This window comes from Vibrio sp. SCSIO 43140 (assembly GCF_023716585.1).
Classification (GTDB): Bacteria; Pseudomonadota; Gammaproteobacteria; order Enterobacterales; family Vibrionaceae; genus Vibrio; species Vibrio maritimus_B.
The window spans coordinates 519,043-634,385 of the sequence record NZ_CP071851.1 but is presented as its reverse complement, the minus strand read 5'-3'; the positions used below and the strand labels follow the sequence as shown (position 1 = coordinate 634,385).

Annotated in this window: 115 protein-coding genes, 1 pseudogene and 1 riboswitch (2 of these 117 only partly in view); of the genes and pseudogenes, 51 read left to right on the top strand and 65 right to left on the bottom strand. The window is 45.6% G+C overall.

Annotated elements, in window-relative coordinates; all coding sequences use genetic code 11:
• Positions 1–172, top strand: the end of a protein-coding gene (locus tag J4N45_RS21455; protein ID WP_252016853.1) for an MATE family efflux transporter. It extends 1,181 nt beyond the left edge of the window; 172 of the gene's 1,353 nt are visible here — the last part of the coding sequence; its start codon lies off the left edge, out of view; its stop codon occupies positions 170–172.
• Positions 173–251: 79 nt separating this feature from the next.
• Here the strand turns inward: J4N45_RS21455 and hutZ are convergent, their stop codons facing one another.
• Genes hutZ through hutW form a run of 3 tightly spaced genes read right to left on the bottom strand, consistent with a single transcriptional unit; the run spans position 252 to position 2,796 of the window.
• Positions 252–788 (bottom strand): heme utilization protein HutZ, encoded by a 537-nt coding sequence (hutZ, locus tag J4N45_RS21450; RefSeq protein ID WP_252016851.1) that lies wholly within the window; start codon positions 786–788, stop codon positions 252–254.
• Positions 789–847: 59 nt separating this feature from the next.
• Positions 848–1,354: a heme utilization cystosolic carrier protein HutX gene (gene hutX / locus J4N45_RS21445; RefSeq protein WP_042471836.1), complete on the bottom strand. Its 507-nt coding sequence runs from the start codon at positions 1,352–1,354 to the stop codon at positions 848–850.
• Between the two features lie 8 nt (positions 1,355–1,362).
• Positions 1,363–2,796 (bottom strand): heme anaerobic degradation radical SAM methyltransferase ChuW/HutW, encoded by a 1,434-nt coding sequence (gene hutW, locus J4N45_RS21440; protein ID WP_252016849.1) that lies wholly within the window; start codon positions 2,794–2,796, stop codon positions 1,363–1,365.
• Positions 2,797–3,011: 215 nt separating this feature from the next.
• On the opposite strand from hutW, the gene J4N45_RS21435 reads away from it, so the two are divergent.
• The 3 genes from J4N45_RS21435 to J4N45_RS21425 all read left to right on the top strand — a co-directional run bounded on the left by J4N45_RS21435 (position 3,012) and on the right by J4N45_RS21425 (position 5,819).
• The gene (locus J4N45_RS21435; RefSeq protein ID WP_252016847.1) at positions 3,012–3,866 is read left to right on the top strand and encodes a heme/hemin ABC transporter substrate-binding protein; all 855 of its coding nucleotides are present in this window, start codon (positions 3,012–3,014) and stop codon (positions 3,864–3,866) included.
• A 139-nt stretch (positions 3,867–4,005) separates the two neighbouring features.
• Entirely contained in the window at positions 4,006–4,986 is a 981-nt protein-coding gene (locus tag J4N45_RS21430) for a FecCD family ABC transporter permease (RefSeq protein WP_234497865.1), read from the top strand.
• The gene (locus J4N45_RS21425; RefSeq protein WP_286036917.1) at positions 4,983–5,819 is read left to right on the top strand and encodes a heme ABC transporter ATP-binding protein; all 837 of its coding nucleotides are present in this window, start codon (positions 4,983–4,985) and stop codon (positions 5,817–5,819) included. Before J4N45_RS21430 ends, J4N45_RS21425 begins: the two co-directional genes overlap by 4 nt.
• A 74-nt stretch (positions 5,820–5,893) precedes the next feature.
• Here J4N45_RS21425 and J4N45_RS21420 read toward each other — a convergent pair whose 3' ends face one another.
• Positions 5,894–6,355 (bottom strand): TetR/AcrR family transcriptional regulator, encoded by a 462-nt coding sequence (locus tag J4N45_RS21420; RefSeq protein ID WP_128649400.1) that lies wholly within the window; start codon positions 6,353–6,355, stop codon positions 5,894–5,896.
• A gap of 490 nt (positions 6,356–6,845) precedes the next feature.
• On the opposite strand from J4N45_RS21420, the gene J4N45_RS21415 reads away from it, so the two are divergent.
• Positions 6,846–7,145 carry a YfcZ/YiiS family protein gene (locus J4N45_RS21415; RefSeq protein ID WP_128649399.1) on the top strand — a complete coding sequence of 100 codons (300 nt, stop codon included), beginning with the start codon at positions 6,846–6,848 and terminating at the stop codon, positions 7,143–7,145.
• Positions 7,146–7,180: 35 nt separating this feature from the next.
• Here J4N45_RS21415 and J4N45_RS21410 read toward each other — a convergent pair whose 3' ends face one another.
• A complete protein-coding gene (locus tag J4N45_RS21410; RefSeq protein WP_128649398.1) occupies positions 7,181–7,477 on the bottom strand; it encodes a DUF1496 domain-containing protein in 297 nt (98 codons plus the stop codon).
• Between the two features lie 43 nt (positions 7,478–7,520).
• Here J4N45_RS21410 and J4N45_RS21405 point away from each other — a divergent pair, with 43 nt between their 5' ends.
• A complete protein-coding gene (locus J4N45_RS21405; RefSeq protein WP_252016845.1) occupies positions 7,521–8,123 on the top strand; it encodes a hypothetical protein in 603 nt (200 codons plus the stop codon).
• Positions 8,124–8,130: 7 nt separating this feature from the next.
• On the opposite strand, the gene J4N45_RS21400 is transcribed toward J4N45_RS21405, so the two are convergent.
• Positions 8,131–9,030, bottom strand: coding sequence for a LysR family transcriptional regulator (locus J4N45_RS21400; protein WP_234497004.1), 900 nt, complete (start codon positions 9,028–9,030; stop codon positions 8,131–8,133).
• Between the two features lie 168 nt (positions 9,031–9,198).
• On the opposite strand from J4N45_RS21400, the gene J4N45_RS21395 reads away from it, so the two are divergent.
• The 5 genes from J4N45_RS21395 to J4N45_RS21375 all read left to right on the top strand — a co-directional run bounded on the left by J4N45_RS21395 (position 9,199) and on the right by J4N45_RS21375 (position 16,786).
• A complete protein-coding gene (locus J4N45_RS21395; RefSeq protein WP_252016843.1) occupies positions 9,199–10,890 on the top strand; it encodes an L-lactate permease in 1,692 nt (563 codons plus the stop codon).
• Between the two features lie 150 nt (positions 10,891–11,040).
• Positions 11,041–11,799 (top strand): (Fe-S)-binding protein, encoded by a 759-nt coding sequence (locus J4N45_RS21390; RefSeq protein ID WP_252016841.1) that lies wholly within the window; start codon positions 11,041–11,043, stop codon positions 11,797–11,799.
• Positions 11,796–13,232 (top strand): LutB/LldF family L-lactate oxidation iron-sulfur protein, encoded by a 1,437-nt coding sequence (locus tag J4N45_RS21385; protein WP_252016839.1) that lies wholly within the window; start codon positions 11,796–11,798, stop codon positions 13,230–13,232. Before J4N45_RS21390 ends, J4N45_RS21385 begins: the two co-directional genes overlap by 4 nt.
• A 13-nt stretch (positions 13,233–13,245) precedes the next feature.
• On the top strand, positions 13,246–13,911 hold the full coding sequence (locus tag J4N45_RS21380) for a LutC/YkgG family protein (protein ID WP_252016837.1): 666 nt from the start codon (positions 13,246–13,248) through the stop codon (positions 13,909–13,911).
• Between the two features lie 22 nt (positions 13,912–13,933).
• The gene (locus J4N45_RS21375; protein WP_252016835.1) at positions 13,934–16,786 is read left to right on the top strand and encodes an FAD-binding and (Fe-S)-binding domain-containing protein; all 2,853 of its coding nucleotides are present in this window, start codon (positions 13,934–13,936) and stop codon (positions 16,784–16,786) included.
• A gap of 81 nt (positions 16,787–16,867) precedes the next feature.
• Here J4N45_RS21375 and J4N45_RS21370 read toward each other — a convergent pair whose 3' ends face one another.
• Both J4N45_RS21370 and J4N45_RS21365 read right to left on the bottom strand, forming a co-directional pair.
• The gene (locus J4N45_RS21370; RefSeq protein ID WP_252016833.1) at positions 16,868–18,118 is read right to left on the bottom strand and encodes a serine hydrolase domain-containing protein; all 1,251 of its coding nucleotides are present in this window, start codon (positions 18,116–18,118) and stop codon (positions 16,868–16,870) included.
• A gap of 125 nt (positions 18,119–18,243) precedes the next feature.
• Positions 18,244–19,614, bottom strand: coding sequence for an NAD-dependent succinate-semialdehyde dehydrogenase (locus tag J4N45_RS21365; RefSeq protein ID WP_252016831.1), 1,371 nt, complete (start codon positions 19,612–19,614; stop codon positions 18,244–18,246).
• Between the two features lie 403 nt (positions 19,615–20,017).
• Between J4N45_RS21365 and J4N45_RS21360 the strand changes: the two genes are divergently transcribed.
• The gene (locus J4N45_RS21360; RefSeq protein WP_234497014.1) at positions 20,018–20,395 is read left to right on the top strand and encodes a SirB2 family protein; all 378 of its coding nucleotides are present in this window, start codon (positions 20,018–20,020) and stop codon (positions 20,393–20,395) included.
• Between the two features lie 10 nt (positions 20,396–20,405).
• Here the strand turns inward: J4N45_RS21360 and J4N45_RS21355 are convergent, their stop codons facing one another.
• Positions 20,406–21,602, bottom strand: a complete 1,197-nt coding sequence (locus J4N45_RS21355; RefSeq protein WP_252016829.1) for a GGDEF domain-containing protein — start codon at positions 21,600–21,602, stop codon at positions 20,406–20,408.
• Positions 21,603–22,044: 442 nt separating this feature from the next.
• Between J4N45_RS21355 and J4N45_RS21350 the strand changes: the two genes are divergently transcribed.
• Complete coding sequence (locus J4N45_RS21350; protein ID WP_042471148.1) at positions 22,045–22,383, top strand: helix-turn-helix domain-containing protein; 339 nt, start codon at positions 22,045–22,047, stop codon at positions 22,381–22,383.
• A 14-nt stretch (positions 22,384–22,397) separates the two neighbouring features.
• Here J4N45_RS21350 and mepA read toward each other — a convergent pair whose 3' ends face one another.
• The 5 genes from mepA to J4N45_RS21325 form a co-directional block, all read right to left on the bottom strand.
• Positions 22,398–23,243: a penicillin-insensitive murein endopeptidase gene (gene mepA / locus J4N45_RS21345; RefSeq protein WP_252016827.1), complete on the bottom strand. Its 846-nt coding sequence runs from the start codon at positions 23,241–23,243 to the stop codon at positions 22,398–22,400.
• A 309-nt stretch (positions 23,244–23,552) separates the two neighbouring features.
• Entirely contained in the window at positions 23,553–24,560 is a 1,008-nt protein-coding gene (locus tag J4N45_RS21340) for an adenosine deaminase (protein ID WP_252016825.1), read from the bottom strand.
• A 120-nt stretch (positions 24,561–24,680) separates the two neighbouring features.
• Positions 24,681–24,780: riboswitch (purine riboswitch) on the bottom strand.
• Between the two features lie 55 nt (positions 24,781–24,835).
• Complete coding sequence (locus J4N45_RS21335) at positions 24,836–26,233, bottom strand: glycoside hydrolase family 1 protein (protein WP_252016823.1); 1,398 nt, start codon at positions 26,231–26,233, stop codon at positions 24,836–24,838.
• 4 nt (positions 26,234–26,237) lie between these two features.
• A complete protein-coding gene (locus tag J4N45_RS21330) occupies positions 26,238–27,146 on the bottom strand; it encodes an ROK family protein (RefSeq protein ID WP_252016821.1) in 909 nt (302 codons plus the stop codon).
• A 31-nt stretch (positions 27,147–27,177) separates the two neighbouring features.
• On the bottom strand, positions 27,178–28,074 hold the full coding sequence (locus J4N45_RS21325) for an ROK family protein (RefSeq protein WP_252016819.1): 897 nt from the start codon (positions 28,072–28,074) through the stop codon (positions 27,178–27,180).
• 271 nt (positions 28,075–28,345) lie between these two features.
• On the opposite strand from J4N45_RS21325, the gene J4N45_RS21320 reads away from it, so the two are divergent.
• Positions 28,346–29,194: a pirin family protein gene (locus tag J4N45_RS21320; RefSeq protein ID WP_252016817.1), complete on the top strand. Its 849-nt coding sequence runs from the start codon at positions 28,346–28,348 to the stop codon at positions 29,192–29,194.
• Between the two features lie 155 nt (positions 29,195–29,349).
• On the opposite strand, the gene ppnP is transcribed toward J4N45_RS21320, so the two are convergent.
• Entirely contained in the window at positions 29,350–29,631 is a 282-nt protein-coding gene (ppnP, locus tag J4N45_RS21315; protein WP_252016815.1) for a pyrimidine/purine nucleoside phosphorylase, read from the bottom strand.
• 129 nt (positions 29,632–29,760) lie between these two features.
• On the opposite strand from ppnP, the gene J4N45_RS21310 reads away from it, so the two are divergent.
• The 6 genes from J4N45_RS21310 to J4N45_RS21285 all read left to right on the top strand — a co-directional run bounded on the left by J4N45_RS21310 (position 29,761) and on the right by J4N45_RS21285 (position 35,296).
• On the top strand, positions 29,761–31,086 hold the full coding sequence (locus J4N45_RS21310; RefSeq protein ID WP_252016813.1) for an ABC1 kinase family protein: 1,326 nt from the start codon (positions 29,761–29,763) through the stop codon (positions 31,084–31,086).
• Positions 31,087–31,133: 47 nt separating this feature from the next.
• Complete coding sequence (locus J4N45_RS21305; protein WP_353505893.1) at positions 31,134–31,664, top strand: DUF2850 domain-containing protein; 531 nt, start codon at positions 31,134–31,136, stop codon at positions 31,662–31,664.
• A 153-nt stretch (positions 31,665–31,817) separates the two neighbouring features.
• Complete coding sequence (locus J4N45_RS21300) at positions 31,818–32,114, top strand: hypothetical protein (RefSeq protein WP_252016810.1); 297 nt, start codon at positions 31,818–31,820, stop codon at positions 32,112–32,114.
• A 148-nt stretch (positions 32,115–32,262) separates the two neighbouring features.
• Complete coding sequence (locus J4N45_RS21295; protein ID WP_252016808.1) at positions 32,263–33,009, top strand: phosphatase PAP2 family protein; 747 nt, start codon at positions 32,263–32,265, stop codon at positions 33,007–33,009.
• Positions 33,010–33,027: 18 nt separating this feature from the next.
• Positions 33,028–33,321 carry an ArsR/SmtB family transcription factor gene (locus tag J4N45_RS21290; protein WP_042471124.1) on the top strand — a complete coding sequence of 98 codons (294 nt, stop codon included), beginning with the start codon at positions 33,028–33,030 and terminating at the stop codon, positions 33,319–33,321.
• 358 nt (positions 33,322–33,679) lie between these two features.
• Positions 33,680–35,296, top strand: a complete 1,617-nt coding sequence (locus J4N45_RS21285) for a methyl-accepting chemotaxis protein (RefSeq protein ID WP_234497025.1) — start codon at positions 33,680–33,682, stop codon at positions 35,294–35,296.
• A 65-nt stretch (positions 35,297–35,361) separates the two neighbouring features.
• Here the strand turns inward: J4N45_RS21285 and J4N45_RS21280 are convergent, their stop codons facing one another.
• Positions 35,362–35,940 (bottom strand): YceI family protein, encoded by a 579-nt coding sequence (locus J4N45_RS21280; RefSeq protein WP_252016806.1) that lies wholly within the window; start codon positions 35,938–35,940, stop codon positions 35,362–35,364.
• Between the two features lie 122 nt (positions 35,941–36,062).
• On the opposite strand from J4N45_RS21280, the gene J4N45_RS21275 reads away from it, so the two are divergent.
• The 7 genes from J4N45_RS21275 (at position 36,063) to J4N45_RS21245 (ending at position 43,389) form a co-directional block, all read left to right on the top strand.
• Positions 36,063–36,674, top strand: coding sequence for a flavin reductase family protein (locus J4N45_RS21275; protein ID WP_252016804.1), 612 nt, complete (start codon positions 36,063–36,065; stop codon positions 36,672–36,674).
• A gap of 155 nt (positions 36,675–36,829) precedes the next feature.
• Entirely contained in the window at positions 36,830–37,741 is a 912-nt protein-coding gene (locus J4N45_RS21270) for a Fe(3+) dicitrate ABC transporter substrate-binding protein (protein WP_252016802.1), read from the top strand.
• A gap of 7 nt (positions 37,742–37,748) precedes the next feature.
• Complete coding sequence (locus J4N45_RS21265) at positions 37,749–38,747, top strand: FecCD family ABC transporter permease (RefSeq protein WP_252016800.1); 999 nt, start codon at positions 37,749–37,751, stop codon at positions 38,745–38,747.
• Positions 38,744–39,709, top strand: a complete 966-nt coding sequence (locus J4N45_RS21260; RefSeq protein WP_286036916.1) for a FecCD family ABC transporter permease — start codon at positions 38,744–38,746, stop codon at positions 39,707–39,709. The genes J4N45_RS21265 and J4N45_RS21260 overlap by 4 nt, the downstream gene beginning before the upstream one ends.
• Positions 39,709–40,473: a Fe(3+) dicitrate ABC transporter ATP-binding protein FecE gene (fecE, locus tag J4N45_RS21255; RefSeq protein WP_252016798.1), complete on the top strand. Its 765-nt coding sequence runs from the start codon at positions 39,709–39,711 to the stop codon at positions 40,471–40,473. Before J4N45_RS21260 ends, fecE begins: the two co-directional genes overlap by 1 nt.
• A gap of 113 nt (positions 40,474–40,586) precedes the next feature.
• Entirely contained in the window at positions 40,587–42,761 is a 2,175-nt protein-coding gene (locus J4N45_RS21250) for a TonB-dependent receptor (protein ID WP_252016796.1), read from the top strand.
• A 241-nt stretch (positions 42,762–43,002) separates the two neighbouring features.
• Complete coding sequence (locus J4N45_RS21245) at positions 43,003–43,389, top strand: hypothetical protein (protein WP_042471826.1); 387 nt, start codon at positions 43,003–43,005, stop codon at positions 43,387–43,389.
• A gap of 114 nt (positions 43,390–43,503) precedes the next feature.
• On the opposite strand, the gene add is transcribed toward J4N45_RS21245, so the two are convergent.
• On the bottom strand, positions 43,504–44,493 hold the full coding sequence (add, locus tag J4N45_RS21240) for an adenosine deaminase (RefSeq protein WP_252016794.1): 990 nt from the start codon (positions 44,491–44,493) through the stop codon (positions 43,504–43,506).
• 382 nt (positions 44,494–44,875) lie between these two features.
• Here add and J4N45_RS21235 point away from each other — a divergent pair, with 382 nt between their 5' ends.
• Positions 44,876–45,454, top strand: a complete 579-nt coding sequence (locus tag J4N45_RS21235; protein ID WP_234497035.1) for an outer membrane protein — start codon at positions 44,876–44,878, stop codon at positions 45,452–45,454.
• Positions 45,455–45,512: 58 nt separating this feature from the next.
• Here the strand turns inward: J4N45_RS21235 and J4N45_RS21230 are convergent, their stop codons facing one another.
• Complete coding sequence (locus J4N45_RS21230; protein WP_252016791.1) at positions 45,513–45,689, bottom strand: hypothetical protein; 177 nt, start codon at positions 45,687–45,689, stop codon at positions 45,513–45,515.
• Positions 45,690–45,883: 194 nt separating this feature from the next.
• Between J4N45_RS21230 and J4N45_RS21225 the strand changes: the two genes are divergently transcribed.
• Both J4N45_RS21225 and J4N45_RS21220 read left to right on the top strand, forming a co-directional pair.
• Positions 45,884–46,618 (top strand): IclR family transcriptional regulator, encoded by a 735-nt coding sequence (locus tag J4N45_RS21225; protein ID WP_234497043.1) that lies wholly within the window; start codon positions 45,884–45,886, stop codon positions 46,616–46,618.
• Positions 46,619–46,624: 6 nt separating this feature from the next.
• A complete protein-coding gene (locus J4N45_RS21220; protein ID WP_252016789.1) occupies positions 46,625–47,479 on the top strand; it encodes an arginase family protein in 855 nt (284 codons plus the stop codon).
• Positions 47,480–47,556: 77 nt separating this feature from the next.
• On the opposite strand, the gene J4N45_RS21215 is transcribed toward J4N45_RS21220, so the two are convergent.
• Positions 47,557–48,492, bottom strand: coding sequence for a hypothetical protein (locus J4N45_RS21215; protein WP_503058258.1), 936 nt, complete (start codon positions 48,490–48,492; stop codon positions 47,557–47,559).
• Positions 48,493–48,708: 216 nt separating this feature from the next.
• Positions 48,709–49,938, bottom strand: coding sequence for a DEAD/DEAH box helicase (locus J4N45_RS21210; protein ID WP_252016785.1), 1,230 nt, complete (start codon positions 49,936–49,938; stop codon positions 48,709–48,711).
• Between the two features lie 324 nt (positions 49,939–50,262).
• Between J4N45_RS21210 and J4N45_RS21205 the strand changes: the two genes are divergently transcribed.
• A complete protein-coding gene (locus J4N45_RS21205) occupies positions 50,263–50,466 on the top strand; it encodes a hypothetical protein (protein WP_252016783.1) in 204 nt (67 codons plus the stop codon).
• A 55-nt stretch (positions 50,467–50,521) separates the two neighbouring features.
• Here J4N45_RS21205 and J4N45_RS21200 read toward each other — a convergent pair whose 3' ends face one another.
• From J4N45_RS21200 to J4N45_RS21180, 5 genes are all read right to left on the bottom strand, one after another.
• Positions 50,522–50,881 carry a hypothetical protein gene (locus tag J4N45_RS21200; protein WP_252016781.1) on the bottom strand — a complete coding sequence of 120 codons (360 nt, stop codon included), beginning with the start codon at positions 50,879–50,881 and terminating at the stop codon, positions 50,522–50,524.
• A gap of 98 nt (positions 50,882–50,979) precedes the next feature.
• Positions 50,980–51,180, bottom strand: coding sequence for a twin-arginine translocase TatA/TatE family subunit (locus tag J4N45_RS21195; protein ID WP_252016779.1), 201 nt, complete (start codon positions 51,178–51,180; stop codon positions 50,980–50,982).
• Positions 51,181–51,274: 94 nt separating this feature from the next.
• Entirely contained in the window at positions 51,275–52,060 is a 786-nt protein-coding gene (gene tatC, locus J4N45_RS21190) for a twin-arginine translocase subunit TatC (protein WP_252016777.1), read from the bottom strand.
• An 84-nt stretch (positions 52,061–52,144) separates the two neighbouring features.
• Positions 52,145–52,333: a twin-arginine translocase TatA/TatE family subunit gene (gene tatA, locus J4N45_RS21185; protein ID WP_503058164.1), complete on the bottom strand. Its 189-nt coding sequence runs from the start codon at positions 52,331–52,333 to the stop codon at positions 52,145–52,147.
• Positions 52,334–52,565: 232 nt separating this feature from the next.
• Complete coding sequence (locus tag J4N45_RS21180; protein ID WP_252016775.1) at positions 52,566–53,708, bottom strand: dimethylarginine dimethylaminohydrolase family protein; 1,143 nt, start codon at positions 53,706–53,708, stop codon at positions 52,566–52,568.
• Positions 53,709–53,883: 175 nt separating this feature from the next.
• Here J4N45_RS21180 and J4N45_RS21175 point away from each other — a divergent pair, with 175 nt between their 5' ends.
• A complete protein-coding gene (locus tag J4N45_RS21175; RefSeq protein WP_252016773.1) occupies positions 53,884–54,765 on the top strand; it encodes a LysR family transcriptional regulator in 882 nt (293 codons plus the stop codon).
• 79 nt (positions 54,766–54,844) lie between these two features.
• Here J4N45_RS21175 and J4N45_RS21170 read toward each other — a convergent pair whose 3' ends face one another.
• Both J4N45_RS21170 and J4N45_RS21165 read right to left on the bottom strand, forming a co-directional pair.
• Positions 54,845–55,762: a transporter family protein gene (locus tag J4N45_RS21170; protein WP_252016772.1), complete on the bottom strand. Its 918-nt coding sequence runs from the start codon at positions 55,760–55,762 to the stop codon at positions 54,845–54,847.
• 167 nt (positions 55,763–55,929) lie between these two features.
• On the bottom strand, positions 55,930–57,072 hold the full coding sequence (locus tag J4N45_RS21165; protein WP_252016770.1) for a dimethylarginine dimethylaminohydrolase family protein: 1,143 nt from the start codon (positions 57,070–57,072) through the stop codon (positions 55,930–55,932).
• Between the two features lie 122 nt (positions 57,073–57,194).
• Between J4N45_RS21165 and J4N45_RS21160 the strand changes: the two genes are divergently transcribed.
• On the top strand, positions 57,195–58,088 hold the full coding sequence (locus J4N45_RS21160) for a LysR family transcriptional regulator (RefSeq protein WP_252016768.1): 894 nt from the start codon (positions 57,195–57,197) through the stop codon (positions 58,086–58,088).
• A 95-nt stretch (positions 58,089–58,183) separates the two neighbouring features.
• On the opposite strand, the gene J4N45_RS21155 is transcribed toward J4N45_RS21160, so the two are convergent.
• Complete coding sequence (locus J4N45_RS21155) at positions 58,184–58,795, bottom strand: TetR/AcrR family transcriptional regulator (RefSeq protein WP_252016766.1); 612 nt, start codon at positions 58,793–58,795, stop codon at positions 58,184–58,186.
• A gap of 180 nt (positions 58,796–58,975) precedes the next feature.
• Between J4N45_RS21155 and J4N45_RS21150 the strand changes: the two genes are divergently transcribed.
• A complete protein-coding gene (locus J4N45_RS21150; RefSeq protein WP_252016764.1) occupies positions 58,976–59,992 on the top strand; it encodes an MBL fold metallo-hydrolase in 1,017 nt (338 codons plus the stop codon).
• Positions 59,989–60,327, top strand: a complete 339-nt coding sequence (locus J4N45_RS21145) for a DUF5329 family protein (protein WP_252016761.1) — start codon at positions 59,989–59,991, stop codon at positions 60,325–60,327. Before J4N45_RS21150 ends, J4N45_RS21145 begins: the two co-directional genes overlap by 4 nt.
• Here J4N45_RS21145 and J4N45_RS21140 read toward each other — a convergent pair.
• The 3 genes from J4N45_RS21140 to J4N45_RS21130 form a co-directional block, all read right to left on the bottom strand.
• Positions 60,308–61,174 carry a MaoC family dehydratase gene (locus tag J4N45_RS21140; protein ID WP_252016759.1) on the bottom strand — a complete coding sequence of 289 codons (867 nt, stop codon included), beginning with the start codon at positions 61,172–61,174 and terminating at the stop codon, positions 60,308–60,310. The two genes, J4N45_RS21145 and J4N45_RS21140, sit on opposite strands and share 20 nt — an antisense overlap.
• 115 nt (positions 61,175–61,289) lie before the next feature.
• On the bottom strand, positions 61,290–62,318 hold the full coding sequence (gene curA, locus J4N45_RS21135) for an NADPH-dependent curcumin/dihydrocurcumin reductase (RefSeq protein WP_252016757.1): 1,029 nt from the start codon (positions 62,316–62,318) through the stop codon (positions 61,290–61,292).
• 87 nt (positions 62,319–62,405) lie between these two features.
• The gene (locus J4N45_RS21130; protein WP_252016755.1) at positions 62,406–62,990 is read right to left on the bottom strand and encodes a TetR/AcrR family transcriptional regulator; all 585 of its coding nucleotides are present in this window, start codon (positions 62,988–62,990) and stop codon (positions 62,406–62,408) included.
• A gap of 191 nt (positions 62,991–63,181) precedes the next feature.
• On the opposite strand from J4N45_RS21130, the gene J4N45_RS21125 reads away from it, so the two are divergent.
• Both J4N45_RS21125 and J4N45_RS21120 read left to right on the top strand, forming a co-directional pair.
• Complete coding sequence (locus J4N45_RS21125) at positions 63,182–63,310, top strand: DUF3012 domain-containing protein (protein ID WP_081935844.1); 129 nt, start codon at positions 63,182–63,184, stop codon at positions 63,308–63,310.
• 217 nt (positions 63,311–63,527) lie between these two features.
• A complete protein-coding gene (locus J4N45_RS21120) occupies positions 63,528–65,144 on the top strand; it encodes a methyl-accepting chemotaxis protein (protein ID WP_252016753.1) in 1,617 nt (538 codons plus the stop codon).
• A gap of 85 nt (positions 65,145–65,229) precedes the next feature.
• On the opposite strand, the gene J4N45_RS21115 is transcribed toward J4N45_RS21120, so the two are convergent.
• The 14 genes from J4N45_RS21115 to urtA form a co-directional block, all read right to left on the bottom strand.
• Positions 65,230–65,631: a DUF4345 family protein gene (locus tag J4N45_RS21115; protein ID WP_252016751.1), complete on the bottom strand. Its 402-nt coding sequence runs from the start codon at positions 65,629–65,631 to the stop codon at positions 65,230–65,232.
• A gap of 97 nt (positions 65,632–65,728) precedes the next feature.
• Entirely contained in the window at positions 65,729–66,364 is a 636-nt protein-coding gene (gene ureG / locus J4N45_RS21110) for an urease accessory protein UreG (protein ID WP_252016749.1), read from the bottom strand.
• A gap of 61 nt (positions 66,365–66,425) precedes the next feature.
• A complete protein-coding gene (locus J4N45_RS21105; RefSeq protein WP_252017274.1) occupies positions 66,426–67,160 on the bottom strand; it encodes an urease accessory protein UreF in 735 nt (244 codons plus the stop codon).
• 9 nt (positions 67,161–67,169) lie between these two features.
• Complete coding sequence (locus J4N45_RS21100) at positions 67,170–67,748, bottom strand: HupE/UreJ family protein (RefSeq protein WP_419153466.1); 579 nt, start codon at positions 67,746–67,748, stop codon at positions 67,170–67,172.
• 55 nt (positions 67,749–67,803) lie between these two features.
• Complete coding sequence (gene ureE, locus J4N45_RS21095; protein ID WP_252016747.1) at positions 67,804–68,256, bottom strand: urease accessory protein UreE; 453 nt, start codon at positions 68,254–68,256, stop codon at positions 67,804–67,806.
• A gap of 35 nt (positions 68,257–68,291) precedes the next feature.
• Complete coding sequence (ureC, locus tag J4N45_RS21090) at positions 68,292–69,995, bottom strand: urease subunit alpha (RefSeq protein WP_252016745.1); 1,704 nt, start codon at positions 69,993–69,995, stop codon at positions 68,292–68,294.
• 86 nt (positions 69,996–70,081) lie between these two features.
• A complete protein-coding gene (locus tag J4N45_RS21085) occupies positions 70,082–70,417 on the bottom strand; it encodes an urease subunit beta (RefSeq protein WP_128648713.1) in 336 nt (111 codons plus the stop codon).
• Between the two features lie 44 nt (positions 70,418–70,461).
• A complete protein-coding gene (gene ureA / locus J4N45_RS21080; RefSeq protein ID WP_042471054.1) occupies positions 70,462–70,764 on the bottom strand; it encodes an urease subunit gamma in 303 nt (100 codons plus the stop codon).
• A 33-nt stretch (positions 70,765–70,797) separates the two neighbouring features.
• Complete coding sequence (locus tag J4N45_RS21075) at positions 70,798–71,697, bottom strand: urease accessory protein UreD (RefSeq protein ID WP_252016743.1); 900 nt, start codon at positions 71,695–71,697, stop codon at positions 70,798–70,800.
• A complete protein-coding gene (gene urtE, locus J4N45_RS21070; protein ID WP_128648711.1) occupies positions 71,694–72,389 on the bottom strand; it encodes an urea ABC transporter ATP-binding subunit UrtE in 696 nt (231 codons plus the stop codon). Before urtE ends, J4N45_RS21075 begins: the two co-directional genes overlap by 4 nt.
• Position 72,390: 1 nt before the next feature.
• Complete coding sequence (urtD, locus tag J4N45_RS21065) at positions 72,391–73,242, bottom strand: urea ABC transporter ATP-binding protein UrtD (RefSeq protein WP_042471044.1); 852 nt, start codon at positions 73,240–73,242, stop codon at positions 72,391–72,393.
• Positions 73,239–74,426: an urea ABC transporter permease subunit UrtC gene (urtC, locus tag J4N45_RS21060; RefSeq protein WP_252016741.1), complete on the bottom strand. Its 1,188-nt coding sequence runs from the start codon at positions 74,424–74,426 to the stop codon at positions 73,239–73,241. The genes urtD and urtC overlap by 4 nt, the downstream gene beginning before the upstream one ends.
• A 9-nt stretch (positions 74,427–74,435) precedes the next feature.
• Positions 74,436–76,061: an urea ABC transporter permease subunit UrtB gene (urtB, locus tag J4N45_RS21055; protein WP_252016739.1), complete on the bottom strand. Its 1,626-nt coding sequence runs from the start codon at positions 76,059–76,061 to the stop codon at positions 74,436–74,438.
• Between the two features lie 110 nt (positions 76,062–76,171).
• Complete coding sequence (gene urtA, locus J4N45_RS21050) at positions 76,172–77,461, bottom strand: urea ABC transporter substrate-binding protein (RefSeq protein WP_128648709.1); 1,290 nt, start codon at positions 77,459–77,461, stop codon at positions 76,172–76,174.
• A gap of 386 nt (positions 77,462–77,847) precedes the next feature.
• Here urtA and J4N45_RS21045 point away from each other — a divergent pair, with 386 nt between their 5' ends.
• On the top strand, positions 77,848–79,224 hold the full coding sequence (locus J4N45_RS21045; RefSeq protein ID WP_252016737.1) for an MATE family efflux transporter: 1,377 nt from the start codon (positions 77,848–77,850) through the stop codon (positions 79,222–79,224).
• A gap of 15 nt (positions 79,225–79,239) precedes the next feature.
• Here J4N45_RS21045 and J4N45_RS21040 read toward each other — a convergent pair whose 3' ends face one another.
• The gene (locus J4N45_RS21040; RefSeq protein WP_252016736.1) at positions 79,240–80,085 is read right to left on the bottom strand and encodes a GNAT family N-acetyltransferase; all 846 of its coding nucleotides are present in this window, start codon (positions 80,083–80,085) and stop codon (positions 79,240–79,242) included.
• A gap of 127 nt (positions 80,086–80,212) precedes the next feature.
• On the opposite strand from J4N45_RS21040, the gene J4N45_RS21035 reads away from it, so the two are divergent.
• Both J4N45_RS21035 and J4N45_RS21030 read left to right on the top strand, forming a co-directional pair.
• The gene (locus J4N45_RS21035; RefSeq protein WP_252016735.1) at positions 80,213–80,887 is read left to right on the top strand and encodes a CatB-related O-acetyltransferase; all 675 of its coding nucleotides are present in this window, start codon (positions 80,213–80,215) and stop codon (positions 80,885–80,887) included.
• Between the two features lie 126 nt (positions 80,888–81,013).
• Positions 81,014–81,424: a DUF6515 family protein gene (locus tag J4N45_RS21030; protein ID WP_252016734.1), complete on the top strand. Its 411-nt coding sequence runs from the start codon at positions 81,014–81,016 to the stop codon at positions 81,422–81,424.
• 80 nt (positions 81,425–81,504) lie between these two features.
• Here the strand turns inward: J4N45_RS21030 and J4N45_RS21025 are convergent, their stop codons facing one another.
• From J4N45_RS21025 to J4N45_RS20990, 8 genes are all read right to left on the bottom strand, one after another.
• Positions 81,505–81,678: a hypothetical protein gene (locus tag J4N45_RS21025; RefSeq protein ID WP_156110927.1), complete on the bottom strand. Its 174-nt coding sequence runs from the start codon at positions 81,676–81,678 to the stop codon at positions 81,505–81,507.
• 156 nt (positions 81,679–81,834) lie between these two features.
• Entirely contained in the window at positions 81,835–83,298 is a 1,464-nt protein-coding gene (locus J4N45_RS21020) for a lipid-binding SYLF domain-containing protein (RefSeq protein WP_252016733.1), read from the bottom strand.
• A 430-nt stretch (positions 83,299–83,728) separates the two neighbouring features.
• Positions 83,729–84,418: a hypothetical protein gene (locus J4N45_RS21015; RefSeq protein WP_252016732.1), complete on the bottom strand. Its 690-nt coding sequence runs from the start codon at positions 84,416–84,418 to the stop codon at positions 83,729–83,731.
• Positions 84,419–84,476: 58 nt separating this feature from the next.
• Positions 84,477–86,156, bottom strand: coding sequence for an alkaline phosphatase (locus J4N45_RS21010; protein ID WP_252016731.1), 1,680 nt, complete (start codon positions 86,154–86,156; stop codon positions 84,477–84,479).
• A 13-nt stretch (positions 86,157–86,169) separates the two neighbouring features.
• A complete protein-coding gene (locus tag J4N45_RS21005) occupies positions 86,170–87,684 on the bottom strand; it encodes an alkaline phosphatase (RefSeq protein ID WP_252016730.1) in 1,515 nt (504 codons plus the stop codon).
• Positions 87,685–87,834: 150 nt separating this feature from the next.
• Positions 87,835–88,908, bottom strand: a complete 1,074-nt coding sequence (locus tag J4N45_RS21000; RefSeq protein ID WP_252016729.1) for a hypothetical protein — start codon at positions 88,906–88,908, stop codon at positions 87,835–87,837.
• Between the two features lie 4 nt (positions 88,909–88,912).
• Complete coding sequence (locus J4N45_RS20995) at positions 88,913–89,707, bottom strand: hypothetical protein (RefSeq protein ID WP_252016727.1); 795 nt, start codon at positions 89,705–89,707, stop codon at positions 88,913–88,915.
• A 287-nt stretch (positions 89,708–89,994) separates the two neighbouring features.
• Positions 89,995–91,125 (bottom strand): lysophospholipid acyltransferase family protein, encoded by a 1,131-nt coding sequence (locus J4N45_RS20990; RefSeq protein ID WP_252016725.1) that lies wholly within the window; start codon positions 91,123–91,125, stop codon positions 89,995–89,997.
• 200 nt (positions 91,126–91,325) lie between these two features.
• Between J4N45_RS20990 and J4N45_RS20985 the strand changes: the two genes are divergently transcribed.
• Entirely contained in the window at positions 91,326–91,928 is a 603-nt protein-coding gene (locus J4N45_RS20985; RefSeq protein ID WP_252016722.1) for an AraC family ligand binding domain-containing protein, read from the top strand.
• Positions 91,929–92,009: 81 nt separating this feature from the next.
• Here J4N45_RS20985 and J4N45_RS20980 read toward each other — a convergent pair whose 3' ends face one another.
• A complete protein-coding gene (locus J4N45_RS20980) occupies positions 92,010–92,504 on the bottom strand; it encodes a hypothetical protein (protein ID WP_234497095.1) in 495 nt (164 codons plus the stop codon).
• 32 nt (positions 92,505–92,536) lie between these two features.
• Positions 92,537–93,049, bottom strand: a complete 513-nt coding sequence (locus J4N45_RS20975; protein WP_128648701.1) for a nicotinate-nicotinamide nucleotide adenylyltransferase — start codon at positions 93,047–93,049, stop codon at positions 92,537–92,539.
• 117 nt (positions 93,050–93,166) lie between these two features.
• Here J4N45_RS20975 and nadE point away from each other — a divergent pair, with 117 nt between their 5' ends.
• Together nadE and J4N45_RS20965 are read left to right on the top strand one after the other, a co-directional pair.
• A complete protein-coding gene (nadE, locus tag J4N45_RS20970; RefSeq protein ID WP_252016720.1) occupies positions 93,167–93,997 on the top strand; it encodes an NAD(+) synthase in 831 nt (276 codons plus the stop codon).
• Positions 93,998–94,219: 222 nt separating this feature from the next.
• Positions 94,220–94,465, top strand: coding sequence for an HP1242/YdcH family protein (locus tag J4N45_RS20965; protein ID WP_252016718.1), 246 nt, complete (start codon positions 94,220–94,222; stop codon positions 94,463–94,465).
• A 52-nt stretch (positions 94,466–94,517) separates the two neighbouring features.
• On the opposite strand, the gene J4N45_RS20960 is transcribed toward J4N45_RS20965, so the two are convergent.
• On the bottom strand, positions 94,518–96,338 hold the full coding sequence (locus J4N45_RS20960; protein WP_252016716.1) for a hybrid-cluster NAD(P)-dependent oxidoreductase: 1,821 nt from the start codon (positions 96,336–96,338) through the stop codon (positions 94,518–94,520).
• A gap of 197 nt (positions 96,339–96,535) precedes the next feature.
• On the opposite strand from J4N45_RS20960, the gene pyrC reads away from it, so the two are divergent.
• The 5 genes from pyrC to J4N45_RS20935 all read left to right on the top strand — a co-directional run bounded on the left by pyrC (position 96,536) and on the right by J4N45_RS20935 (position 101,400).
• A complete protein-coding gene (gene pyrC / locus J4N45_RS20955; RefSeq protein WP_234497102.1) occupies positions 96,536–97,564 on the top strand; it encodes a dihydroorotase in 1,029 nt (342 codons plus the stop codon).
• A gap of 450 nt (positions 97,565–98,014) precedes the next feature.
• The gene (locus tag J4N45_RS20950; RefSeq protein ID WP_042471815.1) at positions 98,015–98,323 is read left to right on the top strand and encodes a DUF1289 domain-containing protein; all 309 of its coding nucleotides are present in this window, start codon (positions 98,015–98,017) and stop codon (positions 98,321–98,323) included.
• A 79-nt stretch (positions 98,324–98,402) separates the two neighbouring features.
• A complete protein-coding gene (locus J4N45_RS20945; protein WP_252016714.1) occupies positions 98,403–98,837 on the top strand; it encodes an acyl-CoA thioesterase in 435 nt (144 codons plus the stop codon).
• Positions 98,838–98,965: 128 nt separating this feature from the next.
• Complete coding sequence (locus J4N45_RS20940) at positions 98,966–99,886, top strand: M14 family metallopeptidase (RefSeq protein ID WP_252017273.1); 921 nt, start codon at positions 98,966–98,968, stop codon at positions 99,884–99,886.
• Positions 99,887–100,080: 194 nt separating this feature from the next.
• Positions 100,081–101,400 (top strand): BamA/TamA family outer membrane protein, encoded by a 1,320-nt coding sequence (locus J4N45_RS20935; RefSeq protein ID WP_252016712.1) that lies wholly within the window; start codon positions 100,081–100,083, stop codon positions 101,398–101,400.
• A 171-nt stretch (positions 101,401–101,571) separates the two neighbouring features.
• On the opposite strand, the pseudogene galK reads toward J4N45_RS20935, so the two are convergent.
• From galK to J4N45_RS20910, 5 genes and pseudogenes are all read right to left on the bottom strand, one after another.
• Positions 101,572–102,723 (bottom strand): annotated as a pseudogene (gene galK, locus J4N45_RS20930) (galactokinase).
• A 93-nt stretch (positions 102,724–102,816) separates the two neighbouring features.
• Positions 102,817–103,869, bottom strand: coding sequence for a UDP-glucose--hexose-1-phosphate uridylyltransferase (locus tag J4N45_RS20925; protein ID WP_252016710.1), 1,053 nt, complete (start codon positions 103,867–103,869; stop codon positions 102,817–102,819).
• Positions 103,870–103,975: 106 nt separating this feature from the next.
• A complete protein-coding gene (gene galE, locus J4N45_RS20920; protein ID WP_252016708.1) occupies positions 103,976–104,986 on the bottom strand; it encodes a UDP-glucose 4-epimerase GalE in 1,011 nt (336 codons plus the stop codon).
• 124 nt (positions 104,987–105,110) lie between these two features.
• Positions 105,111–106,883, bottom strand: coding sequence for a solute:sodium symporter family transporter (locus tag J4N45_RS20915; protein ID WP_252016706.1), 1,773 nt, complete (start codon positions 106,881–106,883; stop codon positions 105,111–105,113).
• Between the two features lie 102 nt (positions 106,884–106,985).
• Positions 106,986–109,088 carry an alpha-galactosidase gene (locus tag J4N45_RS20910; RefSeq protein ID WP_252016704.1) on the bottom strand — a complete coding sequence of 701 codons (2,103 nt, stop codon included), beginning with the start codon at positions 109,086–109,088 and terminating at the stop codon, positions 106,986–106,988.
• Positions 109,089–109,309: 221 nt separating this feature from the next.
• On the opposite strand from J4N45_RS20910, the gene J4N45_RS20905 reads away from it, so the two are divergent.
• The 3 genes from J4N45_RS20905 to J4N45_RS20895 all read left to right on the top strand — a co-directional run bounded on the left by J4N45_RS20905 (position 109,310) and on the right by J4N45_RS20895 (position 112,835).
• A complete protein-coding gene (locus J4N45_RS20905) occupies positions 109,310–110,392 on the top strand; it encodes a LacI family DNA-binding transcriptional regulator (protein ID WP_252016701.1) in 1,083 nt (360 codons plus the stop codon).
• Positions 110,393–110,658: 266 nt separating this feature from the next.
• Positions 110,659–111,807: an L-threonine dehydrogenase gene (gene yiaY, locus J4N45_RS20900; protein ID WP_252016699.1), complete on the top strand. Its 1,149-nt coding sequence runs from the start codon at positions 110,659–110,661 to the stop codon at positions 111,805–111,807.
• A 170-nt stretch (positions 111,808–111,977) separates the two neighbouring features.
• Positions 111,978–112,835, top strand: a complete 858-nt coding sequence (locus J4N45_RS20895; protein WP_252016698.1) for an AraC family transcriptional regulator — start codon at positions 111,978–111,980, stop codon at positions 112,833–112,835.
• 23 nt (positions 112,836–112,858) lie between these two features.
• On the opposite strand, the gene J4N45_RS20890 is transcribed toward J4N45_RS20895, so the two are convergent.
• The 3 genes from J4N45_RS20890 to J4N45_RS20880 all read right to left on the bottom strand — a co-directional run.
• Positions 112,859–113,038 (bottom strand): hypothetical protein, encoded by a 180-nt coding sequence (locus J4N45_RS20890; RefSeq protein ID WP_128648693.1) that lies wholly within the window; start codon positions 113,036–113,038, stop codon positions 112,859–112,861.
• Positions 113,039–113,050: 12 nt separating this feature from the next.
• Positions 113,051–113,776 carry a hypothetical protein gene (locus J4N45_RS20885; protein ID WP_252016696.1) on the bottom strand — a complete coding sequence of 242 codons (726 nt, stop codon included), beginning with the start codon at positions 113,774–113,776 and terminating at the stop codon, positions 113,051–113,053.
• Between the two features lie 246 nt (positions 113,777–114,022).
• On the bottom strand, positions 114,023–115,343 hold the final stretch of the coding sequence (locus J4N45_RS20880; protein ID WP_252016693.1) for an efflux RND transporter permease subunit. Its footprint extends 1,814 nt past the window's final position; only the last 1,321 of its 3,135 coding nucleotides appear in the window; its start codon lies off the right edge, out of view — the gene reads right to left on this strand; it ends in the stop codon at positions 114,023–114,025.

The window sequence follows — 115,343 nt, the reverse complement described above, 5'->3', positions numbered from 1 at the left end:
GGTGTTTGGTCTACCTGCTGCATGGCTATTGATGGCTCGTTATGAGCTCGCTGGGATTTGGGGAGGCATACTCGTTGGTCTAGCGGCAACAGGGCTGTTATTGCTAGCACAACTGGTGTTTGAGCTAAAAAGAACCAAGCTCGATACATTTTCAAACGCTCACACAGCATAGCGAACACTCTGACTTGATAATGAAAAAGCCCTCTCGGTATTCCTGTCGAGAGGGCTTTGATGATTGGTGTTATGGCTAGTTAAGCTTCTGTATTTTCTACCTTGCGGTGACCTTCTTGCAAGTGAACAAAGTCAACCAAGTCATCACCAGAGACTTGATACGCCTGACCAAAGCCTTTAACAAATAAGCCGTGTTCCGCTTTTAAGTTGAACAGAATGAAATCTTGCAGCTGGCTTAGACCATCGATAATTTCGCCGAAGCGGTCTTTCATTTGAGCAATCACTTGCTGCCATTGTTCAGACTCACGATCTACCACGGTCGCTACCGCATCAAATGTTAGGCGCTTACGAGCAAATAACTGTTTACTCTCGGTCTCGTCTTCAATCATCATTAGAGACACATTCGGGTTTTGCTCAAGATTACGAGCATGACGGGCAATTTGTGAAATCAGTACAAAGTAGCCATCCTGATTTTGCACAAAAGGCGCATAACTTACGTTTGGACGACCTTCTTCATCAACCGTTGCCAATTGAATGGTTTTACGCTCCTGGCGAAACTCTTTAATTTCTGGTCCAAGACGTCCCTGCAGGCGCTCTTGCTTAACTTGTTGATCCATGTTGAAACCTCACTTTCTCTAATAATTATAATTTAATTTGAATGTTGCTGTTACGCTGCTTAGCCACGTAGTTTTGTCTGTAGCGCTTTAAAGTTATCTACTTGTTCAGGGATAAGGACACGCTTTTTGTCGCGACCTAAGTAGATTTTAAAGACGTTGTTACCTGTTTCATCAAAGAAACCAAAGTAGTGGCTCTCATTGCCCATAAATGGCTTACTCACTAGAGCAACGGTTTTAATAAGGTCTAACTTGAGGTGACCATGCAACTCACCTTCTTTACCCATGAGGTTATAATATCCGCGTGCAACTTTTCCTTTCGGAAACGGTGCCTTCACTTCAAAGATGGAACCAAAAGAGTGCACGATAGTGGTTACTGGTCCCCAAGTCGTAATTGACTCCAGAACATCCTGCGCAATATCGCCATCTGCAAATGCGACCATTTCTTCAGGCATTGCACACACTGCATCGCGCTCACTCACTCCAAGCTTTTCTGCAATAGCAGCCGGTAGGAGCGATGGGTCTTGTTCTAAGATAGTTGCAACGTTTTGCTTCAATTCAGTTGTCATTTTCTTTCCTATGCAGCGTTATTTTTTGCTTTGTTGTCTTTATGAGTAGGCATAGTTTTACCGTGCCCCATAGTCATGCCCTTTGGCATAACTGGTTTGTCTTTGATGAGTGTATTGATGGCCGCGATAGCACCTTGAGCTAGAGTGACACACCAAAATGCACCAGCGACCGTCAACACAAGATAATCGTCATGAAGTTCTACCAAGCCATTTTGCTGCCAAATATTAAAGAGCGGCAGCAGAAGGTCGAAGGTGTCCTCGCCTTCGAAGTTGACCAATAAACTACGACGCACAACACCGCTATCAAAGCCTGCTTTTAGACTCGCTAATACCGGTTCGTAACGACTTTGCTTGCTCATCATGGCGATGGTTGTCTTTCCTGTACGCATCGCCTCCATGTAGGCATCAAGTGTTCTATGATGCATCATGCCGTATCCGCCGATATTGCCACCAGCGCCTGCTCCCAACGGCATCACTTCTGCGAAGGTTTTTGCCACGCTGTTGTATTGACTGCGCTCTCTATTGTCGCGAGCCCAATGATTGACGCTTAACTGTTTGACGAAATGTTTGTTCATGAAGTTCACACCCATTTCATACATCGCGGCTTTTTCTGCTGATGACGCCGGCGGTTCCGAGCGCCCTTTTTCCACTAGATTCAGCATAGGCGCACTGCCACTGACAACAAGCTGATACAGGTCTACACCATGGGCGCCCGTCTCCATGTAGTCTTTTAGGTCTTGCTCAAAGACTTCTAGAGTTTGATATGGAAGTCCGTAGAGTAAGTCAATTACGATTGGGGCTTCATCACGTGCTGCGAGTTGCGACACTCGCTCCATGACAACTTCTCGGTCATCGAGGCGTTTTGCACTTCGTCTTACTTTAGTGTCAAAGCTTTGAACACCAAATGAGAAACGATTGAAACCGCCCTCAAGCGCTTTATCAAACATCTCATCACTAAAGCGGTTTGTGCGACCTTCTAAGGTAATCTCACAATCTGTCGCAAGAGGAAATGAAGCGCGTATTGCTTTACCTAAACGCTCCACTTGATCTGGTGAGAGGTCTGTTGGTGTACCTCCTCCAATGTAGACTGCATGAAACAGCCCACTTTGCGTCCACTCTAGCTGTGACTTAATCTCAATTTCCTTCATCAGAGCATCAAAATAGTCATCGACTAATTTTCGACTTGAAGCATTCTGGAAGAAGTTACAGAACGTACATCGCACTCGACAAAAAGGAATATGAATGTACAGACAGCGCTTGTTACTGCGAGTGGTAGACTGCTCGGTTAAGTCAGTAAACAGCTGGCCATAACGCTCAGACGGCACTGGCATACCCATCCCGCCTGCGTGCGGTGAAGTTTTCTTTCCAAATGCGAATCGCAACGGATCCGGAGTACTTACTCCGAAATGCGATTCATTAAGTTGACTTAAATCAATTTTCATAACAGCTCATGATTGGTTTCAAAGCCTTGTTGTATAAGGCTTAAACTAAAACTGAGATGATCATAATTTGATGTAGTTGATAATGCAATTGATAATTGATCTTATTTTCGTTGTGATACATAATCTCATTTACCAACTGCACGAGACCTATTTTACGGTTACCCATGCAGCCAATGCTTTACGGACAAATCATCCGCCTTGTTAGGATCCACACAATGAAACAAACAATAAAAAAACTACTTTCGATTAGCATCGTTGCTTCTCTGCCTTTTAGTACCGCGATAGCAGAAGGTACAGAGAAGATAGTCAGCGCAGGTGCGTCTGTGACTGAGCTTATCTATGCTCTAGGCGCTCAGTCCCAGCTAGTCGGTGTGGATGTCACTAGTGTTACACCCAAAGGGTCCCCTCTGCCTAAAGTCGGCTATCATCGAGCTTTGTCAGCAGAAGGGTTAATTGCTCTAGAACCAACGATCGTTATTGGCTCTGATGAGATGGGGCCGAAACCGGCTTTGGATCAATTAGAACGAGTTGGAGTAGACATTGAAATTGTGGATACCGCACCAACCATAGAAGGTCTCAATACACGCATCGACCAAATTGCAAAGCTCACTGACACAGAGGTAAATGCACCAGCACTCAAATCTAACATCGCAAAACAGGTGAATGCGCTAACCTCTAATCAACCCCAAGAAAATGAAGCGAAGAAAGTCTTATTCCTACTGATTCATGAAGGCCGCCCAGCAAACGTAGCAGGTAATGCAACCACACCAGATGCCATCATCGAGCTAGCGGGTGGTATCAACCCTGCAGCGGCGTCTATCGACTCTTATAAGCCAATCTCAAACGAAGCCATCATCGAAATGCAACCTGATGTCGTTCTTGTTAGCGGGAGAAGTTATGCCAAACTCGGAGGCAGCGATGCGGTACTCAAAGCCCTGCCAATGCTCTCAGCGACTCCTGCAGGACAAAACAATGCCATAGTGACAATAGATGGTCACGCGCTTGTCGGCGGGCTAGGTCTTAAAAGCTTAGAAGAGGCAAAGCGTATCAACGCCTTGCTCTACCCTTAATTGTCAATCTTTCCAGTTGGTTGCTGCAATTGGGCAACCAACCTTCACCACCTCAGTTTGACTGGGTTTAGATGTAAAGAACTCTATGCTTCGAAATGTATCCAACACATTAGTCTTCTCCGCATTCGCGTTATTGTTAATGCTGTCCGCCATTTACTCTATTACCGTTGGTCCTATGAACATCACGTTTTGGGATAGTGTGACGTCGCTGACGACTCGTAGTAATGATCTTGCACCGCATATCAACTTGGTAATTCAGGATATTCGTTTACCTCGCACCGTACTTTGTATGCTCATTGGCGCCATTTTGGCAATTTGTGGCACAGTAATGCAGGGACTATTTCGTAACCCATTGGCGGAGCCTGGGATCATCGGTGTATCAGCAGGCGCTTCTTTGGGCGGCGCTCTCGCCATCGTTGGTTTTTCGGTTCTAGGAATAGAGTTTCCGCAGTTTATGGCACTTGCAGTAGTACCGATTTTTGCATTTTTCGGCGGCGCACTAACCACAGTGTTGGTTTACAAACTGGGCACCAGTAAGTTTGGAACCTCTGTCACCATTATGCTGCTCGCTGGCGTCGCCATCAGTGCATTATCTGGAGCCGCCATTGGTTACCTCAACTTCATTGCTGACGACCAGATGTTGCGCGACTTATCTCTATGGTCAATGGGGTCACTTGCAGGTGCAAGTTGGGGAAAAATTGGGTTATCCGGTGTCACATTGATACTGCTGTTTTGGTACTTCTACAAAAAAGCGATGTCACTAAACGCCCTTCTGCTTGGTGAGTCTGAAGCAAAGCACCTGGGCATTCCAGTGCAGAAGCTTAAACGCCAGTTAATACTTCTCACCGCCGTGGGTGTTGGGGTAACCGTCAGTGTCTCTGGATTGATTGGGTTTATTGGTCTAGTGATACCCCACTTAGGGAGAATGCTGGCTGGTCCTGACCACAGAACACTGCTACCACTGTCTGCACTTTTAGGTGCTCTACTCATGACTGCGGCTGATATGTTTGCTCGCGTGGCAGTTGCACCTGCAGAGCTCCCTGTAGGGATTGTCACCGCCATTATTGGCGCACCTTTCTTCTTGTATTTGTTGTTTCAGCAAAAAGGAAAAATCTTATGAGTCGAGTCAATGCTATTAGTGCCCTCGCACACGCAGGAGCGCACCAAAACCACGACAACCAAACGGCTATATCAGCGGAAAACATCTCTATGACGTTTGGTGAACGTGTGATTCTCGATAACATTGATATCGAACTTTACTCTGGTCAAGTTACCACGCTTTTAGGTCCAAATGGCGCAGGCAAAAGTACACTACTAAAGCTGTTATGTGGTGAGACATCATCCAACTTAAATATCGAGTATTTTGGTAAGCATAAGAACCAATGGTGTGCCCAGGATCTCTCTAAGCATATGGGGTTGCTCCCCCAGCACAGCACACTGTCATTTCCTTTTCTCGCTTCTGAAGTGGTAGAACTCGGTGCCATCCCGCTGAGTTTGTCCAATCAAGCCACGAAGGAGCTTGCATTAAACTACATGCATTCCGCTGACGTTGCTCATTTGGCAAAGCGACTGTATCCGTCCCTCTCTGGTGGAGAAAAGCAAAGAGTACACTTGGCACGTGTTCTAACGCAGCTTCATTTATCTGGGGATAAAAAGATACTCATGCTGGATGAACCAACATCAGCACTGGATCTCGCGCACCAGCACAACACCCTAGCTATCGCACGGGAACTTGCAGATAAAGAAAATGCCGCAGTGGTTGTGGTTCTTCACGACCTGAACCTAGCAGCTCAGTACTCAGACAGGTTACTTATACTTGATAAAGGCAAAATCGTCTCGGATGGTCAACCGTGGGATGCTTTAAGCAGTGAACTAATACAAGAGGTTTATGGGTACAGCGCGCTTGTCACACCACACCCGACTCTCGACTTCCCGACCGTTTTGCCTCAATAGTCACGGTTAAAATAGTAAGTAGATAACAAAAAAGCCGCTCTACTGAGCGGCTTTTCGTTATTAAATACAACTCTTTACTTAGAGAGTTGAATCAGCGAGCGACCAATCAGCCATTCTAGCTCTTTGTCACTACCTTCCCCATACTGGGTCTCAACCAGCTTGTATAAGCGGTCGATACCTTTGGAGGCAAATTCATGTGAATTTTCTGAAGTCACAATATGGTGGAAAAGTAGCTTCAAGATTGCTAAAAATTCATCGTTCTTAAGAGATTCGATCCAACTACCGGTAAAGCCATCAATACCCTTTTCAAACTCCAAATGCTCAACGAACATTTTGAAGATGCGTCCATCAAGCGCGGCCGTAAAGTCCGTCTTTTTTGGGAAGTGGTGACTGATCCCTGTTCTTGATATACCTGTCTGCTGGCTTAAAGTGGTGTACGACATTTTGTCATACCCTAGTCGGATAATCTGATCGACGACCGCTTCCATGATTTTCTGGATCGTAATCTCAGTATCTTCTTTACTACGCTTTGGCATTTCTTAAGCTTCTCTAAATCGTTATCTGCGTACGCTGTATGCTATACCATAATTAAAGCAGCGCTCGTTATAATTTTCTATCCATTATTGTATCGATTTGCAAAAACTCAGTTTACGGCATACCGAATGCAAACCATACACGAGACAAATACTTGGCATAGATACCATTCAAAAATATAAAAATCATCTTATTGATTAGTAACTTATAAAGTTTACCATTTCACCAAAGGTCATGTACTAATCTGTACTATATCATTAGTACATGAGTCTCATATTTGAGAACCCCATCACATAGCGCAGATACCACTTGCATATTACAAACTCATTATTAAACAACAAGATATTCATAACCTCCATGAATATATCGTTTTAATTATGCTAATTACCCATAGCTAGACCTATGCAACTGCAATACATTCGCGAAATTTATTGCTGGATACCTCACAAACACAGTTATAGAATAACCACAGATTTAATAAGAGGTATCGTTATGTCAAACACTTATGAAGAACCAACCGTATGTGACGCTTGTGGCGTTGCTGGTGAAATGGGTTTTATCATCAAGGAAGGCGATGACGTCGCAGAAGTTCAACTTTTCGGCGAATCCCAAGCTCAACTGGAAGCAGAAATTCAAAAATACATCGAACTGGCGAAGACTGTGTCAGCAAACGTTGAGTTTGAAGTTTCAGAGCTAGTAGAAGAAAGCAAAGAGCTGGTTGCTCGATTCAAGTTTGAAGTGAGTGCAGAGAAGCTGATCTTTGAACTAAAAACGCGCTCTCTCGCGCGCTAATCGTTCAGTTCACTAAAGTTTTTATAAAGCGAGCATCATTGCTCGCTTTTTAGTGCCTTCCACTTCAACTGACCATTCATTTCAAAGTCTTGCTCCTCGACACATTGAAGTACAACACCCTCTACGTTAATCACTGACCCCAAAGAGTAAGCTTTGTCATTGTAATAGCAAACCCTTTTTCCCAGCTTCGAGTCTGAAAGTAACACAGCCGCACCAACATCAGCCCCAGGTGTCGTAATGACTTTCGCGAAAGCAGTACCACTTACCAACAATCCACTCAAGGCTACTATCACAACCTGTGCGGATTTCCATTGTGAATTTATTCTATCCATTGCAAACTACCTAACGTATCTACTGAAACGAATTTCTATCATCATGCTTCGATCTTTTGCCACTCTGTTGACCACACTTTTGCTTTCGACAAGCCTGTTTGCGATTGAACTCGACTACTACAAAACGCTCAATCATCTTGATAACTATGGCAATCTCGATTTAAGAAATAAGCCATACACATCATTGCCTGATGGTATGGTGGTCAAAGGCAACCTCAATATCGCCAAAACACCAATAAAAATTTTGCCAAACAACTTGGAAATCAAAGGTAGCCTAGATGCCTCAGATAGTTTAGTGGAATTCATGCCAAGAGGAACTAAAATCACAGGTTACGCCAACTTTTTGGGAAGCAAACTCAAAGCTTGGCCACAAGGAGTCATTCCTGGAGGCTATATTAACCTTGGCGACACACCCATTGAAAAATTACCCAATGGCATGGTTGTGAAAGGCGATTTGAGCATCATTCGAACTCCGATAACAGAGCTTCCTGAAGGAATCGTAGTTGAGGGAAACCTCTACTTAGGTGGTTCTAACATCACTCGCTTCCCCAAAACCATGACAGTGAAAGGAAACATATTTCTCGGGGGCAACGTTATCACAGAGTGGCCTGAGAATCTCGACCTGGGTGGTGCAGTTGCTCGCTAATCTGTAATCAAAAGTAGTGCGATATTGCTAAATATCGCGTTCGGATATGCTCTATCAGCAATCGAACTTTATTCGGTGGCTGGCGAGTAAAGGGATACACGGCATAGATACCGAGTCGTTTACCCACTTGATCAGGAAAAATATCGACGAGCTGACCATTTCTAAAGTCATGATAAACCAGACACCTCGGGACATAAGCGATACCGTGACCACCCAATGCCGCCTTCCTCAATGCCGTTGCATTATCCGTTGAGAAAGACCCTGAGACTTTGACGATATAGTTCCCCTTCGCGCCTTTAAACTCCCACTCCGACGCTCCGGTTGTTTGATAGGCGTATTGAAGGCAATTGTGTTTGGTAAGGTCTTCAGGTTTTAGAGGTTTACTGTTTTTGGCGATATAAGATGGTGAAGCGCACACTACCCACTGGGAATCTAATATGTGTCGTGCGATTAAACTAGAGTCCTCCAAATAGCCAGTTCGAATAACCAGATCATAACCACCATCAAACAGGTCCACAAAGCGGTTATCAAGTGACATATCGACAGATAAACCTGGATGCATGTTACAAAACTCCGCAACCGCATCGGCAAGTATCAAATCTCCTGAGATAGTCGGCACAGACATTTTGATATGACCGCTGATATTTTCTCCATAACCTGAAACTGATTCCATAGCCTCCTGAGTGGCTTGCTTCACATTTTTTGCCCCGTGGACGAGTGCCTTACCCGCCTCAGTCAAGGTTAATTTACGCGTTGTTCGATATAATAATTGAACCCCAAGCTCTTCTTCCAACCGTGCAATTCTTTTGCTAACTACTGAATTTGTAAGGTTATTTTGCTCTGCCACTCGGCTAAAGGCACCGGTTTCTACTACCTGATAAAACAGGATTAAGTCGTCTGCTCGCATAGTATTATGTCATTTTTGGAAATAATCATTTTCATTATTTCTCTATATCAATAAAAAATAAAGGGATAAATTCACCCCACCTTAACAACCCTATTACAAAAACTATAAAGACTACTTTGCCCGTTCACATGGTTGGAGTGAATGAGCTGAGACAAAAGGAAGTAACTCATGTCTGAAACCTTACTTGCCCTCGTGGCCTTCTCACCCATTGTGGTCGCTGCCATTCTGTTAGTCGGATTGAACTGGCCTGCTAAAAAAGCCATGCCCGTAGCATTTGGCCTCACCGTCGTTATTGCACTGTTTACGTGGGATATGTCTGTCACACGTGTTATTGCCTCTATTTTCCAGGGCTTTGGAATTACCGTTGCCGTGCTATGGATTGTGTTCGGTGCGATTTTCCTTCTCAACACGCTCAAACATACTGGTGCAATCACAACGATCCGCAATGGATTTACTGATATCTCGCCTGACCGCCGCGTTCAAGCCATCATCATTGCATGGTGCTTCGGCTCATTCATTGAGGGTGCCTCGGGGTTCGGTACGCCAGCGGCGATCGCAGCCCCTTTGCTTGTCGCCATTGGTTTCCCAGCTCTTGCTGCCGTTCTAATGGGTATGATGATTCAATCAACACCTGTATCGTTTGGTGCAGTAGGTACTCCAATTATTGTTGGTGTAAACAAAGGCCTAGATACACACAACATCAGTGAGTCGCTGGTTTCCCAAGGTGCATCATGGGACATTTACCTTCAGCAAATCACTTCGAACGTTGCCATTATTCATGCCTGTGTTGGCACCCTGATGCCAGTTCTGATGGCAATGATGCTCACTCGCTTCTTTGGTAAAAACCGCAGTTGGACAGAAGGCCTCGATATTCTTCCATTCGCACTCTTCGCTGGCGTAGCTTTCACCGTCCCGTACGCATTAACAGGTGTTCTTCTTGGCCCAGAGTTCCCTTCATTGATTGGTGGTCTGGTAGGTCTTGCGATCGTCGTAAGTGCAGCTAAGCGTGGCTTTCTAGTGCCTAAGTCTAAGTGGGATTTTGAAAGCGAAGACAAGTGGCCAGCAGAGTGGCTTGGCTCACTTAAAATGGACCTTAAAGAGCACTCTGGTAAACCGATGTCAATGGCGATTGCTTGGCTACCGTACGTTCTACTGGCTGTCATTCTGGTAGCAAGTCGCGTGAGCAGCGAGTTCAAGGGCTTCCTGACCAGTGTAAGCCTGTCATTTAGTAATATTCTTGGTGAAACGGGTATTAGCACTGCCATTCAACCCCTGTATCTACCGGGTGGAATCTTAGTCTTTGTTGCCCTACTTGCTGTCATCATCCAATCACGATCTGCCAAACCATTAATGGCGGCATTTGGCGAATCAAGCAAAACCTTGATTGGTGCTGGCTTTGTACTTGTGTTCACTATCCCTATGGTTCGCATCTTCATTAACTCTGGCGTCAACGGCGCTGACCTTGCGAGCATGCCAGTTACTACGGCCAACTTTGCTTCAGCTCTCGTTGGAGAGGCCTTCCCGGCTTTGAGTGCCACTATCGGTGCGCTCGGTGCATTTATCGCTGGTTCGAACACGGTATCGAACATGATGTTTAGTCAGTTCCAGTTTGAGGTTGCTCAAACGCTCACTATCTCAACAACCGCAGTCATCGCCCTGCAAGCGGTCGGCGCTGCTGCTGGTAATATGATTGCCATCCACAATGTGGTCGCGGCCTCTGCCACCGTTGGTCTACTTGGCCGTGAAGGTCTGACATTGAGAAAAACCATTATCCCTACGTTCTACTATCTAGTTGTCACTGGCCTTATCGGACTTGCACTGGTGTACGGTTTCCATTTTACCGACGCACTCATGAACTGATTTAGGTTTAAGTCAAAGGCGCACTTGCCGACTGTCGGCAAAGTTGTGAATCACTTCAAGAAGGTAAGTGCGCTTATTTTTCATAACCTTACAACTAGTCTATATAAAAATATGAACCCATATAAATGGGTCTAGTGCTGGAGCAATACAATGCGAATCTATCCCTCAAAACCGAGCAAGGTCTACTTCTATGCGACTTGCCTAGTAGACGTATTTGACCCCGAAGCAGGCTTAGACGCCATGACCCTTTTAGAGCAACAAGGCATTGACGTTGTGTTTGTCGAAAAACAAACTTGTTGTGGACAACCTGCCTACACGTCAGGTTATGAATCAGAAGCAAAACAGGTCGCAAAAAGCCAGATGGATCTGTTCCCTGAACAGTATCCGATTATCGTTTTGTCAGGCTCGTGTGGCGGCATGATGCATCATCATTACCGTCGCCTGTTTAAGGGAGACAGCAATCAAGCTCAAGTCGATAAATTCTGTGACCGTGTATTTGAGTTAACCGAGTTTCTTGTTAACGTCTGTCGCGTCAAACTCGATGACAAAGGTCAACCTACAAGCGTTGTTATGCATACTTCATGCGCTGCAAGACGTGAGATGAATGTCCACGTCACTGCCACTGAACTGCTTGGTCAACTCTCCAATGTTGAGCTTCGTATGCAAGACTACGAAAGCGAGTGTTGTGGCTTTGGTGGTAGTTTCTCTGTACGCCACCCTAATATCTCCGAAGCTTTGGTGAAAGACAAAACTCACCATATTGAAGCGACCCAATCCAATACACTGGTGAGTGCAGACTGGGGATGTCTTCTGAACATCAATGGTGCGTTTGAATATCAAGGAAAGCCAATCAAAGGGCGTCACCTTGCCTCATTTCTTCTTGAACGAACAAAGGAGAGCACACAATGAGTCAAACTCCTGAACAATTCCACCAGCTCGCCAAAAACGCCCTAGGTGACAAACAGCTAAGAGCAAACTTTCGTGGTGCCATGGATTATCTGCGTGATAAGCGTAAGACAGCGTTTAGTGACGCTAACGAAGAAAAGCAGATAAGAGATCTTGCCGAATCGATTCGCCAGCGCTGCCTGAGTAAGCTGCCAGAACTTCTCGAGCAATTAGAGTTCAACTGCTACAAAAATGGTATCCAAGTTCATTGGGCTGAAAACCCAGAACAAGCGAACGCCATGATTGCCGCTATTGCGCATGAGCACGATGCCAAGCAAATCATCAAAGGCAAATCCATGGTGAGCGAAGAGATCGAGATGAACCACGAGATGGCGAAACTCGGTATTGAATGCTTAGAGAGTGATATGGGCGAATACATCGTTCAACTCGATGGCGACAAACCTTCTCATATCATCATGCCAGCGATTCATAAGAACAAGCAGGAAGTGAGCGACACCTTTGAGCAGCACCTCGATGGTTTCACACCAACGACAGATGTCGACAGCCTGATTCAAACCGGTCGCACGCGCCTAAGACAAAAGTTCTTTGAAGCCGATATTGGTCTATCAGGCGTCAACTTTGCTGTCGCAGAAACTGGAACCCTGTGCTTGGTAGAAAACGAAGGCAATGGGCGGATGTCGACGACAGTGCCCAATGTGCATATTGCGATAACGGGCATTGAAAAGGTTGTCGAATTTCTCTCGGATGTTCCACCGCTATACAGCGCCCTAACCCGTTCAGCGACCGGACAAGCGATTACCACCTACTTCAACATGATCAGCTCACCGCGCAAATTGGGAGAAAAAGACGGCCCACAAGAAGTACACCTTATCCTTTTGGATAACGGTCGAAGTCAAGCCTATCGAGATGAAGAGCTGCGTAAAACGCTGCAGTGCATTCGTTGCGGTGCATGTATGAACCACTGCCCGGTTTATACCAAAATTGGTGGGCACGCCTACGGCACTGTCTACCCCGGCCCGATCGGTAAAATTATCTCACCTCACCTCCTTGGTATCGACAAAACCAAGGATCTGGTGACGGCTTCAAGTTTGTGCGGCGCCTGCGGTGAGGTTTGCCCTGTTCGTATTCCGATCCCAGACATGCTATTGCGCCTTCGAAAAGAAGCGAAGAACAAAGCGAATAAAGATGTACCAGCGCTAGAGGGACAAAACGCAGCTAACAGTAAGCTTGAGACTGCGGCGATGAAGGGTTATGCCTTAGCGGCTAGCTCTCCAAGTCTGTATCACGCCGGAACATTCATGGCGACCAAAATGCAAAACCTAATCCCTAACAAGCTCGGTGCGTGGACTCAGTGCAGAACGAGCCCCAAGCCTGCGGATAAAACCTTGCATCAAATTATGAAACAGAAACACAAAGCTAACGCTTCTAAGAAGTAATGAGGAAACCGACATGAATACCCGACTTGCAAAAGACAATATTCTAGGCCGCCTCAAACAGGCTAAACGCACACCCAAGACCGCTGAGGAGATGGCTTTTTTCCCATGGGGCAGTCATCCATCGATTACTCAAGAAGACAAAGCAGAGCGTTTTGTAGAGATGATGTCGGCTAACCATGCCGATGTTCGCAAGACGACTCGCTCCGAGCTCACATCAATGCTGACAAGCATCATCAAACACTATCAGTTTGAACGTATCGCTATCGGTACCGCTGGTGAATATATCAACGATATAGAAGTGGCCTCGAGCTCGAAACAAGTCACCGCATTTAATGAAAACATCGAGCAGTGGAAATCCGAGCTATTCAATCAGATTGATGTGGGTATTACTCACACCCTTGGCGGCATTGCCGACACGGGGGCATTAATCTTATGGCCAAACGAACATGAGCCGAGAACCTTGTCCCTTGTACCGCCGAGCCATATTGCTATTGTCAAGAAATCAGCGCTTTACGGCCACTTCCTGCAAGTCATGCAAGATAACAACTGGAATCACTACATGCCGACTAACGCCCTATTGATTTCGGGACCTTCTAAAACTGCGGATATCCAACAAACCCTAGCATACGGTGCCCACGGACCTAGCCAACTGATCGTAGTGCTATTGGAAGACGAATAAAAAAATTAAAAAGGACACTGGAATGAGCAACGAGAACAAGCCCAAGCGTAATCTCAACTACGACGCATTGAGACAGCAGCTCGCAACACGAATTAATGAACAACGAATCATCACCGGGGAAGCTGAGCGTTTAGCCTATGGGACCGACGCCAGCTTCTATCGCTTGATCCCTCAAATTGTACTTAGATTAAAGGATCTCGATGAGGTTGTGTTTGCCATTCAATGTTGTCGCGAACACCTCATTCCATTTACCTTCCGCGCCGCAGGTACCAGCCTCTCGGGCCAAGCGGTGTCGGACTCTGTGCTGATTGCTTTAACCGATGACTGGCGCGGGCACTCCATCCTAGATGAGGGGGAGAAGATCCGACTTCAGCCTGGCGTCATCGGCGCAGATGCGAACAAATACTTACTTCCCTATCAACGAAAAATCGGCCCAGATCCAGCATCAATCAATACCTGTAAAATAGGGGGCATCGCGGCTAACAATGCGAGTGGGATGTGTTGCGGAACGGCGCAAAACTCTTATAAAACCGTTGAGTGCATGAAGCTGGTATTCTCTGATGGAACGATTTTAGATACTGGAGACAAAGCCAGTGTGGAGCGTTTAAAGTCTGAGCGACCTGAGTTCATTGAAGGTCTCACTCAACTTGCACAAGAAACCAAAGCGAACCAAGACCTAGCCGACAAAATTGCCCATAAATATCGTCTAAAGAACACCACGGGCTATGCACTTAATGCACTTGTTGATTACAGCGATCCCATTGAGGTACTTGAGCACCTCATGATTGGCTCTGAAGGAACGTTGGGCTTTATCGCTGAAATCACCTATAACACGGTTGTTGAGCACAAATACAAAGCCTCTACACTTTTGGTGTTCTCTGATATCGAAGAAGCCAGTAAAGCCGTCGCTACGATTGCGAAAACCCCTGTGGCTGCGGTCGAAATGATGGACGGACGCGCACTTCGCTCCGTTGCCGACAAGCCGGGTATGCCAAGCTTTATCAAAACGCTTGATCTTGAAGCCACAGCGCTGCTGGTTGAGGTGCACGCATCGTGCAAACACACGCTCGATGATCATACCAATGCGGTGATGACAGCGCTAAATGACTACACCATCATAGAATCCGTCCCGTTTACTCTCGACCCAGCGACAGTCGCAACCTTATGGGGCATTCGTAAAGGTATGTTCCCGGCAGTGGGAGCTGTTCGTGAGGTCGGTACTACGGTTATCATTGAAGACGTTGCTTTCCCCGTAGAGAATTTGGCGTCAGGGGTACGAGATCTGCAAGAGCTATTCGACAAATACCACTACGACGAAGCGATCATCTTTGGTCACGCGCTCGAGGGTAACCTTCACTTTGTGTTTACTCAGGGGTTCGAGAGCCAACAAGAGATCGAACGCTATGGCGGTTTTATGGATGATGTCGCTGACCTCGTCGCGGTTAAGTATCAAGGCTCGCTGAAAGCCGAACATGGTACTGGACGTAATATGGCACCCTATGTAGAGCTCGAATGGGGTCAAGAAGGCTACGCGCTTATGCAGCAAATCAAGGCGCTATTCGACCCAGAGGGTCTGCTCAATCCGGGTGTTATCATTAACGATAACCCAAACTCTCATATCGAAAACCTTAAACCGATGCCTGCAGCAGACGACATCGTCAATCGCTGCATCGAATGTGGCTTCTGCGAACCTGTCTGCCCTTCTAGAACGCTGACGCTGACCCCAAGGCAGCGTATCGTGCTATTCCGAGAGTTACAACGACGCAAGGCTGCGGGCGAAGATGTAGAAGCAGGTGAGCTTGAACAGGTATTTGAGTACCAAGGAATTGATACCTGTGCAGCCACGGGTCTCTGCGCCGACCGCTGTCCAGTTGGTATTAATACAGGCGAACTAGTGAAAAAACTCCGTGGGCCAAAATACAAGAAGTTTAGACCGATAGCGAAATGGACCGCTGATCACTTTAGCGCCACTACCACCATCGCTCGATTTGGTCTCAAAAGCGGTACAGTTGCATCCAATATTCTGGGAAGAGATCGCGTTGCTAAACTCGCAGACGGGATGAGAAAAGTCACGAAGCAAGCCACACCGGCGTGGTTACCAGAAACTCCAGGCGGCGCCAAGTTCGATGTACCAGAGGTTCAAAATGGCGCTAACACCAGCGATAAAAAGGTCGTATACCTCCCTTCTTGCGCCAGCCGAAATATGAACACTCAGCCGAATGCATTTGACCAACGCTCTCTCGGTGAGGTGACTATGTCACTCATAGAAAAAGCAGGATATTCGCTCATCGCACCCAAGTCACTCAGCGATCAATGTTGTGGTATGCCTTATGACAGCAAAGGCATGACGGATATCGCGACTCAGAAAAGCGAGCAATTAGAACAAGCACTTTGGGAAGCGTCTGAGCAGGGCAAATACCCTGTCCTTATGGACACCAGTCCATGTGCCAAACGCAGTATCGAGCAGTTCACCAAGCCGATGACCATCGTTGAGCCAGTGAAGTTTGTGTCCAATTACTTAATTGACGAACTCGAGCTAACACCTGTTGAAGAAACGGTAATGCTGCATGTTACCTGCAGTTCGAGACGAATGGGGCTCGAATCGACAATGCTCCAATTAGCGAAAGCATGTGCGACCAAGGTTGTATTACCTGAACACATTCAGTGTTGTGGCTGGGCGGGCGACAAGGGCTTCACTACCCCCGAACTTAACGAAGCAGCTGTCGCCCCCCTCAAGGATCAGGTTCCAGCCGATTGCACTCGCGGCTTCAGTAACAGTATCACCTGTGAAATAGGTTTATCTCATCACAGTGGCGTGCCATATCAATCGATACTCTATCTCGTTGATCAGGTGTCGTCGCCAATCAAAAGGTAAAGTTTGGCTATAGGTACAATGTCCTCCACATAAACACAAAATGGCAAGCCAACTGGCTTGCCATTTTTAATCAAAAGCTGGTTATTTTAGCTTTTCGATAATCGCGTTCACTGCGCTCACCATTTCTGCGTCACGAATATCGTCAATAGACGCTTCAGCACTAGATTGACGGACAATCACAACATTCTCCGTTGGGTCAACATAGATCCACTGACCAAAGATACCCAGTGCTGTGTATGCCTGATTCGCATTGTCTGTGTGCCAGAATTGGTTGCGATAGCTCCAGCCTGTCATGCCATGGTGGCTATAGCCGCCTTTCTCGAACGCTTCTGGTGCACCACCTGCTTGTGTTGACTGAATTGCTTTAGCCGGAAGCACTTGTTCCCCATTGAGGTTTTTACCTTGGTCAGCGAGCATTTGTCCAAACTTCGCCAAATCGCGAGCGGTTGCGTTTAGGCCGCCAGAAGCCAGTTCGGTACCTTCTCCATCAACGATAACAAAGGCATCACGCTCAGCACCAATCTTTGACCAAATACGCTCAGACATAATTTGGTCAAATGATTTTCCCTCTACGTTTTCAATGATCCAAGCAACCACATCTGTGTTAGCTGAAATGTAGTGGAACTCTTCGCCGTGCGGTCGATCTCCATCTTTCTCAAGTGTTTTTAGGAACTCACGAATGGTCTTAGGACCAGCATAACCCTCTTCCATCGGTGCAAAACCGATAGTTTTCATGTGCTGGAACACTTCTGCGTTTGGATTCTCGTACGCTTCTGAATACTTCACGTTGTTGGTCATATCCATCACTTGTCCAACCGTGGCATCACCGTAAGCTGAGCCTTTCAACTCAGGAACAATGGTTTCAACCAAGGCATCTCGGTCCAGTTTACCTTCGGCAACCAGCGTCGCTGCTAAGATGCCTGTGAATGACTTTGTCACACTCATCATCTGATGCTTAGTGCGCTCATTCTGACCATCAAAATACTGCTCATGGACCACCTTACCGTCTTTAAGCACGATAAATGCGTCAGCACGATGATCTTTAAGCATGTCTTGTAAGTTCATCTTTTTGCCATCGTAAGTGAACTCTACATCGCCTAATGGTTTGTCGGCTTGCTCTAGTAAAATTGGAGCCATAACACCTGAGTCTATGTTTTTGGTTTTCATAAACTCTTGCATGTTTTTGTAGGTGTAACGGTTTTGGTCAGCGGCCAGAAGGTTAGATTCTGTAATGCCCATGTCTGCGCGAACTTTTCCTTCTGATGGCATTGCGCTTGCCAAGCCCGAAGTCATCAAAGTAGCGAGTGTTAATGAGATTAGCGTCTTTTTCATTGAATTACCTTTAAACATTGGAGCAGGAAGTGGAAGTAGTTTAAAGGGATGACGAAAATAGGAGTAATGAGGGGCTGTAAGTTTTACTTACAGGCACCCCCATATTAGGGGGTACCTTGCGAAAACTAAGCTACTCTAACGAGTTTCTTATTTACAAACTCATCGAGCCCCAAACGGCCTAGCTCACGTCCAAAACCGGAATTTTTGATGCCACCAAATGGTAAACATGCTTCTGACATCGAGAAGGTGTTAATAAAGGATGCGCCACATTCAAGTTGGTCGGCGACCGAATGCGCTCGCTCTGAGCTCTCAGAGATCACAGCTGAGCTGAGTCCATATGAGCTATCATTGGCAAGCTGAACAGCCGCGTCATCATTGCCAACTCGATACACAACTGCAATAGGTCCAAAGAGCTCTTGGTCAAATACATCCATATCAGGTGTCACATCACATAGGATAGTCGGTTTGAGCCATGCACCCTCTAACGCTTCAGCCTCTCCTCCCACAACCAACCTTGCCCCTTGTTTGACAGCATGGTTAATTTGCTCAATCAATGCATCGCGCTCTTGCACGCTCACCAAAGGCGCATAAGTCGTATCCGCATCCATAGGATCGCCCGCTTTTAGACTCGTCATGACAGATGCAAATTTGTCGATGAACTCGTCATACACTTCATCCGCCACAATGAAGCGTTTTGCGCTAATACAAACTTGGCCTGAATTGAACATTTTCGCGATGACCGCAAGTTCAACCGCTTTATCTACATTCGCATCGGATAAAACGATGAACGGGTCATTGCCACCAAGCTCCATCACCACTTTCTTAAGGTGCTTACCCGCCAATGCAGCGACGCTTGCACCTGCTTTCTCACTGCCAGTAAGAGAAACTCCCTGTACGCGCTTGTCTGAGATAACCAGTTCAGATTGACCCGATGAAATAAACAAATGCTGAACCAATCCCTTTGGACACCCAGCATCTTCAAATAACGCGGTGATAGCTTCGGCACATTGCGGAACATTGGATGCATGCTTAAACACGACACTGTTGCCAACCATGATATTTGGCGCGATAAAACGAATGACTTGATAGAACGGGAAGTTCCATGGCATGACACCGTAAATCGTACCTAGGGGTAGATTTTGAATTTCAGCACGACCAGTGGCGACCTCATCAATCGACTCAGGCGCTAGAAATCGTTCACCATGCTCAGCGTAATAGCGACAAATTTCGGCACACAATGGAATCTCGAGAGCCATACCTTGACTATGAAGCTTACCCATTTCGGTAGTCATCAACGCCGCATATTGGTCCGCTCGCGCCTCTAGAAAGTCAGCAACCTTAGATAAAAGCGCCGCTCTCTCACTGTGCGAGGTGCGTCGCCATCCTCTGAAAGCAACATCTGCATTCGCGATTTTTTCGATCACCTGACGATCTTCTAAAGCATCGAAGGTTTTCTCAATGCGATTCGTGTATGGATTCAGAGTTCTAATACTCATTGTGTTTCTCCGTAGGGACTTGGGGGATAAATCTCTTCATGAGACCTTTCGGCAGGCTCTTCGATGTCTGCGTATTATTTATTATTCGGTCAACATACACGGGGAAAACGGCAAGAAACAATCATACAAATAGACAACAATTTGAAAACAAAATGGCTATTCAAATGTTTTATCGAAATTGCAGATGGTTAAAGTTAATCCTCTAATATCATAATGTTAGATGATACCTTTAAATGATAAGTCGATTGCGTTAATCACGTTCTCTGTCTGAAGTCACGTTATTTATAACCAAGTTAACGAACTAAGAAACAATGGAGTAACACTTGATTTACATCAAAGAATGCCAAACGACTATTGCCTAAGGTGGCGGCTGGTAGTTGTAAACACTGTGTAAAAGAATTTTATGTACACACTTCTCGTCAAAACCCATGTCACGCTGGCATTACTCAGCTTCATCAGTTTTATCATCCGAGCTTGGTGGGGCTTTAGTCACTCAGCTTTGGTGGAAAACAAATTCGCACTCGTCATCCACCAGATCCTGACTGTGTTCATGCTTATCAGCGCAGGAACACTTTGCATCATGTTAGATCAGTTCCCATTCGTTAATGGCTGGCTTACAGAGAAGCTAAGCCTGTTTATTGTCTACGCCTTTAGCACGATGCTTTTGTTCCAGCTGACACTTAAACGACGCATTAGAGTGTTACTCATGCTAGTGACATGTGGCATCTGGTTAACCATCTTTACGATCGGTAAAGCACACACTCCACTTTTGTTCGGCTAAATAGGTGTGCTTACACCGCTGTCGACCACTGAGATTCAAGAGAGCCGGATTGAACGCAGTTACGACCCTTTTGCTTGGCGAGATACAGGGCTTCGTCTGCCCTTGCTACTAGCTCGTCCCAACTCTCATCAGCTTGAGATTCAGCGACGCCGAAACTACAACTAATGTCACTCTCTATCCCCTCAATGCCAGCGTACCTGAGTACTCGTTGACGCATTGACTCTGCCACTGACAACGCTCTATCCAGATTTTGATTCTCTAGCACCACGATAAACTCGTCTCCACCATAACGGTAGATACTCTTCGACACACCAGGTGTTCGTTTAATTTGTTGAGCAACACTTCTGATGACTTGGTCACCGCTGACATGACCAAATCGGTCGTTGATCTGCTTGAATCGGTCAATGTCCAACATAATAACGCACTGTTTTTTGGTTAGCTTTTCAGAGGTTCCTTCCAGCGAGTCAGTGTGTCTGTCCAACGCTCTGCGATTACGCAAGTTTGTCAGCGGGTCAAAATAGGATAACGCATAGATCGCTTCTACTTGTCGCGCGTTAATCATCCAAAGCATGCTAAAACTCAGAGCAACAATGAGAAAGATACTGGATAAAAACGCCAGCTTTTGAACAATATCTGCCTCCATAAAACTCACTATCTCTGGACTGTTCAGGGTATGTACGCCTCTAAACAGCATAAAAATACCGTAACATGCTAGCGTCGCCGTCATCATCCACACGGCAACAGGATAGTCTTTGTTCTTGCCATTTAGCACCACGACCGCAGCGCCGAGCGAGACGATACCGATGGAGAAGGCACTCACCAACACCCGATCATTAATCGAGTTGAACTCGTACGTGAAGTAGAGATTAAGTCCAACGACAACTGGAATCACCCATGAAAAATAGTGTGCGTACTTAGTATCGACACCTCGAAAGCGACACATACTGTGAAAGATCATTTGAAATGAAACTGCGATCAGAGAGTTAGCCAATACGATACTGCCCCAATCAGGTAATACCCCTCTCATGCTTATGAGCAAAGGACCGCTTCCCATAACGAGCAGTGAGAGTGCAAACACACGAAGCCCTTTGATAGATTTTTGCGTCTGTGAAAACAGTAATAAGCCAATACAGTAAATGATACTAAACAGTATCATGACAAAATTTAGCGTTCTCATATCAAGAGAAAACGCAGCAAAAGTATCCATACTATTCCTAGTTCAACCTTTGTACTTATGTCAGCATTATATCGCTGACTTTATAATTCACGTAAAATGCTATACAAGAGGACAATAAATAGAAGCCGAGCAACTATTTTTGAGAAGCTAATCACCAAAATCCTGACTTTCTGCCACAAAATTGTATGATGATAGGAAAAAGTCGATACGTTTCTAGTTGAATAAAGTTGCCATACTATTTTGTTTCTCTTGGCTTTATTTCCTTTCGATACCTCACATAATTTCTTATCTAATGAGAAACACTTCAGAAATGGGAAATTTGAAGTTCAAAATATTGACGCCCTTTTGTCTTATACCGGACAGTAGCTTTACTTGCCTTGCAAGGTCTTGACAACAAAATCGGCAACCTGCGATGAAATACGCGCCACAAAGATGGAATGGCACAATTCCAGTTTATGCAGGGGTTAAAACGATGAACTATACACAACAAGACACAGAGGCTTTGTATCGCGTCTGGATGTCACAAAAAGCGAAAATGCATATTACTCAGATGGAAGTCGCCAAACGCCTTAATTTGAGTCAAGTCGAACTTTCAAACCGCCTTAATGGCAACACACCGCTAGACGCCACCTTCGTGGACAGATTTTGCAAGCTGCTGCATATCGACCCTCTTCATCACCTACCTTCGATGAAAAGTGTCTACACAGCAGACTCTGAACGTGTGTTTAACACTCGCCTTACCGTGGATGGCGACATCACCAACATACGTGTAGATGGCAACCAAGTGACCATCGAATACAGGCTGCAATAGCGCAGATAAGTTTATTAAGGCTCTGCGAGAAGCGCTACACACTCCTGGTACTTCGGCTTAGACACACGTTTCTTTTTAGGTTCCGTTTTCGTGACTTTGTCAGCAGGCTTTTTCTTTGTGGGGATATAAGGCTTCCACGATGCTAACTCTTGCCCGCAACCATCTCCTGGTGGCGGAGCATTTTGCGCGATACATTTGCTCTCCCCGTCTGGGCAGTGCAGTCTAACGTGAAAATGATAATAGTGCCCCCACCATGGGCGCACCTTGCGTAGCCAGTCCCGATCTTTCCATGAGACCTCACACAACTGCTTTTTTATAAGTGGATGAACAAAGATACGCGCGACTCGTTCGTCATTCGCTGCCACTTGCAGCAGCAAAGAGTGGTTCGTGGTCCATTTATCTTTCTTAAAGCGGTATTTTTCTATATCGACCACTGGATAGGGTTCAGGATTGGCGGCTTCAACGTCGCTCAGAGGCTGATTAGGTAGTCGCAGCCAAATGTCTGCATCGAGCCCAGTTTGATGGCTAGCATGACCAGAGGTAAACCTTCCGCCTCGCGGCATAGAGATATCACCCACCAGCAAATATCCAATTCCTAACCTATCAACTTTGCTTGCTAACTCAGTAAGATACGCAATCATGTCTCGATGACCGTAATATCGATTACGCTGAGAGCGGATAACTTGGTAACCCGCCCCATTTAATGACAAAGCCTCAGCGCCCGCAAGACAGCCATTGGCGTAACTTCCAATGGAATTAGAGTCACCGTCACTTGGCAACGTTACTTCATCCCATGAGCGCTCCAGTCCGTATCCACTGCTCGCTACTAGTAACAGCGCCAACCAAGCAAACCTAGTCATCTTAAATCCCCTTAAAAAGGACGTTAACTAGGCTTAAGAATAGCTGTGAAGTTTCATATTTGCTTAATCGCTTTTGTAGAATAATTAGAGATGAGCACTTTTAAGACGGTATACATAAAGTGAAATGTTTCACAAATATCAGTATATGTTTACATTTTGTAACTCATTGTATTGAAGGTATAAGCAGAACAAGCTACAAATAAATCACTCAGTTGCAACCACAGCAATTTGAGTCTACCACACTAAGTCGTCATTCCTTTTTTGAGGCTGCCACCTTTTTCGGGAATGACGACTTGACTTAATTACGCATTAGGCTGCTGTTCGTAAATACTCTTCGACCTTATTTTTATATTCCTGCTTCAAGGCTTCATCAATAAAGCTGGCATTTATCGCATTCAGTGTAAATTGAGCGATCTCACGATGAGACATTTTATGAGCGTCACTGACAGCTAGAAAATTGTCCGTCATATAGCCGCCAAAATAGGCAGGATCATCGGAGTTAATAGTGACCGCTAATCCCTTTCGAAGTAGCTCTACAATATTGTGATCTTCCATCCTATCAAACACTTTCAGCTTGATATTAGACAGTGGACATACGGTCAGCGGCATTTGTGATTCGATTAGCTCTCTCATCAGCGCATCGCTTTCAACGCAGCGTACTCCGTGATCAATTCGGCTAATACCAAGCATCTCGATAGAATCGACAATATTCTGCGCGGGCCCTTCTTCCCCGGCATGAGCTACCGTCAAAAAGCCTTCGTGCTGCGCCATTTTAAATACACGTGCAAATTTCTCTGGCGGATGCCCTTGCTCTGAAGAATCAAGACCGACGCCAATAATTTTGTCTTTGAATGGCAGCGCCTGCTCTAAGGTTGCGATAGCTGCCTCTTCGGAAAGATGGCGTAAGAAGCACATAATTAACTGCGAACTGATACCTAACTCGCTGTGACCCTGTTGTAGTGCTCGGTCGATACCATTAATCACTACATCAAAAGGGATACCACGGTCGGTATGGGTTTGAGGGTCAAAAAAGACTTCGGTATGGATAACGTTATCTCGATGACAGCGTTCTAAATATGCCCAAGTTAGATCGAAAAAATCCTGCTCAGTTTGCAGGGCGTTTGCGCCTTGATAGTAGATATCAAGGAAAGATTGTAAATCATCAAACTCGTACGCTTTGCGCAGCTCTTCTGGGGAAGAATATGGCAAGGAGAGGTTGTTACGTTGTGCCAACTTAAAGAGTAGTTCTGGCTCTAGAGAACCTTCGATATGAAGATGTAGCTCGACCTTTGGAAGACCTTGAATAAATGCGTTCATATACCACCTATTATGCTTATGAGAGCCTTATCGGCTTATGGGGCTTGCGGATGCACTTACTCTGAGTATAGGAACAGATGAAGAAAAGTTTCGAACGCCAATACAAAGAGTAAAGACAGCAATGCCATCCTAACTCTTCGTAATCAGCACTTTACGGGAACTGGTAGAGACCCCCAAACCATATCATTGGGGTTATACGAAGCTGCGAAGGACTGTATCAAATGATGAAGGTCGTTGACAACCTACAGCCCCTCGCTTTGAACTAAAAACTGAAATTAGTCTTCAAATGACCCAGTAGTGGCAAGCTCTTTGAACCATACACCGTGCTTCTTAGGAATTCGGTTTCCTGTTTCCAGATCTAGACGGAAGAAGCCGTAGCGACGCTTAAATGAGTTCAGCCAAGACCAGTTATCGATAAAGGTCCACTGGTGCACACCAAAGCAGTTTGAGCCCTCTTCGATCGCCTTGTGAAGCTGAACTAGGTGCTCTTTCATCAAGCCGGTACGGAATGAATCGTCAATCAGACCATCAGTACCTGGCTGCCCTTCGGACTCAAGATCCATCGCAATACCAATTTCAGCAAGATACCAAGGAATATTGCCGTAGTTATCTTGAACGTTTTTAGCGATATCGTAGATAGCCGTCGGCAAGATTTCGTTGTTGTCGCGATATGGGTTGAATCGACCCTCTGGATTCACGTAGTTCTCGAAGTAAACTTCTGGCGTAAAGTAGTCAAGATCATACTCAGCTTCACGCGCTTTAACGCGGCGTGGAACGTAGTAGTTCACACCCAAGAAATCGACCTTCGCAGTGGTGATCGCCGTAATCTCTTCGGGTGTGGTCTCTGGCGTAACGCCCTGCTCAGCCAACACATCACATAGCTCTTGAGGGATCTCATTCTTCACCATTGGGTCAAGGAAGCTACGGTTGAACAGAAGATCTGCATACCATGCTGCTTTTTTGTCTTCTTCACTGTCATTTCTCGTGTACGAGGGCGTTAGGTTAAGTACCACACCGATTTGCGAGTTTTCCAGCTCTAGAGCGTTGAAACGATGGACTGCCTTCGCGTGAGCCAGCATGATGTTAAAAGCGACCTGAACGGCAAGTTTGCCATCTTTCTTGCATGGGTAATGGAAGTCGTACAGGTAACCGCCTTCTACTGGCACGATTGGCTCGTTGAACGTAATCCAATGCTTCACCTTGTTACCGAAAAGCTTAAACGCCGTCTCTGCGTAGTCAGCAAATAGGTCGACGACTTCCTTTGACTCAAAGCCGCCAAACTTCTCTTGAAGCTCTGCTGGCATATCAAAGTGGTAAAGGTTCATCATTGGCTCGATGCCATTAGCGATCATTTCGTCAATGTAGTTGTTGTAGAACTCGACAGCGTCTTGGCAGACCTCGCCAGTTTCGTAGTCTTTGATGAGTCGAGACCACTGAATAGAGGTACGGAATGAGTTAAAGCCGACCTTTTTCATGTCCTGGACATCTTCTTTGTAACGGTGATAGGTATCCGTTACCGTTTGAGAGCCGATGCCACGATAAAAACGCTCTGGACTTTGTTGGTGCCAAAGATCCCAAATAGAATCGTTAGCTTTGTTTGTAGTGCCTTCCGTTTGAATGCCAGACGCAGCCGCGCCCCACAAAAAATTTTGCGGAAAAGTGTATGTCGTCATCTTACTAACCTTGTCTATTCAAAAAATGTTTCAAAGCGCCAATCAGATTGGCGTCGTTACCAAATTGTGTGAGTGCAGGGACTGGGCGTATTCGAGCAATAGGAATACTTGATTGCAGCTCGTCCAGTTTGCGATTGATATTGTCAATTAATCGAGGGCTGCGGCTAACCGCCCCTCCAAGAAGAATACATTTAGGATCCAAAGAGTACTGAACATTAAAGAGAATGGTGGCAAGGTCGCGATACCATTGCTCGACCATAGGCACCGCATCACTGTCACTCTGCTCGTAGAGCGAAAAGACTTGGATACCATCAACTTCTTCGACTTTTTGGTTCTTCGCCTTCGCAACGTTTTCGACAAGCGCGCGAGTTGATGCAGCATTTGAATAAGTAATAGGCTCGCCATCTTCAAAACGAAGGACACAGTAGCCAAACTCACCCGCATGCAGATGCGTACCCTTAATGACCTCTCCGTCACGTACAATCGCGCCGCCGATGCCAGAGCCCAAAACCAGTAAGCAAAACTCGTCATCGTCTTGCCCAGCTCCGAGCCAATCTTCAGCTAGTGCAGCGCAGCAGCCGTCGTTTTCTAGCTCAACCGGCAAGTCGAATCGTGCTTGATAAAGAGAACGAACATCGATGTCATGAATATAAGGTAGAGCACTTGCCCCCTCAATCACTCCAGAATCCACATTCACTGCCCCGCAAGTACTGATTGCGATACCTTTTAGTGCAAATCGTTCCGCAAGCTCATCGAACTTGGGCGCAAGCGTTTCGAGCCATTGTTCATAGCTTGCCGCTTTGCTGGGTAGCGAAAACCTGTCATGGATCTGTGCATCTCTCGACATGACCGCACCTTTCACCGATGAGCCACCAAAATCTAGAACTAAGAAAAAGTCGTCTTTTTGCATCATAGTCGTTATTACGTAATCGCTAATCATCTACTTAAAGTGTGTGCAAAAAGGCGGCACCACGGACGCCAGATGAATCACCGTGCACGCTCTTCACAACCTGAGTCGTCACCGCTTTTGTGAAGGTATATTGCGAGAGCTTTTGTTGAACCAAAGGGTAAACCTCGTCCACGTTTGACATCCCACCACCGAGCACAATCACTTCAGGGTCAACAAAGTTAACGATAGCGCCTAAGGTTCTCGCAAGTTGATCGCAGTACAAGTCGAAGTGGGCGACAGCACGAGCATCGCCTTTGTGATAGAGCGCCATAATCTCTCTCGAATCTGCAGGTTCATACTTCTCTGCGAAAGTGCGCGCAAAGCCCGTGCCTGAGACAAATGACTCTGCGCAGTTCATCGACCCGCAATAACACTCGGTTGGCTTACCATCGACGTCCGGATTGAAATTGGGCAATGGGTTGTGCCCCAGCTCGCCACCAAGCTTGTTGAGACCAGTCACCAATCCATTGTTAATCACCACCCCAGCACCACAGCCGGTACCGATGATGACCGCAACGCAAGAGTTGGTCGCATGTTTAGCGGCACCATCTTTATATTCTGACAGCGCCAAGCAATCTGCATCGTTAGCGATAGCAACCGGTACATCGATCTGCTTTTGAATATCACCAATAAAGTCCTGACCATTTAGCACGGTTACATTGGCACCCTGCATCAAACCATCATTACCAACAGATCCACAACAACCTATGCCGATGGATTCGATATCGCCATGTTGACTCACAGCCTCAATAACCGACATGACGCCATTCAGAAAATCTGAGTAACTGTTCTTTGCCGTAGGCTCACGATGAACAACCAAGGTTTCGTAGCTGTTGGCATCGAGCCCGACGCCTTCTATTTTTGTGCCACCGATATCTAATCCTACTATCATGTTCTGCTCTCTTGGTTTGTCTGTTCGCCAGTCATTGAAAATGGATCCGCCAACATGTCGTTGGGTTAACTCTAATAAACCAAACTTTCTCTCACTTCTAAAGGATGAGACTCTCAAAATCTCGCACCAGTCACAAAACTATATAGTTTTAGATTAAAACAAATGCAGTTATTAAGTTCAAACCTTTCGAACGTCTCTTTCACATTTGCCCTCTGCTCTTTCTAGCGGTAGAGACCTATAGTCTGAATATCGGATAACAAGGAGGTCTAACATGACTTCATACAGAACCATTCAACAAATCATTCCATCTCATGCCACCTCAGATGGTGATGGCGTCAAAATTCGTCGAGTCCATGGATTTGATAACCGAGCGTTTTCGCCCTTCTTAATGATTGATGAGCTCAAGTCTGACGATAAAAAAGATTACGTTGGCGGTTTTCCTCCACACCCTCATCGAGGCATAGAGACACTGACCTACATGATGCAAGGTCACTTCCAGCATCGCGATCACATGGGTAACGTTGGGGAATTGAGATCAGGCGGTGCACAGTGGATGGCAGCGGGTCGCGGTGTTATACACAGCGAAATGCCAATTATGGACAATGGTGATCTGCATGGATTCCAGATTTGGATCAACCAGCCAGCGCGAGACAAGATGAAACCTGCGCAATATCATGACTTCCAGCCAGAAACCATTACTGAACTGGAAAATAAAGGACTCGGCTTGGTACGACTACTCTCGGGCGCACTTACCGTCAATGAGCAAGTGCTATCTGGACCACTAACCAAAACAGGTGTCCCAGCAACCGTAGCAGATTGGCGTGCTTCATCGGGCGATGAAATTCAAATTGGAACACCTGAACAGCATAACGCCATGGTGTATGTTTACCGAGGTGAAGTCTCAATAGATGAGATAATTTTACGAACTGGTGAGCTTGCACTAGTCTCAAAAGGAGAGGCAATGGCGATTAAAGCTAATGAAAATGCTGGGCTACTGATTTTTGTAGGGGAGCCTATCGATGAGCCTGTGGTGCATTATGGTCCGTTCGTCATGAATAGCGCTGAAGAAATACAGCAAGCGATCAATGACTACAATCGAGGTGAGTTTGAACACTATTAACGGCTCTGCTCCAAGATAAGAATTAGATTTGACACTACTATCCACTGCCTTGTGTCACGCATCGACCTTCTCAGTCGATGCGTTCTTTTTTATGCAAGCAGAGACTATTATCAGCTTGCGGCCCTTCTGCTGCGATGTTTTACATTGTAAACTACTTACAAATACTCACACAGGTAAGCCGTCGCTTCTTCAACTTTTAGGTCAAAGCTAGAGTCACCTTCAACATCGAAAGCTTGACCTGAGGTATAGGTTTTCCACTCTTGAGTATTCGCTAGACGCACGATCAGCGCCCCCTTTACGACTGTCATTTTTTCTGGTGCCGCAGTACCGAAGGTATACTCACCCGGTGCCATTACACCCACACTGCTATCTCCATCAGCTTGAGCGAAACCCAGTGACTTAACACCGCCTTCGAAGTATGTATTCTCTTTGATCATGTTGACTTCCTTGTAAATTACTTATGGCAAAACATCGTTTTACCTCACAAACTTATGTAAAACAAGTTATTGATCAATTGCTAGTCTCTATTGGTATAAATAATCAATATCTATTTTCTGAGAACACCTATGTCGAACCAAGAAAGTAAAGTTCCCACAAATCGGTTATCACGTTTTGGCAAGCTCGCCTCTCTGGCCACTAGAGTGACCGGCTCCATGGTAACCGAAGGAGCAAAACAATTTGCTCAAGGCAAACGACCCAAAGCACGTGAACTATTACTAACGCCAAACAACGTGAAAAGAGTCGCCGACCAACTTGCACACCTGCGAGGCGCGGCCATGAAGGTGGGACAGCTCTTGTCGATGGATGCCGGTGATCTCATTAGCCCAGAGCTAGCTGACATATTGGCACGGCTGCGCTCTGACGCTTCACCGATGCCAGCTAGCCAACTCTCTGCTGTTTTGTCCCAAGAACTCGGCTCGGATTGGAAGCAGAATTTTATCGAGTTCAACTTCAAGCCCATCGCCAGTGCTTCGATCGGACAGGTCCATCAAGCACACGCTGATGATGGCACCAAGCTCGCCATCAAAGTTCAGTATCCCGGCATCAAACAAAGTATTGATAGTGATGTTGACAACGTCGGTACCCTGCTTGGCGTAGTAGGCTTGATACCCAGGGACGTAGACTATAAAGGACTTCTCGAGGAGGCGAAGAAACAGCTCCATGCAGAAGCAGACTACCTGCTTGAAGCTAAGTTACTTGGTCAGTTTAGAGAATACCTTAGCTCATCGCCGCAGTTTGTTTTACCTGACGTAAGGGCGGAGCTAACGACCGACAGTGTTCTTGCTATGACCTACGTTACCGGTGTGCCTATTGAGTCACTCATAGAACATGATCAAGAAACCCGCGACCTGGTAGTCACGCTGCTTCTAGAGCTACTTTTCAAAGAGATTTTTGACTTCAAATTGGTTCAAACCGATCCAAACTTTGCAAATTTCTTGTTCGATGAGCAGCAGCGGAAAGTGGTGTTACTCGATTTCGGAGCCACCAGAAATTACGACGACAGAATAAGCGATGGCTATCGAATGGCATTCACTGCAATGCTCGAAGACGATGACCAAGGGCTATACAAAGCACTTCAGCAGATAGGTTTCTTCACTAACAACATTCTGCCAGAGCAAAGAGATGCGGTAATTAATCTAGTTAAACTCGCTGGTGAGCCGCTAAAGCATCAAGGAATTTATGATTTTGGTACCAGCAACCTTGCCCAGCGAATCAGTGAAGCTGGCACCGTACTGAGCATGGAGCAAGATTATTGGCACACACCACCAGCCGATGCGCTCTTCTTACACAGAAAGATAGGTGGTTTATATCTACTGGCAGCCCGCCTTAAGGCAAAAGTCGATGTAAATCGACTGTTTGTTCCGTTTAGGTTGATGGAAGTCCAAAAATAACAAAGTATTACAATCGCTCGCTTTCATTGGCCATCTAGAAAAAGATAATGTTAAAGAAAGGTGAAAACTCGCCGATAATTCTTACAGAACGAAAAGGGAAGATCGCAGCGATGACAAAAATCAGGCATAAATCAGGGGCAAACCGAGACACCTACATGCTGGCAATCATCATGTCTGTCGTCGTAGTGCTCGCTGTCGCCCTTGGCTTCGCCTTTTATACCAGTCATCTGAACCACATTTCCCCAAAACGCGTCTATGGTAATTGGATAGAGATTGGTGCTCCAAAGCAAAGTACAGAAATCCTGACGTTTTCCGATGCCGGTGCTATGCGAAACCACAAACTCGTCACCACCTCGTTTCAATTTGATGGTCGAGTGGTACGCCTTGAAACAGGCAGTGGCCATTGGGTGTATGAACGTGTCGGAACACCTCGCTCTCCACAGTTGCGCCGCATTCGCCCAGCACTTCCTCCGCAGCGATTTATCTTAGAGGGCTACGAAGATACGGTTCCTATGGATGGCTATAATCCTGCGCAAAACCGCCGTTCTGCTCTTAGAGAGCATTTCTCAACCAAATAGCTCTACCCTGTTTTGCTTTGCTCTGGGGTGCAAAATATGTATCGCGTAGTTACTTTTCTTGATGCTTATCAAGCTTCAATTTAAATTCACATATCGGTCATCATTTGTTTCCTAAACTCTTAATGAGCTCTTTAATTCCCTAAGGAGAGGACAATGATCAAAACACATCGCAACTTTACCCTTCATGGCACACCCAAGCATCATGCCCATGTTCATATCAATCCTATAGGCGAGCTAGATATCGACATTGTTGAATCACATGAACATCATCATACGGAGTTCTCATCTCTGTCTTTCAAACGCTCGAAACAATCTACCCTATTGCAAGGCGTGGACATTGACCAAAAACAGTCATGGCAGTTGACGCTTGATAACAAAGACGCTGAAGAGCTAACCACCATTATCCAACGTGCGAATGACGACTTTGAAGAGCTAATGCGAGATCTCTAAAAAACGGCAATAGATTCACTTCCTTACCCGACCTCTAAAAGGATTTAGCTATACGCTAAGTCCTTTTTAATTATGACATTCCCATGAACTATCGATAGACTGAATTCATTACCATACCGCTAAACAATCTATGACTAAAGTTGCCTCGATGTCTCCAATTAAAATCAACGCTTTACAATTTTTCACCCGAGAGAAATTCTTTGGCATCACCTGCCTCGCAATCGTCGCTTCACTTATCTTTGTCGCGTCTCTAGCGATCTACCCCTTTCAACTCACCACCCCGGTTAGCCAGGTCCTAGGCTTTATCATGCAGTGCCTGTCCTACTCAGCGGGTCACCAAGGATTTTTAATCACGTTAGGCATATTGGGGTTAACATTAATCTGGGTAACAAGAGGAACCAAGCATCGCACAATCTTGCTTGGTCAAATTGCGATTCTTCTTGTTTTAAGCTTCACAACCAAGACATTTCTTAAGCAGTGGACTGAAAGCCCGAGACCTTACACCGACGTCTTTGTTGAAGAGACAATAATCGACGCACAAGCCGATTTTTATGAACTGACGACCGATAAGAAGAATGAAGTTATCTCTAGGGTTGCTAATAGCGTAAGTGAATGGCGGACGAAGCACTGGGTTGGAGAGACCGATTATTCCTTCCCTTCTGGGCATACGATCTTTGTTGCCATTTGCGTGCTTTTCTTTGCTGGTATATTCGCAAGCCATCAACACAAACTGCTCGCTTCACTTGTTTGTGTTTGGGCGGTAGGGGTTGCAATAAGCAGGCTCTGGCTTGGTATGCATAGACCAGAAGACTTGTTCGGGTCACTACTCTTCGGGCTCATCCTTTATTTGATTGTCCCTAGCGCCAACTCCAAATTTCCATTATCATCGAAATAGGGAAATTGGAGAACACATATGCAAATCGAAGTCGCAGCAAAGGCGCTGAAAGAACTTGGTCATGTTACGCGCCTTGCCATATACCGCCAGGTTGTTAAGGCTGGACACAAGGGTATCCCTGTAGGTGAAATACAGGAACGGCTAGACATCCCAGGATCGACACTGTCTCATCACATATCTAGTCTGGCCTCCGCTAATCTTATCGAACAGAGGCGAGAAGGTCGCACCCTGTTTTGTGTTGCCAAGTACGAGCACCTTGACGGTGTTATTCACTTCTTGCAAGACGAGTGTTGCATTGACGAAACGTGTTAACCCCTATTTTCACTACCATTAATAGCAGGAAATAATAATTCTCATCCAGTGGGAATTATTATTCCAACAATAATCCTAAACCTTCCCTCTCTAATAACCATCATCCGCTCGAATAAATAATAACCTTACAAAACCAGAAGATATTTTTCATTGTAATTACAGTACAACATGTTCCCACCAACATTTGCACATTATTCTATACAGTTCAAAAATAAACCAATCAACAAATAACCTTTATCAATAAGTACTAATTTTATTAATAATAAGTGATACTATTCTTTAGTGCTAAACATCTAGAAACAATCATTAGCATTAGAAATGGAATTTACTGCATTCATAAGGTTAAGAGGAAATTTTTGTGAAACTGAACAATCTGTCGATTAGAGCGAAACTGCAAGCTCTCGTCGGCTTTGCCGTACTTATTCTCGTCTCACTTGGTACGTTTAATCTCATCATTCAAAAAGAATCAAGCTATGAGCAACGTAAAGACCGCGTTCGCTCTAATGTTGAAATAGCATACGCACTGGCCAACCATTACAAGACGTTAAGTAAGTCTATTGGCGAAACGCAAGCTAAAGAAGCGGCTGCCAAAGCAATAGAAGATCTTCGCTATGATGGTAACAATTACTTCTTTATTGCCACATCTGATGAAAATATCGTCATGCATCCAACCAATCCAAAATTAAATGGAACGAATGCAGGTAAACTGACTGACTCTAGAGGCAATTATTTCTGGCAAGAAATGAGTCGAATAGCAACCACACAAGGGAAAGGGTTTCTGACTTATTATTGGATAGGCAGCGATGGTAATGAATCTGAGAAGATTTCTTTTGTCGCTTATATACCAGAGTGGGACTGGATAATTGGCTCTGGTGTTCAAACGGCGGATATTGATAAAGCATTCCAAAGCCAATTAATCAAAGAGCTCATCGTTGATGCAATTGCCGCTCTAGCACTCATTATTATTTGCTTAATTATCTCAAGAAACATCGTCAAGCCTATTGAAGCACTAGTACAGAGAGTACATAAGGTAGCGGATGGCGATCTCACGGTAGAGATGTCTAGTGATAGAAAAGATGAACTTGGGTACCTTAGCAATGAGCTAGCCAGAATGATGGCGACGCTGAAAGAGACGATTTCTGCTGCAAAGGCGTCCGCGGACTACTCAAGCCAACTGTCGAGCAGCATTGCCGCTTCCAGTGAGGAAACATCCACCAACATCGACTCACAAAGTCAGCAGCTTGAGCAGCTAGCAACGGCGATGAGTGAGATGTCGTCAACGATCCAAGATATCGCCGGTAATTCAGAGCGCACTTCATCAACGACTGAACAAAGCAAAGACTTTGCCGCTCAAGGCAGCCGTAGCATGGGTTACACACTCACTAACATTTCAGGCATTTCCGAAGATATCTCAAGTACCCACGAGTTAATGGAAGCTCTTAAACAAGGTGTAAATGACATTAGCTCAGTAGTGAACGTGATTCATGAAGTCTCTGAACAAACCAACCTTCTAGCACTCAATGCCGCCATTGAGGCTGCTCGAGCTGGCGAGCAAGGTCGTGGCTTCGCAGTGGTCGCCGATGAGGTTCGTAATTTGGCAAGTCGTACTCAAGAGTCCACTGCTCAGGTACAAACCACTATCGACAAGCTGAATGAGCGCACAGATAGCGTACTCGCCGTAATGTCATCGAATCAGACGAAGGTAACAGAGAGTGTTGAACTCGCTTCACAAACTCAAGAGAAGCTTGATACCGCGGTAGACAAGCTCAACGATACCTATGACATGGTCACGCAAATCGCTGCCGCAGCTGAGCAGCAAGGCACTGTCGCTAATGACGTAAACGAAAACGTCAGCATTGTGCATTTATCTATCAGTGAAATTAGACAAGCAAGCCAGAGCCTCGCTCAGCAATCACAAGCCATGGCGGAGTCCTCTGCTGAACTTACGCAAAAACTCGCTTACTTTCGTATATAGAGACCAATAAAAACGCTCCGCAGTTTAGCGGAGCGTTTCTTTTCGTGCCTGATTATGTCATTGAGTTACTTCTGATTGTAAACGAGCACAAAGGTGAGTGGGACACTCGTTGCGATTGAGGGTAACCCTGCCACTTCTCTTAGTTTTTCGATACCCACATCAAGCCCAAAATCTGCTGCCTGAATAATCATAGGATCGGTCGAAACAATCACGACTTTATCTTCACTTATCTTCATCACGGTTAACTTGGTCGGGTAGGTCTTCTGCTTCCCGTGCAGGTCAACGGTCACATCGTTAACAATACTGTAGATCCCACCAATATCACTATTATCCAACTCGCTCATATCCACGACGGTGCTTACTGTTGCTTTGGCAAAATCGGCGACATTGAAAAGCATGGTTTGCATTCGCTCATTTCGGATTGGGATATTGGTTTCTACGCTGGCAAGATCTATCACTAGTGTCGCTTTTCCGTCATCACTTATCGTGCCGGTCATTCCTTCAAAGTGATGTATTTCGCTTACACTGTTGCTTTTAGTGGAGACAAATTTGAGTGTCGAATTGCTACTATCGAGCATCCACTCCGCGTGTGACGAAAACGTCACTGCAAAAGCAACAAGCAGTGTACCTAGTCGGATCATCATGGCTCTTTCCTTATCTATGCTGACTCTATAGGTGTAGTCCAGGACGCTTCGGATCTCCACACCGTCAATTGAATATGATACTGTTTTGACATACAAAAAAACGACGACACGGAGAAGTCAGTATGCATCTCAACCTCGATGAGTTATCCCCCAACGCTATCTATCACTTAATGACACAAACCGTCATCCCTCGCCCGATTGCCTGGGCGCTCACAGCATCATCCGACGACAATTACAATCTCGCCCCATTTTCCTATTTCGCTCCGATATCAAGCAATCCTCCATTATTGATGCTCTCAGTGGGTAAAAAGCCAGATGGCACGTTGAAAGATACTGCTGTGAACGCTATCAAGAATAAAGAGCTTGTCATTCACATTGCGTCTACTGACAGCGCTGAAACCATGACTCAAACGTCTGCAACATTGAGTCACGGTGAGTCAGAAGTCATCGCTAGCCAAGTCGAACTCGACGACCTAGACGGCTTCAATCTACCGAGAGTCAAGCAATGTCCGATCGCCTTTGGTTGTACGCTTCACGAGGTTTTAGAGGTAGGTAACACTCCTCAACACCTGCTTATCGTGAAAATAGAAAAAGTTTGCATCGACGACCAAGTTGTCACGATGCAAAACGAGCGCTTGGTCATTGACGCTCTTAAAGTCGATCCCCTATCACGCTTAGGTGGTAATGATTACGCTACTTTAGACAAGACCATCACTGTACTACGCCCTCAATAACCCTTCTCTTTCGGCAGAAGGCAACGAAAGCAAACCATTCACCCTATGTAATGGTTTGTTTTGTTTCATATTAACAATCCATTGTTAATGCTATTGATAACCATTCCCAACCAATGCTACGATTGCGCCCCTGTTATTTTTACACTGAGCTCGCTATGAATATCTCTTTTGCACAAGGACTTCGTGCTGTTGTCGTCAACCTTCTCGCTTTTGTCTGTGCTACCGCTGTAGCAAGTGACACCCGAGTTTTCGAAGACCAACAAGGACAAGTATCTATTCAGGGCAGTCCGAGTCGTGTTGTTGCTCTTGAGTACTCATTTGTGGATGCGCTCGCGGCGGTTGGTGTTTCTCCAGTAGGCGTTGCCGATGACAAGAACATCGAACGTATTCTTCCTGAAATTCGTGAGCTGATTAAACCTTGGCAATCCGTTGGCGTGCGCCCACAGCCAAGCTTAGAGGCCATCGCAGAGCTCAAACCCAACCTCATCATCGCGGATGCTGAGCGTCACGCCACCATTTACAACGATCTTTCAAGCATAGCTCCGACCATCCTTTTAAAAAGCCGTGGTGAAACCTATGAGGAAAACCTCGAGTCGGCACTGAAGATAGGCATTGCAGTAAACCGTGAAGCTGCAATGAAAGCTCGAATTGAAAAGCACCACAAGATCATGGCTCAGTATCGCCAAAATCTATCATCAGCAGACAACTTTCAGTTTGCCGTCGTCACTGATAAGGGTATGTGGCTACACGGACCAGCTTCCTACGCTGGTGGTGTTATCACTGCATTAGGGCTTAAAGGACCAGCAGTTCCAAATACAGACAAAGCGTACATTGAAGTCAGTTTTGAGCAGCTTTTGAAGATCAACCCTGATTGGCTGCTACTGGGGCCATATAAGCCTCATACCGTCTATGATGACTGGGCAAACAACCCTCTTTTCAAGATGCTGAACATTTCAAAGTCACAGCAAGCTGTGAAAGTGTCGCCGCAACTGTGGTCACTAAACCGAGGGATAATCGCAGCAGAAGGCATTGCTAAAAACCTAACTGACATTATTCAAAAGCCGTAGATTTCCTATGTTCCAATTCCAACAGTGCAAGCTTTGGCTTGCACTTTTTTTGGGAATGTTTATTTCCCTAAACATCTCCTTGACCGCATGGTCTAGTTTCGATTTAACTATCTCCGCTCTGAGTCACTATTGGTTTGCCTTCGATGCCAATAATTTGGAACACCAGATAATCAATACGCTTCGCATGCCAAGAGTATTGGGCTGTGCGCTGATTGGCGCCAATTTAGCCGTTGCTGGTGTACTCATGCAAGGCCTTACTCGAAACCCCCTTGCTTCACCGTCAGTGCTCGCCATTAATTCAGGTGCGGCACTTATGATTGTATTGACCAGTTTTGGAATACTTACTCTTCCGTTACCGACTGTTGTAGCCGGTGCACTGGGGAGTACGCTAAGCGGTCTATTGGTTATTTATCTCGGTGGATTTTTCGAAAATCGTCCTCATCCGGTCAAGCTTGTCCTCGCAGGAATTGCAGTGAATGCTCTACTACTAGGGTTAACTCGAGCCACCATTATTCTTGCGGACGACCAGGCCTATAGTATTCAATCTTGGTTAATAGGCTCTGTTAGCAATCTCAATTGGGACTCTATCAGTCTGCTCGCCCCGATCAGTCTATTTGCTCTGCTACTCAGTTGGGTTCTGGCTCATCAATTAAACTTATTGGTGCTCGGTAACGATGTCGCTACAGGGCTTGGCGTCAACACCACTGTCATTCGCTTACTTGCTTGTCTCGCCATTGTAATGCTGACCAGCGTCAGTGTCTCCACAGCGGGTCCCATTGGCTTTTTGGGACTGTTAGTTCCTCATATGGCGCGCAAGCTCGTTGGAAGCAACTTCTTCCTTTTAATACCAGCTAGCACGCTTCTTGGCGCATTGTTATTGATGCTGTCTGACACCTTGGCTCGTGCCATCGCCTTCCCGAGCGAAACGCCAGTAGGCGTAGTGACAGCCCTGATTGGCACGCCATTTTTCATCTTTATTTCCATAAAAGGCCGCATCAACTCATGAAGCTTTCTTGGCTAACTCTTGTTGTGATTCTGATTGCTGTAGGCATCGTAAGTATGCTAGTCGGTGTCACGCAATTATCATTGGTACAAGTCGTTGAGACCCTTTTTTGGGGTGGGGACTACGACTTTGTCGTTAATCAATATCGATTCCCTAGATTATTGCTTGCCATTGCTGTCGGTGCGGGACTTGGTGTCTCTGGAGCGCTTGTACAAGGTGTGATCAGAAACCCTCTTGCTTCTCCAGACTTAATTGGCGTGAGCGCAGGCGCTGGTTTCGCGGCCACACTGCTATTGACCATCTGTCCCGATGCGCCCGTTTGGTATCTGCCTTTGGCAGCCATCTTTGGTGGCGTCAGCGTAGGACTTGCTTTGGTTATCATCGCACAAGCGGCAAAACTTCCACCAGCGCGAATGGCGCTTACAGGCATTGCTATAAGCGCCTTTTTAGCCAGCGGTATCGACTTTCTTCTCGTTGTTCATCCAATCGAGATCAACACCGCTATGATTTGGCTTACGGGAAGTTTATGGGGAAGAGGATGGGAGCAACTCCCTTATATTTGGCTCGGTTTAGCCATTTTACTGCCAATTGCTCTATGGTACGCATGGCGTCTGGATATCATTGGCCTTGGTGACGAATCCGCCATCGCTCTGGGTGTACAACTCGAAAAGGTTCAGATAGCCGCAATTCTCAGTGCCGTCATGCTTGCTAGCCTTAGTGTTTCTATTGCCGGAACTATCAGTTTTGTTGGATTACTTGCACCTCATTTAGCTCGCATGCTATTTGGACACAATCACAAAGCGCTCGTCATTGGCTCAGCATTAATTGGAGCGTTATTGGTACTCATCGCAGATGCTATTGCTAGAGGCATCTCGCCGCCAATTGAGCTTCCTGCTGGTGTTCTGACTTCCATCATTGGGGCACCCTACTTCATCTTTCTATTAAAACGCCACAAGGGTTGGTAATGCTGTCTGTTAAAAATCTACACGTTGCGTATGGCAATAAAACCATTATCCAAGATCTTAACCTGTCGATCCCGAAGGGAAAAATCACCGCTCTTATTGGACCTAATGGTTGTGGCAAATCGACCCTGCTGAAAACACTGGCAAGAATCAATCAGCCTAAATCTGGTGAGGTGCTTATTGACGACACACCGCTCACAAAAATCCCAACCAAAGCGCTAGCAAAGAGGCTATCGATGTTACCTCAAACGCATACTAGCCCAGAGGGTATCTCCATACGCCGCTTAGTTGAATATGGGCGTGCACCCTACACATCACATTGGGGAAAACTCAACGAACAGGATAACCAAATAGTAGAGCGTGCTATGGCGGCCACCAGCATCAGTGATTTGGCAGAACTGCCCATCGATGCCCTTTCAGGTGGTCAGCGTCAACGTGCTTGGATCGCGATGATCATTGCGCAAGACACCGAAGTTGTCATGCTCGATGAACCTACCACGTACCTTGATCTTTCTCATCAGGTCGAGCTCATGCAGACCATGCAAACCATGAATCAGCAAGGCAAAACAGTGGTTGTGGTATTACATGATCTCAACCAAGCCTGCCGGTACTGTGATCATTTGGTTGTTCTTAAGGATGGTCAACTCATGACGGAGGGCGCTCCGTCAGAAGTGTTTACTCAATCGTTACTCAAGCAAGTGTTCGACCTAGACGCCATGGTGATTGAAGACCCAGTTTCCAACACCCCAATGTGCGTCGCTCGCTAATCATTTCAATACGTTATACATCAGGCACAACATATTGAAATTTTGGTATTGATAATCATTATCATAACCACTACCATTGCCGCGAAATTTAGCATCAGTGGTAATTACATCTAATGGCATCATCTACAGGGAATCGAGTTTTATCCCTCTCACTACTCGCACTATCTATTGCTCAAGCCAACGCAACTGAAACAACAACGTCATCGACAAAAACAGAACAAGACAACGCCGATGAAAACATGGTTGTGACAGCAACACGTTACAGCCAAGACGCGGATAAGATCCCAGGGTCTATCCACGTTATTTCGGAAAAAGAGCTTAAACAGCAAACTGCAGTCGCCGACGACCTAACCAGCGTTATCGCCAACTTGGTACCAGGCATGACGCCAAGTCGTCAGAAGTTATCAACACAAGGTGAAAACCTGCGTGGACGCACGGCACTTATCATGGTCGACGGTGTTCCACAGAACAACCCACTTCGAAATGGTAACCGTAATGGCTATACCGTTGACTCTTCAATGTTAGAACGTGTAGAGGTGGTTCAAGGTGCAAGTGCGGTGCAAGGCAATGGCGCGACTGGTGGTATCATTAACTATGTGACCAAGAGTGCGAAGCCAGGCGATCACTGGAAACAAACCATAGGCACAAGACTGACCTCTAACCTTAAAGAAGATGGCACTGGTGGCAAAGTTTACTATAACCTTAGCCAGTACGATGAAGACTATGATCTGTTCATCGGTGGAGCTTGGGAACAGCAAGGTCTGTATTACGATGGTAATGGCAATCCTATTGGCATGAACTCGATCCAAGGCGAAACTCAAGACTCTAATGCGACCAACTTCCTTGCAAAAGGTGGCTACAACTTCGATGGTGGCAATCAACGCGTCAGCTTTAGTGCCAGCAGATTCAAACTGCAAAGCAACCAAAACTATGTTGCCGTAAAAGGCGACTGGCAAAATGGTGTTCCGGGTACGGTTGTAAAAGGCACACCAAGTGGTGACCCAACGTCTAACTACGCTGAACTCTATAACTTTGGTTATGATCACTACGACTTTTTAGGCGGTGAGCTTAAATTCCAGGCCTTTTACCAAAACTTCGAGGCTGTCTATGGTCAAGCATCTTGGTGGCCGACACCAGATAAACAGTATGATCAAGGCGCTATTGTTTCTACCAAAAAAGGCTTCAAACTCAGTTATGTGAAGCTGGATTTATTGGGTCTTGATGACAGCTGGGTGATTGGGCTTGATGGTCTAGAAGACTCGACTAAGCAAAAACTGACGCAATCAAACCGCGATGTAACGCCAGATATGATGTATCAGAGCATCGCACCATTTGTTCAAGGTGATATGCTGGTTACCGACTCACTACGCCTATCTGGTGGTGTTCGCTTTGAAAATACACGCGTGAAAGTAGCGAATGGTCAAACGCTATGGGGCTACGGCAACGGCGGTCATCGCGAAGTGAACATCATTGGTGGTGAGCAAACCTTCTCTCAAGCTGTATTTAACGCCGGAGCGGTCTATGACTTCACGCCGAATGTCTCTTCATTCGTTGGCTTTAGTCAAGGGTTCGGTTTACCTGATATTGGCCGAGTGCTTCGCGGTAACTGGATCGGTGGACCAGGCGTTGATGCTCCATCTGGCGGACACCCTATCGATTTTAATACTATGCCAGCAGTAAAGCCGGTCGTGACAGACAACTATGAGGTTGGTCTGAGCTACAGCAACGATAAATTCTTCATTAGCGGTAGCACTTACATGTCTATTGCAAAAGATGGTGCTAACCTAAGTTTAAACAAAGGTGGCACCTATGATGTTGTTCGTCAAAGAACGGATATCAAAGGCTACGAGCTAAGCTCCACTTACCACATTTTACCAACTACGCAGCTCCAAGCGCTATACTCACATGTCCAAGGTCAGGTAGATACTAATCAAGATGGTCGGGTAGACAGTGATATGGATTTAAAAAACCTATCTCCAGATCGCTTGTTGGTCGCAATGAACCACCAGTTTTCTGATAACTGGAATGGCCGAGTACAATACAACCACATGTTCTCGCGCTCAAAAGAGCAGAACGGCGCTGGCAGTGCTCAGAAATTTGATGGCTATGGTCTGATGGATCTTTCGATGTTCTACAACATGAAACGTTACGGCCGAATCAGTGTGGGGATTGAAAACCTCTTTAACGAGCAGTACATCAACTACTTTAGCCAAATTCGCCACCATAGTGCGTATTACTTCTCAGGTCGTGGCAGAACCTTCAGCATAGGCTACGAAGTCGACTTCTAAAAAAAGCCCCTTACCATTGGTGAGGGGCTTTTTTAACCGAAGGGTCCCGTCCTGCAATGAGTTAAACGTCTAACCTAGTCAGCTAACTGTTAGCAGTTGTTTCTGTTTGGTCTCCCTAGTGTCAATGATGACTAAAGACTATTCAAACTTGTGAAACATTCGTCAAACCAATAACTCGCTAACACTATTTTTGCATTGGTCTTTTATGGTTGCCGCCTACGAAATAGCAGTGGTAGCAAACATGAAAAAAATAATTATGATGGCATTGGCGCTGTGCTTAGGCTTTAGCTCAGTTGCCAAGGCAGATACCGGGGTTGGTCTTTTTGTTGGAGACCCGTATTGGGGTTTGGACTTCAAGCACAATGATCTGCGCTTTAATGTCAGCCTCGACGACCGTATGGGGTTTGGCGTCAACAAAACCTTCGGTATTCAAGATACACCAATCTACCTTTTTGTCGGCGGTCACTATGTCGATAGAAACAGTCGCTATATTGCGGTGACGCCGGGGATCGGTGCCGAGTTTCGCGTGAAACCAGTTGGATTTTACGTAGATGTCACTCCGGCAATTTATCTTGATGAATTTGAAATTGAACTAGAGGCAAGAGCCGGCTTTAGAGTGTATTTCTAGAAAAATAGGCTAGAGGCCGTACATACCAGATAAAAGAAGACCCAGTCGTATTAAAACTGGGCCTTTTTTGGGTTCTGGTTACAGTAGATCAGTTATCTGTTAATCGGCTTTTTGCTAATTAACTAGAAGCTGTGATTTAGTCGCTTCATCCGTAAATGCTGCCTTCACACTGTTACGATAGATGTGCATGTAATCGTCTTCGCTCAAGTTGAACTGTTCCATCACTTTTTGTACTTCTTTCGTCATGGTGGTGTTGGAAACCGTTCTGTTGTCCGTGTTAATCGTTACAGGGATACCGCGCTGTCTAAAGTCTTCAATTGGATGAACATCCATACTTTCCACCGCTTTGGTCTGAACGTTACTACTTGGGCACGTTTCTAGCGCAACTTGTTTGTCGTGAACGAGATCAAAGGCAGCTTGATGAGTAGCGATATGGATGCCATGCCCCACTCGCTCTGCACCCAGCATGGTAATCGCATCATACACGTTCTGACCTTCACCCTGCTCACCGGCATGAATAGTCACATTGAGACCTTTTTCTTTTGCATATTTAGCGAATGGGATGAACTTTTCGCAAAAGCCCAACTCTTCGCCACCAGCAAGATCAAACGCAGCCACACCTTTGCCCACATATTGCGAACCAACATCAATGACATCATTAATTTCATCCGTTGGCATATGACGCAGTAGAGACAGGATAATGTTGCCTTTAATGCCGTGAGCTTGTTCCGCACGCTTCATACCAGCAACAACGGAACCGATAATCTCTTCTACATTTAGCCCTTGCTCTCGATGTAACAGAGGACCAAATCGTACTTCCATATACGTTACGTTTTCTAGAGCGGCGTCTTCATATACCTCAAAGGCGATACGCTCGAGTGCCTCTTTTGTCTGCATTACAGACAGTGGCAGGTCAAAACGTTTTAGGTATTCAATCAGGTTTGGACAGGTTTCTGGGGCAATCATCATGTCACGGATGACTTCCACATCTGTACTAGGCAATTCGATGTTCTGTAGCTCCGCCAACTCGATAATAGTCTCAGGGCGAACACTTCCATCTAAGTGGCAGTGTAGGTCGATTTTTGGCAGTTGTTTATAATTCATCGTTACCTCTTTTTGGAATAATTGATAAGCCTCAGAATTTCCGTATGTTTATTCCGACTCCGTGCAGATAGGCCAACGAACTCGTGTCTTCGTCAAATCCAACATACATGAGCGGATTTACCGAACTCAAGGGAATAACCCGCATTTATACTGATAAACTTAATACAAAACCACCCTAACTACCCAATATAGTGTGACTTTGTTCACTTTTATTTGAGTAAACGTTTGCGTATTCGTTTGTAATTTTGTGGTTTTACTCACAAACAGTTCTAGGACACTTCCACCACATTTCCCGACATTTCTTGCACAGACCCACAAACGAGAATTGCTTACATTACGCCCCGAAATTAAACACTCTTATAAATACGGAATGGGTAACAGAATGAAAAAGACAGTGGCAATCGCGATCTCAGCTTTGATGGCAACTAGTGCATGGGCAAACTCAGTAGAACCAGGCTTCTACTTGGGCGGTGGTTTTGGTCTTACTGAAAGTAAGCTAGAGAACCAGGACATGTCAGCGTTCCCAACACTAGATGGTTCGCGTTCACTACGTGTATACGGTGGTTACCAGTTCAACCGTATCGTTTCTCTGGAAGGTGGATACACTAACTATGGTGACCTTTCGCACGCAATGCTTCAAGGTGCTAATGCTAAGGTTACACCAAGCGCTTTCTCTGTAGCAGCTAACTTAGGTTACAGCTTTGACAATGGTCTACGTCCATTTGCTACTCTTGGTCTATCTCACGTAAACGTTGATCTTAAAGCAAATGGTCAATCAGAAAGCGATTCTGCATCTGGTTTCCGTTACGGCTTGGGTCTAGAGTACGCACCACAAATGATTGATGGTCTTGCAGTACGTGTTGCTTATGAAGCGGATGCATTCAAAGTAGACATGGGTGGTTCAAGCACAGACACATTCTCAGTAGGTTCTCTATACCTAGGTGCTTCTTACAAGTTCTAATGTAGAACTACTTAAGAAATAGACGCTCAGCCCTTCCCCCTTTCGGGCTGAGTGTGCATCATTCCTTCGGTTCTTTCTCATCACTCAAACCGGCAAACAATGCGCCGCTTTTAGGCATCCAGAACTGGCACCCTTCTCGCTTCATAGAAGTCGGGTTTCCCCATGCTGTACAAAGATCTTTCTCGTTGTCTCTTTTTCTCTGAAACTGGCGACAGGTTCCACAAACAAACTCCATTTATCACTCTCCTCTCGTTCCACATTACCTTAGTTGGATATTCATCGAGTTGTATTGATTCATCGCAACTTACTCCAATGTAAGAATCTGCTTATTTTTCACCTCATGAGAAAGCCTCTGCTTAATTTTGTTCCCTTTCTTACCGGACAGGAATATAAATTGCGTAATCCTTTTTGATGATAGATAACGCCCATATGGGAAACGCACTACAGCCACCAACTCAGGTAAACGAAAAGCCATTGCAACTGCTTATGCAGGTTGCGGTATCCGATGAACCCGTATCTGCTAAGACTTTGAGCCAGCAGTTAGGTGTACCACTTAGTAGCCTTTACAGACATATCAAACTACTTAAAGAGTGGAACCTCATTGAAGAAAGTGCTCATGACAAAACGCTGATCGTCGGCCCTGCAGCTCTTTTACTGATGCACAGCTACCAATCAAGTCCTCACAACTTGGAAACAATTGAGAGCATTTTGTTCAGACTGCAGAAGCAAACGGGTGAGATGGCAGCCTACATGGTACCAGTGGGTTATCGAGCGTTATGTGTCAGCTTACAAGAAAGCGCCCAAGCGCTGCGTTGTAGCTACGTTCGTGGACAAAGCCAACCTTTATTGCGCGGCGCTTCGTCCAAGGTAATGCTGGCCTACCTGCCTGAAGCTCGACGCGAAAAGATCCTTCGCCATTTCGGAGAAGAAGCAAACGCCGAAGCTTGGCAAACTGAGTTGGATCAGATTCGCAAACAGGGATTTGCTATCAGTACGTCTGAGTTTGACCCTGGAGTGACGGGCATCAGTGCACCTGTTACCAAGGGATCTAAGCTAATCGGTGCGGTTTCTATTATGGCGCCTGCTCATCGTGTGGAGGCGAACAAGGACAGATTCATTCTTCATGTATTGCAGGCAGCCAGAGCGTTGCCTCCAGAAAGGTAATTCATCATGCTAAGCGTCTTCAAACAGCTATGGAAACGTCGCTATCATCCTGTAATGGATAACAAATTGTCAGTCTTGACGGTATGCGAAGCGATTAAACCCCAGACCAATGCTCAGTTTGAAGACGCTGAATCCTTGCTTGATACGGCTTACGATTGGCTTAGCGCTCAACACTATTCTCATTCAATGAGAAATGCTGGACATTACCCAATCCTTACCGCCTATAAAAGTGAGCGACCATACTTCGAAAACCCAATGGCTAGCCATGATTTCAAAGAGAAGTTAATAGAGCAATTAACCGTCGGTGCGATGCCTTTGCTGATTACTAACTGCCATGAAACCTTACTCGACGTCTTTCCAAGTTTTCTGATTGAACGCGAAGAAGTCGGTATCATTAACATCAATGCTCATCTTTTGATGGATCAATGCCTAGATTTGACGATGGGCTCAATGCTTCACTTCGCCTTGAATCGATTCAATGAATGTCGTGCCTTTCATATTGGCATTGATGGCAGCAAGTGCGACAAAAAACAGCTAGAGTACGCAGAAGACATGGGGTGCGACTGGCTCATGGCAGATGAAGTGAACTATCGAGGACGCGCGTTACTCAAAGAGCAATTGGCGCGCTTTATTAGTCATTGCGACAAGCTCGTGATTACGATTGACCTGCCTTCGATCTCAAAACACAACTCAAGCAGTGAGAAGCGAAAACTGGATATTGCTATGGTATTAAGAGCACTTCGTCAGTGCTTGGCATCAAACAAAGTGTTGCTCATTCAACTTGTTGGAGCTCAAGAGCAACACATATATTCCAAAGCAACCCAATTGCTGGTTCAGGAGATTGGTGAGTTTTATCAATGAACTGATTAGGCTCCCCCAACTTGACTCGCTGACGAGTCTAGGGGGGAGCTAAAAAGACGATAGGTTTGCAGCCAAGGCTATTTCACTTCATATCTTAGTAAGACTTCATTATCTAACACGACGTTAGTCGACCAGATAAAACTTGCTCCAGCCCCACTGAACTTTTCGATAAAGTTCATATAAGCCTTTTTATTATTCACCCCGATGTCATCTTCAGAGTATTGGGTCGCTTGAGGCCATGCCATTGAGTCAAACTCTGGATTCATCCAGTCGCCAGGAACTTCCCAGTGAGCGGCATAGGCGTTCTCACCGGAGTCAGTGCCCTCTGTGGTGCAGCTCTCTGATAGACGTTTTCCATCGACTTCACTTAAGCAAGTTAAGTCATAGATAGGTGCGGTATAAAACGTTTGTGCTTGCCAGTCTGTACTTGTTACAGTTCCATCACTAAAGCTCGCGATAAAGCCGCCATCCCCAGGGTGATAAGCCTTTCCACGATTATCTTCCGTGCCCAGACCTAGGTTTTCTTCCCAATCAATCACCTTTACGGCAATCGTGTAGGGCTTGTTAACTTTGAACTTTACAATACTTGAGTTAAAAGGTGTAAAGGGCACAGTGTCTACGGCGACAAGCTGACCATTTATATAGAGTTCGAAGTAGTTATCCGCAAAAATGTACCCCGTGATCTCGTCACCATCTGCATCTATTACAGCAACAGGTACCGAGTCCATATCTACGTAATCAATACTCTTTGGAGTGATCTTGGCACACTCTTCATATAAATCGACCGCTTTTGTTGCCGTGGTAAAGTGATTCTCCGCTGGAACCGTCCAAACCTTGCCGTCAGAGTCGGCGATCTCTCCTACCCCCGCGACACGGCTTCTTCCGTTCTCGCATTCAAATAGATTGGCTTCGACCGTTTTTGCGAGACCTTGAGTAATACTGGCGGTACCCTTGTAATCACTAATGCCAGCACTTAAGGCGGAACCCGATACCGTTAAGCTTACAGCTGTCATTAAACCGATAGATGAAAGAGTAGCAACACGATTGTATGTAATGCGCATAAATAGAATCCAGCCTAAGATACGAGGTTTAAGTGTAGTAGTTGGTAAAGAGAGTGAGAGCAATCATTAGAATTTAACTCTCAACTCGGAGCGCATTTTAACTGGCGTATTGAAAATATACGTAAATGATTAGCAATGTTAGGTAAACTGATTGCGGCCGAGAGTACTCTATGATCGTTTACTTTTTCCTTGAAACTGCTTAATACTCTTCTTTCTTTGTGTTCTGCGATTGGCTTGCTTGTCTCGTGGTGCGCGTTTGTTTTCGCCGGTAGAAGGCTTATCGGTAACAGGAAAGCCATCCAGCTCATTTAGCACGAGCTCACGATCAGTCGTCTTTCTAATGGATTCAAGATACTCAGTTTCACCGTGGCAAACTAGAGAAACGGCGACACCTTGCAGTCCAGCTCTAGCGGTTCTTCCAATTCGGTGAACATAAGTCTCTGGATTGGATGGCAGTTCGAAGTTTATGACGGCTGGGAGGCTTTCGACGTGAATGCCGCGCGCAAGTAGATCTGTAGCAATAAGAACACGCATTTTTTGCTGTTTAAAGCTCTCAAGCGTTGCTTCTCTCTCAGCTTGATTTTTATTGCCATGCAGTGCGGCTGCCGCAAGCCCTGCTTTGCTCAACTTCTTACATAGCGCATCAGCGTTATCTTTCGCTCCAATAAACACTAATACCTGAGACCAGTTATTGCGTGTAATTTGATCTATCAGTGCTTTAGCTTTGCTTCCTTTATTAACCAGATAAAGGATTTCTTCGATTGCGTCTTCGTTTTTAGCCTCTTTTTTTGCCTCAATGAACACTGGAGAACTGAGCAACGTCTTTGCTTTTTCTTCAAGTGCCTGCGGAAAGGTAGCCGAAAACAAGAGTGTTTGACGCTGTTCCGGCAGGCTTTGAATAATGCGCTGTACGTCCGTCCAGAAGCCCATTTCTAGCATTCGGTCAGCTTCATCAAGCACCACGTTAGATACCATACTCACGTCTAATGCTTGTTCAGCTAATAGCTCGATAAGTCTTCCTGGCGTGGCAACAACAACCTCCCAACCCATGGAAAGTTGAGCTTTCTGTTGTTCTTTATCTACCCCACCGCAAATACAAACCGATCTTACTGACGTATTTTTAGCGACCAGAAGCAAGGCCTCGGTAACTTGTGACGCAAGCTCACGAGTTGGAACGAGGACTAAAGCTTTAGAACTGTTTTGCCCCTCGAGAATAAGTTGTAAGAGAGGGAGTCCATAAGCCAATGTCTTTCCACTTCCCGTCTGGGCGATCGCTAAAACATCCTTGTGATTTAGAATCGCAGGAATAGCGAGTGCCTGAATGTCCGTTGGTTCGCAGAACGTTTCAGGTAACGCTGCAGTCAACTCTTGAGATAGCGATAACTTGGTAAATGGCATAGTTTTGGTCTTCGTTAATGCTGATTGAGGATGGTGTCGTGGGAAATGAATCGATCAGTTTACATGTTATATAACTGCCCAAACTTCCCTCTTTCCATCAAAGAGCGCACTTTACCACAGATAACTTAGCGGTGTTTAGCGACTCTCATCTTGTAAGTAACTTGATCAAGCTATTTGGTACATAAAACATTCATATACTTCCGTTACCCTCAATTCATAGCGGCATATTGGATACCTAACCGTCAGTAAAGAGGTGTGCCAAACAAGGTCGTTATGACAAAAAACAAAACAGACTATGTAAAATTGACGAGAGAAAAGCGAACAATGAAAGATGTACATTTTATCGAGGTGAAACGATACATGGAGCGTCAGTACTCAGTGCCTCCAGCCTACATCGATGACCTAAAGTCGGCACAACTCAAAGGATTTCCAAACCAGTACGCGGTGCTTGTCGAAGCGTTCAATAGAGAGTGGAGTTTGCTTATTGATACTAGTAAGTCGAATATTAAAATCAGAGAAGTCAGCTAAAGCAAATCCGATAGTATCTATATTTATCGTCATTTGCTGTTTTTCATAGAAGTCTTCAACACTCTACTTTTGAGTAACATGGACTCCTATCACCTATGTTAGTTTTCTTTAACATTGAGCTAGAATCGATTGAGTACTGCACTAAGAACTGTTCAATGTCGTCCAAAATGACACGACAAGCAGCATTTATTACGGAACTATCTACACCTCGGTAACGTTGATTACATTGATTTGTCATGTTCAATATTTTCTTGGCCAGTGCTTTCGATGTGTTGACCTCATTGATGCGAACTAAGAATGGCTCTAAGTTGCCATGTAGCGCTTTCGTAACCAAAGATGCGCTAAACAGTTCCTCGTTTTCTAGAAGTTTAGACTGCACCATCGTTAATAAATCTTGAGTTGTTACAGTCGACATAAAACACCAATTCAATGAATAGCTTACCTAGAGAGCCACGCAGTTGTGGACAGCTCTTTAGCATATAGATATCGTTGAGTTGCACGTTGAACCCAGTACTATTTTTTATCGTTCTCGACGCCAGTTTCTATCGCTTCCAACTCTTTGTTTAGCTGGTTTGCCACCTGACCTGACAACTCTTTCATCTTTGTAATGCCATTTAAAATGGAGCGAACAGTCTTAGTCATTTGCTGTGGTCCCATAACGACCAGAGAAACAATGGCAATCATGGCCATCTCCCAAAAACCAATATCGAACATTGTCGTATCCTCTTAAGTTGAATGCTTTCGCTCGCCTTATCGATGGAAGAGCGAAGCTAATAGGTTGCAAAAGAACGTATAGTTTCATCGTTATCTAGTGGTTAGCCTCTTGCGGGACTAGGGGGTTATCGATGAGGCTATCTGCGTCATGAGCGTTTAAGTCATTGGGTTTGTAGAATCGCGCCATAACCAGACCGGCTTCGAACAACAACCACATGGGTAGAGCTAACAGAGTCTGAGAAATGACATCGGGTGGCGTGAGTAGCATGCCTACCACAAATACGCCAACAATCACGTGAGAACGCTTACTCGCTAGAGACTTAGGTGTACTTGCACCAGTCCAGCACAGCAGCAATGTAGCTATAGGAATTTGAAATGCTAAACCAAATGCAAAGAACAGTTTAAGGACAAAGTTCAGATAGCTAGAGATATCGGTAGCGATGCTGATACTTTCTGGTGCCACAGAGGTAAAGAACGAAAATACCAATGGGAATACTACATAGTAAGCGAACACAGCACCGAGGTAGAAAAGGATTGCTGACCCAAAAATTAATGGAATTAGCATACGTCGTTCATTTTGATAAAGCCCCGGTGCGATAAACGCCCAAATCTGTGATAACCAGTACGGTACTGTGGCAAACACTGCCACTACGATGGTTAACTTTATTGGGGTAAAGAATGGTGCCGCGACGTCTGTGGCAATCATCGCCCCTCCTTCGGGTAGCTCCGCAATCAGAGGCTGTGCTACGAACGAGTAGATATCGTTAGCAAAATACACCAAGGCAATAAACGCAACGAAGATAGCGGAAACAGAACGTAATAATCTATTACGCAGTTCTAAAAGATGACCAATTAATGTTTGAGAGTAGTTTGCGCTCATCGTCTTTACCTTATTTATAGGGAGAGATGACGTCCTTGTCTCAGCTAGCTTCCAGCATAGTCGTTGGGGAGCCGAGTGATACTATTACTTCGCTTCGTCTCCAGACTGAACCGGTAGGTTTGAGTCTGGTTTGTTGTCATCTTTCATTGCCGTTTTGAAGCCGTTGATTGCAGTGCCGACATCGCCACCTAGAGTGCGCAGACGTTTAGTGCCGAACAGTAATGCTACGATGATTGCGATGATTGCGAGTTGCCAAATACTAATTCCAGCCATGATAGTGCCTCTTATTGATACTAATTAATTAAACAGTAAGTCGACTATCCCTGCGACTCTTGGGATGTGCGTTTACTATAAAGATCAATGTGCGAATGAAGAAGTCAGGTACTTTCAGTTAATTCGAAAGGTTTAATATTTATTATTTATATACAGATACTTACAACAAAAAATGCCAACCCGCAGAGCAGATTGGCATTGAGAGATGGAGTAAATAGCTATGTATTAGTCATTAAACATCATCACGGTTGATTGGCTGAGTTGCACAGCGCAGCGCACCACCTAACATAGAAGCTACCTGAAATGGTTGCTCGATAACATTGTGACCGTGCTTGCGAACTTCCGCTACGATACGTGCATGGTGTGGATCCATGATAACGGTATCTGGGCTTACAGGAAGACCGTTACAACCTAACCATGCGGCTTCCTCTGGCGTTACGTCTATAAACGTATAGTGAGACAAGCTCTCTGGCAGCGCAGACTTAATCCATTCACGGCAGATAAGCGCTAAATTAGGGCTCAAAATAGACAGAGCACAGTCTAGGTGCAGCGATTTCTTATCTAGGATAAATGGTGTCACTATGTACTCGTCGCCGAACATAGACTTCACAAATTCATAGCCGTTCATGTTAGAACCTTTACCAATACCCAGATAGATGTTCTTACCATCTACAACGAAGTCACCGCCATCCAAACAAATCGCATCTTCATTTGCTTGCTCTACTCGCTTCTTGTCGCCCGCGAAAATGTCCATTGTCGCTTGTGGCGTAGAGAAGAACTTGCCTTGTCCGTTCTTCATGATGTCTTTGTAGAACGAAGTAAATGTGTATTGCTGCTTACGTTTGAAGTCCATGCGCAGTGAAGATACGACTGTAGTGTTACCGACTGTACAGAACACATCACGTGGGAAAATCTGGTCTATCCCCGTCGATAGGTATTTTGCATCTTCACCCGTTACGCGTGGCGGGCGGTGTACTGTTACGCCAAGGTCTTCAAGTGTTTGGGCTAGTCCGTCAATCTCTGCGGTTGCTTGCTCTAGTACTTCTTTACCCAATGCATCTTCCCAACGTTTACCTGCGTTTGCTTCCATCATCTTAGCGGTTTCAGGCTTTAGCCAAGGCTTCATGTTAGTGATGCTTTTCTCGTTCCATTCGATGAACAGGTCATCAGGATGAGGTGCGCGACCTACGAAGATTTCGTTCAGTTTGCCGTATTCAGAGGTGACGTGGATACGTTTAGTTGGGTCTACTTTTGGTGCACAGATATTGGTAACTGTGTTAGCAATAGCTGTTGGTGCAATCGATGCTGCTCCAGCCACTACAGCAGCGCTTCCTGCGAGTTTGAAAAAATCACGGCGGTCAATTGAGTTTGTCATTGTGCGTCTCCTGTTGAGGTAATCTGTGTTGACGAGACGCAGTATCTATCAGAACATTGAAAAGATAGAGTTAGGTATATTCAATAATATTTACACATTGTTGAACCAACAGCTGTGTGAGTGACTAAAATGAAGGGTACACCAACGCTATATTTGGCCAGTAATAGAGGTGAATATGTTTTCTATTGAACAAGTTAAAGTGTTTGTCGCATCCGCAGAGTTGGGTTCTTTCTCTGCGGCTGCTCGCAGTATGGGTAAGAGCCATAGCTCTATAAGCATGGCAATTACAAGCTTGGAGGACGGCCTTGGTGTTCAGTTATTTGACCGTTCTACCAAGATGCCCACGCTGACCGAAGATGGCGAACGTTTTTATGAGCAGTCTTTGCTATTGCTTCGACAAATTGAGCGTATGCATGCCTCGGCAAAAAGCTCGTTAAACAAAGTAGAGAAGAAGCTTCGTATTGGCCTTGGAGAAATGGTTCCGTTTGCGCTGATCGAGAGCCTTTTAGAGAAAACAGCAGAAAAATACGCTCATACTAAGCTAGGTGTCTTTAGAGGAGAGTATGCGTTGCTCATCGAAAAGTTACAACGAGGTGAGCTAGACATCGTGGTTTCCACGAATGCGGAAACGGCACCGCGTGCAGTAGACTTTTACGCCATATTAGAGATGGAGTTTGTGTGCATTTGTTCCCCTGATTCCTCTTTGGCGGATATGCCAGTTGTCGACAATGAGCGCTTGTTAGCAACCCGCCAACTGGCATGTGTAGATATGTTAAATAATCCGGTGTTGAAAGCTTATGCGTCTGTATCACCGGAAATCTGGGAGATGACCGATCAAGACGATATGATCAAATTGGTTGAGCAAGGCGTTGGTTGGGCTACCGTACCAAAGATGTTAGCAGAAGAGCGTATAGAGATAGGAACATTAAAGATTTTCAGACCTGAGTTCAGTCATACAAAGCAAACAATCCTTATTGATATGCTGGTTTCCTCTTCTCGAGAGCGAGGGCCAGTTCAACAGTTCTTGATGAAAGAGCTTCAATCTTTGGCTAAGTAGCTGTGTGAAAGTGTAAGCCCAAAATGCCTGCATCAAAGCAGGCAGTTGGTTTAGCACTAAGGTGTCAGCAAGCATCATGTTAGAACTTGTGGGCGAAGCTAATAAACGCTCTCACGCCGTGCATATGATTAGAACGCGATGGCTCTGTAAATACTCGGATGCTCAAGCTTGAATTGATAGCCTTGATTAGTGTACCAAACTCTACCCCAACCCCGGTTAGATTAGAATGATATAGTCCCAAGCGCTGACCATCATCGTTGTGACCAGCATCTTTCGTTAAATGACCCACATGGTATGCGTAACCGCCTAAGTTCATACCATTTTCAAATCGATACTGAAGAGACCCTTCGATATAGCCAACAGTACCCGGCTTCATATCTCGACCTCTACGTAAATCCTTTGTTCTGTACTCTAAGTTTGACGCAAAGTTCGCTTGCCAGCTGTCATTAATGTTCCATGTTGCTTGACCGCCAATTTGGTGAATATCGTAGGTTTTGTCTGTGTTGGTGTTCCCAGACTTTAAACCTAAGCGAAAAGTATAGTTAGCCGCTAGATGCCAGTCTTTACCAATTGTCCAATTGAGTTTGATGGGTGTCATCCAAGGGCTGCGACTGACATCCAGTAATTTTCCGTTTAGGTCTCGGCCTGAACCTCCAGGATATAAGCCACCAGATACCAGCGTGGCACCAAGGCTGTATTTACCGCCGAGCAGATCCAAATCAGTATTGTAATGTAGAGTGCCTAAAAGCACCTGCAAGCTGACGTCAGTTGGTAGATTTTGACCATTAGCGTCATTTCCTTTTATTTTGTAGTGTCCATACGTAATTGCACCAATTAAGCCTTTCCCAGCATAGACAGCGGCATTAGCTGTTGCGTTGAATCCGGGCTGGTTAGCTGTCATTTCTGGTGAAACAAAACTGCTTGCTAATGCTGAGCTTGTAACCAATAGTCCGAGAGCTGAAGTAGCGATTTGGCGAGTAATCGTTGAACGTAACATTTGTACCTGATCCTGAGAGAAATGAAGAGAGGATTGTCATTCAGCAGTCACGCATCTCGAAATCAGGTGATTTCAATTCTTCTGACAGGTCGCAGGAGCAAGTGATAATACTGATGACCATAGCAATGCCCTGCCAATGGCAGGGCTGATGATTCGTTCGCTACAAATTAACCTTTACGGTAGATTGGCTGAGTATTACAGCGTAGAGAGCCGCCAATTTTGCCTACTTCGTAGTATGGGAAGTGGTGGATTTTGATTTCAGGGCGCAGTTTCTGGATCTCTTTACGCAGACGCTCCGCTTCTGTAGCCATGACGATTTCAGTTGGGCTAATCATGATGAAGTTAGCAAGTTTCTTCGCTGCTTCATACTCGGTGATTTGAATCCAATCTTTCTTACGTAGGGACTCAGGTAGTCCTGCGATACCACCTACAATATCGCGCTCTAGAATTACTCCCCAATCGCCAAATGCGTTCATTACGCAATCAAGGTGTTGGTGAGGGAAATGCTCAGTGCTGATCTCAATTTCGTGAACATTGAACTCCGGATATGCATTACGGATCCATTGTGCACCAAGCTTGTTTGACGCGAGGCCAGAGTTACCGACATAGATGTTACCGTGATCAATCATTACATCGCCACCTTCGATTAGTGGCTCTAGGTCATGATCATGGTCGTATGTATCTAGTGGTTGAGGCATTGATTTAATGTCGGTGCCGTTGCGCATTAGTTCCATTGTTAAGTGGCGTACAGCGTGCTTGTTTCGACCGCGTTCTGGGGTCATGAATGCTGTTTCAAATAGCGTGTTACCAACCGACACCATACCATCACGGCAGTACACGTCGATGTTCATGTTAGTGTGGTTGTTATAGTCATTTTTCATATCGTCCGTTAGGTCAGCTGGACGGTGTACTAGAATACCTTTACTTTCAAGAAACTTAACAACAGTTTCCATTTGACTAGCGGCTTTGTTATACCACTCTGGATTCGCTTCAGAGAATAGCTTGCCACCGTGTTCTTTAAGCATATCTACTGTTGGTTTACCTGCGAAATCCCAGATTTCGTTGTATTCAGGCAGTCGAAAGTTGTCGATACGGCCGAACATTACTTCTTTAAGCTCGCCATCTTCTGAGAACACGTTGATTTTTTTAAGTGGCCCCTGATAAGCCGTATTATTTCCGCTAAAGTCCGTTTTAGCCGTCGCAGCATTTGCTACGCCAGATAGCGCCAAAGCGCCGGTTGATGCTACGCCTGCCACTGCTGCTGCACTGCCAGCAAGTTTGAAGAAGTTGCGACGGTCTAATGATTTCATATTTACCTCGTTAATCTATCGATTATTAAATTTGAGTAAGGGGCTTATTTGCCCCGAGATAGATAATGCTCTCAAATTAACCTAAGATTAAGTCAGGACATGTCGAAAATTTGGGAAGGTTGATGTATCACTTAGATCAGTTGATCGCTTTAGTCACTGCAGTGGAAGCGGGATCGTTTTCAGCAGCGGGTAGGAAACTTGGTAAGGGTCACAGCACAATCAGCACATCTATAAACAACTTTGAACTCACGTTGGATGTGCAGTTATTCGATCGCAGCCAAAAGTACCCAGTCTTAACACCTATCGGGGAACAGATATACGCACAAGCCAAGTTGATACTCAGGCAAAATGAACGAATGATGGCTTTTTCGGCGAGTAAGGCGAAATTTGAAGAGGAGTCTTTGGAGATAGGGTTGGATACTATTTTACCATTTGCCTATATCGAGGAAGAGCTGGAAAAACTCTCAACTGATTTTCCCCACACAGAAATTCATGTGTCACGCTCAAACGGTGATTCACTTCAGCAACAGTTGGTAGCGGGAAAGCTAGATGTCGCCATTCAAGCAAATCGAGGTGCCGTAACTGAAAGCGTCGACTTTGTGGATTTACAGCCATTGATTTTTGATTGTGTATGCTCGCCCGACTCCGAATTAGCAGATATGGCAGTAGTAGACAGCGAAACGCTAATGATGACTCGGCAAATCTGTAATCGCGATATGCTCGAAAATCCTTTAACCGGCGTTAAAGCGAAGTTTTCCAATGAGATTTGGACCGCAGAGGATATGCAAGACGTAGCAAGAATTGTGGAACAAGACCTCGGCTGGGCTTACTTACCAAGAGAAATCTCAAGTGAGAGGACTGCAATTGGAACACTTTCAACGTTTGTGACCGATTACAATCCAGACAATATACCCGCCCGCTGTGAGGTTGACTTACTCACTGCTCCTGGCAAACGAACTGGTCCGGCGCTATCCCGACTCACAGAACTATTGAGGGCGAAAGTAAAAATAAGTTAGGTGGGGGAAGTTGGCTGTAGATACGCTGGAATATTGAAAACTTACTAACGCACAAATTGACCAACGCACAAGTAGCCAGCTAATGTCGTTTTGAACTACACCAAATAACGCGCCAAAAACAAATCCGCGGTAGACTGAGCCAACTGCATCACAGCCTCTTCACTCATAACATCACTCATACCCATCAACTGCGGCCAAAAGCAGCTTCCCTTTATCAAGCTGTGAAGCTGAATGCTTGCAGTGTCTATATCATCTATCTTAAGCACACCCTCCTCGTTTTGCTGTTCAAGCCACTTATAAAGTGCGGTCTCTTGTTTGGTCATCTTGGCAGCTTGCTCTTTGAGCTCATCTGGTCGATAGAAGTAATGACCGAAGGCAACTTTAGCTAAGTCGATATAGGAAGGCTTGTTGAGGATTCGTATCTCATGCGCTAACAAATAGTGAAGCTGCTCTTCGACACTTTTCGTTTCCAAGGGCGTGAGGTCAACGTCCGCCATGGATTGGTGCCAAAGTTCAGATAGCAATAACATCACTAACTCTTCTTTCGATTCGAAGTGGTTGTACACCGTGCGTTTCGACACGCCTGCTAATGAAGCCAACTTATCCATGCTGGTATTTTGCACGCCAAACTCGTTGAATGCGTCTTTAGCGGCGCTGATGATCGCTTCTCTTTTCAACTCGCTTCTTGTTTTCTTCTTTTCAATCATAACGTTAACCGACACGGTGGAAATTTCTCTAATTATTTTACACTAAGTAGTTTACTTTTCACCACATAAAAGTAAACTACACTGGTCAGTTTACTTAAAGAAGAGATGAGCAAAAGCTCACATGACAGAAGAGTCAGCACTATGAGAAAGTCTCTACTAGCCACATTAGGAGTTCTATCAATGAGCACTACTGCACTAACAGCTTGTACAAATACTGAAAAAGATCCTGAGCGTTACCCAGACAAATACGTCAACAGCGAAATGGAGTACAAATCTAGCTTTGGTGACATGGTTGAGATCATGAAATCCTACTTCACCACAGATCGCGCTGAACCAACCCCGACGTTTGATTTGCCGGTGAACACGATCACAGCGCAACAGCTGATCGAGGAAACAGAAGACGTGGTCTATCGTATAGGACACTCTAGTGTGATTATGAAGCTCGACGGTCAAATCGTTATGGCTGACCCAGTGTTTAGTGATCGCGCGTCACCAGTGCAATGGGCAGGACCAAAACGTTTCCACCAGCCACCTATCTCACTCGAAGCGTTGCCTAAAATCGACGTGGTCGTGATAAGCCACGACCACTATGACCATCTAGACAAAGCGTCAGTGAAAGCGCTAGCAAACAAAACGTCGCACTTTATTGTGCCGCTTAAAGTGGGCAACTACCTGACTAAATGGGGCGTACCTGAAGATAAAATCACCGAGCTAGCTTGGTGGGAGTCGCATGAGGTCAATGGTATCGAGTACACGTTGACGCCAACACAGCACTTCTCTGGTCGTGGTTTAACTGACCGAGATTCAACCTTGTGGGGAAGCTGGGTAATCGACAGTAAAGAAGCCAAAGTCTTCTTTAGCGGTGACTCTGGCTACTTTGGTGGGTTTGCTGAGATCGGTGAAAAATACGGTCCATTCGACTTTACTATGATTGAGACAGGTGCGTACAACAAGTTGTGGTCACAGATTCACATGTTCCCGGAGCAAAGTGTTCAAGCGCATATTGATGTGAAAGGTAAAGTGATGATGCCAATTCACAACAGTACATTTGACCTGTCAATGCATGACTGGCATGAACCGATGAACAAAGCGTTAGAGATCAGCGAAGAGCGCGGTGTTACTATGGTCTCTCCAGAAATTGGTGAACGATTAGAGATCCTAAATCCGACACCAGTCAAACAATGGTGGAAACAGTGAAACCCTCAGCGTTAGCTCTACTACTCGTTACACTAGCCAGCACAGACGTGCTGGCTGATACCGAAAGTGATGTGCTGTATCTGATCGATCAGATGCAGACCTCCTCATGCACCTTTATCCGAAATGGTAAAGAACACACCGGGCAAGAAGCGGCAGATCACCTTCGAAGGAAGTGGGACTATGCTAAGGATGATGTCACCTCTACACAGGTGTTCATTGATGAAGTGGCGTCTAAAAGCTGGTTTACTGGCAAAGCCTATCAAGTCGTTTGCGCAGATAGCTCGTCTAGCAGTGCTGACTGGCTAACGCAACAGCTTAAAGCCAAAGCGAACTAAGCTCCCTCTCCAACAAACTCATTGCCACGCAGCTTTTGTTATCCTCGTTCACAAGCAGAAGCTGCGTTTCGTTGCTGCACACCTTCAGTGTCTGATCAACGAACACGGGGCGCTTGAAGTCAAAGCGGCATTTTTTAATCAATCCTGTATTTATCTCGTTGCTGGCAACATTCAGCAATCTCGCTGCCATGTCCATTCCGTGCACAATGGGGGCTTTAAACCCAAACAGCCTAGCCATAAGACCATTCAGGTGGATAGGATTGTAATCACCCGATACCTTAGCATACGCTTTGGTGTGCTTCTTAGATGTCTCAAGAGTCGTGCTGATATGATAAGCGCTGAGGTCTTCTACCGGCGCTGATTGACGTTTTTTCGACTTCACTCCCCTATTTGGCATCAGGTAACCAGATCGGTAGCGTGCGATGACTTGACCTTCCAGTGAGAATTCACCGACCGTTTCAAACCTCTGCCCTTTTTCTGTTTTCTCTACCATCTCCAGCGCGACGGTAAAATGGTAGTTCTGCTCGGCCTCGAGTTGCTGAAACATCTCAAATTCAACAAACGTGTGCACTAATCCAAGCGGGCGGACGGCGGTCTCTGGATGAACAAATAATTGGAGCAGTTCACCCTGCGTAGCAACAAACAAGTAGGTTAATGGGATGTGTGACGGTTCGAAACCAAAGTGCTGGCAGTAACGGTTTAATGCCCTACCATCAATAAAAAAGGAAGGATTTGTCAGTGTCACCGATGAAGCCGTTTGAATAGAACCTTTAATCTTGGGCCTTTTAAACAACGCTTTAAGCAGAAGAGAGCGGTATTGAACACTGCTAGAATCCGTTATGTGCATAGTCTTAAGTCCATCATCAAACAAAGCAAACAGTGTACTCTTTCCAGTGTGAACGGCTCAAGACAAACAAAAACAGCGCCTTAAACATAGGCGCTGTTTCTCGTGACTTCGCAGATTAATCTAGGTCATTAAGCTGAATAACCAATTTACCGAAGTTCTTACCTTCCAATAGACCGATAAACGCATCCACTGTGTTATCCATACCCTGTACCAAATGCTCTTTATACTGCATCTTACCTTGGGCTAGCCACTGACCCATTTGAGTCGCGAACTCGTCGTAACGGTGTGCATAGTCATCAAAAATGATAAAGCCTTGCATCTTAATACGCTTGATAAGTAGCGTTGCAACTAGCGCAGACATTCGGTCTGGCCCTTCTGGCAATGACGTTGCATTATATTGAGAAATCAAGCCACAAACTGGGATACGTGCGCCGGTGTTCAGTAGTGGCATCACTGCGTCAAATACCTTACCACCCACGTTTTCGAAATAGACATCAATGCCGTTATCACAAGCTTGTGCTAGTTGCTGCGCAAAATCATCTGCTTTATGGTCCAAACAAACATCAAAACCCAGTACCTCGACTGCGTGGCGACATTTCTCTTCACCACCAGCGACACCCACCACTTTGCAGCCGTTTAGCTTAGCGATCTGACCAACCGTTGCACCAACTGGACCTGTCGCCGCCGCCACAACTACTGTGTCACCTGCTTTAGGCTGACCAATATCGAGCAGTCCCATATACGCAGTGAAACCTGGCATACCCATAATGCCTAGCGCATATGATGGATGTGTTGGCGCCTTACCTAACTTAACCAAGCCCTCACCGTTAGAAATGCCGAAGTCCTGCCAACCAGTGTAAGCAAGTACCCATTCGCCCTCTTCAAACTGATCGTTTTTAGAAGCCTCAACGCGGCATACGGTAGCCCCTACCATCACCTCATTAAGAGCAACTGGTTCAGCGTAAGATTCCGCATCATTCATACGACCACGCATATAAGGATCAAGAGAAAGGTAAATGGCTTTCAGTAGCACCTCACCATCATTTGGCTGAGGAATGGCGACTTGTTCGATTCGGAAGTTGTCTTGTGTTGGTGCACCAACTGGGCGAGAGGCTAAAACAATTCTTCTGTTCTGTTGTGACATGGTGATTTCCTTTTATATTAGACCAGTCGTCTAGTGTTCGTTTTCAAAAAAAACCTGCATCGCAAAAGCAGGTTAATTTTAGTTCATTTAACGCTTTAGCAGTGATTGAGTCGCTGCTAGAGCAAATTCTAATTGCTGGGTGTTTTGGCTAAGCTTGCTGAGCAAACTGGCACCTAGCCATTGTTGGTAAACCACGTTGGCTGTCGTTGTGCTGTCTTGCTCCGTGATAGAGCCATCTTTAATACCAGCATCGATACAGCGAGCTATCGTAGCCGTAATCTGAATGGCGCCTTGATGAAGCGCATCTCTCATCGGCTCTGACAAATCAGAAACCTCAGCACCGAGCTTAACCACAAGACACTTGTGTGCGTTGCATCGACCCGCGTCAACCTCTAACCAACGACGAAAATACCCCATCAAGCGCTCATAGCCTGTTCCTTCAGCTTCATTAAGCAAGGTGTCTAGCCGCGCCAAATAGCCTTCGAAATAACTCGCTATCAGCACCTCACCAAAGTGTTCTTTAGATTTAAAGTAATGATAGAAAGAGCCTTTCGGCACTTCTGCAGTTTTCAATAGCTCCGAGAGCCCAACCGCAGTAAAGCCCTTCGATAAAATAAGTTCGTACCCAACATCGAGAATATGCTGCCGAGTTTCATTGGTTTTCGTATTCATGCACCCATGATGACATAGAATTAGACCAGTCGTCTAGTGATTCTATGCTGCACATTCTTGTTTAGTTAAGTACGCGCTTCCCTCGCATAACCGCTGACGCTATACTGGTAACAATTAGTAACAACGGATATATAACACAGGAAGTAGTAATGAACTCGACGCTAAAAACATTAGCACTAGCCGCCCTAGCAATGTTGGCACTAAGTGCATGTACCGAAGTTGGTAGTGAAGCTTGGTGCCAAGACATGCAAGAAAAGCCAAAAGGCGATTGGACGGCTAACGAAGCAAGCGATTACGCAAAGCACTGTATCTTCAAATAATTTTATCAAAGGGTGGGCTCTTACTGCGCGTGATCACCCTTTAATACATTACAAAATGTTACACATCTCGCGCCATTTAACAAAACAAACCAACCTACTGCACATTTTCGATAATTAGCCACTAATATCCACAATTTTTACATACCTATCTCTATACAGCTTTTGTCTATCCGTTAGCATATAAACAATCATAAAAACAAAGTGATAGAGGCTAGGCATGAAGCTCAACAACATAAGCATTAAGGCAAAAATCCAGATCATCGTTGTATTATCTGCGGTGTTAATGCTATCGATGGGAATATTCAATGTGTTCCTGCAACAGCAACAGCAACTCGCAGAGCGAGAGGGGAAACTCCGTGCTCAAGTTGAGGCCGCGGTTTCTCTGGTTAACTATTATCGCATCCAACCTTCCCTATCTTCACAACAAGCAGAGCAAGCAGCGCGACAAGCGCTTAGCTCCCTTCGTTACGACAAAAGCAATTACTTCTGGGTGACCGATAGCAAGAACACCTTAGTCCTGCATCCACTTCGACCACAAGCGATCGGTAACAACATGAGCGATATTGCCGACGGCGCAGGAAATTACCATTGGCGTGAAATGTCGCGCATCGCAAAATCAGATGGCGCAGGCTTCTTAGATTACACCTGGCTCTCTCCAGAGGGAGAATTAAAAGACAAAATCTCTTATGTTGCTTATGTTCCTCAATGGGATTGGATCATCGGCTCAGGGTTATTTGTCTCCGATATTAAAGAGGATTTTATCGCTCAAGTGACGAAGCAGATCGCTTTCACTGTAGGCTGTGTGGCGATCCTGTTTATGACAAGCTTTGTGGTTGGAAATAACATCGTTAAACCAATTGAGCAGCTAGTCGAGAACCTAAAGCGCATGGCAAATGGCGACCTTACCAATCAACTAACGAAAAAGCGTAAAGACGAAATTGGCCAACTGAGTAATGGCTTGGGTCAAATGCAATCAACGATACGTGACACCATCACGGCTGCGACCATTACCGCTGATACAGCGAGTCGACTCTCTGAAAGCATCGCATCGACAAGTGAAGAGACAGCACAAAGCCTTGATTCCCAAAACTCGCAGCTGGAACAGCTTGCGACAGCGATGAACGAGATGTCTGCGACCATCAACGACGTAGCAACCAATGCTGAGCAGAGCGCAGAGCGCACTAGCGGCGCCGCAGAGCATGCCAAAACGAGTAGTGTCAGCATGGACTCAACACTCGAAGAAGTCTCTGCTATCTCCATTTCAATCGACGAGACGACTCACCTCATGGCGGCATTAAAACTCGGTGTCGACAATATCGGTAAGGTCGTTGAGGTTATTCAAGAGGTTTCAGAGCAGACGAATCTATTGGCACTAAACGCTGCCATCGAAGCCGCACGTGCTGGCGAACAAGGTCGTGGCTTTGCCGTAGTGGCGGATGAAGTACGCAACCTCGCAAGCCGAACGCAGCAATCAACCAATGAAGTGCAAACCACAATCAACGAGTTGCTGTCTAAGACGGGTGAAGTACTCGATGTCATGGAGCAGAACAATACCAGCATTGCCGCCAGTGTTTCAGGAGCACAAGAGACAAAAGTGACTCTAGAGTCGATGCTTGGTGACCTAAGTGGTGCGAATGATATGGTCGCTCAGATTGCAGCGGCAGCAGAGCAACAAAGCATGGTATCCAATGAGATGAGTGAGAACGTTACTACTATTCATTTATCCGCTCGCGAGATTAACGAGGCAAGTAATCAATTAGCCTCAAAGACTCAGGAGATGGCCGTTGCGGCTGAAGAGTTAAAGCAGCAACTCACCTACTTTAAACTCGCTTGATATCGATACAAAACTTACAAATACCAGAATGAAAAACGCCCCTCTGAAGAGTCTATCCAGAGGGGCGTTTTGTATTTGCTATCTACTATTTGAAATAAAATCGCCGTTTGGGCAGTTTCCAGAGAATGAACAATCCCCAAACAGTGAAGAAGACTTCCGTTGCCAGATAGATTTGCATCGTATCGTTAGGTTGGGATTCCACAACGATACCCATCAATCTCGTTACTGCCATTAAGCCTGCAAGCAGAGTGGCGGCAATAACCGACAATTTCAATGTCTCGTTTCTAAGTACCAGTAGCGCCAATATGATGCCTATCGCCATCATCATGCCACCATAGGTCGCTCGTATATCAATTGCTGCCGAGTAAGAAAACAATGCACTGTCTGTTACTCGTTCGAACAGCATATTTGGGGACAGAGAAAACAACAGCCCGTAACCAAAAAAGACCAGTGTTGTTATCCATACCATCAGCTTTGCTTGAAACATACACGTTCCGCCTATCTCGTCTTTAGCAAAAGTGTAAGTCACAACCGTCACTTATGTGTAACTTTGAGTCTGTAAATCCAAGCGAAGTCTTAAAATCTTAACTATGAAACTCAAGCATACCTTCAGTCAAAATGAAATCGATGATGGTGTCCAATCCTTTACTCTCTTTTAAGTTGGTAAAGACATACGGCTTGGTTGGGCGCATACGTTGTGTGTCTTGCTCCATCACCTCTAGTGATGCACCAACATAAGGGGCGAGGTCGATCTTGTTGATGACAAGCAGATCAGAACGCGTAATGCCCGGACCACCTTTACGTGGGATCTTCTCCCCTTCCGCTACGTCAATAACATAGATAGTTAAGTCAGCAAGCTCAGGGCTGAACGTCGCACTTAGGTTATCGCCACCACTCTCAACAAAAACCACATCGAGATTTTTATGAAGTTTAGCGAGCTCTTCTACCGCTGCTAGGTTCATGGAAGCGTCTTCGCGAATCGCGGTATGAGGACAGCCTCCTGTTTCTACACCGATGATACGATCTGGTTCAAGAGCCTCTGCTCGAGTTAGGATCTTCGCATCTTCCTGCGTATAGATATCATTGGTCACAACAGCAATATGGAGTTTATCCCTGATCGCTTTACACAAGACCTCAAGCAATGCCGTTTTGCCTGAGCCTACTGGGCCACCGATTCCGATTCGTAGTGGCTGTTTATAGCTGTCTGTTGTACTTGTCATGATGTTATCTCTTCCTTTTTCGTCACTCGTTTGTTGTCAAGGCAGTTTGTGCCGCTAACCACTATGAGCGAAATAATCTTGTATATTGTGTCTCATGAAGACTGCTGGCTATGGATACCGAAGGTGTAAAACTGCCAATCATCCAGTCTTCCGTCTGCTGTTCGATTTCGAGCGCTTTAGCAAACTGATCAGATAGATTGATAAGTGCAAGCTGACCGTCGGTTTGACCTAAAGGAACCAGCTTTACGCCTGCCATGACTAAGTTCTCAGCCCAGCTCCACAAGTAGCCTTTCTTAAGCTCGTTCAAATCAATCTTCCAATACACCGCAGCAACACATAAGCCGAGCAGCTGGTTTGGCTGATAATCATCGAGCGCGACGCCGTCAATCGCTATTTCTAATCTGCCAAGCAAAGTATTGAGTGCTAGCCCTCGTTGCTTCTCTTCAGCTCGCAACTCTTTCGTCTCACGACTGCTCACCAATCTGTCTGACAGGTCTGAAATCGCGTTAGTATCTAAAGCTTGAATCGCCTGATAAAGCCTGTCGATGATTGGCAGTTCAAGGGTTGCAACGCTGCTAAACAGCATATTTGCCAACCACTCTTCCATCGAAGCGCGGTTTTTCACCCAGCCCGCCTCCACCGCCCACTCAAGACCTTGCGAGTAAGTAAACCCGCCGATGGGAAGTGATGGGCTGATCAACTGGAACAATCGATAGCTAGACACATCGTTGTTGATTTTAGGCTCTGACGTCGACGCAATATCGCTGTCGCTCCCCAGAGCCTGATTGGCATTCATTGCCATAAATTAGGCTGCCATCAAGAACAGTGAGCTTGCCGCAGCAACGCCAACCGACATCCAACGTGATGCAACGCGACTACCAATTTGAGTGCCCAGTGTCATCAGTGCTGTCGCGCCCAAAGCCATTCCCAGTGAGAACTGACCAAGTGTGCCTTCAGCTTCAACACCATGTGCATAGCCGTGGAAAAACATCATGCCAATACACAGACCAACCGCTAGCTTAACCATCTTTTGCGATGCACTGAACGCATGCCAAATCGCCGCACTGACCACAAAAAGAGACGCCACGATCGCTGTCTCCACTCCGGTCGCGAGACCAAAGGTGCTACCAATTAATAGTCCCACCATAAGCATCGCTAGCGCGCCGGCGACTAGACCAATTTTTTGAGCTTTGGTCGCGCTTAGACAACCAACAAGAAGACCAAAAGCAAGTAGCATAATCAGATGATCGATGCCCGTCACTGGGTGCGTAAGACCACTTGAGAATGCCGTTGATTCATGACCAGGATGTGCTAATGCAAAAGTCGGAGCCAATAAAAGAGAGCTGAACGTTGTTAATTTGAGGAATGGTGTTTTCATTGAAATTTCCTTTTCATTATATTTTTAGTAGTAAATCGTTGTGGTTCGGTTTGTATTCGGATTAATGATGGTGGTGATGTCCACCACTTTTGCCACCGTAGGCGCCACCTTCTGGCTCAAACGGCGCGAGCTCTGAAGTCACTTCTGCGCCAAGTCCTTCCACCATTTCATCTAATACATGATCGTGTTGATATCGAACCCAGCCAAACTCCACTTGTAGTGGCACGTGACGGTTGCCGAGGTGATAGGCAACGCGAGTAAGCAGATGTAGGTCACTGCAATACACTGACGAGACTTGCTCAGGCGCAGCTTTTACTTCAATCACGAGCCCACACTTACTCTTAAGCTGTTGTCCACCGCGAAGAATATGGCCTCTTGGCAAAAACAAACCTGCATCACGTCCATCATCAAGAATGACCTTTAGACGGCTCTTAATACGGCTGTCGATAGGCAGACTTAAAAATGCGTGAGGTTGTGGTGTTAACTCTTTGGTAATTTCTATTAATTCAATCACTGTGCTGTCCTCAAAAAACTCTCAATACCCATCGGTTAAAATAAGAAATAACGCTGCGCCATTGGTAATACCTCGGCAGGCTCACAAACAAGCAACTCTCCGTCGGCACGCACTTGATATGTCTGGGAATCCACTTCGATATTCGGCTGCCAATCATTCAGCTTCATGTCCGCTTTACTGATCGTTCGGCACTGTTTAGCGACACCAATTAAGCTGCCCAGTCCAAGCTGAGCGGCAATGTCAGCATCAGCCGCCGCTTGTGAGACAAACAGCATTGAGGTGTTTTGTGATGCTTTACCGTAGCTACCAAACATAGAGCGGTAGTGAACAGGCTGCGGAGTCGGAATCGATGCATTAGGATCACCCATCGGTGCCATTGCAATCATGCCACCTTTAAGCACAACGCTCGGTTTTACTCCAAAGAAGGCTGGCTTCCACAGGACCAAGTCAGCAAGTTTGCCAACCTCAATGGAGCCGATTTCATGCGCCATACCATGTGTAATAGCTGGGTTGATGGTGTACTTGGCAACATATCGCTTCAAACGGAAGTTATCACTGTAACTAGAGTCTTCTTTAAGGCTGCCACGCTGTACTTTCATCTTGTGGGCGGTTTGCCAAGTTCGAGTGATCACTTCACCCACACGTCCCATGGCCTGTGAATCAGAAGCAATCATAGAAAATGCGCCTAGGTCATGCAGAATATCTTCTGCTGCAATGGTTTCGCGGCGAATGCGAGACTCTGCGAATGCCACATCTTCTGCAATAGAAGGCGACAAGTGGTGACACACCATCAACATATCTAGGTGCTCATCCACGGTATTGACCGTATATGGTCGCGTTGGGTTGGTTGAAGACGGCAGTACGTTTGATTCGCCAGCGGCTTTAATGATATCTGGCGCGTGACCACCGCCAGCTCCTTCAGTGTGATACGTATGAATAACGCGATCGCCAATAGCGCCAAGCGTAGACTCTACAAAACCTGACTCATTCAGAGTATCGGTATGAATGGCAACCTGAACATCCATTTCATCGGCAACGGTCAAACACGTATCGATGGATGCTGGTGTCGTACCCCAGTCTTCGTGAAGCTTCAAGCCAACCGCTCCGGCAGCGATTTGTTCACGCAGTGCTTCTGGTTGACTGGCATTACCTTTACCAAGCAAGCCAAAGTTCATTGGAAATTGGTCTAGCGACTCAAGCATGCGATGCATGTTCCACGGACCAGGAGTACAGGTCGTTGCATTGGTGCCAGTATTAGGACCGGTACCGCCGCCAATCATAGTGGTTACACCAGAAGCTAAGGCTTCTTCAATCTGTTGCGGACAGATGAAGTGGATGTGAGAGTCAATTCCACCCGCCGTCAATATTGAACCTTCTCCGGCTAATACTTCGGTACCGGGACCAACGATGATATCAACACCTGGCTGTATATCTGGGTTGCCCGCTTTGCCGAGCGCTTGAATGCGCCCATTTTTCACCGCGACATCCGCTTTAATGATGCCCCAGTAATCCAACACCAATGCGTTGGTAATGACGAGGTCAGGCGTTTCAGAGCTTGGACGCTGGCTTTGGCCCATACCGTCGCGAATTACTTTACCACCACCAAATTTAACTTCGTCACCGTATACAGTGAGGTCTTGTTCTACCTCTAGCCAAAGCTCTGTATCCGCTAAGCGAACTCGGTCCCCGACTGTGGGACCAAACATCTCGGCGTATGCCTGTCTGGATATCTTCGCCATTATTCTTCCTTGTTGTTTTGTTTGGCGTACTGATGATTAGCCCAAATAGTTTTCTTATTTTGAAGTACTACTTGGGCTACCGCGCGCTAAAGCGCGCCCATTACTTTGCCTTGAAAACCATAAACTTCGCGCTTGCCTGCAAACGAAACCAACTCAACAGTTCGCGACTGCCCTGGTTCAAAACGCGTTGCTGTGCCAGCGGGAATGTTTAGGCGAAAACCTTTAGTCAGGTCTCGGTCGAAGCTTAGTGCTTCATTGACCTCGAAGAAGTGGTAATGAGAGCCAATTTGCACCGGTCTATCGCCTAGATTCTCGACCTTTACCGTAACCGTCTCTCGGCCCACGTTAAGTTCGATATCACCTTTGGCGGTCTCGACCTGCCCTGGGACAAAGCCCGTGTAGTGTTTAGATGAACCTGCCATGTCACCTCCTAAATTTAGTTAAGCGAGTTTGTTAAACCGATGAGTTAAACAATGGGTTCATGGACGGTCACCAATTTGGTGCCATCTGGAAATGTCGCTTCAACTTGAACGTCGGGGATCATAGACGGAACGCCTTCCATCACATCTTCGGTGGTAAGTAGTGTGCGCCCAAAATCCATCAGTTCGGAAACTGTTTTCCCTTCTCTAGCGCCTTCTAAAATGGCACTAGAGATAAGAGCGACGGATTCTGGATAATTGAGCTTCAAGCCTTTGTCTTTGCGCTGCTGGGCTAACATACCAGCGCAAAAGATGAGAAGTTTGTCCTTCTCTCTTGGGGTCAATTCCATTGATAAGCCTTATCGTCGATTCTAATTGTTGGTTTAGGTCGCCCAGATCCTCGGTGGATATGGACATTCGCCAGTCCAATGCTCTCTCGCAACCTGCCAAACTTGTTGGAAGCAATCCAATATCACCTCACTCCAGTTCCCAAGCGCACGAATTACAAGCAAATTTTCCAACTGACTCGCAGCAATAAGTACTGCACCTTTTTTGTTTTCTTGCTGCATGGTAGTGAGCAAGCTCTGTACCAACTGGTAAAAATCTTCATCATCAATTGAAATGTAAAGCGTCCCCATCATTTGATAGCCAAGAAGACCTTTATCTTTCAATAGCTTATCTTCACCCCTAACATTCAAACCTTCTGTAAGTAAACGTTGCCCATCAAGGTAAACCTCTGTTTTACCTACTAAATGTCCTGAGCTAAATCCCTCATTTAGTGCAGGGCGACCAAAACAGTGCATCTCCCATCCCAAAAACTGTGCATCCTTTTCGAGGTGCACTTGTGTATCCATTCGCACGTGCGCATCGGGAAAAAAGATGTTCTCTTGAGGTAGCCACTCAAGGCGTGCTCCTTTTTCTACCGATAAAATCTGGCTCTGCTTAGCATACTTATTTTCAGAGCGGTAAAACTTGGTGGCACCTGGTGTGGTAATCAACACATTAGCGCCCCGTTCTGCCTTCGCTTTAATTTGCAACGTATCACCGCCTACCACACCACCCGGAGGGTGAAGCAGGTAAGTGTGACAGGGATTACCCTCGGGGTAGAGAGGACGCTGTATCGCGAGTGGTCCTTGCTGCGAACGGTGCTTTAGGACAGTTTTATCACCTCGATTAACAAAACCCAGACTGAGTCTGGCTTTCCAGCCAAACTCAGTCTGTGCGTCAATGATTTGACCAAGACCCGCCTTCGGGTCTTGGGGTACTTCAAGGAGCGTGGTCATACTGTCAAATACTCCTTAATCAAGCCGTCATTTAGAGCTGCCATCTCACCCTCAGCCACTTGGCGACCTCGGTCAAGAATGCAAAACTGATCACCGACTTTTCTTGCAAACGGCAGTTTCTGCTCGACCAATAACACCGTCAGACCCAGTTTCTCATTGAGCATGCGGATGATATCGCCAATCTCTTGAACGATATTGGGTTGGATACCCTCTGTCGGCTCATCGAGGATCAGTAGTTTTGGATTCACCACTAATGCACGACCAATCGCGAGTTGCTGCTGTTGACCACCCGACAAATCGCCCCCTCGACGATGAAGCATCTCCTTTAGCACAGGGAAGAGATCGAAAATAAACTCAGGGATCTTGCGATCGCCTTTGTCTCGAATCGGTAGCCCTACTTCAAGGTTTTCTTGAACCGTGAGCATCGGAAAGATCTGTCGGCCTTGAGGCACATAACCAATACCCATTCTAGGGCGTGACTCTGCGTCGTGTTTTAGTAGCGACTCTCCATTGAGCTGAATATCGCCGCTCTTAACCTTGACCAAGCCCATAATGCACTGCAGCAGCGTCGTTTTTCCTACGCCATTACGTCCCATAAGCACGGTACATTTACCCTCGGGAATCGACATATCAAGATCCCACAAGGTGTGGCTTTCACCATAAAACTGATTGAGTGATTGAATCTGTAGCATGCTATTCCCCTAGATAAACCTGCTTGACTTCAGGATGAGACTGAACCTGATCCATGGTGCCCTCTGCGAGCACATGACCTTGATGAAGTACAGTGACGTGGCTTGCGATAGAGCGGACAAAGTCCATATCATGCTCAACCACGACGACCGAGTGTTTACCCGCAAGCGAGTTAAGCAGCTCTGACGTTCTGTCCATCTCTTGATGGGTCATACCTGCAACAGGTTCATCGACGAGCAGTAACTTAGGGTTTTGCATCAGCAACATGCCGATTTCCAACCACTGCTTTTGGCCGTGAGAAAGGTTACCCGCGGTTAGCGCAGCGTTATCTTTCAAATGAATCAACTCAAGCACTGACTCAAGCTTATCTTGTTGCTCACCTGATAATGTAGCGGTGTAGGTTCCCCACACTCCACGCACACCTGACATCGCTAACTCTAAGTTTTGCCAAACGGTCAGGCACTCAATCACGGTTGGTTTCTGAAATTTACGTCCAATACCTGCGTTGGCAATCTCCGACTCATTCATCTTGAGAAGGTTAATGTTGGAGCCAAGCCAAACTTGTCCGGTATCTGGCTTCGTTTTACCCGTGATGATGTCCATCATGGTGGTTTTGCCCGCCCCATTTGGTCCAATGATGCAGCGTAACTCCCCTTCCTTGATATACAGGTTGAGATCATTGATCGCTTTAAAGCCGTCAAAGCTTTTATTCACACCTTCCACATAGAGCAGAATGTTATGACGTGTATCGACAAGGGGATGCTGATCTGGTTTGAGGAATGAGAACACCTCATCACGCTTGGTGATCTCTTGCACCGAGCTTTTTAGCTGCTGAGCTCTATTTAACGTCGTCATGCGGTTGCCTCCTTGTCAGACTCCTGCGTGGGCTTTGAGCGTTTCTTGAGTAACTCGATTTTTTCGGAAACAAACCCAATCAAGCCTTTCGGGAAGTACATAGTAGACAGTACAAACAAACCGCCCAGCGCAAACAGCCATACCTCAGGGAACTCAACCGTAAACCAGCTCTTGGCATAGTTAATGACCAAGGCACCGACAATGGCGCCAAACAAGGTGGCTCGTCCGCCTAGTGCAACCCAAACCACGATCTCAATAGAGTTCAGCGGTGCAAATTCTCCAGGGTTAATAATGCCGACCTGCGGGACATACAACGCACCAGCAATACCAGCGATCACGGCGGACAGTACAAATATCCATAGCTTGATACCATCAACGTCATAGCCCATGAAGCGTGTTCTCGACTCCGTATCACGAATCGCCATAGATACGCGCCCAAGTCGGCTACTGATAACCGTTCTACAAACGATGTAGCTGATGACAAGAGCAATCCCAGTCACCATAAACAGCGCGATTTTGGTCGAATCTTGTTGCAGGCTATAGCCGAGAATGTCTTTAAAGTCGGTAAGGCCATTGTTACCGCCAAAACCCATTTCATTGCGGAAGAAAGCCAGCATTAAGGCGTAAGTTAATGCCTGGGTCATTATTGACAGATACACCCCTGACACTCTCGAACGGAATGCCAAATAACCAAATACATAAGCAAGTGCGCCCGGTACCAGAACGACCATCAGGCAAGCAAACCAAAACTGATCAAAACCATGCCAGAACCAAGGAAGCTCTTGCCAATTTAGGAACACCATAAAGTCCGGCAATATTGGGTTGCCATAAACGCCTCTATCACCAATTTGACGCATCAGGTACATACCCATGGCGTAGCCACCAAGCGCAAAGAAAGCGCCATGCCCTAAACTCAGGATCCCTAGGTAACCCCATACCAAATCCACCGCCAGAGCGAGCATCGCATAGCTTAGATACTTACCCATCAGCGAGATAGTAAACGTCTCAACGTGAAGTGGGTGGCCTGCTGGCAATAGTGTGTTCGCTAGCGGTATCAAGACAACAGCAGCTAAGATAGCCAAAATCGTAAGCTGTCCGCCCTTATCTCCACGCATAGCCGATAGAACAAACGACTTAGACTGTGTGCCCGCCGGATGTCCAGAAGATTGAATTGTTGATTGCATACGTTTTCCTTAACCTTCTGCCGCACGGCCACGTTGTGGGAAGAGTCCACGAGGGCGTTTTTGAATAAACAAAATGATGAACACCAATACCAAGATCTTGGCAAGAACGGCACCCGCCCATGGCTCGAGGATCTTGTTAAATAGTCCCAAGCTCAGCCCAGCAACCAAGGTTCCCCATAGGTTTCCTACTCCACCAAATACGACAACCATAAAGGAGTCGATAATGTAGGCTTGTCCCATGTTAGGCCCCACGTTGGTTAGCTGTGATAGCGCCACACCAGCAACACCCGCTACGCCCGAACCTAGCCCAAACGTCATCGCATCAACACGCTCAGAACGAATACCCATGGCTCTCGCCATCGCCCTGTTTTGAGAGACGGCGCGAACTTGAAGACCGAGAGGGGTTTTCTTTAACACCATCACCAAGCCAACAAACACCATTATGCAGAACAGAATGATGTATAAACGGTTATAGGTGAGCGACAACATTGGGTTGATGTTCAATGCACCAGACATCCAGTCTGGCGTGCTGACTGAGCGGTTAAGAGGAGAGAAAATAGAGCGAACCGCTTGTTGTAAAATAAGACTGATACCAAAGGTCGCCAGTAGGGTTTCCAGAGGACGACCGTAAAGGTGACGTATCACGCTGCGTTCAATCGCGATGCCTACCAAACCAGAGACAATAAACGCCATCGGAATGGATAAGATAAGTGCCATACCGATATTGTTTGGCATGAGCTGTTGCATCACATAAGTGGTGTAAGCACCAATCATGATAAGCTCACCGTGAGCCATGTTGATAACGCCCATAACACCAAAGGTAATCGCAAGACCAATACCCGCCAGCACTAATACTGAGCCTAAGCTCAAACCAAAAAAGACGGTTTCTACACCCGAGTAAAATTTCTGACTCTGCTGATAACTATCAAGCGCTCGCTCAGCCGCGGCTACAACTAACTCGTCTTTATCTTTGCTGATAATTTGGTTTAGGGTCTGCAAAACGACAGACTGCTTGTAGCCGGACAAGGTTTCAATCGCAGCAACCTTATCTGAACTCGTGTCACCTGTCAGTGATTGGTCTATCGCCAATGCTAAGTTAAGGATATTAAGAACATCCTCGTCTTGCTCAACCGTTTTTCGCTGCTGAAGTCTTTCCATGACCGTATCGTCAGTGGTTCCCAAGAAAGCTGTGACAGCGCTCAAACGAATGGATGCTTCAGGGTTCGATAACCCAAGCGACGCGATTTCTAGGCGAATCTTACCGCGTAATCTGTTGTTTACTCGCACCTTGCTAAATTGGCGTGAGGACTCAACGGCCATCGTAGTATCGTCCCAAGCGCTTTTCGCATCGGGTGATTTTTTGATGTTGTCTGAAATGTACAAAGCCTGATACTGTTCGCTCTTCTTGTCTTTGACATAGTAGAGATCGCCTTCAAGCCATGCGGTTAATACTGATTTGGCAACAAGCTCGGACTCGTTTTCAACGATCCAAGCCATTGCCTCTTCTTTTTGAGGGTTGTTTTTTCCGATGAGTGCTTGGCCAAATGTGCCTCGGTCACTAACGCTAGCCAACGCGAAGTGAGTACTCAAAACAAAGAACACCACGACTTTCAATATGTGAATTATGGTTTTCATGAAATGCGTCCTTTCGGCTGCCTTAAGTCTGACGTCAACTTAGGCAGAAATAAAAAGGCGCCTCTGCCCTTGTTTAGATGGAAATGGGAGAGGCACCAAATAGTGAGAGATTATTGTGCGCTACCTGAACACTTACCTGTTTCAACGTTAAATGCACCACATGAGAATGGCTTAGACCAGCTTGAGTACAGCTTCGATGACTCAGGAAGGTAGTTAGACCAAGCATCACCAGCCACGAGACCGGTTGTTTCCCAAACCACATCAAACTGACCGTCATCTTGGATTTCACCGATAAGTACTGGTTTAGTGATATGGTGGTTTGGCAGCATCGTAGAGTAGCCACCAGAAAGGTTCGGCACAGAAACACCAATCAACGCATCTTGAACTTCTTCGGCGTCCGTAGTGCCAGCATTGGTAACAGCCTGTGTCCACATGTTAAAGCCAATGTAGTGTGCTTCCATTGGGTCGTTTGTTACGCGTTTTTCACTCGCAATAAACTTCTGCCAAGTTTCAACAAACTCTTCGTTCGCTTCAGTATCAACACTCATGAAGTAGTTCCATGCCGCTAGATGACCAACCAACGCGGACGTATCCATACCCGATAGCTCTTCTTCACCAACGGAGAATGCCACAACAGGGATGTCTTCAGATGAGACGCCTTGTGCGCCTAGCTCTTTGTAAAATGGAACGTTTGCGTCACCATTGATGGTCGATACAACCGCTGTTTTCTTGCCTTCTGAACCAAACTTCTTGATATCAGAAACAATAGACTGCCAGTCAGAGTGTCCAAACGGCGTGTAGCTAATCATGATGTCTGACTCGCTCACCCCTTTCGACTTCAGGTAAGACTCTAGGATCTTGTTGGTCGTACGCGGATAAACATAATCCGTACCAGCTAGTACCCAACGCTCAACTTCCAACTCATTCATTAGGTAGTCAACAGCTGGAACCGCCTGCTGGTTTGGCGCAGCACCTGTGTAAAAGACGTTTTTCGAAGACTCTTCACCTTCATACTGGACAGGGTAGAAAAGGATGCTGTTTAGCTCTTCAAATACTGGAAGCATCGATTTACGAGATACAGACGTCCAACCACCAAATACCACGTCCACCTTCTCTTTTTCGATCAGTTCACGCGCTTTCTCAGCAAACAGAGGCCAGTTAGAGGCAGGGTCTACAACCACAGCTTCAAGCTTTTTGCCTAATAGACCGCCTTTCTTATTTTGCTCTTCAACCAACATCAAAATCGTGTCTTTCAGTGTTGTTTCACTGATCGCCATCGTGCCTGACAGTGAATGTAGTACGCCGACCTTGATCGTCTCTTCTTCCGCCATCGCAAAACCTGATGCAAAAGCAAGTGACGCGCCCATAGCTGCAAGCTTGAGTTTGAACGTCATGTTCATGTTGGATATCTCCTTATTGTGAATAGTTATTCAACACTATTATTTCAAGAAGAATGCCAATTTAGAAAGCACGCCCGCATTACATTTAAATCAATGATATTTATAAGGTTTTAATTTTATGCGCACCATTAAAATGCCCTAAGTTCAATTTGGTGCGCTGCATCTTGGTGCAAAGGGTGTGCTGTTTTCACTAATTTGGAGAGGTGTCTCGCATAAGCACCGTTTTGAAGCATGCGTCTTTTGAAAATCATAAGGTTAAGCTCGAGATCTCAAGACATAACGCCCAGACCACTCTGCGACACACATCACGGTTAACGTGAAAGTAATTCGTTGCATATGCCATGGTAAATCAGTAGCTTAAAAAATAAACATGCAGGGAGAACTCTATGGAACAACCGCCTATAAGCAGCTTTATTCGAAAAGTCCTTTCTCTAGGTATACCCATTGCACTGCAAAGCCTGCTTATGAGTAGCCTTGGCTTTGTCGATAGCCTTATGATCAGTCAGTTGGGGACGGAAGAAGTCGCAGCGGCGGGAATTGGAGCTCGTATATTTTGGCTCTCAATCGTATTAGTGTGGGGGCTAGGATCCGGCATGGGGATTCTGTTGGCTCAGTATTGGGGCGCGAATGATGAGCAGGGGTTAAAGCGCTACCTCGCGCTTGGGACTGGCGTTACTCAAGGGCTAGCTTTGTTCTGTTTCACTTTGTGCTTTTTCACACCACAACTATTACCTAGCTTATTTGATCCTAGCGAAACGGTTCTAGCGCTTGCCAGTGACTATGTCCAACTACTTGGCATTGCTATGTGCTTATCAGGCTTTGGTATCGCAGCCGACACTGCGCTGCGTTCTATTGGTCAAACCCGCATCAACCTTTACGTTTCAATACTTGAAGTCGGTCTGAATGTTGCGCTCAACTACATACTGATATTCGGTCATTTCGGACTGCCTGCGATGGGACTCATTGGCGCAGGGATTGGCAGTGTTATCGCACGTTCTATACGCTTGATAGTGGTGCTGGTCATTATTTATAGATACTTTCCAGTATTGGCGCTGCGTTGGCAAAACGTCATCGATGCCCTCGAGCCTAAAATGGTTAGAAAGTTCGTCACAATCACCTACCCCATTATGGGTGGCACCGTGATTTGGTGTGCGGGGATTTTCGCATTCAACATCATTTTAGGTCGCATGGGACAAACAGAGTTAGCCACAATGGCAGTCATCACACCACTCGAATCGATTGGGCTGTCTGTCGCTCATGGTTTATCAAGTACCACCGCTATCTTGATAGGTAACAGCCTAGGTGCTAATCAGTTTACGCAAAGTACCTTGTATTCAAGGTGGGCACTTAAGTCTTCCATTGCACTGGGTGCATTGTTGGGTGGTGTTCTATTGCTCGCCCAAGGCGCGATCTTATCGCTCTACGGAGGGCTAACCACGGATGTAACTGAGCTAATGGTACTTAGCTTTCCTATTGTCGCGTTGAGTATCATGCTGCGTACCATCAACATTACCTTGATCATTGGTGTGCTACGAAGTGGTGGTGACAGTAAATTCTGCATGAACATGGACTTTGTCTGTCAATGGATGTGGGCAGTGCCAATCACGGCGATGGGAGCCATGGTGTTTGACCTCTCCTTCCCTATCGTACTGCTTCTCATGACCTCGGAAGAAATCGTCAAGGTTGTTCCAGCGGTCTGGCGCGTATACAGCGATCGCTGGGTTAATAATCTAACAGAGAATAGAGAGAGCTCGGCTGCATAGCCGAACTTTATAAAGCTAACCTATCTCAAAGGAAGTGACGCCATAGGTGCGGTCTAAAGAGATGCTTGGGGGCTGCTTGGTATACATTCTCGCTGTCTCAAAACAAGGTTTCATGTGGTAAGTCTTAGCCAGTTCAATCGCCAACTCATTGACCTCAGGAACATCGAGATAAACCGGTTGGTCACTAGACACGCTTGAAACTAAACCAGCATACAAATCATGGGCTACACCTTTGTTATCAGCAAACAAAGGACCTATCTTAAAACCGCTTCGACACGCCCTTATCACACCTATCCCTAATAACTCACCGTTTTTGACATAAGCTAGCGAGCTACTATCCGACTGATTCAACCAGGCTTTATCGAATACCTTTCTACAGGCAGGAAAAAATGCATCGAGATAGTCTTCAATAGAGTCAAAGCTTAGCTCTTCTGTTTTAGTGATACTGTCTCTTTCAAAAGGCAGACTCTTCGTTTGACCTTCGTATCGAACATTTCTGTGCGATAAAGCAAAGCCAGAACGTTTGTAGTTCTCTTGTTGATCAACAACACCATCAAGCGCAACGTTGCAACCATCCAGATACGCCATTCCGCGGTCCCAAATTTGAATACCAAACCCTTGGTGTCGATATTCAGGTTTAACAATATAAAACCCCAGAAAACCGAAGCTCGCATCATACTTCACAACAGAGATACAACCGATTGGTTCACCGTTAAGCTCACCCACTAAAAATCCATTTGGGTCTGCTTTGTAATAATGGTAAGCATCGTTAAGACCCGGATTCCACCCTTCTTGCGCTGCCCATTCAACAGCCATGCCCAATTCATCTAACGTCATGGTTCTTATATTAAATTCGGTCATGAGCTTCCTTTTTTCTGACACTTTATCTATTAAATTAGTGACCTTGACAAAGATAGACAAGAATTGATTTGGGTATCGGGCGTTGCCGTGCTAGTTTTTGTGAGGAATCATCAAAAAGGACGGGGCAATGAATCCTTTCCCAAATTGGCTACAAGGTCAGGTCATTAAAGACACCATCACGAATCCGAACATAAAAGCCGGAGCGTATTCTTATTACTCTGGCTACTACCACGGTAAAAACTTCGAAGAATGTGCTGTCCGTTATCTGCTAGGCGATCCTCCCACGCGCGCCGCGTGGGAATCTGGCTTATACGGAGATATTGATAAACTCATTATCGGCAAATTTTGCTCAATTGCTTCAGGCGCTACCTTTATGATGGCTGGCAACCAAGGTCATAGGATCGACTGGGTATCGGCGTTTCCATTTTCTACCGATGAATTTGGTAGCAAAGTAAAAGACGGTTTTGAACGATCAGGCGATACCCATATTGGTAATGATGTATGGATAGGAAGCGAAGCTATGATAATGCCCGGAGTCACAATAGGTGACGGGGCAGTTATCGGTTCTCGTTCAGTGATAACCAAAAACGTTGCACCTTACAGCGTAGTCGTGGGTCATAACACGGTAATCAAGCAACGCTTTTCTGATGAACAAGTCCGCAAGTTGTTGGAAATGTGTTGGTGGGACTGGTCTATCGATCAACTAAAGGGTGCTATGGACTTAATATGTAGTCCAAACATTGAACCCTTGTACGGCTATTACGTAGCAGAAATCAAACCCAATCATACACCAGATAAATAGCGTCAAGCCTTTCATTTAGCCTCCATCAAAATCACACGGGCTAATGACTTCAGGCTAACGAAAGCAGGCACCTTTCAATAAACAATGGCTCAATCCTCCTAATTGAGTCATTGAACCTAGACTGCCATGACAATCAAAATTCCCCTAACTACACTACTTGCGTGTAGCCTGCTTTCTACATCTAGCCTTGCAGATCCTTGGCATAAAATCATCGGAAAGCCATGGAAAGAACACAAAAAGAAAGAAGTGCACGTGATACATCACTATCCCAAACACCGGCTTCCAGACGATGCGGTTCTACTGGCAATCGCCGGGGTTACGTATGCCTTGATCGACGGACACTACTATAAACAAGAGAAGGAAAAGTATGTTTTTGTAGAAAAGCCGCCCAAACGTCGCTATCGACCGGGGAAAATCGTAAAGAGACTACCTGAAGGAGCCACTGCAGTTAACAAACGCGGTCAACAATATTTCGTAGCTAGAGGGAATTGGTTCTTAGCTATCGACAATGGGAAATACGTTGTCGTCGAACCATAAAAAGTGAAGGGAAGGTATAGGCGATACTCACACATGCTGCTTTAGGGAGTATCGCTTGCTTCAAATCCATGAAAGGCTAGTTACATTACCCAAGTTAGGCTTAGTAACAAAATCACTGCTGAAGTCGCTAAAAACATCGCTAGGATGGTCGCTATCTCAGCGGCAGTCGAGGTCGATGATACTGACGCTTTTTCGTTGTTCTCTTCTGCGTTTGATTTTTCAGTGTCCAATGTTGATAGAAGTGCTGAGTTCATTCTTCTCTACCTCATGTAATTACATTTCAAAAGACAGAGCGAATTTTACTCAATTTGTGAGCAAGGTCAAATATTTTCAGTAAGTTAATTACGAGATTTTCTCATGACTCAGATAAGTTTTGTTATGAGCTTCCCGACAATGCGCGGAGCGAGCTATTAGAAGCGGCGAGTTAAACTAGACACAAACTGCCTTTTCTTGCTTCCATTTTGACCATACTCCATAGAAATGGACCAATCCCTGTTAAAGTTATAGTTAGCGCCCAGCAGTCCGGCCCATTTATCGATATTTTCCTGCTCAATTTTATAGTCCAGATGACTACTCGTCCCCGGAATTGCTTGCTTCCCAGTAATGGTCAGTTTACTGTCCAAGTAAGCCGCACCAACATAGACGGCGATCGACTGTGTCCCCTTCAGCATGAACTGTTTGCCAACTCTCGGCGACACATTGAGAATAAAGCCTTCTGCATCACTTTTTCTCATATCCGCATATGAAAAAGAAATCGGCACAGTAACGAAATAGTCATCCCATCCTGTCGCTAATATCGTCCCTAACGTGTAGTTTGTACCTGTTATATCTACATCGACACCATAAGGATTGGCAAATAGCCTACGTAGCCCCTCACATACCAGGGGTTGTCCACCAACCACACTACAATCTAGCTGCAGTTCATCGATCATTTGCTCAGGATCCACCTTAAACTCAATGTGTGCGTCACCAGAAATTTTGCCTACCGTGCCGAAGACATTCATGAAAGGAAACACCCATGCATCAAGCTTTAACTGAGGAGTTTGAGTATGGCTGGAGTTATTATCAAAGGTCACGAAATCAATAGGAACCTTTCTTGACCCGTTAAGACCTACATTAAGATTGCGGATATCCATCTGCTGATAGGTATTTGCATAGATTACGCTGACTCCAAATGGCTTTGGCAGGCTGTAACCTTTATCAATCACCTCTTGAGCAAAAAATGGCAACGGCCTGTCCCATTTCCTAGGCGTTTGATTATTTACTTCCTTTGTATCTTTACTGGCGACACGAACTTCGCCTAAGCCAGTTTCTGTTAGGTCATAGTTAACCGAAACTGACACCAAACGAGCACTGCCCACTGCTCCTCCACCAGAATGCGACAATAGGTAGATAGGGACGTCCTCATCTCGACCCGCAAGGCTCATCGAACTGTATGCACCGTCCTCGCCCAAGTTCCACTCTGCGCCCAACGATGGCTCCCAAACCCCTTCTCGATATTCGTTCAGGGTTGACTGACTATCAAAAATAGCCAGTGCTTGATAGCTACCTAAAGATAGCCCAGCACCTACCTCATAACGGTTGACATCAATATAAGTCACCGAGCCATCCGCTTGATTATAAATAGCGCCAACACCCATTCCGGCGCCAAGAATAGGCACTTTGATATTAGACATAGAAATAGCGGCATACCCTTGCGCATAGGCGAGCTGCTCAGCCAGCTCTGGGTAGAGTTCACTTAAGCGATTCACAATTTGTACGGTAGAGGCATCTATTTCCTCTCTCATAGGCTGACGTTCTTCAACCGGAATAGAACTACTGCAGCCAGAAATCAAAGCGGTAAGTCCTAGTACAAAGCCAACGCCATTTCGCATCAAAGATCCTTTTATTGTGTAAGTGAGTAGGTGAATTGCTCGCGCACACTATACGCCATCGTGTTATTTACTTCTTGAAACACATCAATTGTGAATATTATTCTCAGATTTTATAGACAGATTCAATAAAGCGGTCCTATGATTGTTTATCAATACCCTCAAGCATTACGTTTGAGGGTATTTTTTTATGTTAGCTCATAGGGTTATCGGATGATAGTTTCTCTTCTCCTTGCTCACTAGCACTCTATCAAAGAGAGCTACCACTCGAATGGGTTCAACAAGCGTTTAATGACACAATCAAAGCAAGCATGAGAGGGTAATTTACCCGTCGAGCTTGTTGTTTAACCGCTCAACTCATAGAAGCGTTGTGGTATGGGGGGCCACTTGACAGCGTAGACTAGCCAACATAACTAGTGGTTTTGACTTAGGTTCAATGAATATGTGGCCCTCCACCATTTGTCTCTAGCTTACCTGTTGCAAGTAAATATTGAACGAAACTATCTCGTTCCATATCCATAGCATCAGAAAAGTCTATTTTTCTGTATGTATCCCAGTCATGAAGTTGGTTCAACTTTCCCTCTGCTTTACTGAGCTCTATTAACTCGATAGTAAGACCCTGGTGCTGCCTTCTAATCGAAAACCTCAAAGGAATTCCCAATTCCTGTATCCAATCAATAGCAACTTGATCATCACCTAGTTTGCCCTTGAAAGATTGAACCAGACCAAAATCTGATGCTCCTTCACCAACCCTTTCCAGTAGCGTTAACCAACGCTCGGGCACTACCTGAACGACCGTACTCCATTCACCATCAAGATTGAAAGCTCTTAGGTCACCCCTAGTGTAATGAATACTACTTTTGTATTCCGGAAAATGGCGATAAAAAACATGACTTCCACTATTTCTTTGCACCCAATGCTCTATAATATTCTGTTGCGGAAGTTCCCTAATAACATGCTTATCAAATACGGTAAATTGCATTGGGCTGATACTTTTTTGAAAACCAAACTGCTCTGTCACCTTGAACCTAGCGCTATATGAGTTGCGATCTATTTCGGATAATGCTTCAAAGCTAAACAGAAACAAAAAACTTAAAAGTAAAAGACATCTAGAATTCTTCACGTAGATTACCTGTATACTATAGAAATGTGCGCCCGAGCAAAGCTCTAGGCGCAACCGATTAGTTAATCGCTTTTTCAGCGTTTTCAATTAGATTACCAGCACGCTCCATGATGTGGAAAATGCTGTTTTGCTCCAACACACCACGAACTTGTTCGGAACCTGGGCCTACCGCCCAAATGCCAACATCTTCACCGGCATGCGATTCTACTGGAAGTGGCACTGTTGATTGTTGCGCGTAACCATCTGCTAAGGCTTGCTCTGATGTTCCTGGATGCTTTCGCTCACCATTATCATCAAATGTACCTGTAAAGTTGAAGCAACCATACCCAGGCTGACAAAATTCGAATTCATCGGTGCCTCCATTTAGACCGTTTGCATAATGCAATGATGTAAAGGGCTTTCCGTCATCTGCTTGAACCAACTTGTCATTAACGTCATAGACAAGATCCAAAATATGATTTCCGCGCTGAGGGTTACCACCAATGGTAAACACATGCGAGTGGTCGGCACTTACAATAATCAGAGTTTCGTCAGCAGTTTCTAAAGTCATATCGATGGCTTTTTCAATAGCCTTATTAAACGCCATAAAATCATATAAAGCATTTTTCGAACTACCGAAATGGTGGCCGTGGTCAATACGACCACCCTCTACCATTAAGAAGAAGCCGTTATCTTCGTTTTTCTGAAGAATGGTTAGTGCAGCCTCCGTCATCTCTGATAAAGATGGCTGATCAGTATCACCTCTGTAGAGGTCAAAGTCTAATTGCGACTCCGCAAATAAGCCCAGAATAGTGTCATGATTATTAAGGTTTAGCTCAGTAAGTTCATCCCCACTTTCTACATAAGCGCCGCCAGGATTTCGTGCTTTCCACAGCTCAACTAAGTCCTCATCTTCTCGCTCCCCTTCAGAGAACACCCCACCACTACCTAGAGTGAAGAAACCTCGACCTCCTCCAAGAATAACATCCATGCCAGAGCTCAACTCAGTGGTAAAACCAGCATAGCCATTATCGAATTTATGCTGATAATCGATTAGCTGTTTGGCAATATCTGGAATACAACCATTAAGTCCCTCTGCAGTATCTACCTCCCAGTTCCTGTTCGGGCTGTATGCATAAGTTGCAGCTGGAGTTGCATGTGTCACAGAGGTCGTCGTCACTACGCCGGTGGATTTACCGCCCATTTTTGCCAGGTCTAGTGCCGAAATAAGCTGTGCGTTATAGATTGAACTATCACACTGGTCATACCATATGCTTTCATCTAAACCGATAACCGACTGTCGATTTTTGACACCAGTCATCATTGCACTCATAGTGCCTGCGGAATCTGGTACCGTAGCATCAGAATTATAGGTTTTTGACAATGCTGTATGAGGGAATTTCTCGAAGACGACCTGATGCTCTTCGCCAAGCTTCATACCATGTCGCTGTTGTGCTTCAAGAATACGGCCAGCAGTTACCGTTGAGATCCCCATACCATCGCCGATGAATAAGATGATATTTTTGGCTTTACCGGCAGTGTCATCATGAGATAATTCAAACTCCTGTTGAATACCTTCAATTCGATCAGCTGCTTGGTTAAACCATGAGTTTACTTTGGTTATATCTGATACTTCGGCAGCACCCAACTCCCAACCAAAGTTTGGATGGTTAGACCCAGGCTTATCTGAAGATGAAGAGTTACAACCTGCTAAAACCATGGCGGATGCAATTGCAAAACTAAGGTGTTTAATTTTCATTTCTACTATTGTCCTATTTTGCAGTGTATGCTTGAGCGCCTAACTCAGCAGCTTGATTGATGATATGGAAGATTGAGTTCTGCTCTGAGGTGCCACGCACAAGATAACTTCTTGGTCCAGTAGCAAATACAGGCACATCTTCGCCAGCGGACGTAGATTCAGCCAATGGAACCGTCGCTTGCTGAAGGTAATCGATATCAAGAGTATCTTGTGTAGCTGGGTCTACACGGTTACCAGAATCATCACGAGTAAACTGAGCGCCTGGGCCGTTAGCATATGCTAAAGTCGTATAACTAAAACCATCCATAGCATCAGCAGCACCATCAAGCCCCTGGCCGTCATATGTCTCTGAAATACCTAAAATTGAGTTACCTCTCGCTCCGAAACCACCTATGGACATAGTGTATGAGTGGTCAGATGCCACTAGAAGCAACGTATCTTCGAGAAGACCATTGTCATGTAAATATTGCTGAGCTATTTCAACCGCCTCACTTAATGCAATAGTTTCAGTAAGCGCACGTGCAGCATTACCCGCCTGGTGACCGTGCGAAATACGACTCGCTGAAACACTTAAGAAAAAGCCACTGTTTTGGCCTCGCTCATTGTTTGTTAATAGCTCTAATGCTGCTTCTGTCATTTCTGACAATGAAGGCTCTTCATCAGGATTACGGTCGACTTCGTATGAAAGGTGTGAATCGTTAAATAAGCCAAGCACTCGGTCTGAATCACTAAAGTTGGTGCGGTCGAAATCGTCACGTGAATTCAAAAACATTGAGTTTGCGCCAAATCGCTCAGTCCAATCTTTTGTCAGATCTCCATCATTTCGCCTACCATTAGCCGATTTAGGGATAAACTCTCGCAAACCTCCCCCTAGCACGACATTCACTGGCGCAGCTTCATGGACTAACTGGTAGGCGATATCACTGACCTGGCCTTCACACTCAGCAGAAACGGCCGACTCCCAATCTCGATTCGATGTATGAGCATATAAGGGGGCAACGCTCGCGTGAGTAACTCGTCCAGTAGATACAATACCCGTAGCCTTGCCTTGATGAGTTGCTAGCTCGAGCAAGGTATGTAGCTTTTCGTTTTGAATATCGCAATCACCACGGTCTACATTGTCAGTAAGTGCGACTATACCTGCTTTAGTCTTAACACCTGTAGTCATTGCCGTCATGCTACCAGCAGTATCGGCAACCTGTTGATTAGTGTTATATGACTTTATAAGACCAGTGTCAGCAAAGTCCTCAAAAGCTAAGCTGTTTTCTTCACCATATTCTTCTCCTTTGAGCTGTGCTTCATGGATGCGAGCAGCTGTTAAAGTGGATCCCCCCATACCATTGGCAAAGAACACGACAACATTTTTGGCAGCCATATTTGGCGACTGCTCAAGTTGAGAATCAAGCTTTTGTTCAGAAGCTTTGTACCAATCACTATCCGTTTGATGTTCAGGTAGAATGAAGGCACCCACCTGCGTTGACGCTAAAGCCACTGCAATAGAGAGCGCCACCTTTTTGATTTGAAGCATTTTTATTAACCTTGTTGAAGTAGTTATCTGACCGTTCAGTTCTGTAACTAAGCAGTAGCGGCAAGGTTAGAAGTGTTAGATGTCTACTCTGTTAAATAGTTGTCTCTTTTAGTTTTGAGATATCTCTTTTGAAACCAAATAAAACTAAAATTATGTCAAAAACCGAATGTTCTCACTAGGCAGCACCAACTGATATTGATAACGAGAAGTACGAATATCTCGATTAGATTCAAACAGGTAAGGCGAAGAAAGATCTCCAAGTTCAGAGCCTAACTTTTCTTTTATCTTGCTTCGATTTAGGTCGAGATTTTTTGCGCGCAGCCCAACACTATTGAGTTCCTCAATGGTACGGCCTATGCCATTGTGCTTCGCCATTATGCGGGCTAGCTCAATACCTGCAAACAAATCAGGCTTGTTTACAGCCGGGTTAGTAAATGGAGCTAGGTTTGAAGCTTTACGTTTGGCGTACCAATAGTAATAAAAAAATGGGGTCTTTGGCAGTTCCAGTTCAATACCTCTGATAAAAACTACTCGATTTTTAATATCAAATTCAAGCGTATCTTCTTGACTCGCGACTGACGTCGCTCTTTCAATGCAACCTGTTTTACGATAAGCCCAAACGAACCAACGAAATGAGTGGTTATCCATATCTCTATGAGCTGCCACTGATTTAAAGGCACCCAGTTCTTTTGATGTCAAATCCAGCTGCACCGTTAGTGATTCGACCCCTTCCCGCATACCTTCTGTAACTGTATTATTCTCCAAGTTGATTTTAAGTACATTGTCCAACACTAGGTAAGAAAGAACTAAATGGACAAAGAAAAAGCTTAAAATAGCGCGCAAATTGATTGTGTGATGGTAGGTCAACACGATACCAATAGCTGTTTCATCGAGTATAATTACTGCATCATAGTTACTTGTATCTGCAGGGTAGTTAAAATTAACAATTTGAAACTTCGTCGATTCAACGAGAGAGATAAAAGTCGGTATTTGGTCCACACTAAAAGTAGGCCCAACCAGCTCGTAATCGAGATGATTTAACATACCATCTAACGATGCATAAGACAGCGAAAGCTTTTCGAAAGCATCAGACTTGTACTCTAATTTCTTTGCAATCCGTTGTTCAATGATGAACTGTGTATAAACGATGAGCGTGATTGTGGTCAGTGTACTAAATGTGAAACATAAGAAACCTGACTTGTACCATCTATTTAGCTTAGACACACTTCTACTCCCAAACACCTTCTAAGTAAGAATATGAGAGCCCGCGAATTTTGTACGCTAGGCTCGCAGGCACTGAACGATGCATATACCAAGAACCAACATCTAGTTGATCATTGATTAAGCTATAGTGGAGAGAGTCATCGTTCAATTCAGGATGTTCCAAAAACGCAACGGGTATCAGGTCTACCTTTTTATCAATGAAGGCGTTTAACATCGTGTCACGACTATGGAAGTAGCCGATGGTCAGTTTTCGAATATCTAGCTGAAGATGCTTCAGATAACGCAATGGTTCCATATAGCCGGACTGGCTATATGGGTCATTTAGCAATCCAATATGCATTGACTCAAACATCGTTGGGTTAATCGGAGTGTGAGAGAGCCAGTACACACTATACTTGGGCAAAGCGCTCAATTCACTGTAAAAGCTCTCATAACCAGGCAGAATACCGCGCATAAAATAGTCTCGCGACAATATTAGCCGAAAGGGCTCTACAGTCAGATGATTTGCCTTGAACTCGGACCTCGGTACGCGGCTTACTTTGACTCTCGAATACTGGCTTTCAGCTAATATGTTGTCACATAAGGTGGTGAGAAATGCTTGAGGTTCGATAGAAACGGGTATGTAAACATAGAAATCTTGTTCCCCAGTTGAGTGTATGACTTCGCACTCACTTTCACTGGTTAGCTCAACATCTATATCCTCAATTTGATGAGAATGTGCCAATACGAATACCAATAATGCGCTTATGCCTGTAACTAAAAAAACACTAACAATATTAGCTCGACTTTGGCTCTTCATTGGCTTCCTCTTTCCTGAATCGGCCATGCTAGAGGTTCATTGTGTCAGCTTTATTACGACCAAGCGTTTTGAACTGCCCAAGCCAGATTGGACACCTCAACTGCTCACAAATTATATTGCACTACCCAGAAAGGCAAGGTTTTATAAAACGCTATCGCTGACCAACAATTAAAGTATCAACGAAATAGAGTACTATTTACTTATCAGGACGGATGTCGGCATCGTAATGAAGTAAGCAGCAAATCCGCCTTCTTAGAAGGCGGCCTTGCGATAGCTTGTTTGCTGCTCTACGCAGACAGCTTCTCTTGCTCCAGAAGAATATTCTTCACAGGGTTTGCATAACTATCGATCAAATACTGATGAGCGCCCTCTGGCAACAAATCCAGTTTCTCTTTCAACGTTACGCGAGTAGCTTCTGAGATAGTGTCATCTTCAAGGCCAGCAGCTAGCTTGTTAATCGGGAACAAGGTGTAATGCTCATGGATCTGACGGTCGATTTCTTCAGCCAGTGCTTCTGGAGTTTCAAAATCTTGGTCAATGACATCACCAAATACGACTTGTACGCGATCTTTTCGGCCGACAATGCCTTGAACGATACTTTCAATATCTTCAAACTCGCCTTTCTCATAGTTGCCGTGAGTCGCTTTTTCATAAAGCTCTTTCGCTTTTGCAATATCACACGGGTCGTTTTCGTATGAGATAGAGACAGGTACGATTTTCAGTGAACGAATATACTCTGCAAACGGAACCTTCTGTTTGCGACCTTCTACATGGAACATCTTCAAAATCGCTGGATCGGTAAAATCATTACCGTCTTTAGCACGCCCTTCTTTTTGAGCAATCCAGATTGAGTTACCTGTATCTAATGAATGCTTGATATACGAAGACAAGGTACCAAGTGCCTTCATCATTTCACGCGGCCCCTTTAGAGAGCGCTTAACAATGAAACTTTTGTTAAGACGCATTAGCTCTGTTGCACAGGGCTTCTTAAGTAGGTTATCACCGATAGCGATTCGCACAGTTCTGTGATTGTTCTCGTGCAAGCCGTAGTTAACCAATGCAGGATCCATCGCGATATCACGATGGTTAGACACGAATAGGTACGACGTATTTTTATCGAGTTTATCGAGACCTTTGTAGGTAACACCTTTCGTTGTTGCGTCCAAAGTTTGCTCTAGGTACTTTTTCACCTCTAGCTGAATGGTTTCAACGCTATCAAGCTTGGCCCACTTAAATTTCAAGTACACTTTTACAATTGGGCTCATCACCGCTTTAAACCAAGGAGCATGGTTAGAGAAGCGGTGCTGAAGAATCGCGTCGATAAATTCGGCGTCGTTAATCAGACGGTCGATAGCGGCAGGGATCTCTTCGTCATTGTATGGACGAATATCAATATATGGGTCGTTGTGTGTTGTCATGTCTGTTACATCAAATTAAAAGCTGCACTATTCTACGCTTAGTCCAAAAAGACCGCAGCTACCTTAGGTCTATTTTTGTTAAGGTCAGACCACAGTTTCTTCTACTCTTATTGCAATTACCAATGGAAATGTCTGATCTGTGGTTGGCATCATACGCGACTCAAGGTACTCTACGCGCAGATTAACCAGCGAAGACTATCATGAATCACGCCATCGACTTTCACACAACTCATTCACCATTACTCACTATTACGCCTCGTAAGAAGACGCTACATAATCAGTTAGTACATGTAGAGGAAGGAAAAGTTCTGCTGAAACTAGGCAAGAATGAGTACGCTTATAGCGCAGGTGACACTTTTTGGTTGCCATTTGACTGCCTATCAAGCCTGACTTTGCTGCCTGGTAGCATGTTTAATACGGTGAAGTTTTCTGTGAGATTGGCAGACAAATTTCCGACTCAAGCAGGTCAAGTAAAGCCTTCAACACTGATGTCTGCTTTATTATACTCACTCAGTAGAACCGATGACGCTGAGGTTAAAAAAGATCTTTTACAGGTAATGCGTCACGAAGTTAAAGTGTGCAAGCCGGTATTAAAGCAAGATAAGGAAAGCGCGGAGATCACCGCGTGGACACCAAACTCTACCTCGATTACGGGTGAGCTTGCATTGGTATTGCTAGTCAGAGAAGCACGCAAGCAAAAATTGTCTGGTAAAAAGAGCGAGGCGATTTGTCAGTCGCTATTCTCGGGTAACCAAGAGCATTTTAAACAGCTCACCACGACCTTGCTGGGTGAAGCACTTTAATAAAGAACTAATTTAGTAAAGCTGACACAAAAATAGCGAGCTCTAGGCTCGCTATTTTTTAATCTCGTACATCCAGCTTCGTTAGAATGGCACTTCAACCTGCATCATCATGTCGCCTTGGTAATCTTGATGCCAGCGATAGTCCAAGCGCAGCCTTGGCTCTTTGCCCTTTTCACCAAAGCCTACACCAATGTGAAGTCCCTGAGCCATCAACCACTCTTGCATCGACATTTCATCTTTACGGCGAGCAATTTCTTCTGGTGCCCACAGCCCAATGCCAACAAAGTTGTTTTCATAGTTGCCTGTCAATACGGGCTCAGACTCCTGGGTAAGAAGCCATTGGTCCCAATAAGAGTCTTGCAGCGAATTGGTCGGTTTCTCAGGTTCAATTAACCCACCTAGGGTAATCACCTGATTGCCGATATAACTGAATGGTTTAGTAATGAGTGAGCAAAACGACTCGTCCTCCGTCGTCTTTAAAACGACAGATTTATTCGAGTCACTTTCGCATAATGCGTAAGCGATGGGGCTACTGACGGCCACTGCTAAAGCAATACAAATCCCTGTTGCTTTCATTTATTTATAAATTATCCGTTTTGATTCTATGGTCAATATAGCTTATTGGCGACCAAATGTTTAGCGACACTTACTGTCGTTAGGTGATCTACATTCAAACCTTGGGACAAACTATAACGAATTGTTGTTGACCTGACTTTGACTTTCTCTGGGCATGCTAATAGCGACCAACGTTCGACTATTTTCTGTGCATTATAGAACTTTTCGAAACTGAACAAATTATCTGGCCCCAGAACAAAGGTAAGCTCGGCGTCTGGATAACGTTTCTCTAGTGCTTCTAAAACAGCAAATGTTGTGACTGAAGTATTAGGCTGGTACAGCGCTTCTTCGATATCTGAGCGCTCTACATTGCTCTGCTCTAGGTCATCAATAAACATATCAACAAGTTGGCAGCGAACATTGTAATCCAGCATACTTTTGCCCCATGCATGGGAGATACTTGGTACTAGCAATACTTTGTCGAAATGGCTAAGGGAGTTAATAACACTCTTGTGCCCTAAGCTAGGTGGGTTAAAGGCACTACCAAATATCGCTATTTTTGTCATATGTATCTCAATAAATCGTATCTATGCATAGATTGAGCGTCACTGTAACTTTTTTTCAGTGATTTTCGTAGGTATCATACAAGAAAACATTTTTGCTTGCAGGAAAAGGGATCCCACATGGAACAACTTATTCGAGACGAGATGCGCGTGCTTCCGTCTATCGACCCACATTTTGAAATCGAACGCCGTGTTGCTTTTATCAAAAACAAATTGCAGCAGTCTGGATGTAAGTCCGTCGTTCTAGGAATCAGTGGTGGTGTGGACTCAACAACCTGTGGCCGTCTCGCGCAACTCGCTGTAAATCAACTCAATGAAGAAAGTGGTACAAACGCCTACCAGTTCATCGCGGTGCGTCTGCCATACGGTGAACAAAAAGATGAAGACGAAGCTCAGCTAGCACTCTCTTTTATCGAACCAACTCACTCGGTATCTGTAAACATCAAGGCTGGCGTTGATGGTCTGCATGCTGCGTCACACGTTGCCCTAGAGGGAACGGGTTTACTACCAACAGAAGCGGCAAAGTTAGACTTTGTAAAAGGCAACGTTAAAGCTCGCGCTCGCATGGTCGCACAGTATGAAATCGCCGGCTACGTAGGTGGCCTAGTGCTTGGTACTGACCATTCTGCTGAAAACATCACAGGTTTTTACACCAAGTTTGGTGATGGTGCTTGTGACTTGGCACCTTTGTTTGGCCTAAGCAAACGTCAGGTACGCGAAGTAGCGGCGACACTAGGGGCTCCTGAGTTGCTGGTGAAGAAAACGCCTACCGCTGACTTAGAAGAACTTGATCCACAAAAAGCGGATGAAGATGCACTAAATCTGACCTACGAGCAGATTGACGACTTCCTTGAGGGCAAACCAGTATCTCAAGAGGTCTCTGATAAGCTGGTGGCTATCTATAAAGCAACACAGCACAAGCGCGAAGCGATTCCAACAATCTACGATTAATTCAGCTTGATCAAGCTCTTAAAGCCAGCAAGAATTTGCTGGCTTTTTTATACCTTGTGATTTACTTCTCTGAAATCAGATCTTGCCATCGGTCAACTTTTAATCGGCTAAAACTTGTGCCATTGTTATAGAGGCACAAGTGATAACTCGCGTGCAAACGCTTCAAGTCACTTGAGCTCATGCCCAAGCTAAAACTATTGTTCACCGATAAAAGGGGTTGCTATGTTAGGCGAAGATCACTCTCTTCTTAAGGAATTTCCAGAACATCAAGAAACGATTTTAGCGCTCACGGAAAGCGATCAAAGCTTTGCTGCAGACACTAAAAACTACAATGCTCTGGATAAAGAAATTCGTGTGTTGGAACTGAATGGTTCACCCATCGAAGATACTGAAATGCATCAACTTAAGCACGACAGAGCGGCTTTAAAAGACTCATTGCATCAACGTATCGTGAGTGCTTCAAAATAAGCATGTAAATCAAAGCTGGTGCCAGTTGGACACTGGCACCCACAAAGTTTAATTAGCTGACGACTTCCACATCTGTTTTCGGCACTGAGCAACACGCCAATACCTTACCTTCCGCTATCTCCGACTCTTGTATTGCAGGAACATCTGGCTGATGCACCAAGCCTGACTCCACCGTCACTTTACATGCGCCACAAAAACCCGCTCGACACGTGTGTGCTATCGATAGTCCAGCGTCTTCTGCCTGCTCTAACAGTGTTTTCTGGTTGTTGCCTTCAAACACATTTCCATCAACACTGATTTGCACCGCTTTAACTTGCTCTTCGGTTACTGTAGCAACACCAAACGCCTCTTGATGATAATGATCTTCAGCCAAACCCTTTTTCATCATCAAGTTTTTCGCCTTCTGCATGAAGCCATCAGGCCCACACACGAACACTTGTCGTTGATTCAAATCTGAGATGAGCTTTAGATGAGAGAGGCTAAAGCGCCCTTTCAGGCCTTCCCAATCTTCACTCGGCTGGGTCAGTGAAATTATCACTGTTAATTGGTCGTGTTTATTCTCGAGCAACTTAAGTTCATCAGCAAATGGGATATCATCAATTGTTGAACATTGATGGAAGAACACCACATTGTTCACAGCGTCCCTATCTGATAGGTCACGTAGCATTGACATCATTGGCGTGACACCGCTACCCGCAGAAAGCAGTAGTAACGGTTCGTGATCCCTATTCGCCATATGGAAGCTACCGTTTGGTAGATCGGCGATTAGAGTGTCGCCTACTTGAAAATTGTCGAACAACCAATTTGAGACACTGCCGCCATCGATTCGTTTGACCGAAATAGACAGACGTCCCGGACGGGATGGACTCGAAGATAGGGTATATAAGCGCTTAACGGTTTGGCCATCGATATCAAGTTCAATTGGAAGGTGTTGACCGGCTTTATAGTCTGGCATCGCTCCTTTTTGTGGCTCGAGCCAGAAAGTCTCAAAGTTACGCGCGACATGTTCACGTTCTACGCAGACAAACTCCTGCTTCTGAGCATCGAGATCTTCGTAGAACTCTTTATCTTTATACTCAAGCACCTCAATGTCATCGCCAGCGCGTATCATACCTTCGTTTTTAGCCACTAAGTTCTGACCGAAGAATACGCCACCCCGTTCATTAGCGCGGAAACGAGAAAAAGTTTTTAACGGCTCTTTGCTTTCGCGGAACTCGCCTTTATCCACATCAACCGTTGTCAAAATACAGCGCTCACAAGGTTTTACTGCTTCAAACTCTACCTCACCAATTTTAATGCGCTTCCAAGAGTCCTCAATAAATGGTTCATCCGAGCCCACCACTAAGTTGGTTCGAAACTGCTCCATAGAATGCGTTTCACTACTGCGACGATTAAGCTCATCTAACGATCCTTGGCTGATAATAAGTAGTGGATAGCCATCGGCAAAGCTAACGTTATGACCTAGCTTCTCGCGAACACGATTAGATTGCTCACCAGTGAAAAGCAGCTCGACACGCTGCTCAAGGACTTGGCTAAACCAGTCGTCTGCTTCATCGGTCGTGGTATAAGCCGCGAAGTTATCGTTCCACACCGTCGCTGGCGTTTCTTGTAACTTGAAGCTGCTGTATTCCAGCTTCAACGGCGCCATACCTGGGTAGGTAAAGATGATACCGGTCGGCAGCAGACTCGAAGCCACCTTAACCATATTTGGGTATTTACGCGCAGTCACCATAGAACCATCTGAGAGCGCTACCATGAATCGGCGATCAAAACACAAGCCTTGTTTTTCTACCCAAGAAGAAGAGAGAGAAATTCCGCCAACGGATTTAACAGGATAAATATTGATTTGGGAAAGCAGAGGAGATTTTGACACGACTAAGCCCTTTTATTTTTGTCTTCCTAGTTTTGTGCTCAATGGTAACGTCTTTTTTCTCAATGTCCCAGAAACATAGTGAAATCTTGCTCGTTTTCCTCTATCATCCTGTCGCCTAAACGTAAGCGATTGCATTCACATTTTTCGCTGCTGTTTAGGCTCCGTTTCAAGAAGAATCTAACTTGGTGGGAGCCCAAATGACTACATTGACTATTACTCGTCCTGACGACTGGCACGTACACCTTCGTGACGGCGATGTTCTTAAAGATACTGTTCGCGATATCAGCCGCTACAATGGTCGCGCACTGATCATGCCAAACACTATCCCACCTGTCATCGATACCGAAATGGCGCTAGCGTATAAAGAGCGCATCATGGCTGAGAAGCCTTCTGAACAGTTTGAGCCTTTGATGGCCCTTTACCTGACTGACAACACCACTCCAGATGAGATTCGCAAAGCAAAAGCGTCTGGTGCAGTAGTGGCGGCAAAACTCTATCCTGCGGGCGCAACAACAAACTCTGATTCTGGCGTAACGTCAGCGAAGAACATCTACCACGTTCTAGAGGCGATGGAAGAAGTGGGCATGCTACTGCTGGTCCACGGTGAAGTAACCACTCACGAAGTTGATATCTTCGACCGCGAGAAAGAGTTCCTAGACACAGTGCTTGCACCTATCGTCAATGACTTCCCTAACCTTAAGATTGTTTTAGAGCACATCACAACGGCGGATGCGGCGAACTTTGTTAAGAACGCGAATGAGAATGTGGCAGCGACTATCACGGCGCATCACCTTCTTTACAACCGCAACCACATGTTAGTTGGCGGTATCAAACCGCACTTCTATTGCCTACCAATTCTTAAGCGCGGAACCCACCAGCAAGCGCTGATTGAAGCGGCTACAAGTGGTAGCAAGAAGTTCTTCCTAGGTACTGACTCAGCACCTCATGCAAAAGGCAAAAAAGAAGCAGCATGTGGTTGTGCGGGCTCTTACACAGCTCACGCTGCCGTTGAACTCTATGCTGAAGTATTTGAGCAAGAAGGCAAACTAGAAAACCTAGAGGGCTTTGCTAGCCACAATGGTCCTGATTTCTATGGTCTGCCTCGCAACACTGATACCGTTACTCTAGAGAAAGCAGAGTGGAACGTACCAGAAACTATGCCATTTGGTAGCGACATTGTTGTGCCAATTCGCGGCGGCGAGACCGTAAACTGGAAGGTTAAATAACCATAGTAAGCTCTGTTTAGCAACGCCCTAATTAGTAACAGGCCGATCAATAAGGCTCCCTAAGTAATGATGGGAGCCTTTGTTTTATTAGAACACCCAAAAGTTCGAAGCTAAGGGCAACAGCAAGGCTTGTAGAAAGACGATAAGTTTCGTGTTTTGATTTTGCATTCGCACCAAGAATGGTGATAAAACGAAGATTGATAGGCAGATGAGCGTTAAGGTTCGACAATCAAAATACAACCAAAGCGCTAAATAGCAGCCTAACAGCGTGAGCTCTGCGTTGGAAAATGCAAGCTTACTGGCCAAAGCAAGAATAAAGATGATGCCGACCAACAGAAAGAGTGTATTCATTGATTTTTTTGTTAATGATAATTATTTGCAATTGATTCTAACTCTCAGTTAATCGATGCGCAACCTATTGAATCAATAACTATGTCCCAAGAAGTCGTAATCGTTACGCCGTGCCGTGCGGCCTGTAAAAATGATGGTGGTATCTGTAGCGGCTGCTACAGAACAATGGAAGAACTCTCTGAATGGCGCTTTCTAGACAATGAGCAGCGCCAAGACAAAGTCGACCAACTTTCGGGTGAGCAGTCGACCCACCAGTGCCAACAATGTGGCGAACCCGCCTATTGTGATATCTCGGCAGGTAAATCAACTTGTTGGTGTTTCGAGCTAGAGAAGCGTGATACATCCGAGCTTGAAAAGTCGGCAACCTGTTTATGCCGAAAGTGTTTAAGCAAGTTACCGCTCAAATAATGTCACCCTTCTAGGTTGTTGCAACATTGTTAATTCTCAAATAGAGTAAAAGCCCCACTTAAGAAGGATTAACTACAATATGGAACAGCTCTTAGAAGGCTTCCCAGTCGTCACCGTAATTCCGGTGGCTTGGGGAGAGATGGATGCCCTCAATCACGTGAACAACGCGGTTTACTTTCGATACTTTGAAACCGCTCGACTCGACTATTTCAGTCATATCCATCTAATGGAAGATATGGCAGTCACCAATATTGGTCCTGTCCTTGGTGATACGTATTGTCGCTATAAACTTCCGATCACCTACCCCGACACTCTTTTGGTTGGCTCACGAATTACGGATGTGAAAGATGATCGTTTCACGATGGAGTATCAGATCGTCAGTAAGAAACTGCAGAAAGTGACGACAATTGGTCATGCAACTATCGTCATGTTCAATTTTGGCACAAACAAAAAAGCCAATCTTTCCGAAACCTTGCTCCAAGCAATTGCAACTACTCGTGAGTCTGTCGCTTAAATAATCATTATTTTGGAGGACTCCCCTGCTCCTCCAAAATTTTGTCACAATCTTCACCTGTCTTCGATTGCTACTCACCCTCTTCAAAGCTATGCTTTCTCGCACATTAGATGTTGAGAATGGAAACCATGCAAAATAGCTTTCAATACCCAATCGGCACACCCGGTCAAAAATGGACAGACAAAGAAGTACAACAATGGCGTGAATCGACTTTGGTAAAACGACTCTACAGTGAAGACGTACTGCCAAAGATCGATGCACTTCGCGATACGCTTGAGGTCGTTCAGTACGGTGCACTGTCATACGACGAACAGCGTTTTCCTTTGTTCGCATTAAAGACTAAGACTTGGGACCCGAACAAGCCTACCATATTGGTTACTGGTGGTGTTCATGGCTACGAGACGTCGGGCGTTCACGGTGCACTTCAGTTCGCCAAAGAGAACATCCACAGCTATGAAGATATTTTCAACATCGTCGTTGCACCTTGTGTGAGCCCTTGGGGTTACGAGACCATCAACCGCTGGAACCCTAACGCAGTCGATCCAAACCGCTCGTTCTATAAAGATTCACCTGCAGAAGAATCTGCTAATGTGATGGCATTCGTCGAGTCGTTAGACACAGAGGTTTGGGCTCACGTCGATCTTCATGAAACCACAGACACCGATGAGAGCGAGTTCCGCCCTGCCCTTGCAGCCCGTGATGGTCTTGATTACATCGAAGATAATGTTCCAGACGGCTTCTATCTAGTGGGCAATACTGAAAAGCCTGCTGAAGCTTTCCAAAAAACCATCATAGGTTATGTCGAGAAGGTTACGCACATCGCCCCGGCTGACAGCAAGGGTAAGATCATCGGCTCAGATGTGGTCCAGCATGGTGTAATCAATTACCCTCTCAAAAAGCTTAGCTTGTGCACGGGCATGACTGACTGTGAATACTCAACCACAACTGAAGTCTACCCAGACAGTCCTAAAGTCACAGACAAAGAATGTAATGATGCTCAAGTAGCAGCGGTTGTTGGTGCGTTAGAGTATTTGAAGAAAGTACTTTAAACCAAATCGTAAATCTAATTCATAAAGCCCAAGCCTCACGCTTGGGTTTTCTGCATTTGACGAACAAAACACCTTCTTTTGTAAATCTCTCACCAAAAAACCGACAAAGTCACTTTTAGTTATTTTCTCGCATCAAAAATAACGCTAGGCTATAGAGATAATTACAATCATAAGTACAAGGAAGTCGTCTTCTTATGAGCTTTCGCAGAGGTTTAGCGGTTGTTACCGCTTTGACTTGTTCCATAACTACATCCGTGGTTGAGGCAGCGACCCCTACTAGCGTCAAATCGCGCATTGACCGCCAAGAAACACCTGACCAAATCCGTGAGTCTATGGTTCTTCCTTACCTATTTAGCACGGAGACCATGGGGTTAAACGTTGGTGTGGGCGGTATGATCAAAGGTATCCACCAAGATCAGATGACCATAGGTGGAACCGTGTTTGGTGGCGAAACCAGTCACGCTATAGCCGGCGGTGTATGGAACTACATGATTCCAGGAACCGAGCGGGTATTTTTAAGTGCTTATGGTATGTTTGGTTACTACCCTCAGCAACGCGCCTACACAACGGGCCCAGAGACTTACCCCCCTGGCTCACCCTTACCAGGCAGTAATGAATCATCCAACACCCAGTTTTTCCAAGCCGATGGCGCCTCTAACTGGTTCGACATAAAAATGGAGTATGTGCTACCAATTGGTACGACTAGAAATGACGGTCGTGTAGACTATAAAATTCGTAACGGCTTGCTCGTTTCTGAGCCTTCTGGCGGTAAAGAATGGAACCCGCTGGAAAGTGGTTCAACGATATTCGTAGCGCGTCAGTTCAACCGATATCAGTCGTTCGAGTTTAACGAAGGTAAGCTTGATGGCACCATTCACGCCATGGAGTTCGGCCTGCTTTACGATAATACCGATTTCGCACCCAACCCCTCGTATGGTAGTCGACAGTATGTCGCCACCTCTCACGACTGGGGCTGGTTTGAGTCTAAAAAGCAATGGTCTTTCCATGAGTTAGACATGAGCAAGTACTTCTCTCTTGGTAAGTCTGACTGGGCTTCCCAGCGCGTTATTGCGTTAAACTTATGGACAGGTGTGTCGCCGACTTGGGAAGTGAACACTGACGCTCAAGGCAACCGTCGTGTGGAAGGCAATCCACCTTATAACGAAGGCGCTACACTTGGCGGCTTCACCCGCTTGAGAGGCTACGACAACAACCGTTTCCACGATAAGGCCGTGCTCTATGGCGCAGCAGAATATCGTTACACCCTTGCCTATAACCCACTTAAGAATGTGTCATGGCTTAACTTCCTGCGTGTAGACTGGATACAACTCGTAGGCTTTGTAGAAGTCGGTCGAGTTGGGTCGTCTTATACAGCGAATGAACTGCTTACTGATCTTAAATATGATGCCGGTGGCTCAGTTCGCGCGTTAATGGCAGGCTTGGTGGTGCGCGCAGATTTGGCGAAATCACCTGAGAGTACGAACTTTTGGATCATGGTTGATCATCCCTTCTAATTGTCGAAAACCAATGCCATTTGATTAAGTAGAATGTAAAGGACTAGCTCACATATATAAAGCCGTCATTAGGTGGCCAAGTTTACTTGGCCACGATTCTACGAATCACGCAGTTGACAGTCAGTTGACTGCTTCTTCTAGTTTGCTCTGAAGCTGCGTCTTAAGGCTAATTTAAACTAAATTCGCCCCTGATTTAGCCTGACATACATAAATCGACTCCTTCAGGCCAGTTAAAGCTTCATATTTGTTTTCCACTGTAGCTATTACTGGATCAACCAAATGTATTGGCACTAGGGCTACTATACACCCTCCGAAACCACCGCCAGTCATACGAACGCCACCTTGCTCACCAACGACCTCTTTGACCATATCAACCAGGACATCAATTTCTCTTACTGTAATTTCGAAGTCATCCCTCATTGACGCATGCGACTCTGCCATCAGTTGTCCCATTCGCTTCATGTCACCAACCGAAAGAGCGCTTGCCGCTTCAAGGGTTCGGGCATTCTCAGTAATCACATGCCTTGCTCGTTTGGCAGCAGTTTCATCAAGGTCATTGGTGACACTATAAAGTTGCTCAATCGTCGCGTCACGCAGTGCGCTGACGCCAATTACTCGGGCTGCTTCTTCGCATTGTACGCGGCGAGTATTGTATTCACTATCTACCAAGCCACGTTTTCTATTAGAGTTAATAATCACAACAGAAATATTGTTTGGCATTGAAATCGCTTTAGTTTCTAAGGTTCTGCAATCCAATAACATTGCATGATTTTCACGCCCTTCTGCTGAAATCATCTGATCCATAATGCCACACTTACAGCCAACAAATTCATTCTCCGCTTGTTGACCATTTAGTGCTATCTCAGCCTGACTTATTTCAAGGTTGTAGAGCACCTTAAAAGTCTGGCCAATCACCACTTCTAGTGCGGCTGATGAGCTTAGGCCCGCACCCTGCGGAACATTACCACTCACAGAAATATCAGCGCCGCCCAATTCATAACCACGACCAATCAGGCACTTCACTACACCGCGAATATAGTTCGCCCATACTTTGTCTTTTTGGAAAGCAATTTCTTTTATGATATCAAACGTATCGACTACATTGCCGTTATCGACAGAAATAACACGAACAGTATTGTCGTCTCGCTTCGCCGCCGCTACAACAGTCTTGTAGTTAATCGCACAAGGCAGAACGAAACCATCGTTGTAATCGGTGTGTTCACCAATCAGGTTCACACGACCTGGCGCTTGCACGATATGTGTTGGTAGGTAGTTAAATACTTCGTTGAAAGATGCTCTAACATTTTAAATTAGATCAGACATAGTAAATTCTCAAACTATTTATCAGTTGATAGCAGCTGAAAACCTAAAGCCACTATTATTATGTTCTTCGTTACCTCTGTTACAACATAGAGGTTATTGCTCTTTGTAATGCACATCACTAACCTCGCGAAGGCGCTGAGTCGCTTGCTCAGCAGTTAGGTCACGTTGAGACTCTGCAAGCATCTCGTAGCCCACCATAAACTTACGTACCGTTGCGCTACGTAGTAATGGCGGATAGAACAGTGCATGCAGCTGCCAATGGTCGATATCCGTACCTTCGTCGAAGAACGGAGCGTAGTGCCAGCCCATAGAATAAGGAAATGAGCATTGGAATAGATTGTCGTAACGACTCGTCAGTTTCTTGATAGCAACCGATAAATCATCACGCTGATCGTCAGTCAGTTCACTCATGCGACGAATATGTGTTTTTGGTAAAAGCATTGTTTCAAAAGGCCATGCAGCCCAATACGGCACTACCGCAATCCAATATTCTGTTTCGACTACCGTACGAGACCCATCTTCTATTTCAGCCCGCACATAATCTACGAGTAAGTTCGAGCCTTGCTCTTGGAAGTACTCTTTTAGCAGTCTGTCTTTACGTTCAATTTCATTCGGTAGGAAACTGTTTGCCCAGATCTGACCGTGTGGGTGAGGCTGAGAACAGCCCATAGTTTCTCCCTTATTCTCAAACGCTTGAACCCAAAGATAATCTTTACCTAACTCTTCTATCTGCTCGTTCCAGGTATCAATTACACCGCGAATTTTAGTGACAGATAGTTCTGGGAGTGTTTTGCTGTGATCTGGCGAGAAACAGATCACACGGCTAAGGCCGCGTACGCCTTGAGTTTTAAATATTGGATTATCAGATTTAGGCGCATCCGGTGTGTTGGGCATTAATGCAGCAAAATCATTACTGAACACATATGTGCCTTTGTAATCTGGGTTCTCATCGCCAGATATACGCGTGTTACTTGGACATAAGAAACACTCTTTATCATAAGCTGGTAGCGCTTCGGTAAAAGGTTTTTCGTCTTGACCACTCCAGGGGCGCTTCGCGCGATGAGGAGAAACTAAAACCCACTGACCTGTCAGAGGATTATAGCGACGGTGTGGATGATCCACTGGATTAAATTCAGTATTAGACATTGAGAACTCTTTTATAACGTCAGTCCAATGCACCTATTTCTTCGCCTTGGAGATTGATTTGTGTTAAAGGTCCCTGCACGTATGCTAACTGCAGGGTAGATGATAGTTAGTAGCCATTAGGATTGTTTGACTGCCAGTTCCACGTGTCAGCAGTCATCGCGTCAATACTTCGTGTTGCTTTCCACCCAAGGTCTCGCTCCGCTTTTTCTGTACTTGCCCAGCACTCTGCAATATCACCTGGACGACGAGGACAGATCTCATAGGGAACCGGACTACCACACGCTTTGCCAAAGGCTTCAACCATATCAAGTACACTTGAGCCCTTACCCGTACCCAAGTTGTAAATGTGTATACCAGCCCTTGCTCCCAACGCAGTCAAAGCAGCTACGTGGCCATCAGCAAGGTCCATGACATGAATATAGTCTCGAACTCCAGTACCATCTGGCGTTGAGTAATCGTCGCCATATATGGAGAGTTTTTCACGACGACCAACAGCAACCTGCGCGATAAATGGCATCAGGTTATTTGGGATACCTTGAGGATCTTCACCCATAGTGCCCGATGGATGAGCACCCACTGGGTTGAAATATCGCAGTAAGGTGATGCTCCAGTCGTTTTCTGCATGGAACAGATCAGATAAGCACTGTTCAACCATGTATTTGCTGCGACCGTATGGGTTGGTTGTTGCGCCTGTTGGCGCATCTTCAGCAATAGGAATCACCTCTGGATCGCCATAAACCGTTGCAGAAGAGCTAAACACAATGCTTGTCACACCAGCTTTACGCATTGAGCGTGCAAGGACAAGGGAGCCATTTACATTATTGTCGTAATAGTCCAGTGGCTTTGCGACTGACTCACCTACCGATTTGAGACCAGCAAAATGAATCACCGCTTGAATATTGTGATTAGCGAATACTCGGTCAAGTAGCACCTCATCTCGAATATCGCCTTCAACGAATTTAGGTCTCACCTGAGTAAGAGCTTCGATACGTTTGAGTACTTCTTCCTTACTGTTACAAAGTTTGTCTAAAATTACAGGTGTCATACCTGCTTCTATCATTTGCACACAGGTGTGACTGCCTATGTAACCCATGCCTCCGGTGACCAATACTTCCACGTTGAATCTCCCAATTTAATTCTTTCATTAAACAAATACGTTAACGTTAGTGCTGAAGTAATGCCCGTTACCACCAACGGTAGACAATAAATAGGTAACGGGCTTTTTGAGGAAATGCGTTTTGTTAACGCGCTTCTTGTGTTTTTAATTGCGCTATTTTTGCTTGCTTCTTCTTGATACGAGCAAACAGACCACCCAAAATTACGATGCCACACAGTGCGTAAGTCACCATGAATGAAGTGTCACCCGCGACAAGGCCTAAATCAGAGAACGTGATATACGCGCCAAGTACCATGTACAAAATCACTGCAGAAGCTTCGAAGCGGAACTCCCAAGGTTTGATATCCATCGCTTCGTTTACTGGTAGAACGTAGTCCGTATCACGAGGGCGAACCTTACCAATCGCCAGCATGATGCCGCTACACACAACGAACAGTACCGCTAGTTGGTGGAAGAAATGAAGTTCCGCCAATGGCTTTAGTGGACCTAGATAATCGTGCATTGCAGCTGGTGTGAACTGCACAATACCGTAAGCCATTACGAAGACTGCCAGTGACACTTTCGCCGCCAGCGCTGGAACACGCTTGGTGATGTAGCCCATGAATACGATAGTGAAGATTGGCACACTGAATAGACCAGCCAGACGTTGTAGCAAATCGAACAGACCGTTAGGCGCAAACATGATGAACGGTGCAATACCCACAGACAGGATTGCGATGAACAGACCAAACGAGCGCCCCTTGTTTACTAACTGTTCATCAGAAAGCTTGTTCTCTTTGTCAAACAATGGCTTGTAAACGTTAAGAGTAAATAGCGTTGTTGATGAGTTCAGTACGCCATTAAACGTCGATAAGATTGCACCAAACATCGCTGCTAGGAAGAAACCAACCAGTGGTTTGGGCAGTACCTCGTTTACTAAACGAGTGTACATAGTATCTGCTTCGTAGCTCTGACCTGCTGCATCAGCGGTACCAAACATATGATAAGCAATGATGCCTGGGATGATTAGAAATAGAGGAGTGATAACCTTAACCGCACCCGCCAGAATTACACCCTTTTGACCTTCTTTTAGGTTCTTAGCACCAAGAGCTCGCTGGATGATTGCTTGATCCGTTCCCCAGTAATAGAGGTTTACTAACAGTAGGCCTGTAAACATTGTTGAAAACGGTACGTTTGGATCATCTTCTGCACCCACCGCTTGTAGCTTGTCCGTTGCATTAGTAGTAATGACATCGACACCTTCCATGAAGCTACCGTCACCAAGAACAATTAAACCGAAGATTGGGATCATAAGACCACCTACAATCAGGCCAACACCGTTTAGGGTATCTGCGATGACTACTGCTTTCAGGCCACCGTAAATCGCGTAGAACAGCCCAAGGAAACCGATGATTGATGCAATAAGCAAAATCGCTTGGAAACGGCTAATACCCAGCATAGTTTCTATATCGAAAATTCCACCAATAACCATTGCGCCTGCATACAGGGTATTTGGCAATAAGTTGATGATGTAGCTCAATAGAAATAGAACCGTAACAAACTGCTTAACAGACAGGTCGTAACGAGATTCTAAGAAATCTGGAATCGTTGTAATACCCTGCTTTAGGTAGCGTGGTACTAGGAAGAGAGCAATGATGATCAGTGTAATACCTGATGCAACTTCGTAGCCCATCACAGACATGTTTCCTTTAAACGACAGAGCGCTCATCCCAACAAAGCTGGTTGCAGAAAGGTTGGTTAGGATAAGTGAACTTGCAATAAGGCCACCCGTCAGGCTTCTACCTCCGAGGAAGAAACCATCTTTTGAATCATTTTTCTGATTCTTCACACGCGACCAGGTGAATAACACCACGAAGCCTGTGAAGAAAAAGAATGACAGTAGGATTGTCATTGGCATAATTTTGTCCTTACGTGTTGGATCTTAATATTAATTTTCGTGTTAAAGACAAGGATGCAAATCGACGTTATCATCGCATCCTTGCCATGTTTTCTTTGGTTCTTAGATTTTTTGTAGGTGTACGATCAACGCAGATTCAGGGTCTAGAATTGGTAGGGTTAAACCAATCTCTTTCAGGTTGTCGCCGCTCAGAATGAGTGTTTTGTCCAGCCACTTAGGACGCTGTTTCATTAATTGAAAACTGGTTTGTGGCATCTCGACTAACTTCACTTGATACTTCGAATGAACGTCGGCGCAACTAATGCGCAGTGGTGAAGGTAGTGCATGATCAGGCATCGCTAATTGGCAAACGGTGATCAGCATTTCATCATCGCTCTCTACACCATAAATGTTCTGATTCTTATCCGCAGGATCGATGCGGAAGCTGCGACCACCGTGTAATAGATGGCGATATTTTTTATGCAGGGCAATATAGCGAGAGAACGCCTCTTTCTCTTCCTTAGACTCTTTAACAGGGTCAAGCTCAACGCCCATGTGACCACCCAATGCTGTTACACCGCGCATGTTGATACCGTGACGGCGATTAGTAGAGTGACATTCGTAAGGGCCGATATGAGCTCCCATCACTTCCGGCGGGAAGAAGTAACTCATGCCTTTCTGAATCGCTTGGCGCTCAAGCGCATCGTTACAATCCGACGCCCAGAAACGCTGGGTGCGCTTAAGGATTTCGAAGTCAATACGCCCACCACCTGAAGAACAAGATTCAACCTCGACTTCTGGGTGCGCTTTATTCAACTCATCCACTAAACGGTACAGTGCGTGTGTTTGACCATGTACAGCAGGACGACCTTGATGGCCAGGCTGAACCAACTCTCGGTTCATATCCCACTTGAGGTAAGTAATGTTGTAGCGAGTCAGCAGTTCATTAAGACGTTCAAACAAGTAGTTGAAACAATCTTCGTTCTGTAGATCAAGTACGTACTGCCAGCGACCTGATGGTTGATGATACCCTTTTAGGCCTAGCACCCAATCAGGATGGTTACGGTATAAGTTCGAGTCTTGGCTCACCATTTCAGGCTCAACCCAAAGACCAAACTCCATACCTTGTTGGTTCACGTGAGCAATCACAGGCTCCAAACCATTGGGATATTTCATTTCATCTAGGTACCAATCACCCAGTGCTGCTCGCTCACCATCACGGCCGATGAACCAACCATCATCAATAATAAAGCGCTCTACGCCCATTTCAGCCGCTTCAGTTGCCATCTGCATTATGTAGTCAGGTTTATGGTCAAAGTAGATGCCTTCCCATGTATTTAGATGTACCGGGCGTGGCTTACTGACTGGAAACTTCACTATGTTCTCTCGGACAAACTGCTGGAAACGTTGTGAAATACCATTTAGACCTGAGTTGCTGTAACAACCGTACAGCCAAGGAGTTTGATACTCAGATCCCGGCTCAAGAATAGACTCCCCGGAGAGTAGAAGCTCACCGGCTTGAACGAAGCGGCGACCATCACTACGCACATCTGCACGCATCTGATGGTTGCCACTCCAACCAAGGTGAAAGCCCCACACCTGGCCAAGCTGTTCGCTAAAACCATTTGTCCCGAGAAATAGTCCTGGAAAGTTTTCATGTGATGTGCGGCCACGACGGTTCTCTTGCATGAAGCCGCCATGCTCGAATCGTTGACGCTGGGTTTGAAACTCATGACACCAGCGACCATGGAACGTCATTAGTTCGTTAGCGTGATTTGGCAAAGGTAGAGTGGAAGAGAGTTTACCTAGGTAATACTTACTATCACCTAAGTTTTTAACACTAACGCGCTTTTGAACCACGTCAGTATCAAAATTTAGCTTCAGTTCAACCGTCAACTCAAGCTTCGCAGTCTCGTCGGCCATAACAAATACTGCTTGGTTGTCTTCAACCTGAGTTGATGTCAGCTTGAACACGGGAGCCCAGTCATAACCATCACGGTGGCCTTCAATACCAGGGGCATTAAAGTGACCACTACCCAACTCGGGACAGAGTGATAGTGGTACATCAACGTCTAAACGAGCCTGAGAGATCGGACGCTCTGTCGATAGCAAAAGGTCTTCATCGATCTGCGCGATCTTTGCACCCCAATGAAGAATTTCTGGCACTCGGTCTGTTTTGATAATCAGACTGTGATTACAACTTTGTAGATGGACAAACTTACTCATGACCTGTTCAACCCTTCTGTTTCAAACGTAGTTTATTTTTTTGTTTTCGTAAACATTTAGTGAGCACCATCTTGCTCCGTTCAATCCAATTTTGTAGCCAAAATACGATTAAACGTGATCTAAATCCCATGCAAGAACGGTGTTATTTGCACTGGATCTCTTTGTTTTCGAAAACAATAATGTATGTTATTCAAGACATTTCTTACTTGGATTAAAACATCATGACCGTAACCTTCAAAGATGTGGCGAAACTGGCTGGCGTCTCAACTCAAACCGTTTCTCGTGTCACCAATGGATCAGAGAATGTGGCGGAAAAAACCAGAAAGAAGGTAAACCAAGCGATTAAGCAACTGGGCTACGTGCCAAATAAAGGTGCTCAGATGCTTAGCCGGGCAAAGTCGAAAAACATCGGTTTGGTTACGTTGGATATGGCGTTACATGGTGCAGCTTTGATTGCCAACGGTGTTCGCCACATGGCACATGACTTAGATTGCGGCACTGCTATCTCTGTCGTCTCTGAGCCGACACTAATCAATGTTCAAGAGGCAATCAGAGAGCTTATTGCTCAGCAGGTAGAAGGCGTAGTGCTTAATGTACCTCTAACTAGTGAAAATGCGCTGAAGCTTGAGGAGCAATTCCAAAGCCTCAAGCTGGTATTTATTGATGTTCCAGAAGCTACGCCAGTTCACTTCGTTCATGGCGCTCATGCTGAAGGGGCTGAACAAGCCGCTGCTCACCTAATTGAGCGAGGTCGAGATACTTTTTTGCTGATTACAGGCCCGAAAAACTCAAGCGCATCGCAAGTACGCCTAGAGAGCTGGTTAAAGATCATAAAGCAAGAGAACAAACAAATTGCTTGGCAGTACACTGGGGATTGGCAGGCACAAAGTGGTTACTTAGCGATACGTGAAGCCTTTGCTCAAAACAAACGGTTTGATGCGGTGTTGGTTGCCAGTGACCAAATGGCGCTTGGCGCATTGCGAGCCTTGTATGAACTGAACATTCGAGTGCCAGAACAAGTAGCCGTGGTGGGTTTTGATGGCATTGAAGACAGCGCATACTTCACTCCTCCGCTTACAACCATCAAACAGGATTTCGAAGAGATTGGCAGGCAAGCGATCCTTCAAGCAATGAAGCTTATCGAGCTTGGCATTCAACCGAACATCGAATTGCATCAGCACCATGTGCCTGTTGATTTAATTAAACGCAGAAGTAGCGACAAAAAAGAAACGTCCAGCTACAACAAACACAAAATTCAACAGCTTTTGCGTCAAGTAGAAGAGATGCTACCGAAAGACGCTTGACCTTTAGCTTGATTCGGATAAAGGGTAGTGAAGCATAGAGTTGGCTATCCAGTTACAACTACTCAGCTCTCTCTTCGACACGATCAAGCTAGCGCCCCCCTCATGATACAAATCAAGATTTTCAACTACTCTAAAAAACCGACTATTTCTGTAAAACTAGCGCTAGTTTGACCATTAACTCTATTGGTAGTCTGCAGTAAGAACATGAAGAAAGGTCGGTCTTACGACCCTGATTTGATAATTTTTAAAGTTAAACGAGGTAGAACATGTCTAACGCATTCTATATTCCATCTTTGAACCTTATGGGTGCTGGTTGCCTAGCTGACGCCGTGAAAACGATTGAAAGCCACGGTTTTCAAAAAGCCCTAATTGTGACAGATAACGTTCTAAACAAAATTGGTGCTGTGAATAAGCTAACAACGCTCCTAGATGAAGCGCAGGTTGCTGCTGTGGTTTATGACGAAACGAAACCAAACCCAACCATCGAGAACGTGAACGACGGTCTTGCTCTACTGAAAGAGCATGGTTGTGATTGCGTTATCTCATTCGGCGGCGGTTCACCACACGACTGTGCAAAAGGCATTGCGCTTCTTGCAACAAACGGCGGCGAAATCAAAGACTACGAAGGTGTAGACGTTTCCCAAAAGCCTCAACTTCCTCTTATTGCTATCAATACAACGGCGGGTACAGCATCAGAGATGACTCGCTTCTGCATCATCACTGACGAAGCTCGCCACATTAAGATGGCTATCGTGGATAAAAACGTCACGCCAATTATCTCTGTGAATGACCCAGAGCTAATGCTAGCGAAACCAGCTTCACTTACAGCAGCAACCGGTATGGACGCACTGACTCACGCTATCGAAGCGTACGTGTCTATCGCAGCAACACCTGTTACCGATGCATCCGCAATCAAAGCTATTGAAATGATTCAAGCTAACCTGCGTGAAGCGGTAGCAAACGGCGACAACCTTGAAGCACGTGACAACATGGCGTACGCGCAGTTTATGGCCGGTATGGCGTTTAACAATGCCTCACTTGGTTATGTTCACGCTATTGCTCACCAGTTGGGTGGTTTCTACGACCTGCCACACGGTGTTTGTAATGCAGTACTGCTGCCACACGTTCAACAGTACAACGCACAAGTTGCACCAGCACGCCTAGCTGACGTGGCTCGCGCGATGGGCGTGGACACAACTGGCATGAGCGATGAGCAAGCAGCAAATGCAGGTCTAGACGCTATCCGCCAGCTATCTAAAGACGTAAACATCCCAGCTGGTTTAGAAGAGCTTGGTGTTAAGCGCGACGATTTCGACGTACTTGCAGAAAACGCTCTGAAAGATGCGTGTGGCTTCACCAACCCGAAACAAGCAACCCATGACGAGATTGTTGGCATTCTAGCTGCGGCTCTATAACGCATATAGAAAGCTCTAGTTTCGAGTAAAATCCCAAAACTGCAGGTCAAACGTTTGCCTGCAGTTTTGTTTTATAAATGGCGAGGGTTTAACTAGCACAGATCAATGTCGTGCTATTTTCTCCTGTCTATTATGGGATTCACCACCGTAATAGGAGTAAAACGCCACACATGCACACGTTGAGCAACTTTAGTCGCATCGCAGAGCGAGAGTATGCATTGAACGCAGGTCAGATCAATTTACTCTATTACGATCTCCCGAAAGACTTTCACGACGAATATCGCTCCTATGAAGCCCCTCGCCTGTGCACCATCCTAGAGGGCACCAAATCGGTCAGAGTTAACCAATCTGAGGCATTTGATTATCAAAGTGATGAGTTCGTCTTATTGCCACCGAATTCAAACATTCACATGAAGATGCCGGAATACACCAAAGCCTTGGTGTACGAGTTCAATGAACCGCTCATCGAGAAGGTCGCGCAGCGAGTTTCTGACTGCCTAGAGTTCGACACCGCACAATCGTTAGATCCACAGAGCTTTGTCGTTAATCCCATTGAGAAGCGGGTTGACGCCCTGCATGAGAGAATGCAAGAAATTCTGCGTGAGCAAGAAGCTGGAATGGACTTTTTGATTGAACTCACGGGGCAAGAGTTAGTGTTTGAGCTACTTCGAAAAAACGCCTGTCACAGCATCATCAACGGCAATCAATCACACCCTATTAAGCGTGCTATCCGACTGATGAGCTCGCCAGAAGGCATGCAATTATCCCTGTCTCAAGTTGCAGAAGAGGTAGGATTGTCACTTTCCAGCTTCTCACAGAAGTTCAAATTGATGACGGAACAGAATCCTAAACAATACTTAACGCAGCTGCGCTTAAAAGCGGCAAAGCGTCATTTAACCTCGATGTCTGTTACCGACGCTGCCTATGAAACGGGCTATGACAATATCTCGCACTTTATTCGTTTATTTAAAACTGAGTTTGGGCAGACACCCAAGCAATTTCAACGCTCGATGACGCGCTTGAACTAAGTTTGTAAATAGAAAACGGCTCCCTAGGGAGCCGTTGTTTTACTTGATTCTTGCTCAGCCTCGTGAGCATTGCGCCTCGCTTTAGGTCCTAGTCTGCGAAACTCGAACCACAACCACATCGAGGCAGCGCCAATCAGGTAAGCCATGATAAAACTGCGATCATCCATGACACACATCGAGACGATTTCTAGTGTGTCTTCCACGATCTCACCTCATTAGAAGTAGTAGTTAGCTTGCAACCAACCTGTGGTGTCTTTCTTCATGTACTTAGTTTCAGCGGTATGTTCGACTTTAAAACCCACTGAGACCACGTCTGTAAGCATATAGCCACCACCAACTTCTACTTGAGGTACCCACTCTTTCGCCTGTTGGACGTACGTAGACTTAGGGTTGGCATATAACCAGTGACCCGCATCGAAAGCGTACATGCCGTAGAGACCAGCTTGGTAGACATTAGAATCAAACTTCTCGTTCTTCATGTGCAACTGTGCCTCACCAGGATTCCAGTTAACACCGAGCTCCTTCCAGTCAGCAGAGGTACGACCAACAGACAGCATCGGGAACAACATTATGTTATCAGTCACCTGAAACTTATAGATGAGACCCGCCAACGCTGTTGTGCTGTTGCGATCACCAAGCACATCTACACTAAAGCCCAAACCATCAGTTACATGGAAGTAACGAGCACGGTAGTTGTAGTCAATTTTATCGTCATACGTTTTTTTATCTGCTAGACCAAGATCAAGCTGAAAAATGTTGTTGCCCAAACCCAGCATACCGTTTATCTGAGTCGCGTCACCAGAGCGAGATACACCAAGCGTAGAGAATGAAGCAGTAGGATCGCCGTAGTTGATATCCTCAGCATCAGCTTGAGTAGAGTTTGACGCCCATGCGCCTGCAGTCAGCGCACAAAGCGCCATACTAAGTATCGTTTTTTTCATGATATTACCTAATCAAGAAAAGTCCGTTTAATTAGGTCATCCGTGGTCATTAAAGCCTATGGTCAAGTTGCCATGTGTATTGACGTTGTTTTCTTGCTCTGACTTTAGGGAGTTACTAGAAATGACTCAAAGCGGGTAATATTCAACTTTCGAATAGTTGGCGCTGCATGCGTTGATAATAAAGGCGTGGAGGAAAGTCCTCACCGAGCGACAGTATGTGTGCTCGGTGATGTTTATTGCGGGCAATTAGCTAGATGGAGAGTTTTCAGGTTGACCACTTTTAGCTGGGAAGTATAGGTGCTTGAGTTTAGTAAATACCTTGCCGATATCCTCTAGCATCACATACAAACAAGGCACGGCGATAAGGGTAACTACCGTGGCGTACATCACTGCGAATCCAAGAGCGACAGCCATGGGTTTAACGAATGCGGCTTGTAAGCTGGTCTCGAACATAATTGGCAACACACCGAAAAACGTGGTGATTGAAGTGAGAGTAATCGCCCGGAAACGCGCGCACCCTGCTTCAACCACAGCAGTTTTAGCGCAATCGCAACGCGCTTTGATTTGGTTGACATAATCGGTCATTACTAGGGAATCATTGATAACAACCCCTGCCGCCGCGATTAAACCAAACGTCGACATCATCGACATATCCAAGCCATAGAAATAATGGCCCCAAATAGCGCCTGTTAGACTGAAAGGAATCACAGACATAATAATAAACGGCTGAGCGTAGCTCTTGAGCGGCACAGCCAGGAGTATATAGACCGTAATCATGCCAGCAATAAAGAAAACGATTTGCTCCGCCTTCTGCTTTTGCTGCTCTTCGATGGTACCACCAAGCTCCGTCGTTACGCCTGGGAACAGCGCTTTGATCTCTGGCAGCACATTGTCTTCAATGTTTTTGACCGCTTGATCCGGTTCTATCACCGCTTCATCAATAGAACCATAGATATAAACTGTCCGAAAACCATTCTCACGTCGGATCTGGTTAATACCTGGCTTACTCTCGATATCGACAACATCTCCCAACATCACCTTCTTACCCGATGGCGTGTTAATCAATGCGTAACGCAGCGATGAAAATGCCTCTCGAGTAAGCTTTGGATAACGCACCATGACTCTCACTTCTTCGGTATTCCTCAGTACACGTTGCGCCTCACCGCCGTAGAAGCTTCCCCCGACTTGTGCAGCCACACTAGCTAAATCTAGCCCGAGGTCGTAAGCGACAGGTTTGAGAGAAAGTTGTACTTCTCGACTGCCAGTGTCCATTGATGAGCTGACATCAAATAGACCCGTTTGTAAACGAAGCTGTGAAACCAACTCCCTACCTGCCGCATTGAGCACATCCATGTCTGGACCATACAGCAGATAACCAAATTCATCGCCCCCATCACCTCCGGTCACATTGTCATTGATAACGATCGACTTAAGGCCAACAATAGTAGGGAGTTTTTCACGCCAACGCCGCGACAGCTCAAACGCATCGACAGGGCGAACTTCTTCATCCACTAGAGGTAAGATCAACATACCTTCTGTGCGGCTTGTATTAATCGTCATCATATCT

Coding starts and splice junctions, on each gene's coding strand:
- urtA (WP_128648709.1), bottom strand. CDS start 77,461: ATGAACATGACGTTCAAACTCAAGCTTGCAGCTATGGGCGCGTCACTT.
- hutX (WP_042471836.1), bottom strand. CDS start 1,354: ATGACAACTGAATTGAAGCAAAACGTTGCAACTATCTTAGAACAAGAC.
- J4N45_RS21025 (WP_156110927.1), bottom strand. CDS start 81,678: ATGAACTCAGCACTTCTATCAACATTGGACACTGAAAAATCAAACGCA.
- J4N45_RS20925 (WP_252016710.1), bottom strand. CDS start 103,869: ATGTCTAATACTGAATTTAATCCAGTGGATCATCCACACCGTCGCTAT.
- J4N45_RS21290 (WP_042471124.1), top strand. CDS start 33,028: ATGCAAATCGAAGTCGCAGCAAAGGCGCTGAAAGAACTTGGTCATGTT.
- J4N45_RS21005 (WP_252016730.1), bottom strand. CDS start 87,684: ATGCTTCAAATCAAAAAGGTGGCGCTCTCTATTGCAGTGGCTTTAGCG.
- J4N45_RS21160 (WP_252016768.1), top strand. CDS start 57,195: ATGTATCACTTAGATCAGTTGATCGCTTTAGTCACTGCAGTGGAAGCG.
- J4N45_RS21385 (WP_252016839.1), top strand. CDS start 11,796: ATGAGTCAAACTCCTGAACAATTCCACCAGCTCGCCAAAAACGCCCTA.
- J4N45_RS21370 (WP_252016833.1), bottom strand. CDS start 18,118: ATGAAAAAGACGCTAATCTCATTAACACTCGCTACTTTGATGACTTCG.
- J4N45_RS20940 (WP_252017273.1), top strand. CDS start 98,966: ATGCAAAATAGCTTTCAATACCCAATCGGCACACCCGGTCAAAAATGG.
- J4N45_RS21375 (WP_252016835.1), top strand. CDS start 13,934: ATGAGCAACGAGAACAAGCCCAAGCGTAATCTCAACTACGACGCATTG.
- J4N45_RS21380 (WP_252016837.1), top strand. CDS start 13,246: ATGAATACCCGACTTGCAAAAGACAATATTCTAGGCCGCCTCAAACAG.
- J4N45_RS20915 (WP_252016706.1), bottom strand. CDS start 106,883: ATGCCAATGACAATCCTACTGTCATTCTTTTTCTTCACAGGCTTCGTG.
- J4N45_RS21340 (WP_252016825.1), bottom strand. CDS start 24,560: ATGAACGCATTTATTCAAGGTCTTCCAAAGGTCGAGCTACATCTTCAT.
- J4N45_RS21245 (WP_042471826.1), top strand. CDS start 43,003: ATGAAAAAAATAATTATGATGGCATTGGCGCTGTGCTTAGGCTTTAGC.
- hutZ (WP_252016851.1), bottom strand. CDS start 788: ATGGATCAACAAGTTAAGCAAGAGCGCCTGCAGGGACGTCTTGGACCA.
- J4N45_RS21175 (WP_252016773.1), top strand. CDS start 53,884: ATGTTTTCTATTGAACAAGTTAAAGTGTTTGTCGCATCCGCAGAGTTG.
- nadE (WP_252016720.1), top strand. CDS start 93,167: ATGGAACAACTTATTCGAGACGAGATGCGCGTGCTTCCGTCTATCGAC.
- J4N45_RS21270 (WP_252016802.1), top strand. CDS start 36,830: ATGAATATCTCTTTTGCACAAGGACTTCGTGCTGTTGTCGTCAACCTT.
- J4N45_RS21305 (WP_353505893.1), top strand. CDS start 31,134: ATGTTAAAGAAAGGTGAAAACTCGCCGATAATTCTTACAGAACGAAAA.
- J4N45_RS21225 (WP_234497043.1), top strand. CDS start 45,884: ATGGGAAACGCACTACAGCCACCAACTCAGGTAAACGAAAAGCCATTG.
- urtE (WP_128648711.1), bottom strand. CDS start 72,389: ATGCTACAGATTCAATCACTCAATCAGTTTTATGGTGAAAGCCACACC.
- J4N45_RS21220 (WP_252016789.1), top strand. CDS start 46,625: ATGCTAAGCGTCTTCAAACAGCTATGGAAACGTCGCTATCATCCTGTA.
- J4N45_RS21120 (WP_252016753.1), top strand. CDS start 63,528: ATGAAGCTCAACAACATAAGCATTAAGGCAAAAATCCAGATCATCGTT.
- J4N45_RS21335 (WP_252016823.1), bottom strand. CDS start 26,233: ATGACGACATACACTTTTCCGCAAAATTTTTTGTGGGGCGCGGCTGCG.
- J4N45_RS21330 (WP_252016821.1), bottom strand. CDS start 27,146: ATGATGCAAAAAGACGACTTTTTCTTAGTTCTAGATTTTGGTGGCTCA.
- ureA (WP_042471054.1), bottom strand. CDS start 70,764: ATGGAATTGACCCCAAGAGAGAAGGACAAACTTCTCATCTTTTGCGCT.
- fecE (WP_252016798.1), top strand. CDS start 39,709: ATGCTGTCTGTTAAAAATCTACACGTTGCGTATGGCAATAAAACCATT.
- J4N45_RS21075 (WP_252016743.1), bottom strand. CDS start 71,697: ATGACCACGCTCCTTGAAGTACCCCAAGACCCGAAGGCGGGTCTTGGT.
- J4N45_RS21405 (WP_252016845.1), top strand. CDS start 7,521: ATGCTTCGATCTTTTGCCACTCTGTTGACCACACTTTTGCTTTCGACA.
- J4N45_RS21310 (WP_252016813.1), top strand. CDS start 29,761: ATGTCGAACCAAGAAAGTAAAGTTCCCACAAATCGGTTATCACGTTTT.
- J4N45_RS20990 (WP_252016725.1), bottom strand. CDS start 91,125: ATGACAACACACAACGACCCATATATTGATATTCGTCCATACAATGAC.
- add (WP_252016794.1), bottom strand. CDS start 44,493: ATGAATTATAAACAACTGCCAAAAATCGACCTACACTGCCACTTAGAT.
- J4N45_RS21390 (WP_252016841.1), top strand. CDS start 11,041: ATGCGAATCTATCCCTCAAAACCGAGCAAGGTCTACTTCTATGCGACT.
- J4N45_RS21180 (WP_252016775.1), bottom strand. CDS start 53,708: ATGACAAACTCAATTGACCGCCGTGATTTTTTCAAACTCGCAGGAAGC.
- J4N45_RS21195 (WP_252016779.1), bottom strand. CDS start 51,180: ATGTTCGATATTGGTTTTTGGGAGATGGCCATGATTGCCATTGTTTCT.
- J4N45_RS21040 (WP_252016736.1), bottom strand. CDS start 80,085: ATGACCGAATTTAATATAAGAACCATGACGTTAGATGAATTGGGCATG.
- J4N45_RS21230 (WP_252016791.1), bottom strand. CDS start 45,689: ATGGAGTTTGTTTGTGGAACCTGTCGCCAGTTTCAGAGAAAAAGAGAC.
- J4N45_RS20935 (WP_252016712.1), top strand. CDS start 100,081: ATGAGCTTTCGCAGAGGTTTAGCGGTTGTTACCGCTTTGACTTGTTCC.
- J4N45_RS21265 (WP_252016800.1), top strand. CDS start 37,749: ATGTTCCAATTCCAACAGTGCAAGCTTTGGCTTGCACTTTTTTTGGGA.
- curA (WP_252016757.1), bottom strand. CDS start 62,318: ATGTCACAACAGAACAGAAGAATTGTTTTAGCCTCTCGCCCAGTTGGT.
- J4N45_RS21020 (WP_252016733.1), bottom strand. CDS start 83,298: ATGCGAAATGGCGTTGGCTTTGTACTAGGACTTACCGCTTTGATTTCT.
- urtC (WP_252016741.1), bottom strand. CDS start 74,426: ATGCAATCAACAATTCAATCTTCTGGACATCCGGCGGGCACACAGTCT.
- J4N45_RS21250 (WP_252016796.1), top strand. CDS start 40,587: ATGGCATCATCTACAGGGAATCGAGTTTTATCCCTCTCACTACTCGCA.
- J4N45_RS21115 (WP_252016751.1), bottom strand. CDS start 65,631: ATGTTTCAAGCAAAGCTGATGGTATGGATAACAACACTGGTCTTTTTT.
- J4N45_RS21435 (WP_252016847.1), top strand. CDS start 3,012: ATGAAACAAACAATAAAAAAACTACTTTCGATTAGCATCGTTGCTTCT.
- J4N45_RS21325 (WP_252016819.1), bottom strand. CDS start 28,074: ATGATAGTAGGATTAGATATCGGTGGCACAAAAATAGAAGGCGTCGGG.
- J4N45_RS21350 (WP_042471148.1), top strand. CDS start 22,045: ATGAACTATACACAACAAGACACAGAGGCTTTGTATCGCGTCTGGATG.
- ppnP (WP_252016815.1), bottom strand. CDS start 29,631: ATGATCAAAGAGAATACATACTTCGAAGGCGGTGTTAAGTCACTGGGT.
- J4N45_RS20985 (WP_252016722.1), top strand. CDS start 91,326: ATGAATCACGCCATCGACTTTCACACAACTCATTCACCATTACTCACT.
- urtB (WP_252016739.1), bottom strand. CDS start 76,061: ATGAAAACCATAATTCACATATTGAAAGTCGTGGTGTTCTTTGTTTTG.
- J4N45_RS21010 (WP_252016731.1), bottom strand. CDS start 86,156: ATGAAAATTAAACACCTTAGTTTTGCAATTGCATCCGCCATGGTTTTA.
- J4N45_RS21365 (WP_252016831.1), bottom strand. CDS start 19,614: ATGAGTATTAGAACTCTGAATCCATACACGAATCGCATTGAGAAAACC.
- J4N45_RS21030 (WP_252016734.1), top strand. CDS start 81,014: ATGACAATCAAAATTCCCCTAACTACACTACTTGCGTGTAGCCTGCTT.
- J4N45_RS21210 (WP_252016785.1), bottom strand. CDS start 49,938: ATGCCATTTACCAAGTTATCGCTATCTCAAGAGTTGACTGCAGCGTTA.
- J4N45_RS21215 (WP_503058258.1), bottom strand. CDS start 48,492: ATGACAGCTGTAAGCTTAACGGTATCGGGTTCCGCCTTAAGTGCTGGC.
- J4N45_RS21125 (WP_081935844.1), top strand. CDS start 63,182: ATGTTGGCACTAAGTGCATGTACCGAAGTTGGTAGTGAAGCTTGGTGC.
- J4N45_RS20980 (WP_234497095.1), bottom strand. CDS start 92,504: ATGAAAGCAACAGGGATTTGTATTGCTTTAGCAGTGGCCGTCAGTAGC.
- urtD (WP_042471044.1), bottom strand. CDS start 73,242: ATGACGACGTTAAATAGAGCTCAGCAGCTAAAAAGCTCGGTGCAAGAG.
- J4N45_RS21395 (WP_252016843.1), top strand. CDS start 9,199: ATGTCTGAAACCTTACTTGCCCTCGTGGCCTTCTCACCCATTGTGGTC.
- J4N45_RS21045 (WP_252016737.1), top strand. CDS start 77,848: ATGGAACAACCGCCTATAAGCAGCTTTATTCGAAAAGTCCTTTCTCTA.
- hutW (WP_252016849.1), bottom strand. CDS start 2,796: ATGAAAATTGATTTAAGTCAACTTAATGAATCGCATTTCGGAGTAAGT.
- J4N45_RS21430 (WP_234497865.1), top strand. CDS start 4,006: ATGCTGTCCGCCATTTACTCTATTACCGTTGGTCCTATGAACATCACG.
- J4N45_RS21140 (WP_252016759.1), bottom strand. CDS start 61,174: ATGCACATAACGGATTCTAGCAGTGTTCAATACCGCTCTCTTCTGCTT.
- ureG (WP_252016749.1), bottom strand. CDS start 66,364: ATGACAAGTACAACAGACAGCTATAAACAGCCACTACGAATCGGAATC.
- J4N45_RS20885 (WP_252016696.1), bottom strand. CDS start 113,776: ATGAAAAAAACGATACTTAGTATGGCGCTTTGTGCGCTGACTGCAGGC.
- J4N45_RS20965 (WP_252016718.1), top strand. CDS start 94,220: ATGTTAGGCGAAGATCACTCTCTTCTTAAGGAATTTCCAGAACATCAA.
- J4N45_RS20995 (WP_252016727.1), bottom strand. CDS start 89,707: ATGAAGAGCCAAAGTCGAGCTAATATTGTTAGTGTTTTTTTAGTTACA.
- J4N45_RS21425 (WP_286036917.1), top strand. CDS start 4,983: ATGAGTCGAGTCAATGCTATTAGTGCCCTCGCACACGCAGGAGCGCAC.
- J4N45_RS20945 (WP_252016714.1), top strand. CDS start 98,403: ATGGAACAGCTCTTAGAAGGCTTCCCAGTCGTCACCGTAATTCCGGTG.
- J4N45_RS21165 (WP_252016770.1), bottom strand. CDS start 57,072: ATGAAATCATTAGACCGTCGCAACTTCTTCAAACTTGCTGGCAGTGCA.
- J4N45_RS21320 (WP_252016817.1), top strand. CDS start 28,346: ATGACTTCATACAGAACCATTCAACAAATCATTCCATCTCATGCCACC.
- J4N45_RS21410 (WP_128649398.1), bottom strand. CDS start 7,477: ATGGATAGAATAAATTCACAATGGAAATCCGCACAGGTTGTGATAGTA.
- tatC (WP_252016777.1), bottom strand. CDS start 52,060: ATGAGCGCAAACTACTCTCAAACATTAATTGGTCATCTTTTAGAACTG.
- J4N45_RS20975 (WP_128648701.1), bottom strand. CDS start 93,049: ATGACAAAAATAGCGATATTTGGTAGTGCCTTTAACCCACCTAGCTTA.
- J4N45_RS21150 (WP_252016764.1), top strand. CDS start 58,976: ATGAGCACTACTGCACTAACAGCTTGTACAAATACTGAAAAAGATCCT.
- J4N45_RS21105 (WP_252017274.1), bottom strand. CDS start 67,160: ATGAATGCCAATCAGGCTCTGGGGAGCGACAGCGATATTGCGTCGACG.
- yiaY (WP_252016699.1), top strand. CDS start 110,659: ATGTCTAACGCATTCTATATTCCATCTTTGAACCTTATGGGTGCTGGT.
- J4N45_RS21275 (WP_252016804.1), top strand. CDS start 36,063: ATGCATCTCAACCTCGATGAGTTATCCCCCAACGCTATCTATCACTTA.
- J4N45_RS20910 (WP_252016704.1), bottom strand. CDS start 109,088: ATGAGTAAGTTTGTCCATCTACAAAGTTGTAATCACAGTCTGATTATC.
- J4N45_RS21235 (WP_234497035.1), top strand. CDS start 44,876: ATGAAAAAGACAGTGGCAATCGCGATCTCAGCTTTGATGGCAACTAGT.
- J4N45_RS21415 (WP_128649399.1), top strand. CDS start 6,846: ATGTCAAACACTTATGAAGAACCAACCGTATGTGACGCTTGTGGCGTT.
- J4N45_RS21355 (WP_252016829.1), bottom strand. CDS start 21,602: ATGGATACTTTTGCTGCGTTTTCTCTTGATATGAGAACGCTAAATTTT.
- J4N45_RS20905 (WP_252016701.1), top strand. CDS start 109,310: ATGACCGTAACCTTCAAAGATGTGGCGAAACTGGCTGGCGTCTCAACT.
- J4N45_RS21170 (WP_252016772.1), bottom strand. CDS start 55,762: ATGTTACGTTCAACGATTACTCGCCAAATCGCTACTTCAGCTCTCGGA.
- J4N45_RS21155 (WP_252016766.1), bottom strand. CDS start 58,795: ATGATTGAAAAGAAGAAAACAAGAAGCGAGTTGAAAAGAGAAGCGATC.
- J4N45_RS21280 (WP_252016806.1), bottom strand. CDS start 35,940: ATGATGATCCGACTAGGTACACTGCTTGTTGCTTTTGCAGTGACGTTT.
- J4N45_RS21205 (WP_252016783.1), top strand. CDS start 50,263: ATGAAAGATGTACATTTTATCGAGGTGAAACGATACATGGAGCGTCAG.
- pyrC (WP_234497102.1), top strand. CDS start 96,536: ATGACTACATTGACTATTACTCGTCCTGACGACTGGCACGTACACCTT.
- J4N45_RS21400 (WP_234497004.1), bottom strand. CDS start 9,030: ATGCGAGCAGACGACTTAATCCTGTTTTATCAGGTAGTAGAAACCGGT.
- J4N45_RS21035 (WP_252016735.1), top strand. CDS start 80,213: ATGAATCCTTTCCCAAATTGGCTACAAGGTCAGGTCATTAAAGACACC.
- J4N45_RS21130 (WP_252016755.1), bottom strand. CDS start 62,990: ATGAATACGAAAACCAATGAAACTCGGCAGCATATTCTCGATGTTGGG.
- J4N45_RS21360 (WP_234497014.1), top strand. CDS start 20,018: ATGTACACACTTCTCGTCAAAACCCATGTCACGCTGGCATTACTCAGC.
- ureC (WP_252016745.1), bottom strand. CDS start 69,995: ATGGCGAAGATATCCAGACAGGCATACGCCGAGATGTTTGGTCCCACA.
- tatA (WP_503058164.1), bottom strand. CDS start 52,333: ATGGCTGGAATTAGTATTTGGCAACTCGCAATCATCGCAATCATCGTA.
- J4N45_RS21420 (WP_128649400.1), bottom strand. CDS start 6,355: ATGCCAAAGCGTAGTAAAGAAGATACTGAGATTACGATCCAGAAAATC.
- J4N45_RS20895 (WP_252016698.1), top strand. CDS start 111,978: ATGCACACGTTGAGCAACTTTAGTCGCATCGCAGAGCGAGAGTATGCA.
- J4N45_RS21300 (WP_252016810.1), top strand. CDS start 31,818: ATGATCAAAACACATCGCAACTTTACCCTTCATGGCACACCCAAGCAT.
- J4N45_RS21200 (WP_252016781.1), bottom strand. CDS start 50,881: ATGTCGACTGTAACAACTCAAGATTTATTAACGATGGTGCAGTCTAAA.
- J4N45_RS21295 (WP_252016808.1), top strand. CDS start 32,263: ATGTCTCCAATTAAAATCAACGCTTTACAATTTTTCACCCGAGAGAAA.
- J4N45_RS21260 (WP_286036916.1), top strand. CDS start 38,744: ATGAAGCTTTCTTGGCTAACTCTTGTTGTGATTCTGATTGCTGTAGGC.
- mepA (WP_252016827.1), bottom strand. CDS start 23,243: ATGACTAGGTTTGCTTGGTTGGCGCTGTTACTAGTAGCGAGCAGTGGA.
- J4N45_RS21085 (WP_128648713.1), bottom strand. CDS start 70,417: ATGGCAGGTTCATCTAAACACTACACGGGCTTTGTCCCAGGGCAGGTC.